At 60.5% G+C, this 106,423-nt stretch carries 97 protein-coding genes and 8 pseudogenes (1 of these 105 cut by a window edge); 44 read left to right on the top strand and 61 right to left on the bottom strand.

The genetic code is table 11. The features are described 5' to 3' along the window. Positions 1-419 precede the first annotated feature (419 nt). Together ABIB99_RS32400 and ABIB99_RS32395 are read right to left on the bottom strand one after the other, a co-directional pair. Entirely contained in the window at positions 420-797 is a 378-nt protein-coding gene (locus tag ABIB99_RS32400; RefSeq protein WP_354179416.1) for an NUDIX hydrolase, read from the bottom strand. Between the two features lie 669 nt (positions 798-1,466). Then, the gene (locus ABIB99_RS32395; protein WP_354179413.1) at positions 1,467-1,901 is read right to left on the bottom strand and encodes a hypothetical protein; all 435 of its coding nucleotides are present in this window, start codon (positions 1,899-1,901) and stop codon (positions 1,467-1,469) included. A gap of 342 nt (positions 1,902-2,243) precedes the next feature. Between ABIB99_RS32395 and ABIB99_RS32390 the strand changes: the two genes are divergently transcribed. The 3 genes and pseudogenes from ABIB99_RS32390 (at position 2,244) to ABIB99_RS32380 (ending at position 5,451) form a co-directional block, all read left to right on the top strand. After that, positions 2,244-2,642 (top strand): PRC-barrel domain-containing protein, encoded by a 399-nt coding sequence (locus ABIB99_RS32390; RefSeq protein WP_354179426.1) that lies wholly within the window; start codon positions 2,244-2,246, stop codon positions 2,640-2,642. A gap of 538 nt (positions 2,643-3,180) precedes the next feature. After that, a complete protein-coding gene (locus tag ABIB99_RS32385; RefSeq protein WP_354179411.1) occupies positions 3,181-3,744 on the top strand; it encodes a hypothetical protein in 564 nt (187 codons plus the stop codon). A 1,348-nt stretch (positions 3,745-5,092) separates the two neighbouring features. Beyond that, positions 5,093-5,451, top strand: a pseudogene (locus tag ABIB99_RS32380) (hypothetical protein). Between the two features lie 1,053 nt (positions 5,452-6,504). Here the strand turns inward: ABIB99_RS32380 and ABIB99_RS32375 are convergent. Beyond that, a complete protein-coding gene (locus ABIB99_RS32375) occupies positions 6,505-6,735 on the bottom strand; it encodes a hypothetical protein (protein WP_354179409.1) in 231 nt (76 codons plus the stop codon). A 149-nt stretch (positions 6,736-6,884) separates the two neighbouring features. On the opposite strand from ABIB99_RS32375, the gene ABIB99_RS32370 reads away from it, so the two are divergent. Continuing rightward, positions 6,885-7,070 carry a cupin domain-containing protein gene (locus ABIB99_RS32370; protein WP_354179407.1) on the top strand — a complete coding sequence of 62 codons (186 nt, stop codon included), beginning with the start codon at positions 6,885-6,887 and terminating at the stop codon, positions 7,068-7,070. Positions 7,071-7,230: 160 nt separating this feature from the next. Next, entirely contained in the window at positions 7,231-8,601 is a 1,371-nt protein-coding gene (locus ABIB99_RS32365; RefSeq protein ID WP_354179405.1) for a transposase, read from the top strand. 711 nt (positions 8,602-9,312) lie between these two features. Here the strand turns inward: ABIB99_RS32365 and ABIB99_RS32355 are convergent. Together ABIB99_RS32355 and ABIB99_RS32350 are read right to left on the bottom strand one after the other, a co-directional pair. After that, a complete protein-coding gene (locus tag ABIB99_RS32355; protein WP_354179403.1) occupies positions 9,313-11,685 on the bottom strand; it encodes a hybrid sensor histidine kinase/response regulator in 2,373 nt (790 codons plus the stop codon). Positions 11,686-12,698: 1,013 nt separating this feature from the next. Beyond that, positions 12,699-12,983, bottom strand: coding sequence for a hypothetical protein (locus ABIB99_RS32350; protein WP_354179401.1), 285 nt, complete (start codon positions 12,981-12,983; stop codon positions 12,699-12,701). Between the two features lie 850 nt (positions 12,984-13,833). Here ABIB99_RS32350 and ABIB99_RS32345 point away from each other — a divergent pair. After that, positions 13,834-13,962, top strand: coding sequence for a hypothetical protein (locus tag ABIB99_RS32345; protein WP_354179399.1), 129 nt, complete (start codon positions 13,834-13,836; stop codon positions 13,960-13,962). Positions 13,963-14,883: 921 nt separating this feature from the next. Here the strand turns inward: ABIB99_RS32345 and ABIB99_RS32340 are convergent. Together ABIB99_RS32340 and ABIB99_RS32335 are read right to left on the bottom strand one after the other, a co-directional pair. Further along, a complete protein-coding gene (locus ABIB99_RS32340) occupies positions 14,884-15,114 on the bottom strand; it encodes a hypothetical protein (RefSeq protein ID WP_354179397.1) in 231 nt (76 codons plus the stop codon). Positions 15,115-15,814: 700 nt separating this feature from the next. After that, a pseudogene (locus ABIB99_RS32335) lies at positions 15,815-16,030 on the bottom strand (ATP dependent DNA ligase); the annotation flags it as partial. On the opposite strand from ABIB99_RS32335, the pseudogene ABIB99_RS32330 reads away from it, so the two are divergent. The 3 genes and pseudogenes from ABIB99_RS32330 to ABIB99_RS32320 all read left to right on the top strand — a co-directional run. Beyond that, a pseudogene (locus tag ABIB99_RS32330) lies at positions 16,028-16,628 on the top strand (YihY/virulence factor BrkB family protein); the annotation flags it as partial. The pseudogenes ABIB99_RS32335 and ABIB99_RS32330 sit on opposite strands and share 3 nt — an antisense overlap. Continuing rightward, positions 16,625-16,948: a septal ring lytic transglycosylase RlpA family protein gene (locus ABIB99_RS32325; protein ID WP_354179395.1), complete on the top strand. Its 324-nt coding sequence runs from the start codon at positions 16,625-16,627 to the stop codon at positions 16,946-16,948. The pseudogene ABIB99_RS32330 and the gene ABIB99_RS32325, both read left to right, overlap by 4 nt. A 550-nt stretch (positions 16,949-17,498) precedes the next feature. Further along, positions 17,499-17,705 carry a hypothetical protein gene (locus tag ABIB99_RS32320; RefSeq protein WP_157790259.1) on the top strand — a complete coding sequence of 69 codons (207 nt, stop codon included), beginning with the start codon at positions 17,499-17,501 and terminating at the stop codon, positions 17,703-17,705. Positions 17,706-18,077: 372 nt separating this feature from the next. Here the strand turns inward: ABIB99_RS32320 and ABIB99_RS32315 are convergent, their stop codons facing one another. Next, a complete protein-coding gene (locus ABIB99_RS32315) occupies positions 18,078-18,380 on the bottom strand; it encodes a hypothetical protein (RefSeq protein ID WP_354179391.1) in 303 nt (100 codons plus the stop codon). Positions 18,381-18,403: 23 nt separating this feature from the next. Beyond that, a pseudogene (locus ABIB99_RS32310) lies at positions 18,404-19,196 on the bottom strand (SDR family NAD(P)-dependent oxidoreductase). 108 nt (positions 19,197-19,304) lie between these two features. On the opposite strand from ABIB99_RS32310, the gene ABIB99_RS32305 reads away from it, so the two are divergent. The 7 genes from ABIB99_RS32305 to ABIB99_RS32275 all read left to right on the top strand — a co-directional run bounded on the left by ABIB99_RS32305 (position 19,305) and on the right by ABIB99_RS32275 (position 24,250). Next, a complete protein-coding gene (locus tag ABIB99_RS32305) occupies positions 19,305-20,483 on the top strand; it encodes a zinc-dependent alcohol dehydrogenase (RefSeq protein ID WP_354179389.1) in 1,179 nt (392 codons plus the stop codon). Positions 20,484-20,509: 26 nt separating this feature from the next. Next, positions 20,510-21,778 (top strand): hypothetical protein, encoded by a 1,269-nt coding sequence (locus tag ABIB99_RS32300; protein WP_354179387.1) that lies wholly within the window; start codon positions 20,510-20,512, stop codon positions 21,776-21,778. 202 nt (positions 21,779-21,980) lie between these two features. Further along, positions 21,981-22,193, top strand: coding sequence for a hypothetical protein (locus tag ABIB99_RS32295; RefSeq protein ID WP_247458087.1), 213 nt, complete (start codon positions 21,981-21,983; stop codon positions 22,191-22,193). 104 nt (positions 22,194-22,297) lie between these two features. Next, the gene (locus tag ABIB99_RS32290; RefSeq protein WP_038935021.1) at positions 22,298-22,786 is read left to right on the top strand and encodes a YciE/YciF ferroxidase family protein; all 489 of its coding nucleotides are present in this window, start codon (positions 22,298-22,300) and stop codon (positions 22,784-22,786) included. Positions 22,787-22,878: 92 nt separating this feature from the next. After that, positions 22,879-23,052 carry a hypothetical protein gene (locus tag ABIB99_RS32285; protein WP_247458088.1) on the top strand — a complete coding sequence of 58 codons (174 nt, stop codon included), beginning with the start codon at positions 22,879-22,881 and terminating at the stop codon, positions 23,050-23,052. A gap of 41 nt (positions 23,053-23,093) precedes the next feature. Further along, entirely contained in the window at positions 23,094-23,291 is a 198-nt protein-coding gene (locus ABIB99_RS32280; RefSeq protein ID WP_354179384.1) for a PQ-loop domain-containing transporter, read from the top strand. 95 nt (positions 23,292-23,386) lie between these two features. Next, positions 23,387-24,250 carry a transglutaminase family protein gene (locus ABIB99_RS32275; RefSeq protein ID WP_354179382.1) on the top strand — a complete coding sequence of 288 codons (864 nt, stop codon included), beginning with the start codon at positions 23,387-23,389 and terminating at the stop codon, positions 24,248-24,250. Positions 24,251-24,493: 243 nt separating this feature from the next. Here ABIB99_RS32275 and ABIB99_RS32270 read toward each other — a convergent pair. From ABIB99_RS32270 to ABIB99_RS32250, 5 genes and pseudogenes are all read right to left on the bottom strand, one after another. Continuing rightward, positions 24,494-24,693 (bottom strand): annotated as a pseudogene (locus ABIB99_RS32270) (hypothetical protein). A 234-nt stretch (positions 24,694-24,927) separates the two neighbouring features. Then, a complete protein-coding gene (locus ABIB99_RS32265; RefSeq protein WP_354179424.1) occupies positions 24,928-25,959 on the bottom strand; it encodes an ATP-dependent DNA ligase in 1,032 nt (343 codons plus the stop codon). A 35-nt stretch (positions 25,960-25,994) separates the two neighbouring features. Then, on the bottom strand, positions 25,995-27,500 hold the full coding sequence (locus ABIB99_RS32260; protein ID WP_354179380.1) for an FAD-dependent oxidoreductase: 1,506 nt from the start codon (positions 27,498-27,500) through the stop codon (positions 25,995-25,997). A 58-nt stretch (positions 27,501-27,558) separates the two neighbouring features. Continuing rightward, positions 27,559-28,452, bottom strand: a complete 894-nt coding sequence (locus tag ABIB99_RS32255) for a DUF72 domain-containing protein (protein ID WP_354179378.1) — start codon at positions 28,450-28,452, stop codon at positions 27,559-27,561. A 419-nt stretch (positions 28,453-28,871) separates the two neighbouring features. Beyond that, complete coding sequence (locus ABIB99_RS32250; protein WP_038953432.1) at positions 28,872-29,303, bottom strand: pyridoxamine 5'-phosphate oxidase family protein; 432 nt, start codon at positions 29,301-29,303, stop codon at positions 28,872-28,874. 218 nt (positions 29,304-29,521) lie between these two features. On the opposite strand from ABIB99_RS32250, the gene ABIB99_RS32245 reads away from it, so the two are divergent. After that, positions 29,522-29,740: a hypothetical protein gene (locus ABIB99_RS32245; RefSeq protein ID WP_028153855.1), complete on the top strand. Its 219-nt coding sequence runs from the start codon at positions 29,522-29,524 to the stop codon at positions 29,738-29,740. A gap of 851 nt (positions 29,741-30,591) precedes the next feature. Here the strand turns inward: ABIB99_RS32245 and ABIB99_RS32240 are convergent. From ABIB99_RS32240 to ABIB99_RS32185, 12 genes and pseudogenes are all read right to left on the bottom strand, one after another. Further along, positions 30,592-30,825: pseudogene (locus ABIB99_RS32240) on the bottom strand (hypothetical protein); the annotation flags it as partial. A gap of 17 nt (positions 30,826-30,842) precedes the next feature. Further along, on the bottom strand, positions 30,843-31,043 hold the full coding sequence (locus tag ABIB99_RS32235) for a hypothetical protein (RefSeq protein WP_354179375.1): 201 nt from the start codon (positions 31,041-31,043) through the stop codon (positions 30,843-30,845). A 424-nt stretch (positions 31,044-31,467) separates the two neighbouring features. Next, positions 31,468-33,021 carry a tripartite tricarboxylate transporter permease gene (locus ABIB99_RS32230; RefSeq protein ID WP_354179373.1) on the bottom strand — a complete coding sequence of 518 codons (1,554 nt, stop codon included), beginning with the start codon at positions 33,019-33,021 and terminating at the stop codon, positions 31,468-31,470. Next, positions 33,022-33,480, bottom strand: a complete 459-nt coding sequence (locus ABIB99_RS32225; protein ID WP_354179371.1) for a tripartite tricarboxylate transporter TctB family protein — start codon at positions 33,478-33,480, stop codon at positions 33,022-33,024. Between the two features lie 20 nt (positions 33,481-33,500). After that, complete coding sequence (locus tag ABIB99_RS32220) at positions 33,501-34,034, bottom strand: helix-turn-helix domain-containing protein (protein WP_247386223.1); 534 nt, start codon at positions 34,032-34,034, stop codon at positions 33,501-33,503. 89 nt (positions 34,035-34,123) lie between these two features. Then, positions 34,124-35,074: a PDR/VanB family oxidoreductase gene (locus ABIB99_RS32215; RefSeq protein ID WP_354179369.1), complete on the bottom strand. Its 951-nt coding sequence runs from the start codon at positions 35,072-35,074 to the stop codon at positions 34,124-34,126. Continuing rightward, positions 35,075-35,584: an MOSC domain-containing protein gene (locus ABIB99_RS32210; RefSeq protein WP_354179367.1), complete on the bottom strand. Its 510-nt coding sequence runs from the start codon at positions 35,582-35,584 to the stop codon at positions 35,075-35,077. A 33-nt stretch (positions 35,585-35,617) separates the two neighbouring features. Next, entirely contained in the window at positions 35,618-37,261 is a 1,644-nt protein-coding gene (locus ABIB99_RS32205; protein WP_354179365.1) for a thiamine pyrophosphate-dependent enzyme, read from the bottom strand. Then, a complete protein-coding gene (locus ABIB99_RS32200) occupies positions 37,258-37,935 on the bottom strand; it encodes a 3-oxoacid CoA-transferase subunit B (RefSeq protein WP_354179363.1) in 678 nt (225 codons plus the stop codon). Before ABIB99_RS32200 ends, ABIB99_RS32205 begins: the two co-directional genes overlap by 4 nt. Further along, entirely contained in the window at positions 37,932-38,594 is a 663-nt protein-coding gene (locus ABIB99_RS32195; RefSeq protein WP_354179361.1) for a 3-oxoacid CoA-transferase subunit A, read from the bottom strand. The genes ABIB99_RS32200 and ABIB99_RS32195 overlap by 4 nt, the downstream gene beginning before the upstream one ends. Before the next feature lie 20 nt (positions 38,595-38,614). Next, positions 38,615-39,793: an acyl-CoA dehydrogenase family protein gene (locus tag ABIB99_RS32190; RefSeq protein WP_354179359.1), complete on the bottom strand. Its 1,179-nt coding sequence runs from the start codon at positions 39,791-39,793 to the stop codon at positions 38,615-38,617. An 18-nt stretch (positions 39,794-39,811) separates the two neighbouring features. Then, positions 39,812-40,807, bottom strand: coding sequence for a Bug family tripartite tricarboxylate transporter substrate binding protein (locus ABIB99_RS32185; protein WP_354179357.1), 996 nt, complete (start codon positions 40,805-40,807; stop codon positions 39,812-39,814). A gap of 248 nt (positions 40,808-41,055) precedes the next feature. On the opposite strand from ABIB99_RS32185, the gene acuR reads away from it, so the two are divergent. The 7 genes and pseudogenes from acuR (at position 41,056) to ABIB99_RS32150 (ending at position 46,128) form a co-directional block, all read left to right on the top strand. Beyond that, entirely contained in the window at positions 41,056-41,727 is a 672-nt protein-coding gene (acuR, locus tag ABIB99_RS32180) for an acrylate utilization transcriptional regulator AcuR (RefSeq protein ID WP_354179355.1), read from the top strand. A 14-nt stretch (positions 41,728-41,741) separates the two neighbouring features. Continuing rightward, positions 41,742-42,725, top strand: coding sequence for an acrylyl-CoA reductase (NADPH) (gene acuI, locus ABIB99_RS32175; RefSeq protein ID WP_354179422.1), 984 nt, complete (start codon positions 41,742-41,744; stop codon positions 42,723-42,725). A gap of 22 nt (positions 42,726-42,747) precedes the next feature. Next, positions 42,748-43,239 (top strand): ester cyclase, encoded by a 492-nt coding sequence (locus ABIB99_RS32170; protein WP_354179353.1) that lies wholly within the window; start codon positions 42,748-42,750, stop codon positions 43,237-43,239. A gap of 81 nt (positions 43,240-43,320) precedes the next feature. Then, positions 43,321-43,461: pseudogene (locus tag ABIB99_RS32165) on the top strand (GntR family transcriptional regulator); the annotation flags it as partial. Between the two features lie 200 nt (positions 43,462-43,661). Further along, positions 43,662-44,786 (top strand): MocR-like pyridoxine biosynthesis transcription factor PdxR, encoded by a 1,125-nt coding sequence (pdxR, locus tag ABIB99_RS32160; protein WP_502917530.1) that lies wholly within the window; start codon positions 43,662-43,664, stop codon positions 44,784-44,786. A 71-nt stretch (positions 44,787-44,857) separates the two neighbouring features. Then, positions 44,858-45,487 carry an FMN-binding negative transcriptional regulator gene (locus tag ABIB99_RS32155; RefSeq protein ID WP_354179349.1) on the top strand — a complete coding sequence of 210 codons (630 nt, stop codon included), beginning with the start codon at positions 44,858-44,860 and terminating at the stop codon, positions 45,485-45,487. Positions 45,488-45,501: 14 nt separating this feature from the next. Beyond that, positions 45,502-46,128, top strand: a complete 627-nt coding sequence (locus ABIB99_RS32150; RefSeq protein WP_354179347.1) for a LysE family translocator — start codon at positions 45,502-45,504, stop codon at positions 46,126-46,128. Positions 46,129-46,731: 603 nt separating this feature from the next. Here ABIB99_RS32150 and ABIB99_RS32145 read toward each other — a convergent pair. From ABIB99_RS32145 to ABIB99_RS32110, 8 genes are all read right to left on the bottom strand, one after another. After that, positions 46,732-46,923, bottom strand: a complete 192-nt coding sequence (locus tag ABIB99_RS32145) for a hypothetical protein (protein ID WP_354179345.1) — start codon at positions 46,921-46,923, stop codon at positions 46,732-46,734. A gap of 17 nt (positions 46,924-46,940) precedes the next feature. Continuing rightward, the gene (locus tag ABIB99_RS32140; RefSeq protein WP_247518136.1) at positions 46,941-50,078 is read right to left on the bottom strand and encodes an efflux RND transporter permease subunit; all 3,138 of its coding nucleotides are present in this window, start codon (positions 50,076-50,078) and stop codon (positions 46,941-46,943) included. A 395-nt stretch (positions 50,079-50,473) separates the two neighbouring features. Further along, positions 50,474-51,676 (bottom strand): multidrug effflux MFS transporter, encoded by a 1,203-nt coding sequence (locus ABIB99_RS32135; protein ID WP_247307405.1) that lies wholly within the window; start codon positions 51,674-51,676, stop codon positions 50,474-50,476. Between the two features lie 138 nt (positions 51,677-51,814). Then, a complete protein-coding gene (locus tag ABIB99_RS32130; RefSeq protein ID WP_247307402.1) occupies positions 51,815-52,678 on the bottom strand; it encodes a class I SAM-dependent methyltransferase in 864 nt (287 codons plus the stop codon). A gap of 44 nt (positions 52,679-52,722) precedes the next feature. Then, the gene (locus tag ABIB99_RS32125; RefSeq protein WP_135170401.1) at positions 52,723-53,181 is read right to left on the bottom strand and encodes a nuclear transport factor 2 family protein; all 459 of its coding nucleotides are present in this window, start codon (positions 53,179-53,181) and stop codon (positions 52,723-52,725) included. Between the two features lie 144 nt (positions 53,182-53,325). Continuing rightward, positions 53,326-53,799 (bottom strand): methyltransferase family protein, encoded by a 474-nt coding sequence (locus ABIB99_RS32120; protein WP_247307399.1) that lies wholly within the window; start codon positions 53,797-53,799, stop codon positions 53,326-53,328. A 21-nt stretch (positions 53,800-53,820) separates the two neighbouring features. Continuing rightward, positions 53,821-54,717 carry an NAD(P)/FAD-dependent oxidoreductase gene (locus tag ABIB99_RS32115; protein ID WP_247307414.1) on the bottom strand — a complete coding sequence of 299 codons (897 nt, stop codon included), beginning with the start codon at positions 54,715-54,717 and terminating at the stop codon, positions 53,821-53,823. A 132-nt stretch (positions 54,718-54,849) separates the two neighbouring features. Next, positions 54,850-55,047: a hypothetical protein gene (locus tag ABIB99_RS32110; RefSeq protein WP_247307396.1), complete on the bottom strand. Its 198-nt coding sequence runs from the start codon at positions 55,045-55,047 to the stop codon at positions 54,850-54,852. Positions 55,048-55,094: 47 nt separating this feature from the next. Here ABIB99_RS32110 and ABIB99_RS32105 point away from each other — a divergent pair, with 47 nt between their 5' ends. Continuing rightward, positions 55,095-55,760, top strand: coding sequence for a TetR/AcrR family transcriptional regulator (locus ABIB99_RS32105; RefSeq protein ID WP_247307393.1), 666 nt, complete (start codon positions 55,095-55,097; stop codon positions 55,758-55,760). On the opposite strand, the gene ABIB99_RS32100 is transcribed toward ABIB99_RS32105, so the two are convergent. From ABIB99_RS32100 to ABIB99_RS32085, 4 genes and pseudogenes are all read right to left on the bottom strand, one after another. Next, entirely contained in the window at positions 55,749-56,033 is a 285-nt protein-coding gene (locus ABIB99_RS32100) for a hypothetical protein (protein WP_247307389.1), read from the bottom strand. The genes ABIB99_RS32105 and ABIB99_RS32100 overlap by 12 nt on opposite strands. Before the next feature lie 416 nt (positions 56,034-56,449). Next, positions 56,450-56,626: pseudogene (locus ABIB99_RS32095) on the bottom strand (helix-turn-helix domain-containing protein); the annotation flags it as partial. Between the two features lie 15 nt (positions 56,627-56,641). Beyond that, on the bottom strand, positions 56,642-59,752 hold the full coding sequence (locus ABIB99_RS32090) for an efflux RND transporter permease subunit (RefSeq protein WP_247307386.1): 3,111 nt from the start codon (positions 59,750-59,752) through the stop codon (positions 56,642-56,644). Then, positions 59,752-60,861, bottom strand: coding sequence for an efflux RND transporter periplasmic adaptor subunit (locus ABIB99_RS32085; protein ID WP_247307384.1), 1,110 nt, complete (start codon positions 60,859-60,861; stop codon positions 59,752-59,754). The genes ABIB99_RS32090 and ABIB99_RS32085 overlap by 1 nt, the downstream gene beginning before the upstream one ends. 214 nt (positions 60,862-61,075) lie before the next feature. On the opposite strand from ABIB99_RS32085, the gene ABIB99_RS32080 reads away from it, so the two are divergent. The 3 genes from ABIB99_RS32080 to fabF all read left to right on the top strand — a co-directional run bounded on the left by ABIB99_RS32080 (position 61,076) and on the right by fabF (position 63,888). After that, the gene (locus ABIB99_RS32080; protein ID WP_247307369.1) at positions 61,076-61,654 is read left to right on the top strand and encodes a TetR/AcrR family transcriptional regulator; all 579 of its coding nucleotides are present in this window, start codon (positions 61,076-61,078) and stop codon (positions 61,652-61,654) included. A gap of 31 nt (positions 61,655-61,685) precedes the next feature. Next, entirely contained in the window at positions 61,686-62,537 is an 852-nt protein-coding gene (locus tag ABIB99_RS32075; RefSeq protein WP_247307367.1) for an alpha/beta fold hydrolase, read from the top strand. 88 nt (positions 62,538-62,625) lie between these two features. Then, the gene (gene fabF / locus ABIB99_RS32070; RefSeq protein ID WP_247307411.1) at positions 62,626-63,888 is read left to right on the top strand and encodes a beta-ketoacyl-ACP synthase II; all 1,263 of its coding nucleotides are present in this window, start codon (positions 62,626-62,628) and stop codon (positions 63,886-63,888) included. 666 nt (positions 63,889-64,554) lie between these two features. Here the strand turns inward: fabF and ABIB99_RS32065 are convergent. The 12 genes from ABIB99_RS32065 to ABIB99_RS32010 form a co-directional block, all read right to left on the bottom strand. Further along, a complete protein-coding gene (locus ABIB99_RS32065) occupies positions 64,555-65,538 on the bottom strand; it encodes a molybdopterin-dependent oxidoreductase (RefSeq protein WP_354179338.1) in 984 nt (327 codons plus the stop codon). 84 nt (positions 65,539-65,622) lie between these two features. Next, the gene (locus ABIB99_RS32060; protein ID WP_247307361.1) at positions 65,623-66,516 is read right to left on the bottom strand and encodes a LysR family transcriptional regulator; all 894 of its coding nucleotides are present in this window, start codon (positions 66,514-66,516) and stop codon (positions 65,623-65,625) included. A gap of 196 nt (positions 66,517-66,712) precedes the next feature. After that, positions 66,713-67,867 carry a CmpA/NrtA family ABC transporter substrate-binding protein gene (locus ABIB99_RS32055; protein WP_354179336.1) on the bottom strand — a complete coding sequence of 385 codons (1,155 nt, stop codon included), beginning with the start codon at positions 67,865-67,867 and terminating at the stop codon, positions 66,713-66,715. Between the two features lie 209 nt (positions 67,868-68,076). Further along, complete coding sequence (locus ABIB99_RS32050) at positions 68,077-69,120, bottom strand: carbon-nitrogen hydrolase family protein (protein WP_247307340.1); 1,044 nt, start codon at positions 69,118-69,120, stop codon at positions 68,077-68,079. A 34-nt stretch (positions 69,121-69,154) separates the two neighbouring features. Beyond that, positions 69,155-70,210 carry a phenylacetaldoxime dehydratase family protein gene (locus ABIB99_RS32045; RefSeq protein ID WP_247307337.1) on the bottom strand — a complete coding sequence of 352 codons (1,056 nt, stop codon included), beginning with the start codon at positions 70,208-70,210 and terminating at the stop codon, positions 69,155-69,157. A gap of 16 nt (positions 70,211-70,226) precedes the next feature. After that, positions 70,227-70,961 (bottom strand): ABC transporter ATP-binding protein, encoded by a 735-nt coding sequence (locus ABIB99_RS32040; RefSeq protein WP_247307334.1) that lies wholly within the window; start codon positions 70,959-70,961, stop codon positions 70,227-70,229. After that, positions 70,958-71,737 (bottom strand): ABC transporter ATP-binding protein, encoded by a 780-nt coding sequence (locus ABIB99_RS32035; protein ID WP_247307331.1) that lies wholly within the window; start codon positions 71,735-71,737, stop codon positions 70,958-70,960. Before ABIB99_RS32035 ends, ABIB99_RS32040 begins: the two co-directional genes overlap by 4 nt. Continuing rightward, on the bottom strand, positions 71,734-72,942 hold the full coding sequence (locus ABIB99_RS32030; RefSeq protein ID WP_247307328.1) for a branched-chain amino acid ABC transporter permease: 1,209 nt from the start codon (positions 72,940-72,942) through the stop codon (positions 71,734-71,736). Before ABIB99_RS32030 ends, ABIB99_RS32035 begins: the two co-directional genes overlap by 4 nt. 1 nt (position 72,943) lies before the next feature. Then, a complete protein-coding gene (locus ABIB99_RS32025; protein ID WP_249811969.1) occupies positions 72,944-73,864 on the bottom strand; it encodes a branched-chain amino acid ABC transporter permease in 921 nt (306 codons plus the stop codon). A 71-nt stretch (positions 73,865-73,935) separates the two neighbouring features. Continuing rightward, positions 73,936-75,102 carry a branched-chain amino acid ABC transporter substrate-binding protein gene (locus ABIB99_RS32020; protein ID WP_247307322.1) on the bottom strand — a complete coding sequence of 389 codons (1,167 nt, stop codon included), beginning with the start codon at positions 75,100-75,102 and terminating at the stop codon, positions 73,936-73,938. A gap of 751 nt (positions 75,103-75,853) precedes the next feature. After that, positions 75,854-76,051, bottom strand: a complete 198-nt coding sequence (locus ABIB99_RS32015; RefSeq protein WP_247307408.1) for a thiamine pyrophosphate-dependent enzyme — start codon at positions 76,049-76,051, stop codon at positions 75,854-75,856. Between the two features lie 140 nt (positions 76,052-76,191). After that, positions 76,192-77,121, bottom strand: a complete 930-nt coding sequence (locus ABIB99_RS32010) for a cytochrome c oxidase assembly protein (protein ID WP_354179331.1) — start codon at positions 77,119-77,121, stop codon at positions 76,192-76,194. A gap of 300 nt (positions 77,122-77,421) precedes the next feature. On the opposite strand from ABIB99_RS32010, the gene ABIB99_RS32005 reads away from it, so the two are divergent. Next, on the top strand, positions 77,422-79,344 hold the full coding sequence (locus ABIB99_RS32005) for a chloride channel protein (RefSeq protein ID WP_354179329.1): 1,923 nt from the start codon (positions 77,422-77,424) through the stop codon (positions 79,342-79,344). 297 nt (positions 79,345-79,641) lie between these two features. Continuing rightward, positions 79,642-80,892 carry an FAD-binding domain gene (locus ABIB99_RS32000; protein WP_247307310.1) on the top strand — a complete coding sequence of 417 codons (1,251 nt, stop codon included), beginning with the start codon at positions 79,642-79,644 and terminating at the stop codon, positions 80,890-80,892. Between the two features lie 460 nt (positions 80,893-81,352). Here the strand turns inward: ABIB99_RS32000 and ABIB99_RS31995 are convergent, their stop codons facing one another. Then, the gene (locus ABIB99_RS31995) at positions 81,353-82,687 is read right to left on the bottom strand and encodes a hypothetical protein (protein ID WP_354179327.1); all 1,335 of its coding nucleotides are present in this window, start codon (positions 82,685-82,687) and stop codon (positions 81,353-81,355) included. Positions 82,688-83,075: 388 nt separating this feature from the next. Here ABIB99_RS31995 and ABIB99_RS31990 point away from each other — a divergent pair, with 388 nt between their 5' ends. The 5 genes from ABIB99_RS31990 (at position 83,076) to nhaD (ending at position 87,540) form a co-directional block, all read left to right on the top strand. Continuing rightward, positions 83,076-83,915, top strand: coding sequence for a formate/nitrite transporter family protein (locus ABIB99_RS31990; protein ID WP_354122164.1), 840 nt, complete (start codon positions 83,076-83,078; stop codon positions 83,913-83,915). A 277-nt stretch (positions 83,916-84,192) separates the two neighbouring features. Further along, a complete protein-coding gene (locus ABIB99_RS31985) occupies positions 84,193-84,543 on the top strand; it encodes a PDZ domain-containing protein (RefSeq protein ID WP_354122177.1) in 351 nt (116 codons plus the stop codon). A 295-nt stretch (positions 84,544-84,838) separates the two neighbouring features. Beyond that, positions 84,839-85,075: a MarR family transcriptional regulator gene (locus ABIB99_RS31980; RefSeq protein WP_354122163.1), complete on the top strand. Its 237-nt coding sequence runs from the start codon at positions 84,839-84,841 to the stop codon at positions 85,073-85,075. 211 nt (positions 85,076-85,286) lie between these two features. Beyond that, positions 85,287-85,688 carry a hypothetical protein gene (locus ABIB99_RS31975; protein WP_354179324.1) on the top strand — a complete coding sequence of 134 codons (402 nt, stop codon included), beginning with the start codon at positions 85,287-85,289 and terminating at the stop codon, positions 85,686-85,688. Positions 85,689-86,259: 571 nt separating this feature from the next. Beyond that, positions 86,260-87,540 carry a sodium:proton antiporter NhaD gene (gene nhaD, locus ABIB99_RS31970; RefSeq protein ID WP_354116310.1) on the top strand — a complete coding sequence of 427 codons (1,281 nt, stop codon included), beginning with the start codon at positions 86,260-86,262 and terminating at the stop codon, positions 87,538-87,540. A 232-nt stretch (positions 87,541-87,772) separates the two neighbouring features. Here the strand turns inward: nhaD and ABIB99_RS31965 are convergent, their stop codons facing one another. Further along, the gene (locus tag ABIB99_RS31965; RefSeq protein WP_354122829.1) at positions 87,773-88,120 is read right to left on the bottom strand and encodes a hypothetical protein; all 348 of its coding nucleotides are present in this window, start codon (positions 88,118-88,120) and stop codon (positions 87,773-87,775) included. 880 nt (positions 88,121-89,000) lie between these two features. Between ABIB99_RS31965 and ABIB99_RS31960 the strand changes: the two genes are divergently transcribed. Continuing rightward, positions 89,001-90,248 (top strand): tyrosine-type recombinase/integrase, encoded by a 1,248-nt coding sequence (locus ABIB99_RS31960; RefSeq protein WP_354122161.1) that lies wholly within the window; start codon positions 89,001-89,003, stop codon positions 90,246-90,248. Positions 90,249-91,212: 964 nt separating this feature from the next. Here ABIB99_RS31960 and ABIB99_RS31955 read toward each other — a convergent pair. The 9 genes from ABIB99_RS31955 to ABIB99_RS31915 all read right to left on the bottom strand — a co-directional run bounded on the left by ABIB99_RS31955 (position 91,213) and on the right by ABIB99_RS31915 (position 100,211). Continuing rightward, the gene (locus ABIB99_RS31955) at positions 91,213-92,067 is read right to left on the bottom strand and encodes a carbohydrate ABC transporter permease (RefSeq protein WP_247303162.1); all 855 of its coding nucleotides are present in this window, start codon (positions 92,065-92,067) and stop codon (positions 91,213-91,215) included. 1 nt (position 92,068) lies between these two features. Then, on the bottom strand, positions 92,069-93,013 hold the full coding sequence (locus ABIB99_RS31950) for a carbohydrate ABC transporter permease (protein WP_354179320.1): 945 nt from the start codon (positions 93,011-93,013) through the stop codon (positions 92,069-92,071). Continuing rightward, positions 93,010-94,038: an ABC transporter ATP-binding protein gene (locus tag ABIB99_RS31945; protein WP_354122160.1), complete on the bottom strand. Its 1,029-nt coding sequence runs from the start codon at positions 94,036-94,038 to the stop codon at positions 93,010-93,012. Before ABIB99_RS31945 ends, ABIB99_RS31950 begins: the two co-directional genes overlap by 4 nt. 114 nt (positions 94,039-94,152) lie before the next feature. Next, positions 94,153-95,493, bottom strand: a complete 1,341-nt coding sequence (locus ABIB99_RS31940) for an extracellular solute-binding protein (protein ID WP_247303157.1) — start codon at positions 95,491-95,493, stop codon at positions 94,153-94,155. 1,032 nt (positions 95,494-96,525) lie between these two features. Continuing rightward, positions 96,526-97,449: a complex I NDUFA9 subunit family protein gene (locus ABIB99_RS31935; RefSeq protein WP_247303155.1), complete on the bottom strand. Its 924-nt coding sequence runs from the start codon at positions 97,447-97,449 to the stop codon at positions 96,526-96,528. Between the two features lie 61 nt (positions 97,450-97,510). Then, the gene (locus ABIB99_RS31930; protein WP_354122159.1) at positions 97,511-98,263 is read right to left on the bottom strand and encodes a cupin domain-containing protein; all 753 of its coding nucleotides are present in this window, start codon (positions 98,261-98,263) and stop codon (positions 97,511-97,513) included. Between the two features lie 119 nt (positions 98,264-98,382). Further along, entirely contained in the window at positions 98,383-99,099 is a 717-nt protein-coding gene (locus ABIB99_RS31925) for a CapA family protein (protein ID WP_247303151.1), read from the bottom strand. A gap of 114 nt (positions 99,100-99,213) precedes the next feature. Next, positions 99,214-99,690, bottom strand: coding sequence for an MBL fold metallo-hydrolase (locus tag ABIB99_RS31920; RefSeq protein ID WP_354122158.1), 477 nt, complete (start codon positions 99,688-99,690; stop codon positions 99,214-99,216). Continuing rightward, entirely contained in the window at positions 99,687-100,211 is a 525-nt protein-coding gene (locus ABIB99_RS31915; protein WP_354122157.1) for an MBL fold metallo-hydrolase, read from the bottom strand. Before ABIB99_RS31915 ends, ABIB99_RS31920 begins: the two co-directional genes overlap by 4 nt. 294 nt (positions 100,212-100,505) lie before the next feature. Here ABIB99_RS31915 and ABIB99_RS31910 point away from each other — a divergent pair, with 294 nt between their 5' ends. From ABIB99_RS31910 to ABIB99_RS31875, 8 genes are all read left to right on the top strand, one after another. Further along, positions 100,506-100,955, top strand: a complete 450-nt coding sequence (locus ABIB99_RS31910; RefSeq protein WP_247303147.1) for a YbhB/YbcL family Raf kinase inhibitor-like protein — start codon at positions 100,506-100,508, stop codon at positions 100,953-100,955. 406 nt (positions 100,956-101,361) lie between these two features. Further along, the gene (gene pdhA / locus ABIB99_RS31905; RefSeq protein ID WP_247303145.1) at positions 101,362-102,462 is read left to right on the top strand and encodes a pyruvate dehydrogenase (acetyl-transferring) E1 component subunit alpha; all 1,101 of its coding nucleotides are present in this window, start codon (positions 101,362-101,364) and stop codon (positions 102,460-102,462) included. Beyond that, positions 102,455-103,435 (top strand): alpha-ketoacid dehydrogenase subunit beta, encoded by a 981-nt coding sequence (locus ABIB99_RS31900; protein ID WP_247303173.1) that lies wholly within the window; start codon positions 102,455-102,457, stop codon positions 103,433-103,435. Before pdhA ends, ABIB99_RS31900 begins: the two co-directional genes overlap by 8 nt. A 20-nt stretch (positions 103,436-103,455) precedes the next feature. Continuing rightward, a complete protein-coding gene (locus tag ABIB99_RS31895; RefSeq protein WP_354122156.1) occupies positions 103,456-104,556 on the top strand; it encodes a dihydrolipoamide acetyltransferase family protein in 1,101 nt (366 codons plus the stop codon). A 43-nt stretch (positions 104,557-104,599) separates the two neighbouring features. After that, positions 104,600-104,764 (top strand): hypothetical protein, encoded by a 165-nt coding sequence (locus ABIB99_RS31890; RefSeq protein ID WP_247303140.1) that lies wholly within the window; start codon positions 104,600-104,602, stop codon positions 104,762-104,764. Positions 104,765-105,105: 341 nt separating this feature from the next. Continuing rightward, on the top strand, positions 105,106-105,240 hold the full coding sequence (locus ABIB99_RS31885) for a hypothetical protein (RefSeq protein ID WP_256468602.1): 135 nt from the start codon (positions 105,106-105,108) through the stop codon (positions 105,238-105,240). A 303-nt stretch (positions 105,241-105,543) separates the two neighbouring features. Beyond that, entirely contained in the window at positions 105,544-105,936 is a 393-nt protein-coding gene (locus ABIB99_RS31880) for a hypothetical protein (protein ID WP_247303139.1), read from the top strand. Further along, a protein-coding gene (locus ABIB99_RS31875; protein ID WP_247303137.1) for a DUF1254 domain-containing protein crosses the window boundary here: on the top strand, positions 105,923-106,423 show its beginning. Its footprint extends 615 nt past the window's final position; only the first 501 of its 1,116 coding nucleotides appear in the window; its start codon is at positions 105,923-105,925; its stop codon lies off the right edge, out of view. Before ABIB99_RS31880 ends, ABIB99_RS31875 begins: the two co-directional genes overlap by 14 nt.

Raw genomic sequence — 106,423 nt, 5'->3', positions numbered from 1 at the left:
CCTTCAAGGACCTCCAGCCGGCTCACCGGCCCTACCGACGAGCCGTCCAAATGGACGTCCTTTTTGCTGTCCAATCCCATCCCAAACCTCCGTCCAAGTCGGAGGCTTCTTCGCACGTTCATTCGAATTCTGAAGCAAGGGTATCGGCTTCGCGCTTACGGCCGAAACGGCCTCGCGCTTGCCCAAGCTGGCGCGGCCGTATTACGTGAGTCGGACCCTACCGCATGCCCATGAAGAGCGCTGCAAACAGTGCCGCGCCGAAGAAGGCTCATCCTAACAAAAATCCCGCCGATTGTTAGTCGGCGGGAGTTGACTTGAAGGTTTAGCGACCGGGGCTTCCGATCGCCGGTGAGATCCTGATGACGGAGTTAGACTTCACCGTGGCAGGCGCCGTTCAGCGCGTGACGTGACGTCCGGCCCTACTTGGGAAACAGTTTGTCGCGAATATAGCGCGATGTGGCAGTCAGCCGGATCCCGCTCGGCTTCCGCCATACAGCCCGGTCGATCTCATTCGGGTCGCCGATGACCAGCTTGCCTCTGGCGTTCTTGGCGACGAAGATCGCATCGCTCATCTTCCGCCCCGATCGCTTGTTTTTCGCCGTGACCTCCTTCCAGAGGCTTACGCGTCCAAGCTTGAGTTTTGGCAGCTCCTCTTTGATTTCTCGGCGCAAGCAGTCCTTTTCAGATTCGTTCGCGCGACGGCGGCCGCCCGGAAACATCCAGCGGCCGTCCGATCGACGCCTCACGAGGAGCACCTTGCCACGCTTCGCAGCAACCAGTTTCGATGATTTCGTCATAGCGAGCCGCAACGACCGCAGAATCAGCGCAATGATAACTTGTCTCTTCGGCTAGACAAGTTCTGCGGCGGGCCGCCCGGTGCCACCAGGGTGGGCTGCTTAGGCTCTGCTAATGGGATGGACCGGCTGCTTCCTCCGCGTGGATAGTCTGCAAAGACTACCCCGCAGCATCCGGAGAAGCATCCCATGGACACCACCACACAGCCGCTGGCCTCGATCGGCATCGACTCGGGAAGGAAGTCTTCCACGTCGTCGTCTTTGGCACGGACGGCAAGATCGCTTTCCGTCGCAGGATCAAGCGACCGCGCTACCCACGCACAATCTCTCTTGCGAAACGCAGCCGGTCCATACATTTGAGTCAAAGGCGTTGGTCTAGCGCTCGGCTTCAAAACTCCGGTCTGCCCCTGAACCGACCTGAAGCTGCACCGCGTTAATGGAAGCGATGGGCCACAAGCGACGTAGGCTAGGTCACGCGCGAGCGTCGACGAGTCGGCACGCCCTTGTGCGGTCGGTGACCGCATAAGGCTGTCATGGGTTGCAGCCAACGTGCGCCGATCGATTTCACCCCGGAAGCGGAAGCAATCGGCACCGGCCCGGTCCAGTGGTGCAGAGGACCACTTCATCTCAGGCGTTTAGCCAGTGTTCCCTCTTGAAAATTGACCCCCGCGCTTACTCGCAGTCCTGGTCGGCCGCCGTTACCTTTTTCTGGGACGGCGCGGGCTCGGCCGCACCGGCCGTCGCCTTCTTTGATTGTTCCGTGGGCGCGGGGCGGGTCTGCTCGACGGTGCCTGCCGTTCGATCCGGTGACTGGGCAGAGGGTGCGGGGCGGGTCGCCTTTGATTGTTCGGCAGCGGTCGGTTGGCTCTGCATCTGGTGCTGAGCATCTTCCGACGACGTTGCGGTATTCTCCGAGGCTTTGCTCATCGAAGATGTCGGCGGTTGCTGCTTAGAATCAGTTGCTGTGGAACCAGTGGTTTGTCCCGTATAGCCCGGGACATTTCCTGATCCTGCATCGCGGCTCACCGTGGTGCAGGGACCGGCATAAACGGAGTTGGCGCTGAAGGCGAGCAACGCACCCAAGATCATAAATCTGTTAGCGATCATAGCCCTTCTCCTTTGAACTCTCTGGACGATTGAACAAAGGATGGCGCCTTCCGTTCCGGACGCGCAAGAGCAGCGCCAACATTGACGAGTGGCTGAGTTCACCGGGGCCAAAATCGCCACCTAAAATAGGGCCGCTCAGTTGGCGGCCTATTGTCCTCGTCTTTGCCCACTTCGCCTTCCGATAAAGGTTTTCGCCCATGGGACCAGAGCTGGAGGTTGTTTGAATCGGTGTCAACGACGATAGATTGATGATTGGCGTGCGACACTATTCTCCGAAGCTAGGAACACCCCTGGAGCGGCCGAGTTAAGCGGACAAAACCTACCTGTGAGGGAGACGAAGCCATCGCCCGCGCAACCGCCCATCCGAATCATCAATGCATCTCAAGCGAAGACATTCAAGGGACCGAGGTTTACGGAGCAGATCGAAAGAACATCGGTGAGGTTGATCACCTCATCGTCGACAAGGTCACAGGTCGCGTGGCTTATGCCGTCTTGAGCTTTGGTGGATTTGTTGGATTGGGCCATAGCCATTACCCCATTCCGTGGGGCGCTCTAAAATACGATACGTCGCTTGGTGGTTTTCGAACCAACATCACCGAGCAACAGCTGAGGGACGCGCCTGAGTTCAGTGATGACTCATGGCAGGATCGAGACTGGGAAGCGCGCACCCACCGGTACTATGGGACGCCGACGTACTGGGAGGGTCGGGGTGGCTTTTATGACGCCCGGCAGTGCATCTGAAACTTCCCAGCCGTGTGTTGCCAGACTGAAGAACTGAACGACCAGCCCTTGGGTCGGCACGGCTGTCAGCGGCGCGTTTATGGGAAATAGAAAAACACGTTGTTGGGCGGACGACATTCCCGCATCTCGCTATCGCGCGCGAACATGGCGTCGCCTATGTTGACGTGCTGTTGCTCTCCGATCGGCTGGAGGAGTGCAGACCCGAGGTGCGATCCCGCCGTCCTCGCCGGCCTGGGCGCATGCGACGTTTACTGCTTGGACTGAGGAGCGCGAGCGGCGCGCACTGGCGTGATCACCGGAGCGCGACATGGACGGCCACGATGACGAGGGGGAGAGCTGGCGGCACGAAGCGCTAAGCGTTGACCAACAGATAGAGCCCTGAGACCAGAGCAGGCCTCAAAATCCAGCGACTGGTCCCGCGCCTGACTTGCCCCTATTCTTGTGGAATGACCGCCCTCACCCGCCGCCTCTCCGACAATCCGCACGAGAGACTTGGCACACCTATTCCGGCGACGTCCGCACCTGCGTGCGCGCCGGCGTGCCTGTGCATGCCGATCAATGGGGATGGTCGATTGGCTTCTATCCCGGCATGGAGCCAGATACCGGGCGAAGGGGCATAGCCGCCACCTTCGAAGCCGCGCGCGAGGCCTTCGAAGCCGCATGGTCCGAGCTGCGGCTCACCATCCCCGACTCCGCTTTCGCCGAATCGCGCCCAGATCGCAACTGGCGCGCGCGGCGATGGCGGCAAGGCGCGTGCGGAGAGCTACCCGCACCGCGCACACATCACCGCCGCGCAGGCGGCCAACGGGTACTGGCCGAAGTAAGCCGCCAACTGATGGGGTGGATGGCATGTCGTGCCGACAAACCAGCCGATCCAGTGAAAAAGCCGGTGGTGAGCGGCGAGATCCTTCTCTTCCTCCTTTTCGAGGCGCAGTATGGCGTCGATATTTTCCGCCGGCGTTCCGCTCTTGTCTGTCCCGGCCGACATCATTACCCGGAGACCCGGTCTGCCGCGCGCCGCGCCGCTTTGCCCGCTTTGTCAACGGCTTCGTCACCGACCTTTTCCGCGGCCGCATTTCGTATCGGCTATTCGCTGGGGTGATTATTCGTCGCCTCACCAGCGCGATGCTGCCGTTCTGTTTTTGGACGAAGCAAGCCACGTTTTGAACCGGAGTGTCAGGTCCAACTACATAGAAAGGAGTGCGCCGAACGACGCAAGCAAACCTGTACCACCCATGATCGCTAGTCCGATGAAGAAGCGCTCGACCACGTCGTGGCGGTCTCCCTTGTTCTCCTCAATTCGCAACGTTCAAAAGTGAACGCTGGTTCGATTCGATTGCCCATTTTTCCCGTTGGAACAAATGTTCACTTTGGCACTTAGGAACCTGCAACTTCGAGGGGGTGAGAGTCATGAGCGACCCCGAGCTATCGTCGTCGCGGGCACCTCAACCGGGGCCGCCGTGTCCTAAATGCAAGCTCCCCGCGCGTTACATCACGTCGGTTCTGGACGTAAAGCGCGACCGAGCAGTGATGGTTTACCGCTGTGCACCATGCGGTGAGGAGATCTGGAGAGATTAGGGCGACGGCAAGTTTTCCAGGCGCGCTTGCCCTTCCCTGCTGCGCGTAAGAAAGACCGGTTTTGTCTCGGGTTAACGCCGCTGGCCTGTTTCCGACCTCAGTGGCGTAATTTGAAATTTGCAGTGGCCTAATTTCGATAGTGACGTGATTTTAGATCGGCTCTAAATTCGTTCCTGCTTGGGGTGTTTTAGAGCGGGAACATGCGAGAGTTTCGGGCATATATAATCGATGGCGAGGGGCACATAACGCTCCGCGTTGATATTGTGGTGGAGGACGAGGCGGAAGCACGGGAACGAGCCAAATTGCTTGTAGACGGGCGCGCGGTAGAGCTTTGGGAAGGCGCAACGAGGCTCGATAGATTTGAGCCAATCAGCAGGCACTAAGGCCGCCTCAGTTGGCGGCCCAAACAAAAGGCTCCAGTCCGGGGCTGGCAGGACTGGTGCCTCTGGGAGCCTGAGCACGCGGTGAGTGGCGCGCTCGGATAGCTGCTCATTCTATCCAAATGATAGGGGCCGCGCTATGGCGGCCCCCTGCCGGTCGCAATTTCATCCGTAATGAAAACCAGCCCCGGCAACATAAAATTAAAATCAGCCACCGGCCGAAATCAAGTGCCTTAATCGCGCAGGAACATCGCGGCTAGTGCCAAGTTTTCCCGGCGCCCTCGGCGCCGTGCTCGCGAGGGTAACCTCTAGGCCCCGGCTCATCCCCCATTTGAGCTGGGGCCCTTTTCTTCCGGGACAGCGGACTCAAGGGAACGACAAGGGCAGGCGAATATTTGAGTCGTTGTGGCTCGGTTGCCTAGCCGAGCCGGCGGAGCGGCCCCGGCCGACCCCCGTGACCCCTGCAGCCGGGGCGTTCTCTCCGCCCTGTATATCGGAGTCTCGCCCTCGATTGTGTCAGCTGACCGACTCGACCGCGACATTTATCTGGTGCTTGAAGACTTCGGCGTGCGCGCCGGTTGCGCCTGGCGCGAAACGGATGAAGCTGACAGCTTGAGACGATCCTGCAAAATCTCCTGTCCGGCCAGTACGCCTTTGCGGTTCGAATTGTTTCCTTCAATCCCGTCGAGGGGTGGTCGCGGGATGCGACTTCCGATGCAGCCGATGCGTTGGCCCGGCGCGCGGCCGATACCGACGCCGAGATCTCGTCTGCATTGCAGGACTTCATCGCCGCCAACGCCACGAGGCGCTTCGACATGCAGCTCACGCTGCCCTTGCGCCGGGTGGCCTGATTTCCAGCGATGAAAAACGCTGGCCGGCGGACGCGCCACGACGTGCACCAACTGTGACGATCTCGGCTGGGTTTGTGAGAACCACCCGGACCGCCTGTGAGACGGCTCGCGCGCCTGCACCTGTGGCGGCGCTGGCGCACCCTGCCCGGCCTGCAAGGCTGCTGGGCGAAGGTGGAGTGCCGCGCATGCCGCAAGGCTTTCGGGTGGAGATCGACAAGGACGGCTGGCGGCGCTGAGATGCCTTGTGAGCGGCCCCAAGCGCCTTCGGGGCTGGTGAGGAGAGAGACGCCGGAGCCGCCACGACGCACCGACTCAAGTCCAGGCGCCGTCGATATTTTCAGCCCTGAGATTCATCACAGGCACTAACAAATGTTGAGTGTAACAGATTAGCTTTTTGGGCCTCCTCCGTTGTCCCCGTGCAACGCTATCAGAGTTTTCCTGCGCGGAACGTCGCCGACGAAATATTCTTGAAACAATCGGCTGCTTTCGTCGCCTCAACCGGGCGCGACGTTTGTATCCCCGCTCAATTTTCATTATCCCGGGGCTGGCTTTGCTCGAACCTATTTTTTGACCGGGGTGATAGACTTTGGACAGGGCGCTCCACAAGGGCGGCCCTTTCTTCTGCCGGCTTCCCCCTATCTGCGGCCTATGCGTACCGCGTTCGAATTTTGCCCGCTGGCCGTTCCCGGGTGGATACGCAGCCGGATTCGACGGGAAGTTAGGAACGGCTCCATTTGTTGCAGCATTCTGTCATGGCGCGCGCCGCCTTGAATACGGGATGACTCTTGGCTGAAGTGCGCAGTTTCATGGACCGGTTGCAAGAAATTGCGACGGAGAAGGCTTTCGCAATTATTGCAATCTTTTGCTCGACGGATTCGAAATCCGCGTTTGCCTGAACGACGCGGAGCAGATCGAATACACTGCGGCAAACCCTGAAGAAGGATGGGTTCGGGTGATTCCTCCCGGCAACTCGCCGTCTGCTAGCAGTATTCTGAAGGGCTTTGTAGAGATCAGGTAAGCGAACGTCCAGATCTTGTGCACGTGAAAAGGCGCCTATCTCTTCTTGGCCTTTTTCTTTTTGGTAGCTGTCTTCTCAAGCCGCACGCCCTTGAATTTCTTTGCGGCCTTCTTGCCCTTCGCAGGCTTCTTGACACCCATGAACTCGCCGGACGTCTTGGCGCGCTTGGTGAAAGCGGAAGCTACGCCCAACGTCGTTTTTGTCTGCGAACGCTTCTTGACCGCACCCTTGCGCGCATTGTCGCCAGTGGGCTTATTGACCGCCATGTATTCCTCCCTGAGGCCACTAGACTAGACAGGCGGCGAAAGCCCTGTCTTGCTGCGCCTTTTCCTAGCTTTGAGGAACGAATCGGCCTTCGTCAAATTGAATCCCGGTTCCGTTGCGTGAGTTGCTTATGCGTCAATCCCGATGGCTTATGTCGATCGCCCCGAACGGTGACGAGACTATCTACTCGGTCACAAGCAACTTCGGCCGCAACGGCAACGCCTGGCGCGAAGCTCACGGCGCATTCAAGGTCGTGCGCGACAAGACAGCGAAACTACTAACGGTGCACATCGTCGATAAGGGTAAACCGCTCTACGATGCGCCGTTGTCCAAGTAGGACGATTTGGCTAAGGCGCTCATTTCTTCTCCTGGTTGGATGGTCGCCCTCTTCGTCCGTGCGATGTCGGCTCATGGCCGATTTTGTTGCAAAAGTCGGTTGAGACACGCCGCGAAGCGTGATTCCGTTGTGGTGACGCGAATCTCGGCGAGGTCGATCCATGATGGGCCGTCTGAAGAGTGACCAAGGTCAACTGTTCTACGAGTTTCGTCTTGGCGATGCCGTTCCCGAAGATCACATGGTGCGGAAGATCGACACTGCTCTCGATCTGTCCTGGCTCCGCAGCGAACTTGCACCCCATTATTCGTCCATGGGTCGCCCGTCGATCGATCCGGAACTGATGATCCGGATGCTGGTCGTAGGTTATGTCTTTGCGATCCGCTCGGAACGATTGATCTGTCGTGGAGTGCAGGTGAACCTCGCCTATCGCTGGTTCTGCAAGCTCGGTATCGAGGATGCTGTGCCGGATCATTCGGCGTTCTCGCGTGCTCGGAACGAGCGCTTTCGTGAAGGCGATGTTTTCCGCCGGATGTTCGAACGGGTCGTCGAGGCGTGCATTGCGGCTGGTCTGGTTGGTGGCGAAGGCTTTGCCGTCGATGCGAGCCTAATCCAAGCCGACGCCAACAAGCAGCGCTCGATCGCGGGTCAGGATTGGCACAGGGATCGTGATCCGGCGAGGTCCAGCCGCGCAGTGAAGGAGTATCTGGCGACCCTCGACGATACGTCCTGGGGTGCCGCCAGCGAGGTTGTTCCGAAGTTCGTCTCACCATCCGATCCCGCGGCCCAGTGGACTGGCGCGCATAAGGGACCGGCATTCTTTGCTTACTCCGACAACTATCTGATCGACGTGAAGTTCGGCGTCATGGTTGATGTCGAGGCATCCCGGGCTATTCGCCAGGCCGAGGTCGGCGCAGCAAAGACCATGATTGAACGGACCGAAGAGCGCTTTGGTCTCAAGCCAGAGCGGCTCGTCGGGGATACCGCTTATGGGGCGGCTCCGATGCTGAACTGGCTGGTCGAGGAGAAAGGCATCGCGCCCCATATTCCTGTGTTCGACAAATCGAAGCGGGACGATGGCACCTTCTCGCGCAGCGACTTTCGATATGACGCGACCGACGACGTCTACCACTGCCCGGGCGGAAAGCGACATGGGACGAGCGGCACCGTGCACGAGGGCAAGACGCTGCTGTATCGCGCAAGCAAGCTCGACTGCGATGTATGCCCACTCAAACCACAATGCTGCCCAAAGGAACCATCGCGCAAGATCCCGCGCGATATCCATGAACATGCCCGGGACGTTGCGCGGTCGTTCGCTGGCACCGAGGGCTTCGAGCAGTCGCGACATGAGCGCAAGAAGATCGAGATGCGGTTCGCGCACTTGAAGCGCATCCTGAAGCTCGGTCGGCTTCGACTGCGTGGTCCACGAGGTGCTCAGGACGAGTTTGTTCTGGCAGCCATTGCTCAGAACCTGCGGCGGCTCGCATCGCAGGTTGCGCGACCGCCACCCGCTCAGGCTCTGTGTATTGCGTAGCGTAAGAGTTGCGTAGAGAGCGTCGGGGTCGGGGACCAAACCCCGTCGACCCAAGTGAAATGCCAAATCTACATCATCGGTCACCGGCGACTTTTGCAACAAAATCGGCCCTTAGCCGACTAGCTAGGGCAAACTGGCCATGTCCGGTCTTGACCTATCAAACATCGCTGGGATTCTACGATCTCGCGATTGCCACGCTGTTCATGAAGATGGCGCCGGAGGCGCGAGGCGCCGGCGGCGATCTCTTCCATCAAGGCTTCGCCCAAGGAGAGCGACGATCCGGACGTCGTTGCTGCGACTATGGCTTGCCCGGGCGTGGTTGCTTAAGCGGCCCGGCCGGATCGAATAGCCGGTTCGCGGAGCACTCCGACCTTAAATTGCCTACTCCGCACGTCGGGAGCTCACCCACGCGACCCGTGAAGCTTCGGCATACGGACGTACTGCGTAGCAGTGGTCTGTTCGCGCGGCGCTTCGGGCAAGACAGTAACGAGCTCGTTGATCATCCGACCGAGCCTCGAATGCGCTGCGAGTTGCCAATCTACGAAAGCCCGCCCGGATCAATTAACCTCAACGGAAAGCCCTGCCTGTCGCCCCAATCGAGCGCAAATACAGAATGCGCTAAGCAATGTTCCGAAGTCTTCGGGAATCTCCATTGAGCTTCGCAGTTTTGGCAGCTCGGACGCCTCCGCTGTAAGCGCTGTCGACCCCTGTTTAGGGTCGCGATTTTGCCTGCAGCGCACTTTCGAGGCTGCGGCGCAGAGTTTCCGGCGCGTAGGGCTTCACGACGAGCACCGCGTCCAAGAGCTCGGCTTCGGATTGGATCCCGCTGTCACCTGTCGCCACAACAATGCACAAGTCGGGTCGCAGCGAGCGGGCGTCCCTTGCGAGTTGCAGGCCGGACACTCCGGGGAGGCCGACATCGGTCACGAGGATATCCACGGCAGCCTGATCCAGGGCTTTCAACCCCTCTTCGGCGGAGCTGGCCTCCATCACCTTGCAGCCCAGATCGCTCAACATCTCCGTTGCTGTCAGTCGGATCAGTTCGTCGTCTTCGACGAGCAACACGGTCGCACCCTTGACGACGTCTTCGCTTATGGGCTGACGCGATTCCGTAGCCGCGAGACGCCGTTGAGCATGGTTGGCAAGCACATGCCTGATCTTCCGCGCAAGCGCTTCCCGCGTATAGGGCTTGGCCAAAAGCTCCACTCCCGGGTCGAGCCGTCCTCCGTGCACGATGGCGTTCTGCGTGTAGCCTGATGTGAAAAGGACTGCGACGTTGGGCAGCCGTTCCTTGGCTTTCCGCGCCAACTCCGGGCTGCGCAGGGTACCGGGCATCATCACGTCGGTGAAGATCAGGTCGATTGGTATGCCGCTGTCGACGATGGCTAGCGCGGCCACCGCATCTCTCGCCTTCACCACGCGGTAGCCGAGATCGGAGAGCATCGACACCGCGACCTCGCGCACTTCATCGTCATCCTCGACCACCAGTACGGTTTCCTCGCCGCCTTTGATGTCACCGGAGTTGGCACTAACTAGCGTATCCTCGATGGCCATTTCTCGCGGGAAGTATAGCTTCACCGTCGTTCCGGCGCCGATCTCGCTGTAAATTTTGACGTGTCCGCCGGATTGCTTAAGAAAACCGTAGACCATGGCAAGGCCAAGGCCGGTGCCCTTGCCCTCCGCCTTGGTCGTGAAGAAGGGCTCATAGACCCGCTCCAGGATATCTGACGGAATGCCGATGCCCGTGTCAGTTACCGCGATCATCACATATTGCCCCGCAATCAGATCATCGTAGTGGCGGACATACTCGTCGTCCAAGAAGGCATTGCTGGCCTCGATGGTCAACCGACCCTCGCCGTTCATCGCGTCGCGGGCGTTGATCGCGAGGTTGAGAATGGCATTCTCGAGTTGATCGGGGTCGATGAGGCTGTTCCATAGCCCACCGCCGACGACCGTCTCGACCTCGATCTCCTCGCCGATGGCGCGACGCAGCAGTTCATCCATGCCTTTGATCAGGCGACCGACGTTCACCACCCTCGGCTCCAGCGGTTGGCGCCTCGCGAAGGCGAGCAACTGAGTAGCAAGTTTCGATCCCCGCGCGACGCCGGCAAGAGCGCTCTGGACTCTCATCTCCGCTCGGGCATTACCCGCGATGTCCTTGCTGAGCAGTTGCAGGTTTCCGCTAATCACCTGCAATAGATTGTTGAAGTCGTGGGCAACGCCGCCAGTAAGTTGGCCGATCGCTTCCAGCTTCTGGGACCGGATCAACGTTGCTTGCGCCGCCTGGAGCGCGGCCTCTGCCTCCCGCCGTTCTGTAATGTCCCGGGTCACTTTGGCGAATCCTACGAGCTTCCCGTCGTCGTCTCGAATCGCGTCGATCACGACATGCGCCCAAAAGCGAGTGCCGTCCTTTCGGACCCTTTGACCTTCGTGCTCCCAGCGTCCTTCGCGGGCTGCGGTCTGCAGGCCTGTTCGCGGGAGGCTCGCGGCGCGATCCTCTTCCGTATAGAAATTGGAGAAGTGGCGACCGATGATCTCTTCGGGTCCGTACCCCTTGATGCGCTGGGCCCCAGCGTTCCAACTCGCCACATTGCCTTCCACGTCCAGCATGTAGATGGCGTAGTCCGTCACACTTTGGACCATTAGCCGGAATTGCTGCTCGCTTTCGCGTAATTTGGCCTCGGCCGCCCTTCGCTCGGTCAGATCCCGGGTGATCTTGGCGAAACCTACAAGCTCGCCCTTAGGCGAACGGATCGCGTCAATGACGACATGGGCCCAGAACTGCGTGCCGTCCTTGCGCACACGCCAACCCTCTCGCTCGAAGCGTCCAGTTCGCTCCGCCTCCTCCAGCGCCAACGCAGGCACTTTCTGCTCCCGCTCGGTCTCCGTATAGAATGTCGAGAAGTGGCGCCCTATGATCTCCTCAGCCTCATAGCCCTTAAAGCGCTTCGCTCCCGGGTTCCAGCTAGTGACATGCCCGTCGCGATCCAGCATATAGATCGCGTAGTCGGTGATAGCCTCAACAAGAAGCCGATAACGCCCCTCGCTGGATTGCGCAGCTTCGAAGCGGTCTGAGTTTTCCATTCGGGTCCTATCCAGCCCCGCCGATACCTGGAGGGTTGAGGTAAAACAATACTAAGACGGTCGAGTTCCACGAGCCTTCGGTCATCAGCTGACCCTGGCATTTGTCCAGGGTCACACGGCGCTTAAGGCGCGGGCTCGTTAGCTCGCAACCGAAGGCGGATTGGTGCGAGCTAAACCAACGCCGGATGGTTGGCTGCGAATTTGAGCATATCGGTGCGCGACATTGGCGGCTCAGGCATCACCTTCTCGACCAGCGACAACAGCGACGCAAACACACCGAGCAAACCTATTCACTGACGTGGTGGCAATGATGATAGAGGTCGCCAACTGAGGCGGCCTTACGCCTTGTCCCTCGGAGAATTTGCGGATCTGCGTCGCTCTCGCCAGCCGTCGCGTCCGCGGCCACGTGTCTCATGCAGCCAGCTCCGAGTCCGCTCAATACCCGCAAACCCGACGCGTTCTGCTCCGAGATTAGTTCGAGGACGAACGTTGGCGCGATCCGCAGCGGCCCATTCCCCTCGGCTCTGATGGGCGACGAGAGCGTCCTCCGTCTCTACGAAAATATGGATTCAGGCGGCTGCGGATCGGGCCGCCAGCGGCCGCTAACGTCTCCTCGCGACACCGCCCCGCTTGATCCTCGCGCCGTGCTCGGCGCGGTCAAGGCGCGGCCTGGCAACGCCGGAGCCAGCCGCAAGCAAAGCGCAACGGCCGGCCTTGACCGCCCGTGCGCGCGACGCGACGCACGTCCTGCGGGCCGGGACGAAGGAACGGCCCCTGGCGCATGCGAACACTGGTGACCCAAATGGCCCAATCGAGGCCTGTCCGCTAATGAAGAACGCACGCGCGCTGATATCCATGATGGCCCGGAGAAAATGCTCCAATCAAAGGCCGGATACATTGATGCAAGACCACTCACCACCTGATCGACGAACCTCTTGCTACGCACGGCCGGACCATACACAGGGGTCAAACGCTGAAAAGCTCCAGACCAGCACATGACTTCCGCTTCTCGGTCAAGAACGGACATTCAGCGCCGCGTTGAACTCTACACCCAGCCAGGACGCCTGATCGTCTTTCCCTGGCGATGTTGGTGGATGCCCCTTGAAGCCGCTGATGCTGCCGGGCTTGCGCAGCAGCGCCTGGAAAAGCGGCGGCTTGCTCGGATCATACGGCGCCGGCTTGACGGGCGCGAACACTGTCGGCGCCGGCGCGATTGAGCGCAGCAAATTTAGCTCGGCATCGAATTCAGTGTGTTGATGAAAAAATTCTTCGCCAACGCCTACAGCTGTCAGCGCCAAGCGTGAATTTTGCCCCTAGAAAAATCCTCCAACATGCCGACGCCGACACCATCGATTTCGCTGGCGATCAGTGAAAGCATGTGCGGAGTGCGCCCTGCGCCTTCACGGTCTGGCGCAGCACATCGGTGCCGGTGACAACGGGCTCGGGAGCGGCTGAAGATCTCTTTTCGTGCCATCCGGCCTCTCCCCGTGTTGGTCGGTGGAAGCCGGTGTGCCGCCAAGCTCGCCCGGCTGCACACCGACGACGGCCGACTCCGGTTGAAGAAGCGATCAAGCCGAGGCGATGTCGGCGTCAAGGCCGATCGGAGGGGATTGGCGATTGCGACGGTTTGCCAACGGCAATTTGCGCGGCGGAACCAACCGATTTTTCAGAAACCCGTTGGGAAGCGAACGCCGGATTTCAAACTTCGCTGTTGGGCGATTTGCGATGCCGCGCAGGTCGGCTGGCGTGGCGAGGATCGGGTTTCCAAATAACCCGATCAAAGCGCGGGTTCGCGGCCAGATTTCCAGGGGTGGAATTCGAAAAGAACGGCCCCGGCGCATGGCTGGGGCTGGCTGGGGTCTCAAAAGCGCCGGAGCCGTCACATCTCCGTCGCCGATTAGGGAGCAAGGGCAGCGGAGGCGACAGCAATATTAAGCTGTATTACCATCGTTTGCATGTGCAGATTGTGCCATCCGGCCGTACCGAAAACGGAAAGCCTGTTGCCGCTGGTGAAGTCACTGGAACCAATGTGGCAGACCAAGTTTTCAACCATAATTGGGCGTGCAATTCGGGTGCCTGAAGAGAAGGTCGCGACTAATGCCAAGATGGAAAGGGGAATGGACTGAGCAAGAGGTGGAGAAGCTCAGGTTGCTGGCGGCCACCATGCCACTCACGCTGATCGCCAAGGAACTGAACCGAACCGTTGGAACCATGCTAGCCAAGGCAACCTACGAGAAGATCAAGATCATCGTGCATACACGGAGCGGACGCGCCTAAAAACACGCGCGACGAAAGGAAACGGATGAAGGGCTCTTCGTGGCAGGGGTCACGTCGTTGGATCGACGCCAGTTGTCATACTTGCGCTTGCTGTTTTTCTCTGGTGGTGCGCCACGTAGCTTGGCAGAACGACCCGTCAGCCGCCGATGCCCATCATTGATCCCGCTAGCGCATAATCGTTAAACGAACTCACACAGGAGCCGATCCGCTGCAAGACCGGACGCGACGTTGATCTCGCTGCGTTGCCGCACGCCTCCACCACCTTTGTCCATGACCTGGCTGGCAGGCTCCGCTGCAACAAATGTGCTAAGGCGGGTCGTCGCCCTTCCGCAACGCTGCTGCAACTCGCGCACCGCCCCGGCCCCGCTCCTCCCGAGACGTATCTGGTGCTTGAAGCACCTTCGATGATGAGCGGCCAAGAACAGCTGCCGCGCGGTGGAAACTGCTAATCAACCTCCAAATGCCATCTTGATCGCGAGCGTAATCGTCGAAGCCAAAAGCCCTGCAATGATCGCGATGTACAGGTCGCGGCTGCTAAAGAGGTCGCGCCATTTCATGGACTGCTCCTTTGGCGCGCGCCCTAATGAAAAGATAGCTCGCCGACGCGGACTTTGTGTCGCCTTGATACGCGGCGGCAGCAATTATTGGGCCCTAGTTCGCGACCAATTTTCCTCGGAGACAAAGCTCGCTCGATTGCGCGTTCGGCTTTCTCGATTGCAGCGCCTTTTGTGGCTGTTTGTCCTCCTATGCGCACAGCGCCGATGGTCGCTGACCACTTCCAAACGTGCCTTCCGACCCCTGAACTACCGTGTAATCAACATCTCGATATTTCACAGCGTTCTCCCCGTGCCCTGCGGCGGATCGCCTCGGCTTGGTCGGATCGGCCTAGAGCGCGCTCGTGCTTAATTGAGCTGACCATTTTCAATCAACGCATTCCAAGATTTCCCGGTCGTTGAAAGACCTTTGTCTCTCGGCGTCGCGCGCCACCGCCGCCTCCACATCGGCCTGCCTTCGCGCGCTCTTCCATACCAGGTAGATTGCTAGCCCGACGTAGGCGTAAAACGGTACCAATACGGCCGATGCCCACGCGATGCCGACGAGAAAAACGGCAAATAATACCACACAAAAAATAAGAGCTATCGCGAGGGGCATCGAACTCTCCCTATCTTAATATGACTGGGAGGTCGCATTTGTTTCTCGGGGGGCATGCCTGCCGCGACGAACTGGCGATTGGAGAGCACTCGACGCGCTAGCTGGCTTCCCAGTAATTGCCCCGCGACGCCCGGCCCTTTCTGAAAAGGATAGCTGTCGCGAGTTCTTCCTCGCTAACCTTCAAAAAATCTCCTTTAAGAGGAGGCGGTCGTGATGGCTCTATTTCTGATCCGGCCAAGGGTCATGGGGGCTTCTCACGCCTCGGCGATCGCGTCCTGTCCAGCGTTACGCTCGCCGGACGGACTAAAGGCGCCGTGCCTGCTCAGCAGGTCCCACTTTACATTATCAAAGGGAATGTAAGCGTTGTTGTTGTACCCGCGTCGCTGCTGCGCCTCAGCTATCGCGGGCCGGGTCGGCCGATGGTACACCTGCGGACCAAGCAAAGCCCCATCTCGAAATGGCGCAGGCACTCGACAAGAATCGTAAGTAGTCTCGTGCGCAAAGGAAAGCCCGGCCGAAGCCGGGCTTTCTACTTTTACTTTACCGCTTCCGGCCGCCCTGTTGCCGGCCGCCCTGATTGCCCTGCTGATGCTCGTCTGCTATGTGAACGTCCTTTCACTTCGTGGATGATGACCTTCCTTCCTATTCATTGGACTTCACGAAACCAGGATGTCAACCGGGCAACCGGGCTGACATGTCGTCATTCTCGCGGCTTCTCGCGCTCCATGACGACGTCTTTTGCCCGCTTGTCTTTTCTCAGGCCGAGATAAACGGGGTGCCGCATCTCGCCGGAGCTCGTCCACTCGGTAAATTTCACCTCGGCAACGAGTTGCGGCTTCACCCAGGTGGTGACCGCTTCGTCCTTCACTTTTTTGCCGAAAGGAGATTTGGCGGCTTTGAGCTTGATGAGCTGAGCGCGAACGCCGCTATGAAGTCGCTGTTTGACACCTTAAACATAGTCTACGGCGAACAGGAGAAGCGCGGCTTTCTGAAATTGAATGCGATGTCCCTAGGCTTCACCGCCGCCGGGATCGCGTTTGTTATAGCGGCGCTGGGTGCGGTCGTCGTCGTTCCCGTGGTACTGCAGTACGTTGGCCTGTCGAACGCGGCCAACCTCCTGGTCCGGATTGGGCGCTGGCCGGCGCTCTTTGTCGTCCTCGCGCTCTCTCTCGCCTGTATCTACCGCTTCGGGCCAAGCCGCCAAGCGCCACGCTGGACGTGGATCACCTGGGGCAGCGCGGCCGCGACCATCTTTTGGCTCGGGGCCTCCGCACTATTCTCCTTCTACGCCGCGAACTTCGGCACCTTCAACCAGACCTACGGTTCTCTAGGGGCGGTCGTCGGTTTCATGACCTGGCTCTGGATTTCAGCAATTAGTCATCCTGCTGGGGGCCGAGCTCAACGCCGAGATTGAGCATCAGACCGCGCGTGACACCATGACGGGAGCTCCTAAGCCCCTCGGCGTTCGGGGTGCGCGGATGGCGGACACGGTAGGTGCGGCCGAGGACGCATGAACATGACGAACTTGCTTCGCACCTGGGCTGACAACGAGCACATTCATGCCGTTGTTGAAACGCCGCGTCAAACCACTAAAGGCAAGACAGCGAGCGGTTCATCGTTTGATCGGAATCTACTAACCGCGGCGCACCGCCGTCTGCCGTTTGGCACGAGAGTCCGCGTCATTGATCTTGAGACGAATAGGTCAGTGGTGGTTCGTATCACCGACCGCGGACCATGGGTCCGTGGCCGCGTCCTCGATCTCTCGCTCGCCGCCGCGCGCAGCTTGGGGATTACGAGCCGCGGCGTGGCTCAGGTTCGTGCTGAGGTGTTGTAACAGTCGTCCATTGCCCTGCGCAAACACGCGGGCACACGGGATTGTTGGCGCGACCATCGAGTTCAATTTGGCGGGTCGGATTATTTTCCTTAGATGCGGGCCTAGCCGCGGCGAGCAAGCTCGATTGGCCGCACAGGAGTACGCTCGTGAAAGCGTGGACTGAAGTCAAGACTTCGAAAGGAGCAGGGGTGAGGCAGCCTCCAGTCGACGCGGTTCTCAAGCGACGTCATGGTCAATGGATGCGATCGTGATCACACGAAGCTAAAGGTTACATCGGCGAAGCTTTTCGCTTTACGAAACGCTACCTGCTATTTGCAACCCTAAGAGTGAGTTCGCTCATCAGACTCTGCCAACTCTCCACGCGTGAGAATGAGGCCGAGCGGCAACTCCAAACGAGGGCGGCGAGCGCGGAGATTCCTTCCTCAAGCTCGGTCGAAAGTCTGCGTCATCCTATTAGGAACGCTCTTGTCGGGATCGTGTTGGAGGTTTAAACGCGCGGGGTCCGCCCACACGTTTTGCTCGTGTCCCGCCGCGCGCGTTGGGGTCGATCATGAAGGGCAAGCTGCCTGGGGAATCTTCAAAATATGCCCAGATGACTTCTTCCGCACAGCAATTTTACAAAGAAGCGACTGCGTGTCGTGACGAGGCCGCTCGCAGTCTCAATCCGAGCGATCGAGAGGCTTGGCTGAAGCTTGCCGACGAATGGGCCGAACTCGCGCTGGCAGCCGAGCGCGGTCAGATTTTTCGCCGGGGATAGGTTGTGGAGGCAGAGAGCGTGTGCCGCGCGGCGGCTTAAGCCCCTGGGCGCAGTGTGCAATACAGCTTGCCCTGGATGGTCGACCCTCTACGTCCGCGAACCTCACGGCGCTAGACTAACGCGCGCAATCTCTGAGCGCTTGCGGGCGTAGGCTGACAGACGCTGAAGGTAATTGTCAGCTGGGCGTGCACCATGGACAACCTGTATTTGTCGGCCGAGCGTTGGCCACCACCCCCTTGCCTTTCGCGACGGCCTTGCGCGCAATTATCCCAAGTTGGCCAAGGATCACGCGGCCTGCCTCCTCGCCTAGAAGCAAAGTACGAGAAGCCGGTGACACCGACCTCTCGCACTCGACCTAGGAGTTTTTCCCGCCTAGCAATCGTTGTCGCGGGTGCCGGTAGTCGCCTTCGACTGTTCAGCTGCCGTCGGCTGGCTTTGCATCTGGCGCTGGGCGTCCTGCGACGAGGTCGCGGTGTTCTCGCTCGCCATGTTCACGGCTGAAGTTGGCGAATGCTCCTTGGCGCTTGGCGAGGCGGTTCCCGTGGTCGTAGCCGCTTGGCCCGTCGTGACCGGCCCAGAGCCGGCATCGCGGTTAGCTGTATTGCAAGGGCCGCCGAAGGCGATAGTTGAGCTGACGGCCAAGACGGCGCCAACCAGCATTGATTTCGTGAGCATGACAATTTCCTCCTGTTTGCCGGCTAGTGCTTGGCGGAGCCGGGTTCCGCCATTTTGCGATGCTGTTTCGCGAGCGTCTCCGCAGGCGTCACGTTTGCTACTGCAGACTGGATCTTGTTCTTGAGGCCGGTGACAACATCACCCTCGCCTTTCATCATGACGTCGAAAGCCTTGGCGCGACCATGCCGGGATCGTCTTTCTCCCCTGAGCCCACCTTGGTGTCGAGCATGTCGGCGCGCTTGAAAACCTCGGTCTCGGTCGCGCTCGGCATGAGGCAGGTCACCCCGATTTCGGTATCGCGAAGCTCCTCGCGAAGCGCAAACGACAACGAATTCAGATAGGCCTTCGACGCCTTGTAAACGACCTGGAAGCTGCCGGGCGTAAAGCCGGCAATCGAGCCCGTGATCAGAATGCGCCCCTGATTGCGCCGGCGCATGTCGTTTCCGAGCTTATGTAGCAAACAAGTCGTCCCGGTCACATTCGCGTCGATGACATCGCGAATGCGGGCGAGGTCCTGATCGAGAAACGCATGCCCAAGTCCACGCCCGGCATTCGCCGTGAGCACGTCGATCGGACGGCTGCTGATGGCCGCGTGGAGCTTGTCGATGCCTTCCTGCTTGGCGAGGTCGAGGTGGAGGGCTTCGACGACCTCCGCGCCAGGCTCACGTCGAGGTCGGCGGCCGCCCTTTCAATTTCCACCTCGTCTGCGGCAATCCGAAGGTCATACCCTTCGCGCGCACATATGCGCGCAAACTGGTAACCGATTCCCGTCGATGCGCCGGTCACAATTGCCTGTCCATCTCGGCTCTCCGCTATCTCCCAAGTTACCTTTCCAATCGCGCTAGGCAGCCGCCGTTCCTAACGCGATAGGAACTTCGAGACGCAAGCAAGCTTAGCCGTCATCATTCGCTTGGAGTTCCCTACATGAAAGCTCTCACCTGGCACGGCAAAGGCGACATCCGGTGCGAGACCGTGCCGGATCCCAAGATCGAGCATGGACGCGACGCCATCATCAAGGTGACTGCCTGCGCGATCTGCGGTTCGGACCTGCATCTGCTCGACGGCGTCATGCCGAGCATGGAAAAAGGCGACGTGGTGGGCCACGAGACGATGGGCGAGGTCGTCGACGTCGGCAAAGCCAATACCAAGCTCAACGTCGGCGACCGCGTCGTGGTGCCCTTCACGATCTCCTGCGGTGAATGCTTCTTCTGCAAGAACGGCTTCTACTCCGGATGCGAGCGGTCCAACCCCAACGCCAAGATGGCCGAGAAGATGTGGGGGCATTCTCCGGCCGGTTTGTTCGGTTATTCGCATATGCTCGGTGGTTTTGCCGGCGGTCAGGCGGAGTACCTGCGCGTGCCCTACGCCGATGTCGGTCCTTACAAGGTCCCGGAAGGTCTCACCGATGAACAGGTGCTGTTCCTGTCGGACATCTTTCCGACCGGCTACATGGCCGCCGAGTTCTGCAACATAAAGGGCGGCGAAACAGTGGCTGTCTGGGGATGCGGTCCCGTCGGGCAGTTCGCTATCAAGAGCGCGTTTTTGTTGGGGGCGGAGCGCGTGCTAGCGATCGATACCGTTCCTGAACGGTTGGCACTCGCCAGACAATCGGGTGCAATCACACTCGATTTCCAGAACGACGACATCTACGATCGCATCCAGGAGTTGACCGGCGGGCGCGGCGCGGATGCCTGCATCGACGCCGTTGGCACCGAGCCTGAAACCACTGCCAGCATTGGCTCTGTGATCGACCGGATCAAGGTCGCGACCTTCATGGGAACGGACAGGCCGCACGTTCTTCGACAGGCGATCGAGTGCTGCCGAAATTTCGGCACGGTTTCGATCGTCGGCGTCTATGGCGGGTATCTGGACAAGATTCCTATGGGCAGCGCCATTAATCGCGGCCTCACCTTCCGGATGGCCCAGACCCCCGTCCAGCATTACATGCCGAAGCTTATGGAGCGCATCCAAAAGGGCGAAATCGATCCATCCTTCGTCATCACCCATCGGGCAACACTCGAGGAGGGGCCGGAACTTTACAAGACCTTCCGGGACAAGAAGGACGGTTGCATCAAAGTTGTGATGAAGCCTTTCGGAGCCTGACGACTGCCGGCTATCCGAGCAGGATTATGATGGAGAGCACAGACGCGTATTTCGATCGCAAGCTGGAAGAACTGAAGCTTCTGAACAGCTGCCTGGCTGCACCGCTATCACTGGATCTCCCTGATTCGGTCGCCGAAGTCATTCGTCGTAAATTTCAGCTAACCGCAGCCCTCAGAGCCGCGCATGAGATGCAGGAGTGGAACGCCACCGAGACCGCATGGGCCGGCAGCGCGCGTCCATCCAGCGGGCCCTTCAAGTTTCAATATGACTATCAACGCGCTGACCTGGCCGTAGAAGGACCGTCATTCTATGCGCTCGATGAGCGGCACGTTCGACAAACGCTCTACACAGCATCGGGAATGGGGGCGATTGCTTCGCTACTCCTCGCACTCTCCAAGTCGATGAAAGGTGGCGAGGTCGTTGCGCTGCCAGGCTCTTACGGGGAAACATTAGAACTGATCGACGGCTATGCGCAGCAACTGCACCTGGTAATCGGGTCGATCCAGAGTTTCTCGACGGACAGTACCTCTCGCAGAGTCCTGTTGCTGGATTCATGCATCGCGTCTCGCGATTTCGGCGATGTCGTCAATTGCGGAAAGCCGCATTTCGACCTCATCATCTTCGACACAACATGTTTCACCGGCAGTTCGGGACGTATTGAGCAGGTAATCAGGTGGTCGAGGCGCCGGGGCGTTCCGCTGATCCTGGTCCGGAGTCACAATAAGTTGGATTCGTTGGGTGCGGAGTACGGGCGGCTAGGTTCCATTACGTTGATCCGCAGCGATTTCGCGACACAGCGGATTCCTTCCTCATGCCTCGAAGAGCTTATGGCGGAAGCGCGCAACGCCATAAGGCTCCTGGGCAACGCAGCCTTACCCGCGCACTTTCCGCCATTCGTAGGCACATCCGCTTACCGTCGCCTGACGAGGAGGCGTATGGCCTCGATCCTTCGTAACGGTCGTTTCTCCTCCCGGCATTTCGCCTTGAGGCTGCGAGGCGTGCCGTCGCAGTCGCAGCCCGTTCACGGACTATACGTCACGTTGGGATCTCGCGAACCTCTCGACGAAGCGGCAGCCCGGCAGGCGGCCGCAGCCATGAGCGAGGAGCTAAGCGAAGTCGGCTTTCCAATCCGTCACGCTGGAAGTTTCGGCTTTGATTTTGCCGCGACCGAATGGTTTCACGACCTGACGACCGACCGTTACAGCGTCCGCATCGCCGTGCCTGATCTCCCCTCGAGCCTTTGGATCGCTCTGACGCGAGCGATCGGCGACTGGTGGCTTGCTTCAGTTTCCTGATCCTGAGCGTTAGAGACAATGCTCAGTCAAGGTCAGGCTCGTTATATTGGCCTTTCAATCCTGGACTGGCCTGCACGGGAAGGCCGTTGGACCTGGAATGCCCATCTCGACCCATGACTGACGAACAGTGAGAGCACGAAGCTCTGCCGTGAGGCCGATACCCCGGACAAGTCGGGCCAGCTTCTCGCACGTCAGGGCGCACATGATCTCATCGACGATTTTCGTACAGAAGGCGCAACCACAAGAATTCGTCGTGCGCCTGACCCTAGTTTTCTCTGAGTTGCGCAACGATCCGTTTGCCGAGCATGGGCTGGATATGCGTAGCGCCTTCGACAACCCGCCAGCCCGCATCCCGCTTGCACATCAGAGGGCAAGCGGCCCGATCGTCAAAATCTTTGCAGTTCTTGCGACGTAGGGCGGCTCGCTGAAGCCAGAATCGGCCGGGCTGCTTTTGGCTAGGAACAGTCGTCTCAACCTCATGTTGCCGTGCATCAATCCTTTTACTTATGGAGCGTTCCAATGGCCGACAAAGATCTAAATGCGCTTTTCCTCGATACGCTCAAGGATATCTACTACGCCGAAAAACAGATCTATAAGGCTCTGCCGAAGATGGCGAAGGCCGCCAACTCCGATCAACTTCGGGCGGCATTTGAAAAACATCACGATGAGACCGAAGGTCAAATCGTTCGCCTCGAACAGATCTTCGAGCTTCTCGAAAAGCCGGCGCGCGGAAAGAAGTGTGACGCGATCGAAGGCATTCTCGATGAGGGCACCGAGATCATGGACGAGTACAAGGGTGAGCCGGCACTTGATGCCGGGCTCTTGGCTGCAGCTCAGGCGGTCGAGCATTATGAGATATCCAGGTACGGGACGCTTAAGAGCTGGGCCACGAAGCTTGGTATGAAGGATGCGGTCAAGTTGTTGGATCAGACGTTGGCCGAAGAGAAGAAGACCGACGATGCGCTGACAAAGCTTGCTGAGACGGCAGTCAACGCGGAAGCAGCCTGAACCACCCTGTAAGGATCGGGAAGCGCCGCCCTTCGGACGGCCCTTCCCGGCTCTCAATGCAGCGTTGCGTTTCGATTTAGAAAGACAATCACATGAGTGAAAAGTTCAATCCGGCGCCGACTGACAAACACGCCGCCGATCCCAAGCAGGAAATGCGCCGTGATAAGAAGCAAGACGATGAACTTGAGAGAGGCTTGAAAGACAGCTTGCCGGCTTCTGACCCGGTGAGTAGCACGCAGCCCACAAAGGCCGCGCCTAACGCCTAGTTGGTCTAGTTGGCCGTATGACTTAATCGGATGCATGGCACTTGGCACGTCGTGGGTCGCCCGAACGTGCTCGATGGCCCGGTTTGCTATCTAGGCGGCCGCAGGTCCGCGAGGCGTGGCCACGCGGGTCCACGGAGGATCTCTCGCTCTTCATGCTCTGGGCGCTGACCCTCGGTCTCGGGTTTTGGATCGTCTACGGTGCTATTCGATTGGATGATCGTCGGCGCGAACGTGATTAGCGCCACGCTCGCGGCCATCGTTTCTGCTGCAAGATACGGGATCTCAGGTCGCGAGGCCGCTGTAGAATCCATGGGCCTGACAAACGGAGGCCGAGATGACGGCGCTACGAATCCGCCATACGACCACCTATCGTTTTAGAGAGGCAGTACATCTCGCTCCACACCGCCTGATGCTACGCCCTCGCGAAAGCCGCGAATTGCGGCTGATGTCGCACATCTTGACGATCACGCCGGACGCTGTGACCAAGTGGGCCCAGGATGTGTTTGGCAACACTGTCGCCCTGATCAACTTTGCTGACACAGCCCCGACGCTCGTTATTGGCAGTGAAGCCGATATTCTTCTCGATGCAGTCGATTGGCCGGTATTCGATATCGCTGCCTCGGCCATTTCATACCCGTTCCGCTACTCCGACGAAGAATGGACCGACCTCGGCGCATTAACTATTGCCCAATACCCTGATCCGGGCGGGCGACTGCAAAACTGGACGAGAGGGTTTATACGTAGCAACCCAACCGATACGCTTTCACTGCTCAAAGACCTGAACGCCGGAGTCGCCCAGCGCGTTCGGTACCAAAGCCGTGAAATCGAGGGCACGCAATCTCCCGAGGAGTCACTCGACCGCGGGTGGGGATCGTGCCGCGACTTTGCAGTCTTGTTCGCCGAATTCGCACGAAAGCTCGGCTTCGGCGCGCGGCTCGTCTCCGGCTACCTCCACGACCCGAGCCATCAGCTACTAGGTTCGGGCGATGCTGGCTCGACCCATGCTTGGGCCGAGGTGTTCCTACCAGGTGCGGGCTGGGTCACCTTCGACTCGACGAATCGCAGCGTCGGTGGTCGAAATCTGATCCCCGTCGCAGTTGCCCGCGATATCAGCCAGTGCATGCCCGTATCAGGAAGCTTCTTTGGCCCAAGCGATGGCTCCTTGAGCATGCGCGTGACTGTCTCGGTCACCGCCTAACGCATCTCCGGATTATTCCACCGATCGATACGTCGAGTGCACGGCATGGGTCGTCCCCGAGTCCAGTATCGGGAGAGTAAATGGCAGCGCCTTACTCTTTGGCTTTGAGATCGCAAATCCTGCGTTTCAGATGGCACGTCGTAGTCGTCCACTAGCCTTTCGGTCTGCTCCTTGGCCTCTTCAAGGGATCGACAAGCCGCTAACTATGGCCATCCGGGCCTAGGATGTAGGCGCGACATTCAATCATTCCGGTGGTGCCAGACCGGGCGACCTCAACCACTCGCTCATATGCGCGCCGGTCTCGGCTTGCCTGGCCTTGCGGATTGTGCGCTCCCGTTCGATACGGGTGGAAGCGACTGAGCCTTCTCACGAAGACGCCTTGCCTCTTCTGCAAGGCGTTCCTCAAGGGACATAATTTGCTTGAAACGGCAACGGTGCTGCATAGCGCTGCTCCATTCCTGAGGAAGGCGGGAGCGCTAATGGCGTTCTCATCACCGATAAGAGCCAGGACAAGGCGAGATCGCCCTGATGACCTGCGCCAAGGGGCGGACCGCCGTAGTGCTCGCAATCCAAACATGTCCGGCGACAACGTCAACAAGCCGGATCGCAGGCTGCTCGCGAGCGCATTATGCCAACGGTAGCGCCCGCTCATTCCGGAGTAACGGTGCGCAACCTCTTTACCGAGACAAACGTCCACCAATCCCGAGCCTGGATAAGAGGGTGCGATCGGCTCTTTGCCTAATCTGTTCGAACGTGCATTGAGAAGGCTTTTTGTCCGGTCGCCACCTGATGATCGAAGTCCCGTGACGGAAGCGACCGCCGGTGAAATGATCGTAGGACACTTCGACCACATATTTCGGCTTGACCGGCTGCCATTCTGGCGATCGCTTCGTCGACCAGCGACTGGGACCGCCAGGGGCATTTCCTGTAAAGCTCTGAGCTTGCTTGACGGCTTCGAGCTTGTCGGTCAAAGCCGGCTTGTCCTTTGCTTTGATCCCCGACGAGAATCCAACGTGGTGCAGCAACCCGTCATCATCGTAGAGCCCGAGAAGAATCGACCCGACGACCTGCCGGCCCGCCAGACGGTTTTCGCCGTAGCGAAAGCCGCCGATGACACAGTCCGCACTACGATAACGCTTGATCTTTTGCATACCCTCTCGATTGCCGGCCTGATATGGAAGGTCGAGGCGCTTCGCGATGACGCCATCGCTTCCACCGCCCGCCGACGCGAGCCAACGTTGGGCATCCCTCAGCTTCGAGCTGGCCGGCGAAAGGCGAAACAGGTTTGCCTTCGAGAAGAAACGAGCGGCGAAATTCTTCAGAAGTGGTCGCCGCTTGGCGAGAGGCTCACCCGCCAGATCGCTTCCGCCTTTCAGCAAGAGGTCGAACGCGAGGAACAAGGCCGGGCTCTCTGCCGCCAATTTCTTCACGCGGCTTGCAGCAGGGTGAATGCGCTGCAACAAATTATCGAATGAGAGTTGACCGCTGGTCGGAACGACGATCTCGCCATCGAGGACGAAGTGTTTTTCGCGGACCGCAAGCGCGCCGGCCATGACTTCGGGAAAGTACCGGTTGAGGTTCTGCCCGGACTTCGAATGGAGGTCGACTTGCTCGCCCTCCCGCACCAGAAGGCAACGGAAGCCATCCCACTTCGGTTCGTACAGCCATAGCTCGCCGATCGGAATGGCGTCGACCGAACGGGCTTCCATGGCCTCGATTGCGATGCGGTGCTTTTTCACGCCGCTCAGTCTTCCACACGAGCGAGAGGCCCGATGGCAGGAGCGTTGATTGGCTGTCCGTCGACATCGAACATCGATCCATGACAGGGGCAGTCCCAACACGTCTCAAAGCTGTTCCAATGCAGGTGACAACCCACATGCGTGCAACTCGCCAACCTCAGGTGCAGCGCACCTGCCTCGTCTCTAAAGGCTGCAAGTTTTTTCAGTCCACGCCGCACGACCGCGCCTTTGCCAAGCTTGAGATCGTCCAGTGAGTTAATCTCGCCAGGCGCCGCATACTCGGCAAAGCTTTTAAGTGCGGTACTGTTCTCAGTCACAAAGTTCTTCGCGGCCTTAAGAGGAACCCGGCCCGGCTCGTAGATGTCTTTCCAGGGGTGATCCTCACCAAAAACGAGGCTCGTATTCAGCATCGCGCCGGCGACACCGTGCGTCAGGCCTTGCCCGGAATCGCCCATCGCGACGTAGATATTCTTGCCGCCGGAATCCCGTCCGATGAAGCCGGCATAATCGATTGTATCGAGCACCTGCCCGGACCAGCGATGCGTCTCTTTGCCGATGCCGGAAACCAGGCTGCGGGCCCAGGCTTCCAGTCTGTCAAAACGCTCATCAGCGTCGTCTGCCTCTCCGCTTTTGTGATCTTCGCCTCCCACCAGCACATAGTCGGTATTGGCGGGACCGGGCTGCAGGCGGACATAATGGTAAGGATCTTCAGTGTCCCAGTAGAGCGCGTCAGGTATCGCACCGCGCTTAATCTCGAAGGTGATAACATAGGTCCGATAGGGAGCCGTCTTCGTGTGGATGGCAAAGCGGTCGGAGATCGAAGAGTTGGTTGCGACAACGGCATGTTTGGCGCGAATGGTGCCGCGCGCGGCTTTAACCGTCACGACACCATTGTCTTCAGTCACTTCGTCGACCGGACTGTCTCGGAAAAAGGTCACGCCATTCTCACTGCAGGCCTTTGCCACCCCGGCCAGGTATTTGAGGGGATGAAAAGTCGCTTGCCGGGGATAGCGCAGAACGTGGCGGCCCTCGCACCCCTTGAGGGATACGCCCATCAGCCGGTGGACGGGAGCTCCGACCTCGCGGACCGCATCCATTTCCTGGTCGATGATATCGGACGGCATGTCCCGCCCCTGAAAGAGATAGCCGTCAAGCCTGCGAAAGTCGCAGTCGATCTTCTCTATCTTCTGGATTTCCTCGATGCGGTCGATGGCAGCCGCCTGGCTGTCGCAAAAGAGCTTTGTCGCCTCGTGCCCCCTGATCTTCGTCATTTCGCTGACGAGATCGTCGCACAAAGGAGCAAGGTGAGCCGACGTCCTCGACGTCATGCCACCGCAAATGCGGCCGCGGTCGATGACAATGACGGACTTGCCGCGCTGGCAAAGCTCATACGCCGTTGATATCCCAGCGATCCCGGAACCAATCACGGCGACGTCGCACTCCTGCGCGCCATCGAGCACGCGCGCATCAGGTGCGACGTCAATATCCATCCAGAGCGATTTGCTGGTCATGATGTTCTCCAAACACGTGAGAACGTTCCCATGTCAGGCAGAGTTCCAATTCTACGTGTCAGACCTTGAGTACAACGGCCAGCATGCGCCTGAAGGTCGTCGCGTTCTTGGGAGCGTGCGCGTCGTTGTCATTGTTGAAATAGACCCAGCCCCGCTTCGCACCGCTCGCCTTGATCCTTTTGGCCCAGATCTCCAGCTCGCTCTTGGAATAATCGTGACGATACCATCGCTTTGGGCCGTGCAGGCGGATGTAGAGTTCATCGCTCGTCCGAACGAGTTCGTCCGGGAAGCGTGGCCCGCTGCAGGAGCAGAAGATAATCCCCGCGATACGAAAAGCCTCATAGACCTCTTCATTCCACCAACTCGCGTGCCGAAACTCCACGACGTTGCGACGCTCGGGATCCAGCTGGCTGACAATGTCATTAAGACGGGTCTTGGTGTAACGATAGCTCGGCGGCATTTGAAACAGAAAGCAGCCCATCCGGTCACCCAGAATGTCGGCGATCATTCCAAAATCCCGGATGAGCGTCTTTGTCGCTTTGAATCGTTTCACGTGGGTGATGAGTTCGGAGACTTTGACGGTGTAGATGAACTTCTTCCTCCCGGGCTGCCGCCGCCAGGATTGAACACCGGCGACTGTCGGCCACGAGTAAAAGGATGCATTGATTTCGACAGTGTCGAAACGCGTTAAATAATGATTAAACCACTCGGTTTGCGGCACGTCTGCATAGAATGAGTCCCGCCATTTCCAATAACGCCAGCCGGAGCATCCGACGTGGACAAACTGTCTGTGCCGCGGCGAATCCTTTGGACGGTCAGTTTTTGTCTTGAGGCGAGCAGCATGCATCTTTGCGGCACGCTTGATATTGTCCTCGCGCTGCTTTTCGCGTCGCAGACGTCTGCGTTCTCGGAGCTCCTCGGGCGTCAATTCGATCCGCGCTGGTGGTGCCATCTGCGAACGACCCTCGATTGCCTACCGCTACAGCCTCGCGAGCCCTGCTGGCGCCGTTACAATGCAAGCCCGCGGCGACATCTGGGCTCCCGCTCCCGCGTGCGGAATCTTTACCGTCGTTTAAAAGGGTCGTGAATTCGTAGAGAAGAACGACTGCACCGAGAGAGCGCCGCCAAGGATTGACGCCACGGACGATTTCATCCACCGTCCAGAGAACGAGGCCACCGTTGACCGCGATCGTCAGGGCCAAGTTTGCTTTGCCTGCTGATGGCCATACCCAGAGCAAAAGGCCGGCCACGATCACAATCCACAGAATGAGATTGGGTGACTGTACAATCGTGATAGCGCCGGTCTTGCGATTGCGGAAAAATCATCGAAAGAGCTGGCCCACTAGGGTTTCGCCCCGGTTGAATCTTCAGTCAGAGTCCAACCTCACCTTCTTCGCGACCTTTCCAATAGGTCGCGCGGTTGGCTTTGACCTTGATCAGGACAATGCCTGGCGTATCCACGCCATTTTCGAACCATTTGTCGAGATCACTTGTCCAGTGCTGATGAAAGACGGCCTTGTCGCGGATCAGTTCGGCAGTCCCTTCGACGGCCACATAGATCCCTTCGGCGAATAGACCGGCCTCGGATGAGAATCCGAGCGCGACATTAGGATTCCGTTGGATGTCAGAAACTGTCCGCGTCTTTTCGTAAGTGAAGTAATAAGACGTGCCGTCGTAAGCCACGTCGCCGTTGTTACTCATGGGTCGATTGGCAATCTCACCGTTTTCTGTGTGGGTCGAAAGAATGGCGATGTCGATGCCGGCCATTTCCTTCGCGATTTCAGCGAGCGATTTCTTGGACATCTTTCCTTACTCCATTGGCCGGGGAGCAACTGCGGGGTTGAACCCATGTTCCCTTGAGGTCCGCAACTGGTTAGCCGTGGGAGCGACGACAAGCGATTACGCCGCTCATTGCTCTCGGACGCCGGCCGATGGCAAATGGGATGCATCTACCTCGACCACGCATTGCGTCCTCCGAGGTGGCCTAGGAACCCTGGGAAGGAGCAAGCGTTCGGCTCACTATGGCCGACACCCCACTTTCTCATCTTGTTGAACATTCCGTCCAGATCGCTTGGGAGTTCCTCGAGCGCTCGGGCGACCTCGGCGACGCTGCCGAAGCCAGCCAATTTCTCTCCCATAAGATCGAGCAAATGGTCCGGAACGGTGAACGTAGCAGGTTGCTGCTCTCGAACCGGGCGATCGATGCTTACCGGCGGCAATTCGGCGTCCTCGACGCCTAGAACGCATAACTCTAGGAACCAAACCTCGAGAGCCCGCATGGTCGTTAAAGGTGTCGCGACAGGAAGCTCTCTCGTGTGCCTTGGCCTTGGCGATTATCCTTCCCTGCGCTGCTTTCGCTCAAGGTGGCGGTGGTGGAGGCAGTGGCGGTGGGTCCGCGGGCGGAGGAGCCGGCGGCGCAGCCTTGTCCGGGGCGGGCGGTACAGGGACATCCTCACCTTCAGCTACAAACGCTGCTGGCACTGCAGGGTCTGGCCCAGCAAATCCCGCCGGAACCGTTGGCGCTCCCGGCAACTCCACCGTCGGCAATGCCCCCGCAACGGCGCAGCCCGGCGTCAATCACGAACCGGGGCAAAGGATCGACACCGAAAGCGAAGCCCGGACGCGCGGCACCAATGCGGCCGGCACCGCTGCTTCCTCGGGCTCTTCGGCCGCGGCTGCGCAGACCGCGCCTGCCGGAGGGATCGGAAGGCCTGCGACCACCAACCAGCAGGATAGCGACGCCAAGATCGATGAGCAACACGGACAGGATGGTGGGGTCGATCTGCAAAAACTGCAAATGAGCATCGTGTTGATCCTCATGTTGGGGCCTTTTTTGATGGAGCCGATTTCCGCTAGTGGAAAACGCCCGGATCGCATAGACAATACCCGCGGGCGGCGGAGCAAATCGGTACGATTAGACCCGAGAAGGATCTGTGGGACCCGACCGACCGCGCCCTCGAGAAGATCAGAAGCATCTGCCGGGACTGTTAGCCGCTCGAGTGTGATGCGCCTGGAAAACCCGCCGGATGAAAGCAATCGTGTATCAACATGAGCTCGCCGCCGAACTTGAGAAGCGGTCTGGCGTAACCGGTTCCAGCGTGGCCCGCCCCTTCGTGGTGATCCTCCAGCCACCGTTTTCGCGTTCCACGAGCCCTTGCGAGAAGATGTCCAGATCCGTCGCTCGCGCGCCCAAACGTTTGGTCCGCTCGGCCCAGTCGCGGCCGCTCGTCGCCAGAATCGCCATGTCGCGCTTCAGGTCCGCCATGAGCGCGAAGCCGTCCGGATAGCTCACCAGGATCTTCAGCACCGTGATCTGGAAGTTCACCTCGCCTGCCTCTTCGACTATCGCCACATGGTCGGCGCGTCGGACAGCGCTTCGCGTCCGACCTGCTTGAGGTGGTCCGGAGATATGTCGCCTCTGGTTACGGCTTCCAAGATTCTCGAAGCGACGTGGGTACGGGTGCCGGTCTCGGCCCGGGAAATGTTTTCGCAGACCTCGTCGAGCACCGCGCGCAAAAGCGCGGTCGTAGCAGGATCGAACATCGAAGACCCCAGAACAAAGAACTATCGTATTGCAATCGCAGTGCGTCAAGAGCGCAACAAAATCTTGCGAATTCTACATTCTCGGCAAGACTTGGCAATACCGGAAATGCGTCCGGCAGCATAAGGCGACGGGCATCAGGCCGCTGTCGGAAGGTGCGGTACATCGGAGCGACAGCTCACTCTCGGCGGATGTTCTTTGGCCCTGTAGAACCAAACTTTGCCTGGCTTGTGCTTAAAAAGGCGAGTTATCGGGCTTCGCTTCAACTCGCGAGGGGGACCGTCATCGAGGCGTTTCATCAGCTTCATGCGGAAGGCTGCCTTGAGGCGCGGGCCAGAGGTGGCACGATCGTGGCTAACATCAAGGCTGACAGTGTGCTCGTGACCCAAGCACAGGCACTTCTCAAGCGGCTTAATCGGATGAAGCTCACTCCGCGGGTCGCGCGACCGCGGCGCCCTTCCCCTCTGTGACGTCGAGCGCCGCAAATCCTTGCGGTTTACGAATACGCACGTAGACCTGTGCCGCCAGAAGTGCAACGCACAGGAACAGGAAGAACGCGCTGATCGGCCGCTCGACGAAAATCATAGCGTCGCCGCGCGAGACCAGCAACGAACGGCGGAAGTTCTCCTCCAGGCGTGGCCCCAGGACGAAGCCGAGCAGGATCGAGGCAGGGTGGAAATCGAGCAGCAACAGCAGATAGCCGATCAACCCGACGACGACGGTCTCGCCGACCTGGAACATGTCGTTGTTGGTCGAGTAGACGCCGATCGCGACGAAGAACAGCGCGCTTGGATAGAGATATTTGTAGGGAATCATCAGGAGCTTCACCCACAACCCGATCAGCGGGACGTTGAGCAAGACCAGCATGACGTTGCCGATCCAGAAGCTCGCGATCAGGCCCCAGAAGATGTCCGGATGCTCTTTGATCAGCTGGGGACCGGGCACGATACCCTGGATCATCAGCGCACCCAGGATCAGGGCCATCACTGCGTCGCCGGGAATACCGAGACTCATAGTCGGGATGAAGTCGCCCTGTACCGACGAATGCGTCGATGCCTCCGGACAGGCGACGCCTTCGATCATGCCGGTGCCGAACTTCTCTGGCGTTTTCGAAACCTTCTTCTCGGTCGCGTAGGAGATGAACGAAGCGATCGTCGGTCCCGTTCCCGGAATGAGCGAGCAAAGGCTCCCGATGATGGTGCCGCGCAACATCGCGGGGATCGAGCGGCGGAGTTCGTCGCGCGATGGACGCAGATCGCGCAGGCCGACGTTCGAATAGCGCGTGTTCACCTCGGAGTATTGATTCACGCTCTTCATGAACTCGGCGATACCAAATAGACCGAGAGCGAGTCCGACGAGTTCGATGCCGTCAAGGAGATTCGGGATGCCGAACGTGAAGCGCTCCGAGCCGGTCTCGACATCCGTTCCCACGATTCCTAGAAACAGGCCGAGCAACGTCATGGCGATGCCCTTGAGAGGCGAGCCTTTCGCCAGCGTCGAACCGGCGAGCAGACCCAGAAGCATCAGCGAGCAAATTTCGGTCGGACCGAACTCCAGCGCGACCTTCACCAGCACCGGAGCCAGAAAGATCATCTCCAGGATGCCCCAAGAGGCGCCGACGAACGACGACAGTACCGTGATGCCGAGCGCCGCGCCGCCGCGGCCCTGCTTCGTCAGCGGATACCCGTCGAGGCACGTCACCGCGTGCGGCGGATGGCACGGCAGGTTGAGCAGGATCGAACAAATCGCGCCGCCGTATTGCGCTCCATAGAACACGCCTGACAGCATCGGGATCGCGCCGACTGGCTTGATGCCGAACGTCAACGGCAGCAGCACCGAGATTGTGGCCAGCGGTCCCATTCCCGGCAGAACGCCCACCATGTTGCCGACCAGAACGCCGACGAAACACCACATGAAATTCTGCGGCTCGAAGGCGACCCCGAAGCCGTACCAGAGATCGGAAAGCGCGCTCGCGAACATCTAGAACCCCCAACGGTACAGCGGGAAAGGAACCTTCAGCACGTAGGAAAAGAGAAGGCAGCCGGCGGCCGTGACGACCACAGCCAGGACGGCCGAACCTCTCACGGTGGCGGTTCTGTCGCCGAGCGCGGAGACGAAGACGCACATGAAGGTGGCCGCGGCCATGCCGAAATAGACGCCGAAAAGGATGAACATCAGCGGTCCCGCGAGGATGCAGGCCCAGCCGCGCCACTCCATTGCCGCAGGCAATATGCGCTCTCCCTCTTCAAGAGGCGTCGCCAACCCGGTGACGAAGATCAGGCCTCCGACGATAACCATCATCACGCCGAGCATGAACGGAAACATACCCGGTCCTATGTGCGCGAAGGTCCCGAGCGAATAGGTAGCCGAGTTGAGACCGATCCCGGCGCCTAGCAGCACCATGAGCAGCCCGGCGTAAAAGTCCTTCTTTCGCAGCATGATTGGCATTCTCGGCACCTCTATGCGGTCTTGGTCGCTATCACGACGAGCGCCGATGCCGGTTCGGAAGACACCTGGATCAGCTTGTGCGGGATCGTGGAATCGAATTGGATGCAATCGCCGGGATTCAGGGTCTCCTTGCGCTTTCCGATGACGAGTTCGATCCGGCCGGTGAGGATGAACAAGATCTCCTCACCTTCGTGGTGGCTCATGATGCGACCGCGTTTCGCCGTCTTGGTCGGCCGCACGATGAAGGCACGCATCGTGCGTTCGGGAGCCAGTCCAGCGACAAGTGACAGGTGAGTGTCGACGTCGCCCGCCTTCCCGTTCTTCGCGCGGACGATCGTGATCGGGTCGTGGTCGTCGGGTTGGCCGTAAAAGTGGTCTAAGGTCGTTCCGAGCGCCTCGGCGATCTTGAGCGCGGAGCCTATCGACGGAGAGGACAGCCCGCGTTCGAGCTTGGAAAGATAGCTGCGGGTCAGACCGGAATCGGCGGCAAGCTGTTCCAGCGTCATGCCGCTCTGCACGCGGAGGAATTTGAGGTTGAGTGTCATCTCGCTCGGATCTTTCCGAAGTTATTGCCTGCATCGATCTCGCACCAAACCACCGACAATTCAAACTGTAGAAAGGGCTCTCCGACCGATCAGAGATCCAGCACCAGTCTCTGTCCGGCGCAGTCGCCCACGCAGACGATGAGTTCATTCTGCCGCTCGGCGGGTGAAAGCACGCGATCGCGATGGATAGGCGGCCCCTCGGACCAGCGCGTGCGGCACGCACCACAAATGCCGCCGCCGCAGGACACGGGCACGTCGACGCCGAGCGCGTCCAGCGTCCCGAGAAGACCAACATCCGGCGTGACCGTCGCCAACTTCTTGCTCGCCGATAGATAGAGTTCGTAGGGAGGCACATCGCTTTTGGCGGACACCTTCGGCGGCGTGAACATCTCGATGTGCTTCCGCTCTTCCGGCCAGGCCGAAACGGCATCTTCGAAGGCTTTCAGCATCGGGTCGGGTCCGCAGCAGGCCGCCAGACCAGATCCGGTGAATTCTCCGACGATCGCGGCGACGACAGGCTTGGCCTGCCTGGTCGTGTCGTACAGGTGGACGCGGCCCGCGTCGATCGCTGGCACGATCATATCGGGTAGGACCGGCCGTCCGCGACTGGTCCAATGCAGCACGTAATTTGAGCGCCCTCGGCGCTCGAGATGCCGGATCGCTGAGATGAACGGGGTCACTCCGATGCCTCCGGCGACGAATACGTTCGTCCCCTCCGGATCCAGCGCGATCCCGCCGCGCGGCAGCGAGACGGAAATCGGCTGTCCCGCCTCTACCCGGTCGTGCAGGAAGCTCGAGCCGCCGCGGCCTTCGCGCTCGCGTTTCACCGCGATCACGTAACGCCGATCGTCGTCCGGCTCATTGCAGAGCGAATAGGTTCGGACGAGACCCTGCGCCAGGTGGACATCGATGTGCGCCCCGGGCCGGAATGGCGGCAGTTCCCAATCATCCTGGTCGACCAGCGTGAAGCGCTTGGTGTCGTTGCCCAGATCCTCGACCTTGGAGACAATTGCGGAGACCGTCTTGATCGCTTTCGCCATCTAGATCGGCCTCACGGCATCGCCCACGCGCAGGGTACCCCCAGCGATGATCTTGCAGTTCAACCCCGACCGGTTGATCAGCGGATCGAAGACCGATTTGCCGAGTATCTCTTCGATGTGCCGGCACGGCGTCGAAAGACGGGTCGCCTCTGCGATCGCCTCTCCTAACCGAAAGCGGCGGCCAACGAGATGATTCAGCGGGACGCCTTCGACAGTCACGTTGCGGCGATGTTCATCTGGCAGCAACTCGATCTTGTGGTCGCGCCGCAGTGCCTCGAGCGTCTCAATCTCGAACAGGGTGACCTGCCGTCCCTCCTCCGGCTTGTGGGAATAGAATCCAGTTTCGTGGCCAACGAAATATCGATCGCCCTCGATGCCGCGTCCGGCGACGAGCTCAAGCGAAGGAAACGAGCGCATCGGCAAAAAGGCGCGCGGGGTCTTGTGAAGGAAGCGCACGACACCCTGCCAGGACATCGCGGCCTGGGGTTTCTCGACTGCGATCGCGTCCATCGTGTTTCTCCCTGGCTTTGATCTGAACTGGTCTCAACGTGATGCGGCGAGCGATTTGTCGGGCGTCTGGCGCACGTCCGATCGCACCTCGATGACGACCGGTCCTTTGGCCGTCATGGCCTCTGCGACCGTCGACGGAGCACTCTCCGCGTCCTCGATGACGAAGCCCGTAGCACCGAAGGCGCGTGCCAAAGCGGCGAAGTCGGGATTCGAAAGGTCGGTACCGTACGGACGATCTGGAAAGGCCCGCTCCTGGTGCGACCGGATGGTCCCGTAGGACCGGTTGTTGGATACGACGATCTTGAGGTTCGCGCCTCTGGCGACGGCCGTCGCCAGTTCGTTGCCCGTCATCAGGAAGCCGCCGTCTCCGCAGAAGGCGACCACCTGCCGGCCCGGAAAACGGAGGCTCGCGGCGAGCCCGGACGGGACCCCGCTGCCCATCGCCCCGCACGCCGAGCCGAGCAGCCGCGCAGCCGGCTCGAGGCTGAAGATGCGATGGACCCATCCGGCGAAATTGCCGGAGTCAGTCGTGACGATGCCGTCGGGCCTGAAGTGCGTGGCGATGGCGGCCACCGCGTGACCGAAGACGTCCGCCGGCGGTACGCCGAAACGAGGCCAACCGTGCGTGGCCGTCCGCACCGCGGCGGCTGCCCGGAGCCACTCGGTCCGGTCCCGCGCTGCCGCGGGAGCGGCGAGCATGGCCGTTACGAACGCATGCGATCCAGAGACGACCGCGACGTCAGTCTGAACGCGCTTTCCGATCGCATCAGGATCCGGATAGACGTGGACCAACGCTTGGCGCGGCTCGGCCTGTCTCGGAAACGCAAAGCCGAGCGAGGACAGATCACCCAGACGCGTCCCGACGGCGACGATGAGGTCGGAGCGTTCGAGCAGTTTCACGTGGGGCTGGGACGGGAAGAATCCGAACTGACCGGCCCATAGCGGGTGAGCGTTCGGAAACTGGTCCTGCATCTTGTTCATGGTGACAACAGGGACGCTCCACTTCTCGGAGAACGTGACCAGGTCTTCGCGGAACGATGCCGTTCGACATTCGCCGCCAACCAGCAGGATCGGCCGCTCTGCTGCCGTCAACGCCGCCGCCGCAATTTCGATAGCCGCACCGCCCGGCTCCGGACGCGCGAGCCCGTTGGTTCTGATGGAGAGCCCCTCGGCGGCTTCCTCAAGGAGATCCTCAGGCAGCTCGACCGCAACGGGACCGGGCGTTCCAGTATGGGCCACCGCGAACGCGCGGGCCATCATCTCCGGAACGAGATCTGCCGAGTTCAGACGCACCGACCATTTCAGCACGCCGTCGAACGAACGGCCACAGTCGATCTCCTGCACGGCGTCGCGCGCGAGATTCGGACGGTCGACCTGACCGACCAGCATCACCAGCGGGATCGCCTCCTGCGCAGCCACGTGTAGTCCGAGCGCGGCGTTGAAGGCGCCCGGACCACGGCTCGCCATCACGACGCCCGCACGACCCGTGAGCTTGGCGTCCGCGACGGCCGCGAGACTCGCGCTTCCTTCGTGTCGGCAGGTCACCAGATCGAAGTCGTTGCGATCGCGCAACGCATCCAGCAGCGCCAGAAAGCTCTCTCCTGGCACCCCGAAGGCCCGGTCGACCCCATGAGCGACGAGGCTGTCCGCGACGAGCTCGGCGACGCGATAGATCATGCGACGCTCCCATCCTGCCTGATGGTCAGGATCTCGCCGGCGATGCGCAGCGGCGCCTCCGTCCGATCGCGCAGCGCGTCGATCGTGAAGCCGTCGAGCAGTGCTCGCACCGCCAGACCATCCTCGGTCACGTCGATGATGGAGAGGTTGGTGAAGATGCGGGTTACCACTCTGCGCGCCGTGAGCGGATATCCACATCGCTCCACGATGCGGGAGCGGCCATCCTTCGTGGTGTGGTCCATCATCACCCAGATCGACTTGGCGCCGACCGCCAGATCGATGGCTCCGCCGATCCCAGGGGGAGACCCGTTGTCGCCGGTCGTCCAGTTGGCGAGGTCGCCGTCCTTGGAGACCTGAAACGCGCCGAGCACGGCGACATCGAGATGGCCGCCCCGCATCATCGCGAACGAGAGGCTGGAGTCGAAGTAGGAGCCTCCGGTCCGGAGCGAGATCGGCATCTTCCCGGCGTTGATGAGATCCCAGTCCTCTTCGCCCGCCGTTGGCTTTGGGCCCACGTTGAGGATGCCGTTCTCGCTGTGAAGGATCACGCCGGAGCCGGTCGGCAGGTAGTCAGCCACGTGCGTCGGAGCGCCGATGCCGAGATTGACGAAGCCCTCTTCCGGCAGATGAAGCGCGACCATGCGTGCCAGCGCGTCGCGTGAAAGCGGGGTCATCGGGAACTCCTTGCGAAAACGCGGTCCACGAAGATGCAGGGCGTGACGATGGCTTCCGGATCCAAGTCGCCGGCCTCGACCACGCGATCGACCTCCACGGCCACCGTCCGGCCGGCGGTCGCCATGACCGCGCAGTGATTGCGCGCCGTCTTGTTGTAGGTGACGTTGCCTAGCGTGTCGGCGAGATGCCCCTTGACGAAAGCAAAATCTGCCCGAAGCGGAAGCTCGAGAATGAACTCGCGCCCATCAACGACGATCTTCTCTTTGCCGTCCGCGAACACCGTTCCGACGCCGACGGGAGAAAGAAAGCCACCAAGACCGGCGCCCCCAGCCCGAATGCGTTCCACCAGTGTGCCCTGTGGAACGAGTTCGAGATCGACCGTGCCGGCACGATATTGTTCGGCGAACTGCTTTGCGCTTCGCGGATAGGAGCACACGATTTTGCGGACGATCTTGGCTTCGAACCAAAGCGACAGATCGTCTTCCGTGGAGCCGGCGTTGTTGGATATCAGCGTCAAGTCGCGGACGCCCCGCTCGAGCACCGCCTTGACCACGCCGAGCGGAAGGCCCGCTCCGCCAAACCCGCCCATCATGACGGTGTCGCCGTCCCTGATGCCTTCCACGGCCGCCGCCGCGTTCTCAACCACTACGTTGCGCATCGTTTAGTCCGCCGTTTTTGCTACGGGATTGATTTAGGGTACGTCGTGGACAGGCTGCGACCGACCCGGTCGAGCAGCATCTCGTTGGTGCCGTCGGCGTAGGCCGCCATCCGGACCTCGGCGAAATGCATGTTCAGGCGGTGGGCTGCGCTGGCGCCGGTCGCGCCCACGATCCGGACGCACTGATCGATGCCCCAGAGCGCCGTGTCGACTGCGAACTTCTTAGCCTGCGCAGCCAGCGCGACAGGATTTCCCCGGGTCTGTATCTGCTCGGCGGCGCGGAAAACGAGCGCGTTGGCGGCTTCGAGCCGGACCGACACGTCCGCGAGCTCCCAGCGAAGGCCCTGATGTCCGGTCAGCGGCTTTCCGAAGGCCTGTCGGCCGTCGCAGTAGTCGACCGCCTCGCACAGAGCCGCATGCAGAGTCGCGACGCACATGGCCGCCACATGAACGCGGGCCGCGTTGACCGAAGCCATCGACGCCTTGAGCGCGGCCCCCGGCGCTGCGATTAGACACCACTCGGGAATGAAGTGAGCGTCGAAGGCCACCTCGGCCAGGCGGAAGGAACGCGCCCCGGGAATGATGATCTCACTCCGCTTCACCGTTTCGGCCTCGCCGAATGGGACATAGAAGCTGGCGATGTCCGCTGCCCCCGCAGCGTTGCCCACGCGGGCCAGGACGATCAAACCGCCGACCAGCAAGCCGTCCGTCATCCACGCCTTGGTGCCGCTCAGAGCCCAGCCGCCGTCGACCGGAACGGCCGTCGTGGTAAGGGCGGAGACATCGCTGCCGCCGGCCGGCTCGGTCATGGCTGTCGTCAGGAGAAGCTCCCCGCGCAGCGCGGGCTGCAATAGTCGCTCGATCTGGATCGGCGTACCAGTCTGGGAAAGACGCGTCGCTCCGCCTTGATGATGGTTCAGGCAGAACGCCGCTGCGAAGCCGTGGCGCGCCATCTCCTGCGCTACGCGGATCTTGCACAGGTAGGACGCTTCCAAGCCACCGTGAGCGCGCTTGGCCTGAAGTCCCAGCATGCCGATCGCTGCCCACTCGGCGATCCACTTTTCCGGAAACGCCTCACCCGTCATGTGCGCGGCGAAGACGCTCGCGGAAAAGGCACCAGCACAGAACGCCCGCGCCTTCGCCACGTGGTCACGCTCGTCAGCGGAAAGATGAGCGTCGTACTGGTGATAGAAGTCCATGGGTGATCCTTCGGCGAGCTACTTCTGAAGAGGCGCCCCGATATCCTTGGCCCACTTATTCCAGTAGGCCTCTTCCTTTCCGACGTCGGCCGTAAAGCTCTCCACCGTCGAACCGGTGATCAAGGTGGCGCCGATCGTTTCCAGTTGCTTCAGGAATTCCGGATCGCTCGAAGCCTTGTCGAGGGCGGCGCCAATCTTGGCGACGACTTCGGCCGGAAGGCCCGGCGGGCCCGCGACCCCGAACCATGGGGAGATATCGATGGGCTTGCCGCCCGCCTGTTCGATCGTCGGCAGATCCGGGAAGTCCGGCGACCGGTCGGCCGACGTCACCGCGAGCGCCTTCAGGGATCCTGCCTTGACCTGCTGACCTATCGTGGCTTCGGTGAAGAAGCCCACCTGCAAGATCCCCGACATGCAATCGACGATCGGTTGATTGCCGCCCGAATAGTTGATGAACGACATCTTCGTATCGTAGGCCATGTCGAACAGCGTGCCGCCGACGTGAGATGTCGCCCCGAACGTACCGCCGAAGTTCACTTCTCCTGGATGCGCCTTCAGATAGGCGACGAGCTCCGGAACACTGGATACGGGAAACTTCGGGTTCACCACGAGCAGGTTCCGCTGCTTCGCGACCTTCCGGATGTAGGTGAAGCCATTCTGCTGATCGTAGCGCACGGACGAATAGAGTGCCTTGGCGCGAGTATTCGAGGACTCCACCGCGACGAGAAGCGTGTACCCGTCGGGCTTCGCGCGGGAGACGTTGGATGCTGCGATCATTCCGCCGGCGCCGCCGTTGTTCTCCACAATGACGGTCTGGTTCAACTCCTTCGAGAGCAGACGCCCGATCACCCGGCCGATGATGTCCGTGGGACCTCCGGGCGGGAATCCCACGACCAGCTTGATCGTGGTCGAGGGATAGGCATCGGCGGCATCGACCGGTCCAGTGAGGAAGCCGAGACAAAGAACGGCGGCGCCGGCGGCAATCGACGCGGTTTTTCGGAACGATCGAAACATCCAGCACCTCTCTCGAAGAATGACCAACCTTCGATTAGAAGGACACTTTGTGTCAAGTATGAAACTCGTATGAAGCGACACGGACCGCACAATGACTCGGCAAAGACTGCGGAGAAAGTTTTCAATGTGCGATATTTGGCAGCAGTCTAAGTGAATTTTTTCTTGCCTACCGCCTGGCCGGTGCTCCAGTCGACACTTGCCTAGCTCCAACGGTTGTGTTCTAGACGATCGGTCTAATGAGGTCACAAATGGCGAAATCTGCAGATAGTCATCATCGGCCGGGCGTGACGAACCGGCACGACGTCGGATATGCGCCGACACGCGACGTCCTGATCCGTTGCGGAATGGAGGTGATGACCCAGCAGGGTTTTGCCGCTACGGGCTTGGACGCGCTGCTGCGCCGCGCCACCGTGCCGAAGGGGTCGTTCTACCATTACTTCGAAAGCAAGGCCGAGTATGGCCGCGAAATCATGAGGGCCTACGACTCCTTCTTCCGGCACAAGCTGGACCGCGCCCTGAACGACGAAAGGCTTGCGCCGTTGGCGCGCATGCGAGCTTTCGTCGAAGACGCCAAAGCGGGCATGGCGAAATACGGCTATACGCGCGGCTGCCTCGTCGGAAACCTCAGCCAAGAGGTCGAGGCTCTCCCCGACGACTACAGGTCCGCGTTGGACGAGATCATCAAGGGATGGCAGCGGAAGGTGGCGCGTTGTCTGGAACTCGCATGCAACGCCGGCGAGGTCGACGCCGCCGCGGATTGCGATGTCTTGGCGGAGTTCTTCTGGATCGGCTGGGAGGGAGCGGTGATGCGGGCGCGCCTCGTCAAGAACGGCGGCCCGCTCGATACCTTCATCTTCGGCTTCGTCGCCGGTCTCCCGCGGCCGGACGGGACGAAGCCCCGGTCCAAAAGAAAAACGTGAAAGAGGAGTTCAAGTTGTTCAAAGCCGTGTTGATCGAGAAGGACGAGCGGGGATACCGCGCCGACGTCGCCGAATTGCCGGACAGCCGCCTCCCCGAAGGTGACGTGACCGTCGACGTCGAGTTCAGCACGCTGAACTACAAGGATGGCCTCGCGATTACCGGCAAGGGCCCGATCGTGAGATCCTTTCCGCTCGTGCCGGGGATAGATTTTGCGGGGGTGGTCTCGTCAAGCTCCGACCCGGCCTTCACGCCAGGAGACCGCGTGGTACTCAACGGCTGGGGCGTCGGCGAACAACACTGGGGCGGCCTGGCGCAACGAGCCAAGGTCAAGGCCGGCTGGTTGATCAAGCTGCCGGCTTCGATGCCTTCCCGCCGCGCGATGATCATCGGCACCGCAGGCTACACCGCGATGCTGTCGGTCATGGCACTCGAGAAGTACGGAATCCGTCCCGGTGCCGGCGACGTGCTGGTGACCGGCGCCAGCGGAGGCGTCGGCAGCATCGCGATCATGCTGCTCCACAAGCTCGGCTTCCGTGTCGTGGCTTCGACCGGCCGGCCGGACGAAGAGCCCTATCTCAAGAGCCTGGGCGCTGCCGAAATCGTAGACCGGTCACAATTGTCGCAGCCAGGCAAGCCGCTGCAGAAGGAACGGTGGATCGCCGCGATCGAATCGGTAGGCAGCCACACCCTCGCCAACGTGTGCGCCGGAATCAAAGCGGACGGAGCCGTCGCAGCGTGCGGCATGGCGCAGGGATTGGATTTTCCCGCGAGCGTCGCACCCTTCATCCTGCGCGGAGTTGCACTGTTCGGCATCAACAGCGTGACCCGTCCAAAGGCGGAACGTGTGGAGGCCTGGGATCGCCTCGCCTCCTTGCTCACCGAAGCCGATCTTGAGAAGACAGCCATCGAAATCGGTTTGAACGACGTCGTCGCCGCCGCGGACCGCCTCATGAGTGGCCAAGTGCGAGGGCGCACGGTCGTCGACGTGAATCGATGAACATGATCGAAAGGTTCGCGAGATGATCGCACCGCCGGCAGGACTGGAAGCTCCTTTGGTTTTGGATCGGAGCGAACTGACCCCGCAAAAGGAGGTCGTGCGGAAATTCTACAAGGATATGTGGGATCACGCCGACGTCGCGCTGATTCCGGAAATCTTCCATCCGGAATTCACCTTCCGCGGCTCCCTCGGTCCGACGGTCGTCGGGCACGCGCAATTCGCCGATTACGTCCGGTGGATCACCGAATCCTTAGAACACTACACGTCGGATATTCTCGATCTCGTCGAGGAGCGCAACAAAGTCTCAGGCAAGCTGCGCTTCCATGGCATCCATCGAAAGTCGATATTCGGACATGCCCCCACTGGGCGACACGTCTGGTGGTACGGTGCTCCGATCTTCACGTTTCGAGGCGATAAGGTGACCGATCTATGGGTCCTGGGCGACATCCACGGGCTGATCGGTCGACTAGCACCGGATGCTGCGAGCACGCCGGAGTTCACAACGGACAAGTAGCAAACCTTTGCGCTCGGCTTGACGGGCGATCACGGTTGCCGCTTCCGCTGAACGCCAAGGCCGCTCGCACATGGAGGCGTCATGGAAACATCGGGGCGGATGGGTGCCCGACGGATATACGAAACGCTCAAGGCGCAGATAATCGGACGGACCTACGGCACCGACGGCGCCTTGCCGTCTTCGCGCTCCCTCGCCGCCGAACTAGGCGTCTCCCGTTCGACCATTACCGTCGCCTACGAACAGTTGGCGGCGGAAGGCTTCATAAATGTCCGTCGAGGTGCGCGGCCCCGCGTGGTCGGCGCGGCCGTCGGCGCGATCGAAAAGCGCGAAGCGTCCCGCACTTCGGCTCGCAACATTCACCTCTCACAACTCGGGGCGCGACTCCTGAAGGATCCTCCCGATGGACCGATCCGCCTCGCGGCCTGGTCGCGAACTTTCGATACGGCGAGCTCTCGCCGTCGGATTTCCCGGTGTCCGCCTGGAAGAAGGCCATGGTCGCCGCCATCTCCCGCAAGCCCGTACACCTGGCATACGATGATCCTTGCGGATCGCTGCGGCTCCGAAGAGCCCTTCAGGGCTATCTGTGGCGATCGCGGAGCGTGCGGTGCCACGTCGACCAGATCGTCGTCGTCAACGGCTCTCAGCAGGGGCTCGATATCTGCTCTCGGCTGCTCCTCGACGCTGGCGACCGCTTCGTCATGGAAGACCCCGGCTACCAGATCGCTAAGGTGGTTTTCGCGGCGACGGGCGCCATCGCGGTGCCGGTCCCCGTAGACGCGGACGGCCTCGACACCAAGCGCGTCGCGAAGATCGAAGCCCGGCTCGCTTACGTGACGCCGTCCCACCAATATCCGCTAGGCGGCGTGTTGCCGGTCGCGCGACGATACGAACTTCTCGCGTGGGCGAGAAAACACGATGCGTGGTTGATCGAGGACGACTACGACAGCGAGTATCGATACGACACGAAGCCGGTCCCGCCGCTGCAAACGCTCCAGGACAGCGGCAGGGTCGTTTACCTCGGTACGGTCTCCAAGACGTTGTCGCCCACCCTTAGGGTCGGCTACCTCGTCGTGCCCGCAGGGCTGCAATCCGCCTTCGCCGCCGCCAAGCAAGTCATGGACCGCCACACACCGTTGCTCGAACAGGAGGCCCTCGCCGCGATGCTCGAGAGCGGCACCTACGAAGGTCATGTCAGACGTGCTCGAAGACGCAACGCCGAACGCCGGGAATCGCTGCTGCAGGCCCTGCATCGCCGGTTCGGGGACCGCGTCCGGGTCGAGGGCGCCGCCGCCGGCTTGCATCTGGTCGCATGGTTCGAGGGACTGCCGATCGCGGCGGAGGACGATCTCGTCAGGACGGCGCGCTCTAAGGGCGTCGGTGTCTACCCGATTTCGCCCCTCTTCGACCAGCGCACAGCGGTTCGTCCAGACGTGGTTGGCCTGGTGATGGGCTACTCGGCTCTGGATGCGAAGCAGATCGAGAAGGGCTGCAAATTGCTCGCCGACGCCGTCGAGCAGATTGATCGCCTCGCAAACTGGACTAGATGATTTGAGAAAAACTGGACGTTTAACGTAGTCCAGACCCACGCTATCTCCATGTCCTACAACGGAGACCGGTCATGTACACACCTCCCGCCTTCAAGGACGAGAACCCCGACAGCATCCGCGCGACGATCCGGGACGCCCGCTTGGCCAACTTTGTGACGGCGACCGCCGAGGGACCGCTGGCGACCCCCCTTCCGCTCTTTCTCGACGAAAGCGAGGGCGAGCACGGCGTAATCTACGGGCTTCTGGCTAAGGCCAACCCGCAGTGGAAGCTCCCTCCGATCGGAAACGCGCTCGCGATCTTTATGGGTCCAGAGGCGTACGTGACGCCGTCCTGGTACGCGACCAAGCAGGAGACCGGCAAGGTCGTGCCGACCTGGAACTACGTCGCCGTGCACGCGTACGGACCGGTCGAGTTCTTCCAGGATCCGGAGCGCCTGCTCGACGTGGTGACTCGCCTGACGCGGAAGCACGAAGGAGCGCGCGCAAAGCCATGGGCCGTCTCCGACGCTCCCGCGGATTTCATTTCTGCCCAGCTGCGCGGCATCGTCGGGATCCGCATCCCGGTGGTGCGCTTCGAAGGCAAGCGCAAGATGAGCCAGAACCGTCCGGAGGCCGATCGCATCGGCGTCGCGGCGGGCCTGGCGGCCAGCCAGCATCCTGCAGACCGTGCCGCGGCCCCTCTTGTTACCGTGCCCGCCTAGCTTCCGGAGATTCGGTGTTCGAACTTCAAACTTTCGCGCTGTTTTTGGCCGCGGCGACGCTCGTCGCCATCACGCCCGGTCCGGGCATCTTCTACATCATCGCTCGCACGCTGGCCGGCGGCCGGACCGAAGGCTTGGCATCCAGCGTCGGCTTGGGTCTCGGTGGTTTCGTGCACGTCCTCGCCGGCGCGATCGGCATCTCGGCCTTGGTGATGGCGAGCGCGGAAGCGTTTACTGCGCTGAAGATAGCCGGCGCCTTCTATCTCATCTGGCTCGGCATCAAGACCTGGAGGGAGGCGCGCGTCGCCGCGCCGACCGAGGTCAGGACGACCGGCGCTGGCCGTGCGCTGCGCGAAGGCATCGTTGTCGAGGCGCTGAATCCAAAGACGGCCGCGTTCTTCCTCGCCTTCATTCCGCAGTTCGTTGACACGACCGCGAATGTGGCCGTGCAGTTCACCGTTCTCGGAACTATGTCCGTCGCGCTCAACACCGGCGTCGACCTGATCGTAGCTCACTGGGCTGCCAAAGCAAGAGAAGCGCTAACCGAACGGCCCAAATTCGTCGCGAGGACGAGACGTGCGTCGGCAGCCGTGATGTGCGGTCTAGGAGCAGCGCTTCTTATCGCGCGTCGCGCGAGCTAAGCCGTACGTATGTAATACTACTATGAGGTGATCGAACGGATCGTTTTGCGTGAGTCTGCATCTGCTGCTTGTCCGAGGCTCTACCTCCGTCCACAACCGCCCATTTCACGAAACCAACTCGGGGATTTGCCGGGCCGAGTTTTGGGTTCGACGTCGGGCGGACTGAGCACTGGCGATGTGTTTTTACTTTCGCGAAACGCATTCTCCGAACCCACGCCTAGAGCTACGGTTTGCGCGTGACTCGGGCTGAAATCGCGGATTTAGCCACAACTGCCCCAATCGCGTTACTCGTTGTTTTAAAGCTGTCGCTTCGAGCACGGGATACAGAAGAACAAGACGGTGGCGGAAGAACCGTCCTCCGAACTCACGGCAAAAACTACAACTTCCGCGCTGAATTAGCGCAACATCGCGGAATTCTTCGGTGGCTTTGCGGTAGTTTCGAACAATCGGACACAGGGGAGCGCTGTGGCGTAGCGTGGCGGAGAGAGTGTCAGTCAATCCCCGTTGAAAGAAAAGGCGTTTTCAACTTTCGCAGATCAGAACCCACGCTCTAAGCTACGCTGGAAAATAGTATTCTGCCTCCGATAAAAATCTCTTTTCGCCTCATCGACAGCAATACCTTAGGCGCAGTTTCGCGGCGTAGCGCGACCGGCTCGGGATCGGACTGTCGACGACGATGTGGACCAAGCAGAAGTCCAGTGTCCTGCCCATGCCGATGACGTTCTGCGTCGCACCGCCGACGGACAAGGAACGATCCCGGGTATCGCCTTCGATATGTTCCGCAATCAGTGTCATCTGTCAGGACTCGTCAATCAGCGTTGCTTCTCAGCAAGCGGAATTGCGTGGGGGTCATCGCTCCCATGCTGCTGCGCGGCAGGCTGCTCGGGAGTGCCGGCCTCATCCAGGCTCTTCCGGAACCAGAGGGCGTAGAGGCCGGGCAGGTACAAGAGCGTCAGGAAGGTCGCGACGAACAAGCCGCCCATGATGGTGATCGCCATCGGGCCCCAGAAGGCCGAGCGGGACAGCGGGATCATGGCGAGGATGGCGGCGAGCGCAGTCAGCACCACCGGACGGGCGCGGCGGACGGTTGCCTCAACGATCGCCGCGCGCCTGGTGAGGCCGTGCGAAACATCGGTCTCGATCTGATCGACCAGGATGACCGTGTTGCGCATGATCATGCCGGCGAGCGCGATCAGGCCGAGCAGTGCCACGAAACCGAACGGGGCGTTGGCGACGTTGAGGCCGAGGGAAGCACCCACGATGCCGAGCGGTGCGGTGAGGAACACCAGGATCAGCCGCGAGAAGCTTTGCAGCTGGATCATCAGCAGGGTCAGCATCACCAGCACCATCAGCGGAAACAGCACGAAGATGGAGGCATTGCCCTTGGCGGATTCCTCGAACGCGCCGCCCGCCTCGATCCGGTAGGCCGCCGGCAGGCTGTCGCGGATCTCCTGCAGTTTTGGCGAGATCTGGCTGGTGACATCAGGCGCCTGCACGCCGTCGACGACGTCGCCGCGCACCGTGATCGCCATGTCGCGGTTGCGCCGCCAGATGATCGGCTCCTCATGGGAGTATTCGATCTTCGCGATCTGCGTCAACGGCACCGCGACGCCGTTGCGCGAGGTCACCGTGAGATCGCCGACCCGGCCGAGATCGAGCCGTTCGGACGGCACCGCGCGGGCTACCACGCCGACCTTCTCGATACCGTCGCGGATCGTCGTCACCTGCGCGCCCGAAATCAGCATCGCCAGCGCCTGCGACACGTCCTGCGGGGTCAGGCCAAGCGCGCGGGCGCGATCCTGGTCGACCGCCAGCTTGAGGTAGGGCGACTGCTCGTTCCAGTCGAGCTGCGGATCTATGACGTTGGGATTCTCCCTGACGACGTCGCGCACTCTGTAGGCGATGTCGCGCACCTCGTTGGGATCGGGCCCGATGACGCGGAACTGAACGGGAAAGCCGACCGGCGGACCGAAGTTGAAACGGTCGATGCGCACGCGCGCTTCCGACAACACACCCTCGCCCACCGCCTTCTCCAGGCGGGCCTTGATCCGCTCGCGCGCGTCGACGTCCTTGGAGACGATGACGATTTCGGCGAAGGCCTCGTTGGGCAGCTGCGGGTTGAGCCCGAGCCAGAACCGCGGCGAGCCCTGACCGACATAGGACGTGTAGGTCGCAATGTCCTTGTCGTCCTTCAGCAGCCCTTCGGCGGTTTTCACGGATTTTTCGGTGACGTTGAACGCGGTGCCCTCGGGCAGCCGCAGCTGCAGGAACAGTTCCGGCCGCTCCGACAGCGGGAAGAACTGCTGCTGCACCTGACCGAAACCAACGATGGAGAGCGCGAACACGGCCACCGTCGCCAGCACCACCTTGACCCGATGGTCGACGCACCACTGGATCATGCTGCGCAGGATCCGATAGAGACGGGTTTCGTACACCGCATGCGGATCGTGGTTGTGATGCACGGTGATGTTAGGCAGCAGCTTGACGCCGATATAGGGCGTGAAGATCACCGCGACGAACCATGACGCCACCAGCGCGATCGCCACGATCCAGAAAATGCCGCCGGCGTATTCGCCGACTGCCGAATTGGCAAAGCCGATGGGGAGGAAGCCAACGGCCGTGACCAGCGTTCCCGTGAGCATCGGAAACGCGGTTGATTCCCAGGCAAAGGCCGCCGCGCGCATGCGGTCCCAGCCCTGTTCCATTTTCACCACCATCATTTCCACCGCGATGATGGCGTCGTCGACCAACAGCCCGAGCGCGATGATCAGGGCGCCGAGCGTAATCCGATGCAGGTCGATCGACATCGCATTCATCACGATGAACACGATCGCCAGCACCAACGGCACCGACAGCGCCACCACGATGCCGGTGCGCCAACCCAGTGCGACGAAGCTGACAAACAGCACGATCGCCAGCGCCTCGATGAAGGAGTGTACGAACTCGCCAACGGCGCGCTCGACCACCTTGGGCTGATCGGCGATCTGCTCGACCTGGATGCCCTGCGGCACCGCCTTCATGAATTCATTGGTGGCGTTCTCGACCTCCTTGCCGAGCTCCAGGATGTTGGCGCCCTTGGCGGTGACCACGCCGATACCGAGCGCGGGCTTGCCTTCCTGCCGCGCCACGAAGGTCGGCGGATCGACGAAACCGCGGGTGACAGTGGCGATATCGCCCAGGCGAAATACCCGGCCGTTGCTTTCGACCGGCGTCTCGGCGACGGCCTTGACGCCGTCGAGCGCGCCGGTGACGCGCAGCGGCACGCGCTGCGAGGAGGTCTCCACCGTGCCGGCTGGCACCACGTTGTTCTGCTTGGCGAGCGAATCGAACAGCGCCTGCGGCGTAATGCCAAGTGTTGCCAGCTTCGCGTGGGAAAATTCGACGAAGATGCGCTCGTCCTGGGTGCCGTAAAGATTGACCTTGGTGACGCCGGTGACCTTCAGCAGGCGCTGGCGAAAACCCTCCGAGACCTTCTTGAGCTGGGCGTAGTCGGCGCCGTCGCCGGTCATCATGTAGAGGATGGAGTCGACGTCGGAGAACTCGTCATTGACGACTGGCCCGAGGATGCCCGACGGCAGCTGGCCCTGTACGTCGATCACCTTCTTGCGCAGCAGATAGAAGAGATGGGGCACGTCCTTCGGCGGCGTATCGTCGCGGAAGGTCACCTGGAGCGCGGCGAAGCCGGGCTTGGAATAGGTCTGCACCTTCTCGAAATAGGGCAGCTCCTGGATCTTCTTCTCGATGGGATCCGCGACCTGGGCCTGCATCTCCTGCGCGGTCGCGCCCGGCCACAGCACGGAGACGTTGACCACCTTCACCGTGAAGAATGGATCCTCGGCCCGGCCGAGCTTCTCATAGGAGAAGAAGCCGGCGACGCCGAGCATCAGCATCAGGAACAGGACCAGCGTCGGATGGCTGACGGCCCAGGCCGAAAGGTTGAAGCGCTTCATCGCTCTCTCCGAAAGACGATCCAGTTACAAAAAACGACAGCCGCTCTGTTCAAACCGTCGTCGCGAGGCAGCGAAGCAACCCAGGGGGCTGGGCAGATTCTGGATCGCTTCGCCGCTTCAGCCTTTGCTTAGGGACAAAGGCCGAAACTCTCCTCACACGACGTAACTCGTAAGAAACCTAGAAGGACAGGACAGATATTACGGTGACAGTGCATTTAACTGTCGTTGTGACTATTGTTCGATCCATGAAGAGGGTGGCGGATCGATTGAGTGCACTGTCACGTAATCCAATTGTCAGACTGGCGAATCCTTGCCGCGTTGGCCCGACGGCGTAAGCCGGACTTCGCAAAGCTGACGAGCGACTGAAAAGAAACGCGCGCGGAGTCATGCGCCAATCAAGATCCTGGGCCCCGCGCGTACAGGCCAAGAGCCAGCAGGGAAAACGCGCTCATCACGACGCCGAGCGCCAACATTGCTTCATGTGACACTGTGGCAGCAAGCCATACGCCGATCGCGGCGATCATCATCTGCAAGAAACCCAGCAGCGCCGAGGCGGCGCCGGCCTTCTCCCCGAATGGAGAAAGCGCCCGCGCAGTGGCCAGTGGAATGACAACACCCATGCCGAGAAGAAAAACGCACATCGCGCCCAGAAACGGCAGGAAAGTCGGGCTGATCATCGAGATGAGCAGGATCGCAAGGCTGCTGGCGGCCGTCGCGCACAAACCTGCCCGGATCGGGCCATCGAGCCCGTAGCGTGGTGCCAATCTTGTTGCAAGCATACTCGCGGCGGATACGATGAAGACGGTTCCGGCGAAGAAGAGGCCGAGCTGGATCGGCGTGAAGTGCAGCGCTTCGATGAATAGGCGCGGTGCAGCGGAAAACATTGAGAACATGCCCCCTATGATGAGGCTCGAGGTGGTCGCGGGGATAGCGAAGCGACGGTCGCCAATCAAGCCGGCATAGGTCCTGCCGATGGCAACTGGGTTGAGCGGCGTGCGGATCGAATTGTGGGTTTCGCCGAGAACGATGCCGTAGGCAACGGCGCTGACGGCAGCAAAGGCCGCGACCAGCGCGAATTCGGCGCGCCAGCCCAGGCTGTGGTCGAGGGCGCCGCCAAGCAGCGGCGAGAACCCGGCAGCAGCGGTCATCACGATCATGATGAGCGCCATCGCGCGTGCCAGCGCTGCGCCGCTGAACATGTCGCGGGCGATGGCGCGAGACAGCACTGCCGTCGCGCAAGCACCTGTTGCCTGCACGACGCGGCCGACAAGGAGATTAGGCAGGTCGGTTGCCAGACCGCACCAGACGCTGCCCGCGAAGAACACGGCAAATCCGATCAGGACCGGCCAACGTCTTCCGTAGCGATCCGAAAGCGGTCCGACCAGGAGCTGGCCCAATCCGAACACCGCAAGAAAGACGGTGATGGCGGACGTGACCGCCGCACTCGTGACATTCAATGAGATCGCAATATGCGGCAGAGACGGCAGCAAGATGTTGGTCGCCAGCGTTCCCATCGCGAGCTGAACGGAAAGGACCGCGATCGGCAGGGCGCTGGAGGTGGGAATGTCCCGCGGCGCGGGATTGATCAGGTCAGCCATGGGATCCTTCGCGTTTTAGGTTGATAGCTTACGGTGACAGTGCACTTAACTGTCGTTGTGACTATCGTTCGACCCGTGAAGAGGGTGGCGTAGCGATTGAGTGCACTGTCACCGTAATCGCCATAATCGTCGCAATCGTCAGCTTGCCGGATTGCGCGCCGTGACGATCCACGCCGCTCTGTCGATCATCACCGATCGCTCGCCGGGGAGGTCCGCGAAGGCGGCACGAACCGCGGCCGAGGCGCGAGCGCGGATGTCGTCGGGCTGATCAGCAAGCGCGCGCGACAGCGGGCCGATCTCGAACGTCATCTTCACCGCGTCGTCGATCGCCGCGTCCCGCGTCGCGCCCTCGCCAAACGGGACGGAAGCATCGAAGGGCGCGATAGCGATATCGGTGAAGCCGGCCGCCGTCAGGATGCGCACCACCCGCCCCCGGTCGCCGAACGAGAATGGGCCGGGCGCTTCGGGATCGGGCGGCGCCGTCGGCGGGACGATGCCCTTGATTGCGTCCATCGGCAGGCGCACCCAATCGTTCTCGGCCATGCCGCGCCAGCAGACGAAAGCGACCCGCGCGCCCGGCTTGAGCGCGCGGCGCATATGAGCGAACGCCGCCGTAGGATCGTCGAAGAACATCACTCCGAAGCGCGAGAACAAGATGTCGAACGCGCCCTCGGGCAGCTCGGCGCTGCCAGCGTCGGCCACCCGGAACTGGACCGGCGTATCCTTTGGCGCAAGCGCACGCGCTCGGCCGATCAGCGGTTCGGATATGTCCACGCCCAGCACATGGCCCCCCGCGCCGACGCGGGCGGCCAGAGCCAGACTCGACGCGCCCGCGCCGCAGCCGATGTCCAGCACGCGCTCGCCCGTCGCGGGTGCGGCGGCTTCGATCGCGGCCTGGCCGAACACCGCCGCCATGGCGTCGAGCCGGGCCTGGTGGGCGACCCAGCGCTCCCCGCTTTGGCCATTCCAGTCGGCGACCTGATCGGCATCGCGCTGTGCCATGACATATCCTTTTTCTGATGGCGGCATCACACGGATGATCCGCGTTAGCTCACGATTGGTCCAGCCGCAGCTTCATCCAAACCGGCACGAGCTTGGATAGCGAGGCTTCGTTCTGCAGCCTGCGAGTCGAAGTATTCCTCAATCGAATAAACCTTGCCCCATCGCAACTTGAAGACGTGGACGCCCCTGTTCACATACGAGCTTTGGCCGTCAAGTAGCCTCGCGTTGGCCCGCCACTTGACGAACACTGTGGTGTTCCATGGCCAACCCGTCACCTCGACCTGCTCAATATCTATGTGAAGCTTCGGGAAAACACGGCCCATGCGCTCGAACCATTGCTTCACCGATTGCTTTCCATGTCGCTCACCCCCCAACGCATGATCTCCGGCAACCCAGTGATACGCGTTTGGTGTTAGGCCCTTTGCAGCATCATCCCAACGCTGGTTGTTGACATGATCGAAGCTCCTGCGGATCTCTTTTTTGACAATTAGACTGTAGACCATTGATGCCCCCTGTTGTTGGATAGCCGACGGCTCTGCAAGACGGATGGATACTTTCCAGATACTGAAAGCTGCTCCGGGTAACGAAGGCGATCTGTTGGGAAAGCTGGCTGACGGGCGGCCACGCAGACGGCAGCGGCGCAATAGTCAGAGCCATCCGCGAACCTCGGCCTTGTGGCGGCGGTAGTCGTCGCCGAACTTCGCTTCGAGATAGCGCTCCTCGCGGGCGATCACCTGCGTCTGGATCGCGATCAGCACCAACGGGAGCAAGGCGAAGGCGATCGGCCCGTCGAAGCCGATCGCAAGGCCGGCATAGATAAGCGCCATGCCAAGATACATGGGATTGCGGGTCCACCGATAAGGACCGGTCGTTGCGATGAGGGTCGTTGGCTGCGACGGCGGAACGTTGGTGCCGAGCCGCCGGAACAGCCCCGCCGCCACAAGCATCATCGCCGCGCCGGCAACGAAGAGCAGCGCGCCCGTCGCAACCAGCAACCACCAGTGGATGCCGAACGAGCGCAGAATGACGAACTGCTCCGCCGCCAGCCCCAACAGCAGCGCTCCCAGATAGACGAAGGGCGGAGGGAAGCGCACACCCGCGCTGTTCGGTTCGACGGCCATGCTCATCCTGCATCTGTGCTCTCAAACCACCATCGACTGCTGGGCGAAGATACCCGCCATCGCGCCGTGCGATGATGCCAGGGTGACCGATGGCGGCGTGATAGGGTTGGCGAGGTCGCCGGCGGCGTAGACGCCGGGCATGCTGGTTTCGCGGCGCTCGTCGACCTTGAGGATGATGCCGAGGGGTGTTTTGACCGTGGCGAGGCCCAGTGATTCATGCAGGCTTGCGGACGGCTTGTTGCGCGGATGCGCGAACAGGATGTCGACCGCGACATCGGGGCCGGTATCGAGCTTGACGGTGGCGCTATGGGCCCCGCGTTGGGCGATCCCAGTGATCCGGCCATCGACGACAGGTATGTTGCGTCGCGCTAGATCGGCCCGGATATCGGCCGGAATATCGTGACCATCGGCGAAGAGCGTCAACCTGTCGGTCCAATCGCGGAACAGCCTGACCTGATTGTGCGACTGCGGGCCGGACCAGACGAGGCCCCAATGCTGACCGGCGACTTCAAAGCCGTCGCAATAGGGGCAGGGCACGATGGAGGTGCCCCAGCCTTCGGCAAAGCCCGGAACATCAGGCATCTGGTCGGCGACGCCATAGCTCAGGATCAGGCGACGCGCCCTAAGGCTTTCGCGATCGGAAGTGAGGACGGAGAAATTGTCGATGGCGCCGGAGATGCTGTCGGCCCGCGCACTGACCAGCTTGATCGTCGGATAGCGCGCCAGCTGCTGCCGCGCCTCGGCCAGGATGTCCAGCGGTGGCTTGTGGTCGTGGCCGAGCAGGCCATGCGAGTGGCCGGCGAAGCGGTTGCGCGGCAGGCCGGTATCGAGAACGGTGACCTTGCGGCGGGCACGGCCGAGCTGCAGGGCGCCGGCGAGACCGGCAAAGCTGCCGCCGATGATGATGACGTCATTCATGGTGGTGGGCTCCGTGTTGTGGATGGAGGGGGTTGGGTCGGACTTGGCGGTGGCCTGGGCGCGCGGGATGCCGAGGGTGGAAAGCGCGGCCAGTTTCAGCAGGGTCCGTCGTTGCATGGAATCCCTCGTGCTTTAGGTCGGCGCAATATCGTCAGACGATACGCGCTTGAGACGGGCAGCGAGCAGGGCTTCGGCATCGACGAGAAAGTCGCCCATCACTATTTTGGCCGCCCGGACAGTGCCGCATTCGATATTGCCGGGCGGCCCAGTGAAACTTGATTTGGAGGACAGGTTGTCTACCCATTGACTTGCACATTTCAGATACTTCATGGTATCGTAATGCAAGAATTAGGATACTGTCAAGGACTGGAATTGTCGTGACCGAAAATAGCCAGCGCCGGCGCGGCCGGCCCGCCAACGAGGCGCTTGGCCAAACGATAATCGATGCCGCGAGCGAACTCTTTGTGGAATTGGGTTTTCAAGCGACGACATTGGACAAGGTCGCCCAGCGGGCGAAGATATCCAAGCTCAGCATCTATCGGCACTTCGAGAACAAGGAGGCGCTGTTCAGCGCGGCCATCGCGGCCGGCTGCCATCAGTTTGCACAGGCCCTTTTTGAAGGCGTCGACGGTTCAGCTGAAGATCAGCTCATGGCGGTGGGATCATCCCTGCTTCGCACGCTGTTGAGGCCGGACGTCCGAAATGTCGAAGCCATGATCATGGCCGACAACACGAATCAAAAGTCGTTAAGCAAGCTCCATTACGAAGCCCGCCCCGCCCATGTCATCGCCCAAATCGAGGCCCTGTTGCGTCAGTTGCACGCGAAGGCGCTTCTGAACGTGCCCGATCCTCTCCGGTCCGCCCGCTTGTTTGCCGCGCTTTTCAAAGGATCCGATCTCCTGATGATCGCACGCTTCGATCAGGCGAGAGCAGAGGACGAAATCGAATCCTATTGCCGGTCGGCCGTCGCCATGTTCATCGCCGCGCACGGTAGCAACGACCACGCGGGAGGACATTTGCCTGCCCCAAGGTCAAAAAATTGAATCGTGCGTGACCGATGTTGTCAAAATAACCGAGGCCGGTTTGAAGGCAGACTGGATTTGGGGAATGCGCTGCCGAGGGTTCGCCGCTTCCGCTTGAGCGGCAAGAAGCCGGCGAAAGAGCCGGCCGTGAAGAAGCGGTCCGACGCGACGTGCGGCGCGCATTTCGGAAAGGTGAACATCGCGGTGATGGAGAGAACCTGACGTTGCCAATCCCGCTACTACGATGCGCTCGAAGTCCAGCGCAAGGCGCACCGTTTGAGCGAGGACGGCCATGTATTCCCTCTCGCGAAATCTGTCCTCCGAACCTACGGTCAAACCCACGGCTTGCGCAAAGACCACGAGCAAAAATGTGGATGTGGCCACATCCGCTTTGTCGCGCGACCTATTGTTTTTGCTGTCGCTTCGGACGACCGGATCCTGAGGGACACTGCCATGGCGGAGGAAGCCTCCCCCTAACCCACGGGGAAAAAACTACAGCTTTCGCGGAGAATTAGCGCAACATCGCAGGGTTCTTCGGTGATTTCGCGGTGGATTCGAACGATCGGATACTGGAAAGAACTGTAGCGTAGAAATGGCGGAGAGAGAGTCAGTCAATCCCCATTGATCTCCAAGCTGTTTTTCATCTCGGCAGGTGGGCGCCTACGGTCCTCGCTACCATTAATTGGCTCATCCGTGCGCCCGTTGCGCCTCGCATCCCTGGAGGGAAAGAAACGGTAGATGTTGGCCGGACTCATGCCGAGTTGAGCGGCGATGTCGGCCACCGAGGTCCTATGGTAACCCACGCGGCGAAACTGCTTCTCCGCTGCTTCCAGTATCCTCGCGCGGGCCTCGTCGGAATCCTTTCCCGTTCGGACCGGACGGTTCATCGATTGGACGGAGCCTTATTCGGCAGCCAATGCTGGTCGTAATTCCCGTTCCTCCGTCGAGTTCTGATGGACCTGATCTGCAGTGGGCTTGATCCGAAACCACGCAGCATAAAGTGCGGGAAGGAACAGCAGAATCAGGACCGTCCCGACCGCCGTGCCGCCGATCAACGTGTAGGCCATCGATCCCCAGAACACGGAATGCGTGAGGGGGATGAAGGCCAGCACAGCAGCGAGCGCGGTCAGAATCACCGGCCGCGTGCGTTGCACCGTGGCCTCGATGACGGCGTGATAGTCATCGAGGCCGGCAGCACGGTTCTCCTTGATTTGTTCGGTCAGGATCAGCGTATTCCGCATCAGGATGCCCGCCAGTCCTATCAGGCCCAAAATGGCATTGAATCCGAAGGGCTGGTTGAAGGCGAGCAGCACCGGCACGACGCCGACGAGGCCCAGCGGTCCCGTCAGCACGACCATGGCCATCGTCGAGAACGATCGCACCTGCAGCATGATGACGATCAGCATGGCGGCGATCATGGCGGGAAAGATCGTCGCCAATGCGTCATTGGCCTTGGTTGCCTCCTCGATCGATCCACCCAGTTCGATACGATAGCCGGCCGGAAGCGAAGCGATCAGCGGCTGAAGGGCGGTCTTGATCTCCTTGGAGACCTCCGGAGGTTGGGTCGCCTCATTGATGTCAGAGCGAATCGTGACGAGGGGTGTGCGATCGCGGCGCTTCATGATCGGCTCTTCAAATCGGATTTCCGAATGGCCGACCTGGTCGAGCGGGATCTGGCGGCCGTCCCTGCTCATCAGTGAGAAGTCCGCCAGACGCGTCGGATCCAGCCGCTCGCCGCCGGCGCTGCGTGCCACGATGGGGACATTGCGAATGTCCTCGCGGACCTGCGTGACCGTGACGCCAGTGAGCAGGAACTGGAGTTGCCGGCCCACCTCGGCTGGCGAAAGGCCGATGAGGTTCAGTCGATCTTGATCCGGGATGAAGCGGAGCACGGGCGTGCGATTGCCCCAATCGCGGTTCGCTTGCCGCACATCGGGTACGCCGCGCATGACAGCGAGGGCCTTTTGAGAGATGGCGTACAATTGCGCGGGATCAGGCCCCATCACCCGAAACTCCACCGGGAACGGCGTATAGGGTCCGAACACGAGCTGGGTGACGCGCACATTGGCCTCAAGTGCAAGGCCCTGTGACACCGCCTCTCGGAGCCGTTGCTTCAAGGCCTCGCGCGCCTCCGCATCCGGTGTAAGTACGACGACCTTGGCGAAGGCCGGGTCAGGCAGCTCCGGCGCCATCGCGAAGAAGAATCGGGGAGCGCCCTGACCGACATAGCTCGTGACGATCTTGGCCTCCGACTGGTCGTGCAGCCAGCGTTCGAGCTTCTCGACTGTAGCGGTCGTCGTCTCGATGCTGGTGCCTTCCGGCAGGCGAACCTCCACCAGCACTTCGGGGCGGTCGGACGTCGGGAAGAACTGCTGCTTGACGGCGCCCATGCCCACGACGGAAACCGCGAAAGCGATGGCGACGATGCCGCTGGTTACGAACTTGTGGCGCACGGCGAAGGTGATGAGCCCTCTCAGGCGCCGATAGTTCGGTGTGCCGTAAATCGCGTGGTGACCGCCTTCGATCGGCTTGATAGCGGGCAGCATCTTGACGCCGAGATAGGGCGTGAAGATCACCGCGACGATCCAGGAGACGATGAGGGCGAATCCCACGACCCAGAAGATGTTGCCGGCGTATTCGCCGGCCGTCGAGCGGGCAAAGCCCACCGGCAGGAACCCGGCGACCGTCACGAGTGTCCCGGACAGCATGGGTGCCGCAGTGTGGCTCCACGCATAAGCCGCCGCCGATAGGCGATCCATGCCCTCTTCCATTTTCACCACCATCACCTCGATGGCGATGATGGCATCGTCGACGAGAAGACCAAGCGCCAGGATGAGGGCGCCGAGCGTGATACGATCGAAGAACCGGCCGGTCTCCAGCATGATGAGGAACACGACGGCGAGCGTCAGAGGGACGGCGGCCGCGACAACGATGCCGACGCGCCAGCCGAGGCTGAGCAGGCTCACCAGCAGCACGACGCCGAGCGCCATCGCGAACTTCATCATGAATTCGTCAACCGCCGAGGTGATGTTGACGGCCTGGTCGCTGACCTTGGCCAGCGTCATCCCGAGCGGCAGCGTGCGAGAGATAGCTGCGGACCTCGCTTCCAGCGCCTTGCCGAGCGCGAGGCCATCCCAGCCCTCTTGCATAACCGCAGCCAGCATGACGGCGGGCTCGCCCTGGTGTCGGATGAGGTAGGTAGGAGGATCCTCGTAACCGCGGCGGACTTCGGCGATGTCGGAGAGTTTCAGCGTCCGACCGGCAGCGACGATCGGCGTGTCGGCGATCGCCTGTACGCTGTCATAAGCGCCATCGACCCGGATGAAGACCTGCGGTCCCTTGGTGTCGATCGAGCCCGCCGGTGTGACCGTGTTCTGCCGCTGCAGGGCGGCAACAATATCCGGTGCCGATACGCCGAGGGTTGTCAGTTTGGCATAGGAAAACTCGATGAATATCTGTTCGGGACGTTCACCGAGGATGTTGATCTTCTTGACGCCGGGCACGTGCAGGAGATCCTGCCGAATGGTCTCGGCTTGCCTGGCGAGTTCGCGCATCGGCATGGCCTTCGCCTTGAGGGCATAAAGGGCGAAGCTCACGTCGGAATATTCGTCGTTGACGAAGGGGCCGAGCACGCCAGAGGGCAGCTTGCGCGCTTCATCTCCCAGCTTCTTGCGGGCCTGGTAGAACTCCTCCTGCACGCTCGATGGCGGCGTGCTGTCCTTGAGCGTAACCGTCATGTACGCATAACCGGGCCGCGTGGTCGTCTCCACCCGGTCGTACCAGGTCAGTTCCTGAAGCCGCTTCTCCAGGGGCTCGGCGACCTGGTCCTGAATCTCGCGTGCCGTCGCGCCCGGCCAAACGGTGGTGACCGTCAGGGTCTTGATGGTAAAGGAGGGGTCCTCCGCCCGCCCAAGCATGAGGAAGGCATAGGCGCCCGCGGCGGCCAGCAGGATGATGAAGAACAGGGTGACGGCTCGTTCGCGAACGGCGATCGCGGAAAGATTGAAGCTCATCAGTTGCTCCTGTTTTCGGACGCAGTCCTGACGCGAGCGCCCTCCTGCAGGAGATGAGCGCCGAGAGAAACAACCCGATCATCAGAGCTCAATCCGGAGATCACGGCGGATTCGCTGGTCAGGCGTGTGAGCTTGACGGGCCGGAAGTGTACGGTCGAGGCAGCGCTGTCGAAGACCCAAACGCCGGTCGTTCGTCCGTCGTCGAGCACAGCCCCTAGCGGCACCTGGACTTCCGGCTGCGTCTCCTTGCTCGCAAGCCGAATGGTGACGGTCGCTCCAAGCGGGGCCGCGGCGGCCTCACCGTCGAGCACATAGCGGGCCTCATAGGTGCGGGTCTGGGCATCGGCGGAATCCGACAACTGCCGGAGATGTGCCGTGTAGCGGCGGCCATCGCTCCCATACATGCTGGCTTCGGCCACCGAGCCGATCGCCGGACGGATGGTTTCGGGAAGCGCGACCACCGCTTCGCGGGGGCCGGCCTGGGCAAGCCGAACGACGGTCTGGCCGGCGGAGACTACTTGTCCCGGCTCACCAAGCGTTTGGGTGACCGTTCCGTCGGCGTCCGCCATCAGGACGGAATAGGTCGCCTGATTCTCGGCGACCCGAGCTTCGGCTTCAGCCGCGGCGAGTTGCGCATTGGCTGTATCCGACGCGGCCTTCGCCTGCTCGTAGCGCTGCTTGGAAGTCCATCCGTCGTTCACGAGGTTTGCGTATCGCCGCTCATCGGCGTCGGTCTGAACGACAGACGCACGCGCGACGGCGACGGCGTTGCGCTTCGCCGTAAGCGCAAGGCGGAGGTCGGTTTCGTCGATCCGCATCAGCGGCTGACCGGCTTTTACCTGCTCGCCGACGTTCACAAGCCGCTCAACGATCTTGCCGGCGACGCGAAAACCCAGATTGCTTTCCACCCTCGCGCCTATGGTCCCGGTGAAACCGCGTTCGGATCCGCTCACCCGCGCGGCCGTTACCAGGCTGACCATCGGCGGTTCCTGCCTCGGGTCGCGCGCCGCGGAAGCTTCGTGGGCGGGAATGACAAGAGTAGCGATGACGGCTGCTCCGGACGCGGCGATCGCGATACCTGCCAAGACCAAAAGTCTGCTCTTTTTCATTGCCATCTCCCAGCCGCTTAGAGTTCGATCGAACTCTAATAGGCAATTTAGAGCTCGATCGCAATCTAAATTGGGGCGCTGACGGGAATGTGATCTGGGAAAGCCGGTCTTTTCTACCCGGAAACGTCGGATTCAGCGCCGCGCCGCTTGTTAGATTGCGTTCGCACTCTATCTGAGTTATAGAGTTCGACCGAAATCCAAATGGAGGTCCAAGATGCGGGTGAGTCGCATTCAAGCCGCGGAGAACCGCCAAGCCGTGATCAATGTGGCGAGCCGCCTCTTCAGGGAGCGCGGTTTTGATGGCATCGGCCTCAAGGATCTGATGGAGGGGGCCGGGCTAACCCAAGGCGCCTTCTACAAGCAGTTCAGCTCAAAAGAGGATTTGGCGGTAGAGGCGTCCAGGCGGGCATTGGAGAGCGCGTCCGGCCGATGGTCGGACGCGGCCGCGGCAAATCCTGATGATCCACTTGGCGCGGTGATCGCGTTTTACCTCAGCGGCGACCATCGCGGAGAAAAGATGGACGGCTGCCCCATCGTGGCGCTCGGTTCAGATGCCGCCCGACAGGGCCCCGACGTGAAGGCGGAATTCGAAGCGGGAATCAAGGCGCACCTCGACGTGCTCGGCCGCTTCCTCGCAGGAACCGGCGACGAGGCCTCCCGCGGCAAGGCCATGGCCATTCTCGCGACGATGGTCGGCGCGGTGACGCTATCGCGCGTCGTCAACGACCCCGATCTGGCTCAAGCGCTTTTGGATGCCGCGGCCGAACAGGTTCGCGACGCCGCTTCCGCTTGAAAGCGCGCCCTTCAAAGCACGGAGAGATCGAATGCTCAGCATGACTGAAGCCAAGCCAAGTTTGCTGAAGATATCGGATACGCTAAGCGTACGCTTTCAAAAGACCGGCAGCGGGCCTCCGCTGCTCCTCATACATACGATCCGGACGCAGCTCGAATATTTCCGCAGTCTTGCGCCCCTACTCGCCAGATCGCACACGGTGTACGCCATTGACCTCCCGGGCCACGGCCACTCACCAATAGATCCGAGCGCGAGCTTCGACGAACCCGACTTCAGGCAGGCCGTCATTCGCTTCATCGAGGAACTAGACCTCTCGGCACTCACGGTCGTCGGCGAGTCGATCGGCGGCGCATTGGCCCTCACGGTGGCGGCGTCGCTTCCGCAGCGGATGAAGCGTGTCTTTGCGATCAACCCATACGACTACGAGACCCGCTATGGTGACGGTATTCGACGGGGCAACTGGTTCGCAAATTTCATCATCGGAAGTTTGCAGATCCCGGTGCTTGGCGCGATCAATGCTTCGCTCGAAAACAGGATGATCCTCGGCAAGATCATGGGCGGCGGATATCACGACCCCCGCAAACTACCGGCCGATCTGCTCGCTGAGTTCGATGAAGTAGCCCACCGCCCGGGATACAAGCGGATCGCACGCAAGGTGCTGGCAGGCTGGCGATCCTGGAGCAAAGCACGGGATTACTATCGGCAGATCTCGGCGCCAGTGACGCTCATTTATGGCGATAGCGACTGGTCTCGAACAGATGAGCGCGAACGCACGCGGTCGCTGATCCCTGCCGCGCAGATGGTGACGCTGGAAAATACCGGCCACTTCTCAGCTGTCGAGAATCCGTCGGAGCTGGCTCGCGTGATACTGGCGACGGAATGACCTCAATGATCAAACACAGGAGTGCGCGGCTATTTCAGGCACTTTTGGCAGAGCTGGCGGAGCCTAGCCCCTCGAAGGTCATATGATCATGCGTCGCATCGTCGTTACGGGAGTGGGATTGGTATCACCGCTGGGCTGTGGCAGTGAGCTAGCATGGTCGCGGTTGCTCTCGGCTCGCTCGGGACTCGCCACGCTCCCTGAATGGGCGGCCGTCCTTCCCGCACGAGTCGCTGGAATCGTTCCGACGAAGACCGACGACCCAGATGGAGGCTTCGATCCGGACATGGTCGTTCCTCCCAAGGATCAGCGGAGGATGGATCGCTTCATCCTGTTCGCCCTCGCCGCCGCGTCCGAGGCCATTGCACAGGCAGCCTGGATTCCTTCAGACGCGCATTCCATGGAGCGCACCGCAACCGTGATCGCATCGGGCATCGGAGGCTTCCCGGCAATCGTCGAGGCGGTTCGCACCACCGATCAGCGCGGCGTGAGGCGCCTCTCGCCCTTCACCGTTCCGTCCTTCCTCGCAAATCTCGCGGCCGGTCATATCTCGATCCGCTATGGCTTCAAGGGGCCGGTCGGTACACCAGTCACAGCCTGCGCCGCAAGCGTGCAAGCGATCGGCGATGCCGCACGCCTCATCCGGGCCGGAGAAGCCGACGTTTCGGTTTGCGGCGGCTCGGAAGCCTGCATCGATCTCGTGAGCCTCGGCGGCTTCGCCGCTGCCCGCGCGCTTTCGACAAGCTTCAACGAAACGCCAGCGCGTGCTTCCCGCCCGTTCGATCGCGACCGCGATGGCTTCGTCATGGGCGAAGGTGCCGGTATCCTCGTCATTGAAGAATTGGAGCATGCGATCCGCCGCGGCGCCAAACCGCTCGCCGAAATCGTCGGCTATGGCACGACGGCCGATGCCTACCACATCACGTCAGGACCCGAAGACGGCGACGGCGCGCGCCGTGCCATGGAAGGGGCGTTGCGGCAGGCTAGCCTCAGGCCCGGTGATATCCAGCACCTCAACGCCCATTCCACCTCGACGCCGGTTGGCGACGTTTCCGAACTGGAAGCGATCAAAGCCGTGTTCGGCCGCGACGGAAAAATTGCCGTGAGCGCCACCAAATCGGCAACGGGTCATCTGCTCGGCGCAGCCGGCGGAGCCGAAGCAATCTTCACGATCCTCGCGCTGCGGGACCAAGTGGCGCCGCCCACTCTCAATCTCGACAATGCGGACACGGCGGCCGAGGGCGTCGACATCGTGGCCCGCGAGGCAAGGCGCATGCCGATGGAGCATGCGATTTCCAACGGATTCGGCTTCGGGGGTGTCAACGCGAGCGTCATCTTTCGACGTTGGCAATGAGGGGGTCAATCAACTCGCGTGGGAACGATCCAGGAGATGGCCGACACGGCCTCATAGGCGCTCGACGGCGCCGGTTAGGATCGTAGAAGATCGTAGGTTGGCGCACAAAATCGTGCAAATGGCGGAGAGAGTGGAAGTCGAACCTACGGTGGAGGTTTGTGACGCTAGACTTGAATAAAACATGAGCCATGCTTTTGGGCCGATGGATTGAAGGTTAAGCCAGCCGCACCAGTTTCGCACCAGAAACAACCTAACCAAGAGCGACGAACGCCGCCAAACATCACAAAAAATGCAGAAAAATCAAAGGAAGCATCTCTTTTCCGGCCGCTCATTGCGGTCTGGTTGCAGGTTCGACTACCGCCATCCCCATCAATAAAACACGCCGCCTTGCGGAAGCTCGCATGACAAAGGCACCGCAAGACTGTCACGCCGACGCGTAGCGGCGGGACCCGGGACCGAGTGCAGTCGCGAGACCGGTCGCTGCCTGACTGATAAGCTTTCGCATATTACCTTATCAGTTGGCCAACTGACTGACTCCATTTGCGACCAAACCTAAGTCAGCCGCCGCCTTTCTTACCAGTAATGGCGCGCCGATCGCTGGAGCGCACTTCTTTCGGCCCGCGTCGAGCGGCCCGGCGTCTGCGGCGACGCGAAGCGTAATAGGTCTCATACGACCGTGAAAGGAACGCGATAGAGAGCATTTCTCTTTCCGGCGTCCGGCTGACTCTCGCCGGAACGGGAGGTCGCGCGGGAAACGATGCTTTGTTGTCCCGCCGCCGCCTCGAAGTCGCACATGAATTGCGTCCACGAATGGCCGGTAGGCTTTTCGACGGCGCAGGCCTTCCAGGAAAGCCCCTCATCCAGGCTGATCTTCACGCCGGCCACGCCGCCATCCGCCCACGCCCAACCCCATGCCCGAACGACTGCCCCCCGCTCGAGCGAAGTCCCGGGCGCAGGCCACACGATCACCGATTGCGGGGCGATGTTCCAGACCGGGCGCGTCACGCCTTCGGCGACGACGTCGTTGTACCAACGCGTCGTGAAGGGACCAGGAGCGCGCTCCTTGCGAAGCTCGATCCTTCGCAGCCATTTCACGCTGTTGGTCCCGTAGAACCCCGGCACGACGAGCCGCAGCGGATGACCATGCTCCGGCAAAAGGCGCTCGCCGTTCATCTCGTAGGCCAAGAGGACGTCGACTCCGACGCGCGAGCGAGGGAGATCCTTTATGTAGTGCCCGCAATCCACGCTGCCGAATTCGCCCGCGTCCGCACCGATGGACCAGACAAAGGCCGCCCCCGGGTCCGGCTCGACGAGACGGAGGACATCGTCCAGACGCACGCCGCCCCAGGTCACGTTGCAGACGCGCTGCGTCGGCTTGTCCGGATCCAACGGGCTTCCAGCGCATTGGTGCACCGAGGCGATGGTCACCTTCGGCATCCGTTTGAGATCGTTCACGGTGAGGCGCATCGGGCGGCCGACCATGCCCGTGATCTCGATCTCCCACGCATTGCCGTTGCTGACCTCCAAGACGCCCAGATGACAGAGAACGATGCAGTCTTTCGTCGGCGTCGTCCGCTCGGTCAGCTTGTGGGGTTCGGACGGGATTCGCCCGAAGAAGCCTTTGACCTTGTACGCGAACGCGTCAGACATCGGACTTTTCCGGAGCGACGGAGCCGTGAGAGTGATGCCGGTCGGCGACCGTCCGAAAAAGAAGCGGCCGCATCGACAACAAGACTAGAACTCGTTCAGGTAGGCGTTGTCCCGTTCGAAGATGCGCGACAGGTGACGGCTCACGGTCCGGACGCGCGCAAGGAACTGCAGGTCTTCGTGGACCGAGTGGAAGACGTCCCGATAGACCTTCACCTGATCGGGAAGGACCGGGATCAGCCTGGGATCGGTCTTTGCGGAGAACAGGGGCAACAATCCGATGCCGGCTCCCGCGGCGATGGCCTGCTGCTGCGCGTGCATGCTCGACGACCTGAAAGCGACGTTTGTGGGATCCAATACATCGAGGAGCCAGTGGACGGGCTGAATCGCGATCAGATCCTCCACGTAGTCCACAAAGGTATGGGCCGCCAGTTCGTCCCGGTCCCTCGGAGTGCCGCGTTGATCGAGATAGCCTTGATTGGCGTAGAGCGCCAGGCGGAACGATCCGAGCTTCTTGACCTCGAGTTTCGCTCCTGTGGGATGCACGAAGCTGATAAAGATGTCCGCTTCGCGTTTGGTGAGGCTGATGATGTGCCGCTCGGTCACCAGTTCGACGGTAATGCCCGGACTCTGAACCGAGAGCTCGGCGAAGCGCTGGGAGAGGAAGAAGGCCCCGATACCCTCCATCGTCACGACGCGGACCCTGCCCGCTGCGGTCGCATTGTCCGCTCCCATCGCCGGCTCGACGGCCGAGGCCTCCTGTTCGATGCGCTCGGCAATGTCGAACAGACGATGTCCCCGCTCCGTCAGCACAAAGCCGTCCCGGTTGCGGTCGAAGAGCTTGACGGCGAGATCCTTCTCGAGCTCCGCGATTCGGCGGCTCACCGTCGTATGATCGACCTTCAACCGACGGGCGACGGGTGCCAGCCGCCCCTGTCGGGCAAGCTCTAGAAAGAATACGAGATCGTTCCAATCGAACAATGCGGCCGCCCGTGCCCCGATCCACTCGAATAGGCGTCCCGACAAAATCCGGGCCAGCCGACGATATCGACATCCTAGCCTCCCATCGGACCGCGGCCAATGGCCTCCCCCACGGCTCCCGAGACCATCGTTTCGGCAATCTCCGCGTCCAAAGTCCCTCCGTCAGACGTAGTTAGACTTCCGGAACGGCCGTCCCTCACGTCTTTTGCAGAGTCGCCAGGTATTCCTCCGGTTTCGCGGAATCGAACTCGCGACCTAAAATCCGCTCCTTGCCGAACGCGATCGGCGGAGTATCGACACCGTCCTCCTTGAGGATCTGCGCCGCGTCGGTCGCCAGCATCACCTTCTCTGCAAGAGCCTTGTAGTCGATGTCCTCCTTGAGCATCTTCCACCGCTTCAACTGCGTCATCAGCCAAACGGCGGCCGAGTATTGCGGGAATGGCCGATAATCGACGCGCTTCGGATCCTCCTTGATCGCTCCCAACCCGTCCGCGTACCGCCCCGTGATGACTTGGTCGATGACGACCTCGGGCGCGTTCAGGTACTGCGGCTGCGACAGCACTTTCGCCATCCCGGCACGGTTTCGGTCGTCGGAGACGTGAAGGCTGGCCGCAACGATCGCCCGGTAGAAGGCCATGAAGGTGTTCGGGTTCTGCGTTATCCAGCTTTCCGCCGCCGATACCGCGCAGCACGGGTGCCCGTCCCATATTTCGCGCGAAATGAGGTGGATGAAGCCTGCCCCCTCGAACACGGCACGCTGGCCGCCCGGCTCGCCGCCGAAGAAACCATCAATGCTGCCGACCCGCAGATTCGAAACGTATTCCGTCGGCGGCACCACGCGATATTTCACGTCGTTGTCGGGATCTAGTCCGTGGGCGGCGAGATAATTGCGCAACTGCAGTGCCTGATGGCTCTGGTCGAAGGGGATGGCAAAGGTCATCCCCTTCCAATTCCTCGGATCGCGATTGTCCTTGTGTTTCATCGCGAGAACGAGCGAGTTGCCGTTCTGGTTCAGAATGGTCAGAACCTTGATCGATTGCTGGTTTCCGCCGAGACCCGCCGTCATGGTCAGGGGCACGGGCATGACCTGCTGCGAGACATCGAGCTCGCCGTTCACCATCTTGTCCCTGATCAGGGCAATGCCGGCGATCTTCTGCAGCGAGACCTCGAGACCTTCCTTGGCGTAGGAACCGATCTGCTCGCCGTAGATCAGCGGCGCCGCGCAGGTGATGGCCAGGAAGCCGACGTTGAGTTTCGTCTTTTCGAGCGGTTTCTTCTCCTGCGCAATCGCTTGCAGGGTCGATAACGGGAGGATGCTGCCGAGGGCACCGAGAAGGGTCGCGGCGCCCACCGATTTCAGAAGCTGCCGTCGCAGAACCGGCTCCGGAAACAAGGCGTGCAGGAGCGACTGCTCGATCCCGTCCGCTACTGCCGTTTCGACCGTCGTACGGGACGCGTCGCCCCGACTGCAGCAGAAGCAGCTTCGGATCCCGGATAGTCGATCGCGAACTCTGTTGCTCAATGCGGCCTCCTCCTATCGCGATCCATCCGGATGGAGGATCAGTTCATGGGCTGAATATCGGGAGACGTCTGAAGACGCTCACCCATCTCGGTCCCCTCAATCGCGGTTGGCGCATCGACGAACGTCGCCGGCATCAGACGCTTTCGGCTGACGGTCAGATCGAAGACGTCGAACCGGTTGTAGTAGCCGACCACGTCGTGGAACTGCTTGGGTTCGATGCAGCGGCGCAGATCAAATTCGGCATATGCGATGCCCTCCTCGTCCTGCAGCGTGTCTTCCAAGGCCTCGCCGGTCGGATCGACGAAGAAGCTCACCGCACGGGGCGTCGCGTCGATCACGTCCGCAACGGTCGAATCCCGCTCTATGAGGAAGTCGCGCAGCGCGTTGTCCATGTAGCCGGCCGTGACGATGCCGAACGCTTTCGCCTCGAACGAGTGCGCGCTCGCGCGGATGCGGTTGGCGGCGACGTTGTTGAAGTTTCCTCCGCCTTTGGGCCGTCGGGTCGGCCACATGGGCGGCCAACTCGAAATGTGGACCTGCTCCGCCTGAGCCATCAGGCTGTACCGCGCGAGCGGATTCGTGTTTTCGCCGCAGATCAGGTTTCCGACGCGTCCGACCGGGGTATCGACGACCCGGAGACCCTCACCGTCGCCGGCGGCCCATACGAGCTTTTCGTAGAAGGTCGGCACCAGCTTTCGGTGATGATTGAGCACACTTCCGTCGGGGCCGATGATGATGTTGCTGTTCCAGATCAGCCCCACGCTGACGGGCGAACTCTCGCTGATCCCCATCGAAATGGTGACGCCAAGCGTGCGCGCTTCGTTGCGGATGGCGGCGATCTCGGGACCGTTCGCAGCAACGGACTGCTCGGCCATGCGCACGAAGAGATCGTGGTTGTCGATCGGCGCCCAGAGCGCGGCCCAGACAGGGAAAGCGGGAATGTAGGTTTCCGGGAACGCGATCAGTTGCGCTCCGGCCTTTACGGCTTCGCGGATGATCGAAACGGCTTTCGCCGTAGTGGCCGCCCTATCGAGAAACACGGGAGCGGCATGGACCGCGGCGACCTTGACCGGTGAAGACATGACTTTTCTCGTTTCAATTGGTATATCGTGAATATCAGGCGGACAGCTTCTCGCCATCGAAGTAGGTCGACAGACCCGTCCCCGGCGCGCAGTTGACGTACTCGAAGACGTTGTCCTGCTGCGAAATGACGAACACCTCGTGCCACGTTCGCAACTGGTTGGCCTTTCCGTACTTGCGGTAGCGTGCAATGGCTGCCGAAAAAATCGCTTCGTGCGACGCGTGATGCTCCGCCCAGTTCTCCATGTGCTTGAGCGACAGGAAGTAGCCCAGCGCGTGCGTCTCGAGCACAGATTCGCCGGCGACGTCGCATGTCTGCTGAAAGCGTAGCGAAGCGCACCCCGTGGCCGTGGGGCTCTCCTTGAGGAAATCCATGCCGCGCAGAAGAGGAGCGCGCAGTTCGCGCATATAGTCCTCCGTCTGGGACGGATCGCAGCGCCCCCAGAAGGCCGCCGACCGGATGATGGCGAGATTTTCCGGCGTGACGATGCGCCAGCGAGCCCCCTTCGTCGCCCGCGCCTGCGGAGCCGGCAGATCGGGCATCGGCGACTCCAGCTTGTCGGCCGCAGCCAGCGGAATGCGATCCCGCATCGCGCCGTAGTAGCCGCAATAAGGCGTCGGATAGATCGCGATTTCCTTGGAACGCATCAGCCCGGCGGGGTAGTCCAGCCAGTAGATGCTCTCCTGCCGGTCGACGGGAACGGTGATGCTCTCGCGAAAATAGCCGGTCGGTTCGGCCTGGCGCGCGTCGTCGTCCCACCAGGATTTCACATGGGGGTCGGCCATCCAGTCGTCGCGCTTCTGCCGGTCGACCCAATATGCGGCCACGATATGAGTGTGCAGGCCGTTCTGATCGACGAACCACGCGTGATCGTGGACGGTCGGCCCGTTCCGCAGGACGAGGGCCTTTTCGATCCACCGGAAGAATGGGGACGCATGCACCTCCTCCGCCGACCTTCCCTGTACCCCATGGAAGGCGACGCAGATTTCGTCGCAACCATTCACGAACGCGGTCGACCATCGCTGGACGACCGGTTCGAAACCCTTCGGCTTTCGCAGCGGATTGACCCGCTCGTGTATCTGGATGGTCATGTCCTTGCTCTCTCCCTTAGTGGACGCCGAAATACGCTCTGTGCAGTTCGGGATTCTGCATCAGCGTCTCGGCATCTCCTTCGGCCATCACCTGGCCTTGAACGAGTACGTAGCCGTAGTCCGCGACCCGCAGCGTCTGTCGAACGTTCTGCTCGACCAGCAGGATCGAAAGCCCCGCGGCCTTGAGCCTCTTCACGATCGCGAACACCTCCGACACGAAGAGCGGCGAGAGACCGAGAGACGGCTCGTCCAATACGATCAGTTCCGGGTCAGTCATCAGGCCGCGGGCGATCGAGAGCATCGAGCGCTCTCCGCCGGACAAAGTGCCAGCGAGCTGGCCGGATCTTTCCCTGAGCCTCGGAAACGTCTCGAAGAGCTCCTCCATCCGGGCCACGACGCGCGCATTGTCCCGGATGAGCAGTCCGCCAACCTTGAGATTTTCCGACACCGTCATCTTCGGAAGGACGCGGTTGCCCTCCGGCACGGTCGCTATTCCGAGGGCGGCGATCTGATGGGTCGGCATGCGCGCGATCGCATCGCCTCCGAAGTAGATCTCGCCTTTCCGCGCCCGGTTGAGGCCGAGGATCGTCCGAATGAGTGTGCTCTTGCCGGCGCCGTTGGCCCCGAGGATGCACGTGACCTGACCGGGCTTTGCCTCCACGTTTACGTTCTTCAGGACGTCGGCCTTGTCGTAGCCAGCCGTGACGCCGATGACCGATAGCTTGCGGGAGGTCTCGGAAGCGGTCCTCATGCGTCCTCTCCCAGATAGGCCGTCTGCACGTCACGGTCGGCCATCAGCGCGTCGAACGAGCCTTCGAATATCTTGCGGCCGAAATTCAGCACGACGCAGCGGTCGGATACCCTGCGGATCACGTCCATCTCATGCTCGACCAGGACCACGGCGAGCTCTGGAAGCTCGGCCCGGAACGCCAGGAGATCGCTCATCAGTTGCCGGGTCTCGTCGTGGGTCATGCCCGCCGACGGTTCGTCCAGAAGCAGCACGCGCGGCTTGGCTATCAGGGCCCTGCATATCTCGATGCGGCGCCGGTCGATCATCGGGAACGAGCCGGCGGGTTGGAAGAGATGATCAGCGATCACCGGATTGAAGCGGTGGGCCAGCGACCGAACCTCGTGGATCGACGCGTCGAGTTCGTCGCGCCAGCGTCCACGGCGGAAAATGTTGGTCGTCAGACCGAGATCGAGAGACGAGAGTTTGCCGACCACGATGTTGTCGAACGCGCTCTGTTCGAGCATCAGACGCGATCGCTGGAATGTCCGGACGATGCCTGCTCGCCCGATCGTCTGAGGCGATTTGGCAAAGAGATCGAGGTCTCCCAACCGGACGGTTCCCGCAATCGGGCGATAGAGACCCGTCACGACGTTGAAGAAGGTCGTCTTGCCGGAGCCGTTGGGTCCGATGAGACCTACGGTTTCGCCGCGATCGAGCGTGAAATCGAGACGGTCCAGCGCGACCAGGCCGTCGAAACGCATCGTCAGTCCGGTGCAGACGAGCAAACTCCCGGTCACAGCCCCTCCTCCCGCCTCGCGGAAGAGCGGGAAAAGTCGCGGAGCGGCCGCGGGAGAATGCCGAGCGGTCTGAAGAGCAGGATGCAGAGCACTAGCACGGCAAAAATGAGCAGGCGATACTCCTGGATCGCCTGCAGCTTCTCGGGCAGGACGATGATGATGCAGGCGGCGACGACCGCGCCCCACATGTTTCCCAACCCGCCGAGCACGACGATCGACAGCATCAGGAGCGATTCGCCCAGACCCGCTCCGTTCGGGGTGACGAAGCCGTTCATCATGCCGTAGACGGCACCGGCGACGCCCACGATGGCGTTGCCCAGGATGAACGCGACGGCCTTCCAGCGCACGATCGAAAGCCCGAACACCGACGCGGCCGTTTCGTCGCTGCGGACGGCATCCAGCGCGACCCCGATCCAGGAGGCCTCGAGGCGCTTGGCGAAGGTGAACGCAAGCGCGAACAGGACGATAGCGAGAATCGCATAAGGAAAGTAGAACGACACCTCCCACGAGCCGATCGATGTTGTCCGGCTGAAGTCGAAGCCCCAGACCGAAAAGCCCTTGATCTTCATTCCCTGCGGTCCCCCGAGGGTGTCGTTCACTTCGAGGAAGGTGCGGAGGAGCAGCCCGAACGCCATGGTCACCAGCGCCGCGTAATGTCCGCGCGTGCGAAGGACGGGAAGCAGCAGGACGAGGCCCAGCGCGCCAGTGACCAGACCGCTGATCGCCAGGATCGCCAGATGAGGCAGGCCTGGATATGTCGTGAGCACAGCGGCCGCGTACGATCCGATCACGAAGAAGGCGGCCCCGGCGAAATTGACGATGCCGGCGAACGCGAGCTGGATGTTCAGACCAACGCATGCCGTCGCGAACAGGGCGACCGTCGACAGCATCAACAGCGTATAGTGCTCTCCTCTGAAGACAACGGCGATCGTCAAGGCGCCGATCATCGCGACCGTATTGCCGAACCCGCTGAAATCGCCGCAGATCGCCGCGATCTCCCTGCCCGCCGCCGATTTGTCGGCGAGCGCGAAAGCGACCAGGAATGCGGCCAGCATGCCGAGCACCTGCGCCTGCGATTCCGAATGGATCACAAGCGCTCCACCTCCGAGAAGAAGCAGCACGGTGAAGGCTGCGACTGCGCGCGGGAAACGCTGAAGCCGCATCATCAGGGACAGGGATGGCGCGGGCGCCGGTATACTGCTCATCCTACACCCGCTCGCTTCTGCGCTCGGCGATCAGGCCGGTGGGAAACAACCCGATCAGCACAATCACGGCGGCGAAGGCGATTACATCCTTGTAGGCGCTCGAGAACGGCAGCGCCACGACAACCAGCGTCTGCACGCCGGCGAACAGGAAGCCGCCGATGATCGGTCCGAGCAGACTTCCGAGTCCCCCAACGACGGCGGAAGCGAATCCGATGACACCGAGAAGAAGTCCCATGTTGAAGTTGATCTCCCGGTAGTAGAGCCCGAGCATGCAGCCAGCGAAGGCCGCAAGCGCGGAACCGAGGGCGAACGTGCCGAGGACGACCCGCTGGAAATCGACGCCCGCAAGCCGGGCCACTTCGCCGTCCTGCGCCACGGCGCGGATGGCCAATCCCATCCGGGACCGCGAAATCAGAAGGTGCGTCGCGAATACCAGCGCCAGTCCCGCACACAGGATGATGACGCTGTCGAAACCCACGCTGAAGGAGCCGAGCCGGATCGATCCGGCAGGCAGCAGCGCCGGGAATGGCTTCGGATTGCCACCGTTGGGAACGCCCAGTCGGATCGCTTCGCGGAGCACGGTTCCCGCCATGAGCGTCGCGAGCAGCACGTTGACCGCGGGCGCCTGGCGCAGCGGCAGGATGAGGAAGCGGCCGATCAACGATCCGACCAGACCGCCGATGGCGACGGCCGCGGCGATGCCCGCCCCCAGCGCGACGAGCGGGGGAAGTGCGACCAGGCCTCCGGCGATCCCGATGGCACCAAGGCTGGAAAACGCCCCTACCGTCACGACGTCGCCGTGGGAAAACTTGATCACGTCAAGCACGCCGAAGAACAGCGAGAAGCCGACGGCGATCATCGCGTAGATGACGCCCAGCATCACGCCGTTGAACACCTGCTGCGCCAGTATTCCGAGGTCCATCGCACGATTCCGAAGTTCGTAGGGACGATGGCGGCCGCGCGTCTGGATGCGCGGCCGCCGCTCCTGATTCGTCAGTCCTTCGCGAGCTTCTTCTTGCCAGCCGCGTAGTCACTGTCCGGCCAATAGACCCACTTCCCGCCCTGGGCGACGTAGACGTTCGCGTTCATGATGTTCTGGCGGTGGTCATCGAAGTTGATCTCGCCGACGAGCGCCTTGTACCCCTTCGTTCCATTCAGTTCGGCCTTCACCTTCTTGCGGTCCGGGCCGACCTTCTCGATCGCGTCCATGATTAGGTTCGCTGCCGAGTAGGCGAACGGCCCATAGGCGTCCGGATCCTCGCGGAAACCGGCTTTGGTGTACGCCTCCTGGAAGGCCTGCCCCTCGGCATACTTGCTCAGGGGCGCGCCGTTGTGGAACGAGATCGTTCCTTCGCTCGCCGCACCGGCGCCCTCGATGTAGCCCGCAGTCATGATGCCGGAGACGCCTGCGAACTGGGCCTGAACGCCCACGCGATCCATCTGCGACCGCAATCGGACGCCGAGCGGCGTCAAGCCGCCTACCATGATCACGTCGGGCTTCAATTCCTTGATCCTGGTGAGCTCCGCCGTGAAGTCCTGCTGGTCCGGGCTCACGGGGAAGGTCGCAAGAATCTCGCCGCCCGTCGGCTTCAGATACTCGGAGAAATACTTGAACTGGCCTTTACCGTAGTCCGTGGTGTCGTGAATCATGACGAACTTCTTGTAGCCCTGCTTGGTCAGGAATTCCGCGGCCAGCTTGCCCTCGTTGATCATCGTGCCGTTGACGCGATGGACCTCCTTGTAGTCGTTGCCATAGGTGATCTCGGGCAGGATCGCTCCCCAGACGACAACTGGCAGACCGAAACGCGCATAGGTGTCGACGGTCGCGATGCCGACGGCGGAGCAGTAATGCGTCACGCCGGCGACGATCGAATTATCGGACGCCGCCTTGGTCGCGACTTGGACGCCGACATTGGGCTTGCACTCGTCGTCGTAGGTGACGAGCTCGTAGGTGTACTTCGCGTTCGCGTCCGCATTCCTCTGCTGCACCGCCAAGGTCGCGGAATTCCGTCCGCCGAGGCCCGGTGCAGAATTGCCGCCCGACAACGGGCCGATGAAGGCGATCTTGACGGTATCCTTTGCCGCTGCCGGGGCGGATGCCCAACCGCTCAGTAAAACCGCGCTGCCCAGAACAGAAAGAATTCTTCGCTTTGTGATCATGTTGCCTCGCTCTGTCCTCTATATGACAGGAGCGTAACTGCATCCGGATTTCCGCCACCATTGGGAATCTTCGCAAGGCGTTGTGCGGAGACGAACCCGCCTGCCCGTTTCGTGCGCCTTAGCTGCGTCCATGCGATGCATCGTGCCGACTACTTGGGCCAACGCGCCGGGCTTTGGGGTGGCCCGGGGAAGAAGCGGGCTTTTTTGCAAGGCGCCGCTTCGGCGAACCGGCCGAGCCGGCCTGTCGCCTTCCCGCGCGGGATCGCGAATCACGTCCCGCAGCCGCGAAACCACGGCCGGACGCAAGGCGATCGAGCGTGCGTTCAGGACATTATGCGACCTTCTGGCAGTACTTGCCCGCCTGTCCTCCACTGCAGCTGTTCTTGTAAGGCCCTGCCGAGTTGGCGAGCGGCGATCGAAAGGCCGAGGCAAAGAGCGGCAGCAAATTCTCCATAAACAATCTGTTGTTGAAATGCGAACTTATGCCCGTGACGGCCTTGCGCGATAAGGTCTTTATGTGTGAACGAAGGAGTTTATTTGAAAACCTTATCAGTGAACGGTCACGCACGTGACTGATAAGCTTTCGTATGAAGCCTTATCAGTCGGCCAACTGACTCCTTTTCTGCGAAAACCTTATCAGGCCTTCAGATCGTAAAAGGTTCTTTTGGGCAGGTTTCAGACAGTTGACGCTTCCTCTAGCCACGAAGCTTACCTTACGACGGAGTACAAGAGGCTTCGATCTCAGGAATGCTCAGCCCATCCACTTGCTGACGGGTACCTTTGACTCTTCGAGCGGTTGCGCGATGATGTCGATCAACGTGGGCCCATCGTGATTTATCGAAGCGTCAAATACGGCTTGAATTTCATTCGGATCATTTACCTGCCAACTCTTGATTCCAAAGGCTTCTGCGATCCGAGCATGGTTGGAACCATGCCCGCCGTACGTCACGCCATCGTCGATCTCATCCTTCGGTCGCCGCCTCACCAATGCCCATATTGCCGAAAGCAAATCCTGGAAAAATAGCGGCGAAAACACATTCTGCCAAAGTAGTGCTAGCAACCTACCGCGCACGTTTCTGAAGTGCGGATCTAGTATTCTCCACCTATTGCATGTGCGTTCGAATCAGTCCGATGGTTGTCGCGGTCTTGGCCTGCCTTCTGCAAATAAGCAACAAGGTCGCGGCGAGACGGAGCGTCGAGCACACGAACCGGCATGCGTGCGCCGGGAATGAACTTCTGCGGGTCGGCCAACCACTGATCGAGACTATCCGTGGACCAGATGAGACCGGCGCTCTTTAGCGCTGGTGAATAGTCGTACCCGGGAGCCGAGCCGGCTCTGCGGCCGACAACCCCGCCAAGCACGGGGCCAGTCTTGTTTCTGTCTATCGCGTGACACGCAGTGCAGCGTTCCATGAAGAGTTGTTGGCCGTGGACGGGATCCGGCGCGGCATTGGCCAGGAAACGTGAAAGATTCTCGCTGTGTGACGGATTCGCCGAGCGAAGAAATGTATAGCTTAATGTGATCGTATCGACATGGAGATTGTCCGAATCCTTTGCAAAGGCAGGATCGACGAAAAAGACAACGGGCATCTCGACCTTCTGATGCGGGTCAAGGCGCTCTTCATTGAAGCAGAAGCACTGAATTTTATTGAAATAGATGCCGCTCGTCTCCGGCGTGACGTTGAAGGTCGCGTGCCCGACGATCGACTCGTTGCTGAGATTCTCGGCGGTGAAGAATACGAGCTTTTGTTCGCCCAGGTGAACGGTCACGGAGCGCTGCTCGGGTTCGAACCGCCACGGCAAGTCCGGCGCGACGTTGCTGTCGAACGCAACGGTCACAGTCTGATCGGAGGCGGCAGTTGAGTCGGAATACGCCCGTTGTGTCGTCCCTCCGTATCCGGTTGCGCCACAGAAAGCGCGGTACAGCTCCGGCGAATAAGCCACCAGGCCGAACATGATGCCGAGCACCACGAAGCACGGCAGGAGAACATTCAGGTTTTTCCGGTAGCGCGGCTCCATCTCGACTCCTTGCACTGGCCGCCCCCGGCATCTGGCATGATCTAGACCGACGCGGCGTAACCGTCCACCGGTCGATGAGAGCCAGTTTCGCCGTGGTGTTTGACGAGTTTGTGATCGTAGTTGCATCCGTAGGACACGTTCGACCCTCACCACGTCCCAATTTTGGTTCGCATCTCCATCAATCCCATATCAATCTCATGGCGCTCGCTGCACCGGGATTCGTCTTAAACCCTCGCAGGCTCGCTCTGAATATGCGTCGACAGCCGGTTTAAGCAGCAGCGGCTGCCCGATAGGCAGGCCGTGTGGCAGTTTCCAAAGCAGCAAAATTTCCCATTGATTTTGCGGGGACTTCATGTCGATTGGTTTGGACATTTCCCCGATTCAACTGTGCCCGACATGTCATCAGCGCCCCTCTCCTCGTCTAAATTTCCAATTCGGCCTGTCGTCGGCAGCCCCGCACCGGTTCCGGACCGTGAAAGGAGGGTCAATCTACTGGTCCTTTGCGGCCTCGCGCTGATTGTCGGGGTCATGACGGGCTGCGGCGCCGTCGCACTGCGAACGCTCATCGGTCTTTTTCACAACGCGTTTTACAACGGCACTTTCAGCATCTGGTACGACGCCAATGTGAGCGAAGGGCCAAGTCGGTTTGGCAACTGGGTATTTCTTTCGCCCGTCCTCGGCGGACTCGTAGTCGTCTTTCTAGTGCAGCGTTTCGCCCCCGAGGCAAAGGGGCATGGTGTTCCGGAGGTTATGGATGCCGTTTTTTACAAACGCGGCAACATCCGCGGTCAGGTTGCGATCATAAAATCTCTGGCTTCAGCCCTTTCGATTGGCAGTGGAGCTGCAGTCGGTCGCGAGGGTCCGATCATTCAGATCGGAGCAGCACTGGGTTCTGCTTTCTCCCAGGCGATCAAACTGTCGACGTGGCAGAAGATCACATTGCTCTCCGCTGGAGCCGGTGCCGGGATCGCGGCGACCTTCAACACACCGCTTGGCGGCGTGCTGTTCGCGCTGGAAATCCTGTTGCCCGAGGTCTCGAACCGCACTTTTCTTCCAGTCGTCATTGCGACGGGTGCCGCAACGACCATAGGCAGAATCTTGATCGGACCGGATCCTGCCTTCGTCGTCCCTGATATTCAAATGTCGCTAGCCCAGGCTCTGGGTCTGCAGGAGGCAATCGCTTTTGTCGTGCTGGGAGCCCTGTGTGGCGTCGCCTCCTGGGCCTTTATACGCCTGCTGGTAGTTATGGAGGACGGCTTTCCCAAGCTGCCCGGAAATGCCTACACGCAAAACATCATCGGGATGGCCGCCGTTGGCCTGATGATGGTCGCTTTAACTCACGCCTTCGGCCATCCCTATGTTGATGGCGTTGGCTATGGCGTCATCCAGTCGACCCTCGACAACAAGATGACATATGCAGGCCTGCTTGCGTCGCTGTTTGTGCTAAAGATGCTGGCCACGACGATCAGTCTCGGATGCGGAGCCTCCGGCGGTATCTTTTCCCCATCGCTGTACCTCGGAGCCACGTTGGGGGGAGCCTTCGCCCTCGTGGTCAGCATGGTCTTTCCACACGCTGGCCTGACCGTTCCTTCGGCTGCGATCGTCGGCATGGCCGCCATGGTTGGCGCCGGCACCGGCGGGGTCATGACCGCCATCGTCATGGTGTTCGAAATGACACGGGACTACGCCATCATCGTGCCCGTGATCGTCGGTGTCGCGGTCGCGGCCGGCATTCGCCGTACGCTGATTGGCGAGACAATCTACACGATCAAGCTGCGCCACCGCGGCCACCGCATCCCGAAAGAACGGCACATCAACCTTTATCTGGTCAAGCAGGCCCAGGACATCATGGAACGGCGTTTCATCCTTGCCAAGGTCGGGACAACGTTGAAGGAAGCCATAGGCGCGGAAGACACCGACGACCTACGCGCCATCATCGTCGAGCGCGAGGGGCGGATTGTCGGCCTGATACCGCCACGCTCGGGCCTGTGGCTTGAATCTCAGCGTAATCCGAACCTGCTCGTCGAGCGCTTCGTCGAAATCCGCGCTGTCATTTGCAGGGATATCGATCTCCTGAGTCTCGTGCTCGCAAGATTGAAACGGCATCGCTCCGGAGCGGCGATTGTCTTTCACGGGGTCGATCGGCCGAGAGTCCGAGATATTGTTGGCGTCATCACAAAACGCGCAATAGCTGACACGGTCATCGATAGCTACGACGATTAATCAGCGAGCGACCGAAGCGAAACCAGAAGGAAATGATCAATGTCCGCCTGGTGCGGCCTAGAAGCGTAGACGGGAGATAACTATGCGCGCTATCCTGCTCGCAAGCGCGGCGGCGAAGCCTTGCATCGATATTTTGCATTGAGTGGACGACCGCGTCACTACGCTTAGAGTCGTGGTTGTAAATTCCCCGCCGGACCTATCGGGAACCGCGAGCGGTCGGCACATTCCTCTGATCATCAAGCTCTTTTGATTTCCTGTCGGGGTGACCCGAACGCGCGCACCGTCTAGTTTTTCTGTATGAACAACAGCGTTTTAATCTCCGGTGCGGGAATCGCTGGACCGACATTAGCCTTCTGGCTGAAGGCGGCGGGGTTCCAACCGACTCTGATCGAGCGGGCGCGCGCGTTGCGCGTCGGCGGTTATGTCGTCGATTTCTGGGGTCTTGGATACGACATCGCTGAACAAATGCACCTGACCGACGACATCAATCGCATCGGCTATCACGCGCGTGAGATGCGGGTCGTTGACGATCTCGGGAAACGCATCGCGGGATTTGGCACCAGGGTGTTCGATGAACTTTCGAACGGACGCTATGTAACGATCGGACGGAGCGACCTCTCTCGGTTGCTTTTCGAAAGGCTCAGAGGTGACACCGATGTCATTTTTCAAAGCGAGATTCTTGCCCTTCAGGAACGCGACGACTGCGTGGAGGTTCAACTGAAGAATGCGGGCACTCGCCGATTTGGCTTAGTTATCGGCGCCGATGGCTTGCATTCCACCGTTCGCAGGTTAACGTTCGGGCCGCAGTCACGGTTTGAAAAGTATCTTGGCTATGCGGTCGCAGCGTTCGAGGTCCGCGGTTACCGACCGCGCGACGAAGATATCTATTTGATGTATGGACAGCCCGGCCGCATGCTTGGCCGCTTCACGTTGCATGATGACCTGACGCTGTTCTTGTTCGTGTTTGCCGCCGATAGCGATACGTTACCAGAAGGGCTTGAACGGCAGAAGGCTATGCTGCGCGAAAGATACCGCGAAGGGAAGTGGGAGTGCCCCCTCATCCTCGCCGAATTGGATCGTGCACAACAACTCTATTTTGACCGGGTTAGTCAGATAAGGATGGAAAGCTGGACGCGCGGCCGCGTTGCCCTTATCGGAGATGCAGCATTCTGTGTATCCTTGACGGCCGGGCAAGGCTCGGCTCTTGCGATGATTTCCGCATTCGTACTCGCAGGTGAACTCGCCAATGCCGGAGGCCGCCATGAAGATGCCTTTGGCAGATACGAAGCATTTTTGCGGGCCTTTATCGGGGAGAAACAGCGCGCCGCCGAGCGCTTTGCTCGGGTCTTTGCGCCAAAAACCCGGTGGGGCCTGAACGTTCGCAACCAGGTGATAAAGGCGTTCGCCATTCCCGGCCTTGCAAGGCTAGCAATCGGCAGGGATATTACCGACACCCTACAACTCCCCGATTACCACTGGCTAACGCCTTCGTGGTCAGGCCATCGGGTGACACCCTCTGGCTCGGAACCGAGCCCAACGAGGGCATGAAGCCGCGTAGATCATTTGCTTATGGCACCTCTCCGCCGAACGACATTCTTTATGGCGCTCTGAAGCGGCGGTCCCGCTCGCATAGACAACGGGAAAGTCCGGGTCGATTTCCCGAGCAAGTTGAGCGACCTGCCAACCATCCATCTTGCCTCGTAGATTTATGTCGTCTAGGAGCGCTCGGTACTTTCCCCTGTGTCCCTTGAGCAGGGTAACCGCCTCTTCCCACGATGCCGTGATGGCGGGTTCGAAGCCGCCACACCGAGCGCTTCTTCAATGAGAGTTTGGAGCAACTGGTCGTCTTCAACGACCAAGATAATCGGCAAGTCCTGCAATACCCCGGCTCCCCACTACTGCATCAAGCGATTCGAGTTACAAAGTGAACATAAGTTCCCGGCCCGCACTGTCAGCCGCACGCAAGAGAGGGGTACCGTGGCGCACTGATTCTGTCGGCGTCTGTCGTTCAACGGCCTTGTCTTGACGTGGGCAGGTCGTCGGACTCGTCCTGTACGACAAAGTGTCTTGCGGCAGAGATCAGCACTACGAAAGTCGCAACCCATGCCATGCGCGCGCCATAGCGATCATGCGGACCCGAGATCACACCGCAAATGAACGCGTTGCCGAGCAGTGCGAATGTTACAGTCCCTGCAAGCAAAGTAAAATCATCCAACGAGCGCCGCCAAAGCCCGCGACCGAACAGAAGCACGGTCAGCAACATCGACGCCAGTGCGACCGGCACGTGAAGACAGTTGATCGCGGTGAAGTCGAGCTCGGAATGCTGCTGGCGCGCGGCGCGCATAGGCGTTACTTGCGCCGGGATGTAACGCTCGATGATCCCATAGGTGTGGGGAATCCAGACATCGGAGCCCTCGCCGGTTGCGACGAGAGTAAGTTGCTGCGCGGTCGCAGCCAGTGCGGCCTCGGCTTGCAAGGTCGGATATTCCGCGAGCGAGTGCAACACGATGAAGCCCATCTCGTCGTTCAGGCCCTTGAAGCGGCCTAGCGTGTTGAACATGCTGTTGCCCCAAAGGAACTGATCGGCGGTCGCGGGCAGCTGATCGCGATAGGGACAGAGTTTCAACTGCTCGCGTGGACAATGGTCCCTGAGGTAGCGCGCGACGATACCGTCCTGCATGATGCGGCCGAACGCAACACCGAAGCCACCGGGAGTCCAAGCCAATTGTCCCGACAAGGCGAAGTTTGCTGCGAGCAGCATCGCCGCGCCGGCAACGAGGGTCAGGCTGCCCTGAATCAAACTGATGATTGGGATTTGACCGCGTAGCAGCAGACGTACACTCCACCCGACCACGCATAGCCCTAGTAGCACCCCGAGCGTTGCGCTGTGAGTTGCTGCGGCGAAGGCCGTGAATACAAATAGGCAGCACTTTTCGACGGGAGAAATCCTGTCATTGTGTAACACTAGGACGAACAGCGCGAGCACCGACAGACCGGCAAAAATGTCAGTCAGAAGCATGCTGGCGATCCAAGGCAGCGCGCTCGTCAGGATCAGCACGAGGCCGATCGCCATCAGCCGTAGCGGCTGGCTCATGCCGAGAACTCGCAGCGTCAGTTGCAGGATCCACAGTGACGCCAGGGCCTGGATTCCGAGGTTGATCCAGAAGCTCGAATGCTCACCAAAATGCAGGTACAGGCCGAACACCGTTGAGCGGCTCGGCACGAGGTAACCTTCGTACCACCTTGCCAGATAGCCACCGGTATCCCACTGAAGCAGCGGATAGCCATTCCAAAGAGCCGGCGCGAGCAACATCAGGGGAATGGCTACCGCGGCGATCCACATCGACCGTGAGGCGGCGATGCGCCCACGTAAAACCTGCGTATTGATGGCCTACCCCCTGCCCTGTTTTGGGGAACATGCCCGGAACTATTCTTGGAATCAAGACGCTGACAGACGGCTACTGAACGTTCTGAATCCAATTTGCTCGAAAATCCGACGAGGGCCAATGCATCGTGGTGCGATGCAATAGGTCATAGTGCGATATATCTGGGCGATATTGCTAATCTTCTAGGCGCTGCGCACCTTCCGTTTCGAGGGCGAGACGCGAAACTGTCCCGCTTTGGGGTCGATTGTTCGCTGTTTCATACGCTGGCATGTGCGTTGCATCAGCTCTCTTCAAGACGAGTAGGCTGTTGGCGCCGTCGCGACTTTGAGAACAGAGAGGGTATTGATGTCGTATCTAACGCCATCGGAATTCGTCACCAAGATGGTGGACGCGGGTGAATCTAAAATCTTCATGTCCACCCGTGACACGCTGATCCGCGCCTACATGGCGGGCGCGATCCTCGCCTTGGCGGCATGGCTCGCCGTCACGATCAACGTGAACACGGGCCAGCCGTTGGCCGGAGCGCTACTGTTTCCTGTCGGATTTTCCATGCTGTATCTGCTGGGCTTTGACCTACTGACCGGCGTATTCGTGCTTGCTCCGCTCGCGTTGATCGACAAACGGCCGGGTGTGACGCCGGGTGGCGTTTTGAGAAACTGGGGTCTAGTCTTTGTCGGAAACTTTGCCGGGGCGCTCACGGTAGCCTTCATGATGGCATTTGTGACAACGTTCGGCTTCACGCAGGATCCCGATAAGGTCGGCATGACGATCGGAAATGTTGGCGAGGCTCGAACGCTCGGCTACGCGGCACACGGCGCGGCCGGCATGGCAACATTGTTCATCCGCGGGATGCTGTGCAACTGGATGGTCTCCACCGGCGTCGTCGGGGCCATGATTTCAACGTCGGTCCCGGGCAAGGTCATTGCGATGTGGATGCCGATCTTCTTGTTCTTTTACATGGTGTTTGAGCATTCCGTCGTGAACATGTTCCTGTTTCCGTCGGGGCTGATGCTCCACGCGAAATTTTCCATCATGGACTACTTCGTCTGGAACGAAATTCCGACGGTTCTTGGCAACTTGGTGGGCGGCCTCGCGTTCACGGGGCTTACCCTGTACGCCACGCACGTCAGGACGGCACCGAAACGCAGCGAGACCGAACTGGCAATGCGGCGTGCCGCAGCTTGATCGCGATCGCGGAGATATCGCAGCGGGGCATGGTCGTCCGGTAACAATCCGAATGTCTGGATCGGTTGACTGGCGGTGACGTAGGTTTCGGATAGCAAGATGCACTATTGGATGCCGCTGATGTGAATCGGCGCCGTAATCCACAGCGGATCAGGTCGCATGAAGCGAACTCGGCGAGCGGTGCTGCTGTTACCCATAGTTCTCGGCGCGGTTTTTTGGTTGACAACATCGCGTGCGCAGACCGTTGCTCGAGTGGGGGTCGTCGTATCCGATATGACTGAAGCATGAAGGCCATGTTCTCGGTCTGCCGGATCGTGGGGTCTTTGTCGTCGATGTCAGGAGCGATAGCTCGGCGGCCCGGGCAGGTATTCTTGCCAGGGATGTGATTTTCGAACTCGATGGTGGTCCTATCAATGGGGTCGACGATTTTATATGCCGAGTAGCCCGAAAGCAGCCTGGCGACTCCATTCGGTTCCAAATCCTTCGAAGCCTGAAACCTCTGGCGATCACGGTCAACCTTGGCACATGGCCCAACGAGCTTTCGTCATTTCGAAGTATGTCTATTGGATGCGGGGTTGTGGATGCGCAGCCAGGCGCGATGGTCGTCCCGAACAGTGCGGCTACTTGACTTTGATGACTCGGAAGGCAAGCTGAGCATAACTCAGTCTAGGATTTGGCGCGCCATATGCTTCGATCGAAGCAAGATAGAAAATCTCAAACCGCGACTGACTCACAGAAGAAGAGAGTAGCGCGAAAGAGTAGGGATACAGTTGACTATAGAGCGCTGGCCGAATTTCGACTTCAGCTCCGGCGTTTCCTCGAATTCAGCGAAGCCAACACCCGCAAGAACAACCTAACGTCACAGCAGTATCAAGCCCTGCTTACGATAAAGGGCTTGTCTCGGCCGGATTATCATATGTCACGTGGGTGAACTGGCAGATTTTCTGCTCGTCAAGAACCATACCGCAGTGGGTCTGGTGGATCGAATGGTCAAGATCGGCCTGTTGAAACGCTTCCGGAACAGTGGAGACGGTAGGCGGATTCTCGTGATGCTCACTCACAAAGGTGAGAGGCATTTGTCCAACGTTGCCGAGCTCAACTGGGCGGAGCTTCGCTCCCGCCGGCTTGCCCTGGCAAAAGTACTCAAGTCGTTCTCCTGAGCGGCGCTGTATTGCCTCCCAATATGTGACTTTTCAGGGAGACGGCAGGCGGGCAAGAAGGCGCTCGCGCCCCAAACCCGACATCGGCGATGGCTTAATCTTCTAGGTTGAATTATGGCCATCGCGATGTATAACGCCACTCGGGTGCTCGCTGCATCGAGCAGCGACAGGTCAAGCGATGGTCGGGCCGCCTCGCGGATAGCGCGTGCCCGTGAAAAATTTTCCATCATTTGACGATCTGCCGAACCACCAGCGCCCAGCGGAACAGGCCCTCAAGAACCGTCAGCAGTTGCTGCACGCCGCGCTTGTTCGGTTCCGCGCGGCACGCTTGCCCTATGGTGGGGGGCAGTCACGTCCGAAGGTTGTGAGGGTCTCTCCAATGCCCTTTAAAGCTGCGCATGTGTCTTTCGTCTCGTTTGCCGTTGAGATTTTGTCCTCCACCGTTACCCAGGTGATGATCGTCGAAACAGACTTGCACCTGAATCCGCGACATCCCTCGTACAATCGCTCGGCCGTAGAGGATCTGATTTCTTCCGCACGGGCCTATACCAGCGCACACATAGAAGGTCCCTCGTCCATTCGGCTTGTTTCGACGCGTAGTGGAGAGATTTGATGGTGAGGACTCAACGATCATCCGCGCGTGCGCCGTATGCTGCACGCCGGAGCGAACAACTGCGGCCGAGACCTCGAGCCTTCAAGGAAACCATATAAGAGCAAACGACCAGGATTGGAGATGCTTCTTGCGACGCCGTAAGCCTTGGACAGAACAGGACGAGGCAATTCTCTTGGAGATGCGAACTAGTGGGGCATCGTGGGAGACGATCGCCAATTTTTTAGATCGCACTAAAATGTCCGTCGAGGTCCGCGCAGCAGAGATTAGGCGTCGCAATGGAGGTGCTAATTGTGAAGCGTCCTAAAAACATGCGACATGTTCCGTCCCTTCTGGGTGTCATCGTCCTTTTTGGAATCGTCTTTTTCTTGACCAGAGAGACGCTTTCAACACCTAAATTGGTAGGCGGCATTTGTATTGCCCTCCTGGTCTATGCCGCGACCATGGCATGGCACATCCGTAACATCCTTCGGTGAACATCCTGGATCGCGTGCGCTCATCCGTGATCGTATTAATTATCGATTGGCCGGGTCGTGCGTGATCCGAAGGTAACCCCAATTTTCGAGGAGCCGTTTTGATACTAGCGCTGACCGTGGTTTTCGTCGTGGTTTATGCCGCGATCGCCCTTGAGCATCCGATTAAAGTAGAGAAGTCAGCGTCGGCCCTTTTCGGAGCAGGTCTGCTTTGGACGATCTACGCCATCGGAGCAGGTGAGCACGAAGCAGTCGTCCACCAACTAACGGAAACGATAGGTGCGACGGCGGGCATTATCTTCTTCCTGATGGGAGCCATGACCATTGTTGAAGTCATCGACGCACATGATGGATTCGAGCTCATTACCTCGCAGATCAAGACGAAGAGGCTCGCCACCTTGATGTGGCTCGTGTGCGTTATAACATTCTTCCTCAGTGCGGCGTTGGACAACCTCACGACGACTATCGTGATGGTCTCGTTGATCGGGAAGTTGTTCGAAAAACAAGATGACCGTTGGTTGTTTGCATCGCTAGTCGTTATTGCCGCCAATGCAGGAGGTGCATGGTCTCCCATCGGGGATGTCACCACGACCATGCTCTGGATCGGCGGTCAAATCACGGCCCTCGAAATCGTCAAGGCACTCTTTTTCGCTTCCATAGCGAACATGCTAGTTCCGCTGTTGGTGGTAACCTATCAATTGCGCGGCAGAACGTTTTCAATGCCGGTGACCGATAGTAACGAGACTGCGAGCACCCCGCCTTTCGAGCGAAACGTGATGTTCGCCTTGGGTGTTGCCATCCTGATCATGGTGCCTGCCTTCAAGGCCATTACTCACCTGCCGCCTTTTATGGGCATCCTCTTTGGTCTGGGAACGCTATGGCTCGTCGGAGAGGTCATTCACCGAAAGAAGGAGCCTCAAGAACGAAGGCATCTAACGGTCGCCCATGCGCTCACTCAGATCGATCTCAGCTCGATCGTATTCTTCCTTGGCATTTTGCTGGCGGTGGCCACGCTGGAGCACACCCAAGTTCTCGCCGCTCTTGCGAAGTGGCTGGATCAAACGATCGGTCGCACCGATGCCATTGTCATGGCACTGGGGTTGATCAGTGCCATCGTTGACAACGTTCCCCTCGTTGCTGCATCCATGGGGATGTATGGGCTTACGCACTATCCACCTGACACATTTCTCTGGGAATTTATCGCCTACTGCGCGGGCACAGGGGGATCGATACTAATCATTGGGTCGGCGGCTGGGGTCGCCGCGATGGGCATCGAGAAAATTCAGTTCATCTGGTACATGCGAAGGATCAGCGGACTCGCACTCTTGGGTTACACCGCCGGAGCGTTGATATACATCTGGCAGTATCGGTGGCTTCACTAGAGAATCGAGAGTCGCATGTCATCGGTCCGCCACGGTTGATGGCACCCTCGCTTCTTATGTCGGCTATTGGTCGGTAGTTGAAGGTCGTTTGAACCCGAGTCATGCCGGCTTTCAGAAGCAAACCTGACGGCAATTCAACATCGCGTCTTGCCCCCTTGCGGACGTCGTCCAACTCTTTGCAGAGTGGGGGCGGTTCAACTGATTGGCAAAACGTTACTCTGGCGGGCGTTTTTCAGAAACCACAGGCTGCGTAGGTCTTGCGAGCAAGACGGTAGTGCGATCCGACTTCAACGAAATCGACATCGAGGCACTGATTGCCGTGGCGGTAGTCATCGGCGAGCCCTTGGCAATTTAGATATTCGATGTTGATCCGCCAGCGATGTTCCTGCGGGTCATAGGTCGCAAAATCATGTTGCGCCACGGCCGGTCCCTTGCAAAGCCCACCGATGTATTGCCGGATCTCCGGTGGCAAATCGGAAATATGCTGCGGGTCCCATGGGTCGTGCTTGTTCATCGAGGCAGCTTGAACGGTCGATCCTTGACATAGCAGCAAAGCCAATAGGCAGTTGCGCCAAGACATCGGAGCCTCCCCATGGTCATTTGGCGTGGAGAATAGTCTCCTCGCTGCCGGATTTCCATGCCGTTTGCGTTGCCGCCGCTGGCCCGCTCCCGGGGCAGAGTTTAGGCCAGCGGCGCAAGAGCCCAGCACGTCCGTTTCTTGTTTCTCTGAATGCTAGTGAGAGAAGCTGACGGGAAACTGACGACCGGCGCGGTGGAGTGACGCAGGCGCGGATTGGGGGGCGCTGAATTGGGAGGGCATATAGCGCCGGTGAGAATTGTTCGCAGCATTGATTTCTTAAAACTGCAACACATGGGGTCCCTCCAAGGCCGTAGGTGCTGATATGCCGAAGGGGGAGTGCAAGATCGCAGGCTTGCTAGCAGGAGAGGGAATCGAATCCCCGACCCAATCAATCCGGTTCTGGCCTTTAGCAGGCGATTCTTGCGGCGAAGCGTATAACAGATTGTCCGCTTTGCTCGCTCCAGCATCCCATTCTACGACGAGCATGAAATTGACCTAGCCCACAGGATCCGCGCGCTCTATCGGTGAAGGTACAGAAACAAAGGAAAAGCCGAACAGCAATCTCGCCACGCCGGCCCTCACAAAACCGTCGCACGAAATCCGGCTTGTTCTGTCGGAGAAAATAAAAAAGCCCCTTCGGGCCAATCTCTTAAGGATGGTGGGCGCACCAGGGCTCGAACCTGGGACCCGCTGATTAAGAGTTTAAGATCATCCCTTCCCTGCAGTTTCGATTGCACGCCGCGTTACGATGAGTATTCGAGAAGCCCTTTGTTTATAGATGTTTCTCGCATAGTTTCGCGCTCCGTCGAACTCAAACCTCCAAATAGCTCGATCCGCCAACACCGTTTGAAAACCGTTTTGGCGGCCCTGGACTCTCGTCATGACCGATATTCGAATTTCTCTCACCGGGCGGGCTTCATCCATTAGGGTTTCCATTGGCAACGCCAGCGAGATGTCAACCCGAGCTGCGCGCGCCATTGCCAAGGAATATTTGGCTCAGATTAGCCGGGGGCGGCATCCGAAGGACGAGAAGCAAGCCGAAGGGACGAATCCCGCTCCGGCGATGGAGATTGGGGGGACAGTCGCAAGGATCACCCTCAGGCAGGCCTGGCAGCGGTATCTCGAGGCACATCTGATGCGCAAGAGCCGCAGTGAAAAGACCATCAGCGGCTATCGCGACCACGTCGAGCGAATCTTTGCGGATTGGCTCGACACCGCCCTGCATGAGCTCGCAACAGACCCGGCTCGGGTGGCCAGGAAGCACGACGAAATCACAAGAGAGAATGGGCCGTACATGGCCAACGGCAGCATGCGAACTCTGCGGGCCATCTATAATCATGCACGGAAGACGAACAGGTCGTTGCCGTCAGATAACCCGGCCGATGCGGTCGACTGGAATGAAGAGGAGCGCCGCAACACCGGGATGGGCTCCGCCGACCTGAAGGGCTGGTTCGCGCAACTCGCCGCCCTCGACAACCCCGTGCGGAGAGAGTTCCACCTCTTTACTCTCCTTTGCGGTTCTCGGCCCACTGCGCTCCAGGAAGCTAAACCGGAACACATCGATTTTCGGCGGCGGGCGCTGCACATTCCCAAACCGAAGGGCGGCAAAAAGAAAGCCTTCGATATCCCGTTGTCACGTCAGATGATCATTTGCCTCGTCCGCGCGATCCGGTTCAGCAGGCAAATGTATCCTGTGCAGGCACAAGAGTGGGTGTTTCCGGCCGACAGCACCTCGGGGCATTTGGCGGAAACAAAAGAGGACCGGGAAATGCTATCGAAGTGGGGTAACGACCTCCGCCAAACCTTCCGTACGATTGCGACTGCAGCCGGTGTCTCGGAAGTTGACGCCAAGCTCCTGATGAACCATGCCATTCCCGGTGTAAACGCAGGCTACATTACGCGGCACAAGCTTCTCGAAGATCATCTACGCAGCCAGCAGCAGGCGATCAGCAATGCCGTATTTGCTGCGTTGGGCCCATCGATGACCCAGAGGGCCTCGTTGCAGGATTGGCTCGGAAGAGGTGGTAGCCGACGAGCAACTCAACGGGCGGCTTGCGACAGAAAGCAAGGTGTAGTCTGGCCGGTTGTTCAAATTGAACAAGGATCATTCCGGAACTCGGTGCGTTGACGGTCCGACGCTTTTATGCGGGACACATGAATCGCTCCAATCCATCATGGGCCAATTTGAGCTAGCTGTCCCCGGGCTCAATTTGAGCGCCGGAAGGATGGCGACCAGCAGGCCGCTCCAACCAAACAAGGGCCATTCTAGGTAACTCCAAGCGGTCTCGGCACATGCTCCATGTCGGCGCAATCGAGGAAATGCGGAACGCCTGCGGCCAGATCGCGCGCCCCGCGAGACATCCGGCGGCGCCGTCGCCATAGGCGTGGCTGAGCGAACGCTCGAAATCGTCGGCTTCGACGCCCGCCGACAGCATGCCCCGTGGACGCGGCACGGTGAAGTTCCGCCTGGGTCAAGGATTCGAATCGGGGACGGGATTTGAACCTGTGACGTTCAGGTCGTCAGTTGGCGACTAGATACTTGAGGCCGCGGAATGTCGGCCGGCCAAGAACTGAGCGTCAACGAGACGTGGATCTGGTGGGCGGAGACCGACCCATTCCAACATCAGCATTAGATACAAACCAGCTCCGTTCGCCACGTCGAACGAGACCAACGTCTCGCAGTTGCCCGCATGCGCTCGTCAATCCGCTCGGGTCGAGCCCATCCATCATGGGGCCATCGAGAATTTCCAGCGCAAGTCTTTCATTTCATTGATCTATTTTTCCTCCACTCGATCCTTTATGGGATTGGACCGATTGAAGAATTTCGCGCGACCAGGCTTCTGCACATTGGTTTCTCTAAGATCATATCCGACCAGATTGGAAGCGAAAATCGCGCTTTTGCATTCTCAGTGCACACGCGTGGCGCCTACGGCGAATACCCAATTGCCACCGATCACAACGCGTTCGTTGACCGACGCCGCGCCCTGCCGGCGAGCAGCCGCAACACTGCCCGGCATACCGGGACTTTTGCAACACGATCTGCCATGAGCTGACATGGTATCTATGGCGAAGAGCATATTTGGTTTCGCGCGTTACTTGATCGCGCCCATGGTGAAGCCAGCTACGAAACGAGCGACGAAGAAATTGTAGATGACGGCAATTGGCACGCTCGCGATCAGGCAGGCTGCCATCATCGAGCCCCAGAAATAGACGTCGCCCCGCACAAGAAAGGTCGGCACTCCGACGCTCACCGTATAGCTCGACGACGCGGTGATAAACGTGACGCCATAGACAAATTCCTGCGTCACCAGAGTGAAGGCGAAAATGACCGCCGTCAGTATCCCGGCCACCGAAATCGGCATCACCACCTTGATGAATGCGCCGAAGCGGCTCAGCCCGTCGATCATGGCTGCGTCCTCGAGATCGCGCGGGATCGCCTTGAAGAAGCCCATCAGAAGCCAGGTACAGAACGGCACGGTGAAGCTCGGATAGACGAGAATGAGCGACCACACCGAATCCTGCAATCCCACTATCGCGATGATGCGCGAGAACGGGATGAACAGGATCGTCGGCGGTACCAGATAAGTAAGGAATATCGTGACGCCCAGAGTTTGCGCCCATGCGCCGGCCATGCGAGCGAGCGCGTAGCCTGCCGGGACCGCGAGCACGAGCGTGATGATCACGACGGCCACTCCGACGAAGCCGGTATTTAATAACCATTGCAGGTATTGGGTGTCCTCGAACAGCACCGAAAGATGTCGCAGCGTCGGCGGGCTGTTGAAGACGAAAGGATTGTTTTCGGTGTTGTACAAATCCTGGTTGGCTTTGAAAGCGGTGATCACCATCCAGTAAAACGGAAAGGCGAGGAACGTCACGAAGAACACGAGGACGGCGGTGTGAACGGCCGTGCCGGCAACATTTCGCGCGCGGGCAAATTCAGGGGTCATGTCACGTCACCTCGGTGCGCCGCGCTAACCACAGGAACAGGATTGCAACGCCGGCCAGGACGGGGAAGAGGAAGAGAGAGATGGCGGCTCCTCCCGCGAGGTCCCCCCCCTGAATTCCGGTAAAATAGGCCCAGCTAGCGATAACCTGTGTGGTGTCGTAGGGACCGCCGCGCGTCAGAACGAATACCACAATCATGTCGGTGAACGTGAAGATGATGCCGAACAACAACGCCACCAGGGTGATCGGCACGATCAGCGGCATCGTGATCTGGAAATGGTGACGCCAGAACCCGGCACCATCAACCTCCGCCGCGTCATGGATATCCTGCGGGATCGACGATAGCCCGGCGAGGACGATGACGGTCGCCAGCGGCAGGATGCGCCATACGTTGACGATGATGATCGATGCCCTTGCCAGAGTTGGCTGGCCAAGCCAGATCGGCCATTCGTTGGGCCCGAGCAGGCCGGCCGCGCGGGCCGTCCAGTTGACGACGCTGTAGATCGAATCGAAGATCCATAGCCAACCGATGCTGCCGAGCGAGATCGGCGCCACCCACGGCAGCAGGATCAACAGCCGAACCAACCATCTGCCTCGGAAATCAACAACAAGCGCCGTCGCCAGAATGTTGGCGCACACGAGGACGATAAACTGGGAAACGACCGTGATGACAATCGTATTCTGCAACGAAAGCCAGAATGTGCCGCTGTCCATTATGCGTAGGAAATTTTCCAGCCCGACAAAGTGAACGTCGTGGCTGGCGACCGTTGCGCTCGACACGCTGTAGTAGAGCGAGAGCAAGAAGGGAAAGCCGACCAGAAGGCCGATGTAGAGGATTTCCGGCGCAAGCATGGCCCGCAACAGCCAGCGATCGTTGTCGGCAATACGGGACAGGAAGCAATCCCTTCCGCGGATCTCGCCGGCTGCCCGTGTGATCACTGACGTCATGCCGCGCCTCCGTCGACACGCCGGCCACTCGTGCGCTCGAAGCGGGCGATGTCCTGGCGCCGCACCGTGAAGTCGTAGACCCCGCCGGCGTCAATATGTGTGCGAATGTTGGTCGGGATCTTCGAGATCAAGCGCGCCTCGGGCGTTCGGCCATCGATCAGGCCGTAGACCAAGCGATCGGCACCGAGATACTCGATGCGGGTGATGCGAAACGGAAAATCGATATTGTCGCCGTCCGGTTCAACCTCCTTCGGCAGGAACGCTTCCGGCCGGAATCCGATCCAGATCTTGCCGTCCTCGATCAGGTTCATCGGCGGCGAACCAATGAAAGTGGCGGCAAAGATGTCCGCCGGCAAGCCATAGATCTCGTGCGGCGTGCCGATCTGGTGGACACGACCCTGGTTAAGAACTGCGATGCGGTCCCCCAGGCCCATCGCCTCGGCCTGATCGTGGGTAACGTAGATGGTGGTGGTGCCGAGGCTACGCTGAAACTGCTTCAGTTCGTCCCGCGCGGAGTTGCGCAACTTGGCATCGAGATTCGATAAAGGCTCGTCGAGAAGAAAGACCACCGGTTCACGCACCACCGCCCGCGCAAGCGCGACGCGCTGGCGCTCTCCGCCTGACAACTGACGTGGCTTTCGGTCGAGGAAGTCCCCAATACCGAATATCTGCGCTGCCCAGGCGACCTTCTTGCGGATCGCCTCTCTTGGCATGCCGGCTGCGCGCAGCGGAAACGAAATGTTCTTTTCGACCGTAAGGTGCGGATAGAGCGCGTAGCTTTGAAACACCATAGCGACGTTTCGTGCGCGCGGCGGTAGGGCGGTCACGATGTTTCCGTCAATCACGATATCGCCCGAAGTCGGCCGCTCAAGGCCGGCAATCAGGCGCATCAACGTCGTCTTTCCGCAGCCCGAAGGACCAAGCAGGACCAGGAACTCTCCTTCCCTGGCGATCAGGTCAATGCCGTCGACAGCGCGAACCTCGTCGAAAAGCTTGATGATACGTCGTGTTTCGACAATGGCCATGCGCAGTCCCGATTGCCTCACTCCGCGAAGCCGTTCACCGGAACGGCTTCGGCGCCAGGCATGATCCGAGGGGCACGGAATTCCGTGCCCCAACGGCAATGCGTGGCGAGACGATCAGATCATCTTCCGATCTTTCCACTTCGCCCAGATCGCCTTCATCTTGGCATCGGCGCGCTTGAGAGCGTCTTCCGGAGTTTCCGCGCCCGCGGCGGCCTCGGCGAACATCGTGTTGATCACCCAGGTATTGAAGGTCTCGTCGATCGCGGCATTGGAGTTGCCGGGATAGCCGACGTTGGTCGCCCAATCGAGCACGTCCGAAAGCACCGCGTACTTGTCCGGCGGCACCGCCTTGGAATCCTTGGCGATGAGCTGGGTCAGGTCGGGGACAGTGTTCGAGAAGCAGGGGAAGTTGTAAAATTCGCTGGCCATGAAGCCCTGTTTGAAGTTGTCGATGTAATCGACCAGGAAAGTCTTTGCGCCGTCGATGTTTTCGGAAAACTTCCAGGTCACATAGCAGTTCATCACGTGCTCGAGACCGATCTGCCGAACCGGGCCTTTCGGCGGCTTGGCGAGCGCGATCTTTTCGTGGATCGGCATCTTGTCGTTTTCGCCCGCGCGCGTGATCGAAATCGCGTTGAGCACGAGGGACGACCTGCCAGCGAGCATCTGCCGGTTGTTCGACGATGGATCCCAGGCGAACACCTCTGGCGTCTCAGTCTCCTGGAACAGAGCTTTGACGAATTTGAGCGCTTCGAGGGTTTCTTTGGAATTGATAGCGAGAGTGCCGACGGCGTCCTGCTCGTGCGCGCCGAACGAATACATGATCGCACGCATGGCCATCGCGGTGTCGAGTTCGGCGGAGAGGCCGATACCGACCGGAATGCCGGTCTTGTCTTTGATCTTCTTGCCGCCGACGCGGACGTTATCCCAGGTGTCTGGCTTCATGCCGATGTCGCCCCAGAGATCCGATCGATAGTTGACGGGATCGGGGACGAAGCTGTCGGAGAAAGCGAAGTATTTCTGGGTCTTCGGATTATAGGTACTCTTGACCGCCAGATCGATCGGCTTGCCGAGCTGCTTCTCGCATGCGGCATAGACGTCGCTCATGTCCACAACCTGTTCCTCGTAGACCGATGGCGGCGCAAGGAACATCACCAGGTCATGGCCCTTCTGCGCCGAGACTTCCGCGGCTGCGCGCGAAGGGATCAGGCCGAGGTTGATGTTGTCGACGATGACCTCGGTGCCGTTCTTGGCGCCCCATTCCTTGGTGTAGGTGTTGTTGAACCACTTGTCGTAGCCGGGGACGAAGTGACTCCATTGCAGTATCTTCAGTGTCTTGGCGGCGCGAGCCGGCGAAACGTGGAAGAATGGTCCGGCGGCTGCGGCTGCACCCACAGCTGTCTTGATGACGTCGCGGCGCGACAGGCCGTAGCGACGAGATGCACGGGATGACATCTTTCCCTCCCATTGCTTGATCGTTCAGCGGGAGGTTATGTGCCGGTCAACCGCAGAGACGAGCTCCCGCTGACATTAGCTGGCAATAATTATCCCACAGGCAGGAAATGTTGACAACGCAGCAACGGTGCTCTCATCCAAGAAGAACTCTGTTGCCGGACTGCAGGCCCGGCTAGTCGCACATGATCCTCGGACCGTGGTGGCGCGCTTGATGTTCGCGCCGGCGCCCGGGTCCGTGCCGCGTCGCAATCTTGCCAAAGGATGGATATCGTCAGAAGCGAACCTAATCCTGCGCAACCGAATCCTAGAATTGTTTAGATATTTCAACATCATATAGCTGGAAATTCCTGTTCGGAGCGCCGTTCCAGACGCGGCTTCAAGGGCGCCTCTGGCCGGACCAGTCGAGGGCTTCCGCGGGGAGACGGTGGATCGCCTCCAACCCAACGCGGGCGCCGCCGGCGACAGATCGGCCCGCGCGGGCTCTACCAGCCTTTAGCTGCGCATGGCGGCGCGGAAGCCGACGAAGCTCAACGCGCCCGCCACGGTGACGGCAATCCAGCTCGCCCAGAACGGCACATCGACGCCATTCAAGGTGACGGATCACCCCATCACAATCCGGATCAACTGCAGAAGCGCGATCAGGGCAAAGATGGCGGCGGCAAGCGTGCAAAAGGTTCTTATGGTCATTGCCCGTCTCCGATGGCACACGAGGACGTGCTCGTCCCCAGCGCAGCCAAAATGGGGAGGGGCCGGCGCGGCGGCCACTCCCCTTGTGCAAGGAAGCGGCTTAACAGAGCCATTCTCGATGTGTTGCACAATCGCCGTTTCGCGACGCCGCGAGTCGGGATCACTTCCGCCTTTGTGCAGAGGCTGGAGACATGCCGGCTCATCTGCTCATCAGGGATCAACGGAAGTGGCCGGCCTGGGCTCAAAACGGCGCATTTGATCCCTCTCGGACATCCAGTGGCTGAGTGCGGGCGGATGTCGCGCTGAACCGTCAGCCGTTGAAACGGATTAACCGAGCAGCCTCCTTCACCCGCAATTCGACAACATCTTTTGGAGTATCGCCTCGACCGACTGCGGCGAAATCCCAAGTTCAGCAAATCCAGGCAACTCCGGCGATGACACGGTGTCGATTTGCATCAGTTCCACTTGATTGCGCGTGAGGAGCGGGCTTGGGAACATTTCGGAGACCCACGCAAGTGCATTCCAGGCGGCAAACGGGATTGGAACCAGTCGGGGCACAAGTCCAGCCTGGCGCGCAACGGCTCCAAGAAACTCCTCGTAAGAGTAGACGCGCGGGCCACCGAACTCGAAGATTGTTGAAGGCATCTCCGCTTGCCGCATGACCCGGCCAATTGCCTCCGCAACATCCTCCACATGGGCCGGCTGCAATCTGGTCAGGCCGCGGCCGAACATCGGATAGATCGGAAGTCGGAGGAGGAGCCCAAGGATGGTCGTGAGGAACGCATCGTCTGGTCCGAACATTACTGCCGGGCGGACGAAAAGTGCATCGCCGAAGGCGGACCGGACCGCCAGTTCACCCTCGCCGCGCTTTCGGATGTAGCGCGATCGTGAGCCGGCATCGGCGCCAATTCCTGAAATGTGAATGAGCCGATCGACACCGGCACGACGAGCTTGAGCCGCGACCCGTTGCGCAGCCTCGACGTGAACGGAATGAAAAGTCTCCTGTCCGCGCTCGGCGTAAAGGCTAACCGCGTTTACAACGCCACAGGCGGCGGCAAGCGCATCCGCGACTGACCGCTCGTCGTGAACGTTGGCCCACACTGATTGAAGCTGCGGATCATCGGGACCAAACAGTCTGTGCGCCCGGTCCGGATGCCTTGACGCGGCCCGAACAGGAAATCCGTGAGAGCGCAGATGCCGAACGATGCGGCAGCCGAGAAAACCGGTTCCGCCGAACACGGTGACGGTGCGATCGTTCGTTGCCACCATGATTCAAATTCGCCAATTCATGCGAACGGCCGTCCGGATGCTTTGGGCGGCCCGCCGTCAACTATTGTTTCTTTTCCGGTCCGCCCGGAAGCACGGCTGCCACACCTTCCGGATTGATGTTGAAGGCCAAAAATACCAACGGCTCGTTGCCCGGGTTTCCCCATCGGTGCACGAGCGCGTACGGTTCATAGATCAGGGAACCTGGTCCCCTTGCTTCCGTCTTGCCGTCGATCGTGTTCGCTCCGGTGCCGGATATAATATAGTACAGAGCCGCTCCTGAGCGATGGTGCGGCGGGTTGGAGGGCATCTGCGCCGGAAATGTAACTCGCGTGAGATTGAGATCATACCCCCCTGGCTGCAGGTCGGGGATTGGAGTCGCGGTCCGATATAGCTCTGTCACGGCAGCAGGTGCCGTCTCGACAGGCCGACCCAAGTCCACAGCGGGAGCAAGGAAAAAATGGAGGAAAGTAGATGGCTCTCCGCCGCCCGCCGTCAGCGCCGCGGTTTTTCCACCAGCGATGAATAGCCCCTCGCCGGCGTTGAGCGTTTTAGCCTCGCCATCGAGCGCGACCTCGGTCGATCCTGATAGCTGGTAGAGGATGCCGTCGGCCGCCGAGACGCCGCACTTCTCGTCCGCTTGAAGGGTGATGCTCACCGCTTTGAAATGCAGCGGCACGTCCGTGACGGTCGGCAGTTTGGTTGCAGCGACCACGGTTCGTGTAATTGCCGGTGGAGCGGGCGCGGTTTGTGCGGTCCCGGAGACGGGAAGCGCCATCGCGCCGAGCAACAGTAGTCCGGTTGTCCTGAACTGCATGACTGCCTCCAGGTTCAGCGGGTAATCGGAGCACCATACGCTCTCGCAGTACCTCTTGGAATGGCTGGCCGCTTCGAGCGGCTACCGCGCCATTCCAGCCGGCGATCCTCGTATCGGCTCTAGAGAGGTTCTCCGAGTCTAGGATAGCTGCCCGGCCTCCTGAGTGCCATGACCTGGTTGGCGACCTGCAACGCGCTCACCTCGCATAGGTCAGGCAGCAAGTTGACGCCTGGAGCGTCGGGCGTCGCAGCCCACCCGAACGGGATGCCGCTCGATGTCGATCCGAACGAGAAGATCAGAAGCCTTGCTTTGGCAAGGTTCAGCACTGCGGGTGCGCGCGCTTCGTGATCGTTGCGTCCTGCGCCCGTCGCTTTGACGTTGAGTTTCTGCAGAACGGTCAGCGTCTCCAGCAGGCCGGCGCGGCCCCAATCGAGCACATGGTTGTGGGCCAATACACAGCAGTCGATCCCGGCAGCCACGAGACATTCTGCATTCTCGGGGCTCACGCGGTAATTGATGCCCTTGTTCGCCCGGTCATTGCTGCGGGTCACAGCCGTTTCGAGATTGATGATCCGCGCGTCCGGCTGCATGCGCTCCAATTGGTCCAGTGCGGCGCCCCAAACGTAGGACGCCCCGTTGCGCCGCGAAATGGGCCCGTTCGCCTGCTCGGCGAGCAGCACGTAAGTCTCCGCCGTTCGCACGTGGCGTTCGTAGATCTCGGAGCTGCAGGGATGCGCCAGCACCTGGTCGATGCCGCGGCCGCACATGACATCTCCACATGGAAAGAGCCGCACCGATTTCCGATGCCCAGCCGTCAGATGTCGTTCCTCGGCCATCAATTACCGCCTGGTGCGATGGATTTGACATTCGCTACCTTGGCTCAGCGAGCAGTCATGGCGAACGTCAAATCCAAACCGCACTAGAAGTGATATTGGACACTAGTCTTCGCGTCAGGCGTGAGATCCTCTGAACGCCGTCATCACCTCGGCCAGCATCCGCACCTCGTCTCCCGCATAGCGCGGAGAGAAGTGAAACGGCTCGACGCGGCGCACATTGGCTTGCCGCGCAATTTCTCCTGCAGCCATGGTTGTAAGATGGGCCCGGTTCCTCGCCAATGCGACGTCGGCCTCCGCAAATGCCGCCTCGATGAAGAGAATGTCCGCATTCTGAACGAGCGCTGTGATGGCGGCACGATTGGCCGGCGTGTCGGCAACATCGGTAACATAGGCAATTTTCTGGCCGGCAGTGACCGTCAAGAGATCACGCAGGCTGCCAAGCGGGACAAGACGATCGTCCGAGGTCGCCGATCCGTCGATACGGATCAAATGATCGTCCGCGCGACGCTCGACAACGGCCTGCTTGAGCGAGCGCAACCACGGACCAACGGGAAGCCCATGCTCCGACAATCGGTTCTTCCAGATGTTCACATGCGCCGCCTCGCGCAGCGCAAAAGCAAGGCAGGGCGTGCCGTGTTCGAGGATCGCGGCTGACACGGTTCGTCGCTGAGGACGCCGGCAAGGGTTTGGCGTGAGACTAACGGCTCCGCGGCAAAGGCCCGCCTCAGCCGGAACCGCGTGGTAGACATGGAATTCTGCGTTTCGAGTTCGCTCACAGCGAAAACGAGATCGCAAGGATAGTTTTCGACCAGATTCCACCGATAGGCCTGAAGTTTGTGAAAGACGCGCTCGGCGAAGCCGGCCGGGCCGTAAAGCTGTACTGTTTTCTCGTGTCCCACGAGCAAACGGAGCAGATGATCAAAGCCAACGAAATGGTCGATATGCGCATGCGAGACGAAGAGTTGGTCGACGCGTTGTATCTTCCGCGCTGACAGTGAGGCGATTTCTCCGACATCGAACAGCAGACTGTGCTTTTCGAACAGCGTCTCCACATAGACCGTCGGGTCTCCGCAGCGACCGTTGACAAGGCTCGGATTGAAGATGGGGCGCATAGCAGTCTATTCTGCAGCGGGTTTTTGCGCATTTCGGGCGTCACTCTGCCTCCACTGCCCAAGGATACCCTTTTACACCGGGTTGAGTTTGGGCATGCCCGACGAACTTCCGATTTGAGCAGACATTACTGATTCCGCACTGGGCAAAATCGAGCTATACCGCCGCGATCCGCTCGCGGGCGATGTCGTCTGCGAACCTCATCCTCAGCGCAGCCGATCTAGTGAGGTCGAGCCCGTCTCTGAGGAACTCGTCAAGCCCGAGCCAATGTCTCCTGCAGCCCGATGGAGAGAGCCATGAAGCTCGTTTCAAGCGCGCTCGCTGACGGAGCAGCAGTTCCACGGCGCTTCACCTGCGATGGAGAAAACCTCTCGCCACCTTTGCAATGGTCGGACGCGCCGGGGGGAACGCGGAGTTTTGTCCTGCTCTGCGACGATCCCGATGCACCTGCCGGCACATGGCACCACTGGGCGGCCTACGATCTTCCGCCAACAGTCACGGAACTTGCTGTCGGTGCCGCGCAGAACAAGAACATCAAGCAGGCGGTCAACGATTTTCGCAAAATGGGGTATGGCGGCCCGTGTCCGCCCCATGGCCATGGACCTCACCACTACCACTTCCGGCTGCTCGCGCTCTCGACCGACCATCTTTCGGCAAAGACCAATGCGTCCTGCCCTGAGGTCGAGCGAGAGGCACGCAAGTACGCCATCGCGGAGGCGACCCTCGTTGGTAGGTATGAGAGATAGTACCGGGAGAAGTGCCGCTCACCCGTGCGTGAAGTCACCGGGTTTCAATCCGAGCGCTTTGACAGCGGCTGCGGGAAGCGTCCCCAACGCTTCGACGCTCTCATTCGGGGCCATGATTGCTGCGACAATTGCTTCGGCCTTGGCAGGATCTCCCTCGGCCACGAAATAGACCGAGCGAAGGGCTGTGCCGCCACCTCGCGGTTCAGTTGTTACCAGGACAACCTGACCATTCGCCATGGTTTGATGTACCACCGTGGCAGTGCCGCTTCCATGTCGCATGGAGCCCCATAACCGCAATGCGGCAGTGCCCCCTGCGCGCCGAAGCGACTCGCCACGGTATTGCAACGTCGCGGCACCAGCACCAAGTGAGCTGTGGGGGGGGCGAAATCGCTCCCGGAGCGAGACCGTGGCCAGCAAAAGGGTGGCAAACGAAGGGCTCCCGGTGATCGCGCACTTCGAGGTGCGCCGCCGCAATTACCTTGCGTCAGACGGCTCTATAGACCGGCCGCTCCCTGCGTTCGCCACCGATGCCAAGCTGCTCGTCGGGCTTTATCGGGCCATGGTGCTCCTGCGGCTTTTTGACAGAAAGGCTGTCGCATTGCAGCGTACCGGCCGGCTCGGGACCTATGCGGTTTCGCTCGGGCAGGAGGCGGTGTCGGTCGGCATCGCCAGTGCAATGCGGGAAGAAGACGTGCTGTTGCCCTCCTATCGCGACAATGGCGCGCTTATCTGGCGTGGCGTCAAACTGGAGGAGATATTGCTGTTTTGGGGCGGGGACGAACGGGGCAATCGCTTCTCCGGACCGGTCCACGATTTCCCGTTCTGCATTCCCGTCGGATCACAGGCACCGCATGCTGCAGGCGTCGCCTATGCGTTCAAGCTGCGGAGGGAACCGCGTGTCGCCGTTTGTATGTTCGGCGACGGCGCCACCTCGAAAGGCGATGTTTACGAAGCGATGAATTTTGCCGGTGTGCACAAATTGCCGGTCGTGTTCGTCGCCACCAACAACCAGTGGGCTATTTCGGTGCCGTTGCGACTGCAGACTGGTTGCGAAACGCTGGCGCAGAAGGCCATCGCCGCCGGGTTCGCTGGCGAGCAGATCGATGGGTGTGACGCGGTGGCGGTGCGTGCCGCGGCTGAGGAGGCCATTACCGCAGCCCGCGACGGCAAAGGCCCCCGCTTCATCGAGGCGGTCACCTATCGGCTCGGCGATCATACAACTTCCGATGATGCATCACGCTATCGCTCGGCCGACGAAGTACGAGCTCATTGGAAGGAAGAACCGATAGCGCGCTTGAGGACCCATCTTGTTGGCCAAAAAATGTGGACCAAAGCGGACGAGGAGCAGCTTGCCGCCGAGTGCTATGAGCGCATCGAAGCGGCGGTCGAACGCTATCTGACAATTGAGCCGCGTCGACCCGAAACCATCTTCGATCACCTGTATGCCGATCTGCCCGAGGCCTATGCCGTGCAACGCCGGGAACTCGCGGGAGAGAACGATGCCTGAGGTAACCTTGGTCGAAGCCGTCAATCTGGCGCTTGCCCGCGCGATGGAGGATGATCCGGGTGTGCTCGTTCTTGGCGAAGATGTCGGCGTCGATGGAGGCGTTTTCCGCGCGACCGTGGGCTTGCAAAAGCGCTTTGGATCGGAGCGCGTCCTCGATACGCCGCTTGCCGAACTCCTCATCAGCGGGCTCTGCGTCGGCATGGCGGTGCAGGGGCTAAAACCAATCGGCGAGATCCAGTTCATGGGATTTCTTTATCCCTGCTTCGACCAACTCGTGAACCACGCATCCCGCATGCGCAATCGCACCCAGGGACGGCTCACCTGTCCCATGGTCCTGCGCACTCCGCATGGGGCCGGCATTCGCGCGCCCGAGCATCATTCGGAAAGCACGGAGGCGATGCTCGCCCATATTCCTGGCTTGCGCGTCGTGATGCCTTCCTCGCCGGAACGTGCCTACGGACTTCTGCTCGCAGCGATCCGGAATCCCGATCCAGTGGTGTTTCTGGAGCCAACCCGCCTTTACCGCGCGGCGAAAGGCGAGGTGGAAGACAATGGCGAAGCCTTGCCGCTGGATCTCGCCTTTGTCCTGCGGGAGGGGCGCGACATCACGCTGATCAGTTGGGGCGCCACGCTGAGGGAAACCATGGCGGCTGCCGATGCACTCTCGGCCGAGGGCATCGCCGCCGAGGTCATCGATCTCGCCACGCTCAAGCCCTATGATGAAGATACCCTGCTTGGTTCGGTCGCAAAGACCGGGCGTTGCGTCATCGTGCACGAGGCGGCACGCACCGGGGGATTCGGAGCCGAGATCGCAGCACTTATCGCGGAGCGCGGCCTGTCCTTTCTGCTTGCGCCCGTGACCCGCGTCACCGGCTACGATACGGTCGTCCCAATGGCACGCCTCGAGCAACACTACATGCCTTCGGTCGAACGTATCGTGACCGCCGCCCGCAAGGTTTGCCAGTTCAGCTAGATTCCAACGGACTTTGTCCCATGCGCCAGCTCACGTTGCCGGATCTTGGGGAAGGTCTTGAAGAGGCGGAGATCGTCAGTTGGTATGTCAGCGAAGGCGATCACGTCGTCACCGATCAGCTGCTCCTATCCGTCGAGACCGACAAGGCGGTCGTTGAGATACCGTCGCCGTCGAACGGACGCGTCGCGCACCTGTTTGGCACCAAGGGCGATATCGTGAAGGTCGGCATGCCGCTCGTCGAATTTGCCGAGGGCGCCGAACCGGACACCGGCACCGTTGTCGGCGAACTCGGCGGCGGCGAAGCTGCGCAGGCGGTAGGAATCCCTTCTGCGCGCCCCACCGGGCAGGAGCTCAGGGTGTTTCCGGCAGTGCGCGCGCTCGCGAGCAAACTCGGCGTTGCCCTTGACCTCGTCGATGGCACAGGATCCGGCGGCACCATCACGCGGGCCGATGTCGAACGGGCTGCCAAGAGCATGTCCCACAGCGGTCCAGCCGAGCCCCTGCGCGGTATGCGGCGCGTGATGGCGCAACGCATGGCGGCATCTCATGCCGAAATCGCCCCCGCCACTGTCACCGATGACGCCGACATTGACGATTGGCGGCAAGGCGAGGACGTGACGATCCGGCTGGCGCGGGCCATCGCCGCCGCCTGCAAGGCTGAGCCCGCGCTCAATGCCTGGTATAATTCCGCGTCCGGCGAACGGCGTCTGATCGAGCGCGTTGATCTCGGCATCGCCGTCGACACCGAGGGCGGCCTCATCGTTCCCGTGTTGCGCAACGTCGCTGAGCGGAGCGTACCGGATTTGCGGGCAGGACTCGACCGCCTGCGGGCTGACGCGATCGCGCGCTCGATACCCCCGGAGGAGCTACGCGGCGCCACGATTACGCTGTCGAATTTCGGGATGATCGGGGGGCGGTTTGCGAATCTGATCATCGTGCCGCCGCAAACGGCAATCGTAGGCGCTGGCCGGATCTCCCAACGGGTGGTCGCGCATCGGGGCCAGCCTGCGGTGAGGCGCACCCTGCCGTTGTCGCTCACCTTCGACCATCGCGTCGTGACGGGCGGCGAAGCCGCACGCTTCTTGGTCGCGCTCAAGTCAGATCTTGAGCGGATTTCGTGAACCAGCAGTTCGACGCGAATCGTGGACCGATTGGAGCACGATCATGAGGACCTTGTTGCAGCTCGTGCTTTCCATTGTTGCCGTCGCGCAGGAAGCGACCGCGCAGGACGTAGAATGTGTCCGCGAGCGCGCCGCCATGGTCGAAACCATCCGGGTTCTCGATGCCATCGACGCCCGCTTCGCCGCCGACCAAACCAAGCGAGCATAAGAGCGGGAGTAGACTCGGGGACACTGGCCAAACGCCGGTGACCAAGACGCGTGGGGCGGCGGAAGCACAACGCGAATTGCGCGTGGACAGTACCCACAGCCGGGTGCTGTTCATATCTAGCCCTTAGTCGAACCAGGCGAAAAGCTGGAAGCCGCAGTGAACAAGCCCCCGTCGTGGTGACGACCCTAGCACGGCAACGGTAATGGCGTGCGTGGCAGTGCCGGTGTTCGGCGATGTAAGCCGGAGCGAACCGTCTATCCTAAGTTCGGTGCCGTCTCCGAGTAGTGGCCTGATTTGATCTAGCTCAATGAACCATTCCCTGCCCTCCGGGACCTTGTGGCATGACGAAGCCCGAGGAACAGAGCGAGGCAAAGGAGCCCAAGCCCTCCCGGTTGGAGGAGGCGCGGCGGATCATTGAAGAGTACGCCAACGACCTGCGGGAGATCATCCGGAAGCTACGTCGCAAGATGAATTAAGGCAGACTCAGTTGGCGGCTCCAATGTCACACTGTTAGCCTCAGTTTGCGGCCTCTCTCATTTTACGATGTCGCTTTCTGGCCGGCCCTTCGGCGAAGTGGCGGCACGACTCGTTGAAGTCCGTTCAATGGGGCATAGCGGACTGGATTTGCTCACGTTAAGTTCTTCGCATTTTGACCCTCAGCGGACCTTTCGCCGTCGTTGGCGCGTGCGTTGAGCGCTCTGCCGGAAACACATAGCGCCGGATACAACCTCGGATTATATTCTCTCGAACTGCCCTAGCCGCATATAGGGAGGTCACCCATGCCCACACGTCGCGATACCCTTTCGCTCCTTCCTGCGGGTCTTCTGATGGCGGGAGGTCTGGCCAGCGCAAGCGTAGGCGTCACCGGAGTTGCCTCAGCGAGCGAACGACCGGCCGACATCAAGAGAACGCGAATTGGCGACCTGCGGTATGAAGCGGGATTTCCGACTGCCGAGACGGTCAAGAAGCTGTACGACGAGCTCGACTTCCAACGCGCTGTGCTGGCCTACCAGTACGTGGACCCACTCGTCGCAATGAACGAGTTGAACACGGGGTTGCAGCAGGTCGGCGGGCGCGAGGGGGACTGGTATCTCCTTCAACATTTCCTCGACCACGCATGGTATCGCCCTGACCGGCAACAGCACGACAATCTACGCGATGGGCTTCCTTGATCTCAGGAAAAACGGTCCCATGGTCGTGGAGGTTGCGCCCGGTTCGTATGGCGCCTTTTTTGATTTGTGGCAGCAGACCATCGCTGGCGTCGGCGCGATTGGTGAGGATAAGGGCAAAGGCGGTAAGTTTCTTGTTCTTCCCGTCGGTTTCAACGAAGCGGTCCCCGAGGGCTACTACAGGGTCACTTCGCCGACGTCACTGGCCGCGTATTTTGCCCGTGGTATCGTCCGTAATGGCGATGTTGCAGGAGCAGCAGAGAGCTTGGAGACCACGCGCATCTACCCGCTGTCAGAGCGAAATGACCCGCCGAAAACGACCGTCGTGCTGACCTCGGGCAAGGACTGGAACTCAATTGCACCAGAAGGCTTCAAGTATTGGGAGCGCGTCGCAGAGGTCGCCAACTATGTGAGCGAGAGCGAAGATGGCGCTTTCCTGCTGGCCTTGCTCAAACCGCTCGGCATTGAACCTAGCAAACCCTTCGATCCC

Origin of the sequence: Bradyrhizobium sp. LA6.1 (assembly GCF_040547805.1) — a bacterium.
GTDB classification, from domain to species: domain Bacteria; phylum Pseudomonadota; class Alphaproteobacteria; order Rhizobiales; family Xanthobacteraceae; genus Bradyrhizobium; species Bradyrhizobium barranii.
This window is presented reverse-complemented; position numbering and strand designations above follow the sequence as displayed.

Coding starts and splice junctions, on each gene's coding strand:
- ABIB99_RS32400 (WP_354179416.1), bottom strand. CDS start 797: ATGACGAAATCATCGAAACTGGTTGCTGCGAAGCGTGGCAAGGTGCTC.
- ABIB99_RS32395 (WP_354179413.1), bottom strand. CDS start 1,901: ATGATCGCTAACAGATTTATGATCTTGGGTGCGTTGCTCGCCTTCAGC.
- ABIB99_RS32375 (WP_354179409.1), bottom strand. CDS start 6,735: ATGGCGGTCAATAAGCCCACTGGCGACAATGCGCGCAAGGGTGCGGTC.
- ABIB99_RS32370 (WP_354179407.1), top strand. CDS start 6,885: ATGTCGATCGCCCCGAACGGTGACGAGACTATCTACTCGGTCACAAGC.
- ABIB99_RS32365 (WP_354179405.1), top strand. CDS start 7,231: ATGATGGGCCGTCTGAAGAGTGACCAAGGTCAACTGTTCTACGAGTTT.
- ABIB99_RS32355 (WP_354179403.1), bottom strand. CDS start 11,685: ATGGAAAACTCAGACCGCTTCGAAGCTGCGCAATCCAGCGAGGGGCGT.
- ABIB99_RS32340 (WP_354179397.1), bottom strand. CDS start 15,114: ATGCCCCTCGCGATAGCTCTTATTTTTTGTGTGGTATTATTTGCCGTT.
- ABIB99_RS32325 (WP_354179395.1), top strand. CDS start 16,625: ATGAACATGACGAACTTGCTTCGCACCTGGGCTGACAACGAGCACATT.
- ABIB99_RS32320 (WP_157790259.1), top strand. CDS start 17,499: ATGAAGGGCAAGCTGCCTGGGGAATCTTCAAAATATGCCCAGATGACT.
- ABIB99_RS32315 (WP_354179391.1), bottom strand. CDS start 18,380: ATGCTCACGAAATCAATGCTGGTTGGCGCCGTCTTGGCCGTCAGCTCA.
- ABIB99_RS32305 (WP_354179389.1), top strand. CDS start 19,305: ATGAAAGCTCTCACCTGGCACGGCAAAGGCGACATCCGGTGCGAGACC.
- ABIB99_RS32300 (WP_354179387.1), top strand. CDS start 20,510: ATGATGGAGAGCACAGACGCGTATTTCGATCGCAAGCTGGAAGAACTG.
- ABIB99_RS32295 (WP_247458087.1), top strand. CDS start 21,981: ATGATCTCATCGACGATTTTCGTACAGAAGGCGCAACCACAAGAATTC.
- ABIB99_RS32290 (WP_038935021.1), top strand. CDS start 22,298: ATGGCCGACAAAGATCTAAATGCGCTTTTCCTCGATACGCTCAAGGAT.
- ABIB99_RS32285 (WP_247458088.1), top strand. CDS start 22,879: ATGAGTGAAAAGTTCAATCCGGCGCCGACTGACAAACACGCCGCCGAT.
- ABIB99_RS32275 (WP_354179382.1), top strand. CDS start 23,387: ATGACGGCGCTACGAATCCGCCATACGACCACCTATCGTTTTAGAGAG.
- ABIB99_RS32265 (WP_354179424.1), bottom strand. CDS start 25,959: ATGGAAGCCCGTTCGGTCGACGCCATTCCGATCGGCGAGCTATGGCTG.
- ABIB99_RS32260 (WP_354179380.1), bottom strand. CDS start 27,500: ATGACCAGCAAATCGCTCTGGATGGATATTGACGTCGCACCTGATGCG.
- ABIB99_RS32255 (WP_354179378.1), bottom strand. CDS start 28,452: ATGGCACCACCAGCGCGGATCGAATTGACGCCCGAGGAGCTCCGAGAA.
- ABIB99_RS32250 (WP_038953432.1), bottom strand. CDS start 29,303: ATGTCCAAGAAATCGCTCGCTGAAATCGCGAAGGAAATGGCCGGCATC.
- ABIB99_RS32245 (WP_028153855.1), top strand. CDS start 29,522: ATGGCCGACACCCCACTTTCTCATCTTGTTGAACATTCCGTCCAGATC.
- ABIB99_RS32235 (WP_354179375.1), bottom strand. CDS start 31,043: ATGTTCGATCCTGCTACGACCGCGCTTTTGCGCGCGGTGCTCGACGAG.
- ABIB99_RS32230 (WP_354179373.1), bottom strand. CDS start 33,021: ATGTTCGCGAGCGCGCTTTCCGATCTCTGGTACGGCTTCGGGGTCGCC.
- ABIB99_RS32225 (WP_354179371.1), bottom strand. CDS start 33,480: ATGCTGCGAAAGAAGGACTTTTACGCCGGGCTGCTCATGGTGCTGCTA.
- ABIB99_RS32220 (WP_247386223.1), bottom strand. CDS start 34,034: ATGACACTCAACCTCAAATTCCTCCGCGTGCAGAGCGGCATGACGCTG.
- ABIB99_RS32215 (WP_354179369.1), bottom strand. CDS start 35,074: ATGGCGAAAGCGATCAAGACGGTCTCCGCAATTGTCTCCAAGGTCGAG.
- ABIB99_RS32210 (WP_354179367.1), bottom strand. CDS start 35,584: ATGGACGCGATCGCAGTCGAGAAACCCCAGGCCGCGATGTCCTGGCAG.
- ABIB99_RS32205 (WP_354179365.1), bottom strand. CDS start 37,261: ATGATCTATCGCGTCGCCGAGCTCGTCGCGGACAGCCTCGTCGCTCAT.
- ABIB99_RS32200 (WP_354179363.1), bottom strand. CDS start 37,935: ATGACCCCGCTTTCACGCGACGCGCTGGCACGCATGGTCGCGCTTCAT.
- ABIB99_RS32195 (WP_354179361.1), bottom strand. CDS start 38,594: ATGCGCAACGTAGTGGTTGAGAACGCGGCGGCGGCCGTGGAAGGCATC.
- ABIB99_RS32190 (WP_354179359.1), bottom strand. CDS start 39,793: ATGGACTTCTATCACCAGTACGACGCTCATCTTTCCGCTGACGAGCGT.
- ABIB99_RS32185 (WP_354179357.1), bottom strand. CDS start 40,807: ATGTTTCGATCGTTCCGAAAAACCGCGTCGATTGCCGCCGGCGCCGCC.
- acuR (WP_354179355.1), top strand. CDS start 41,056: ATGGCGAAATCTGCAGATAGTCATCATCGGCCGGGCGTGACGAACCGG.
- ABIB99_RS32170 (WP_354179353.1), top strand. CDS start 42,748: ATGATCGCACCGCCGGCAGGACTGGAAGCTCCTTTGGTTTTGGATCGG.
- ABIB99_RS32155 (WP_354179349.1), top strand. CDS start 44,858: ATGTACACACCTCCCGCCTTCAAGGACGAGAACCCCGACAGCATCCGC.
- ABIB99_RS32145 (WP_354179345.1), bottom strand. CDS start 46,923: ATGACACTGATTGCGGAACATATCGAAGGCGATACCCGGGATCGTTCC.
- ABIB99_RS32140 (WP_247518136.1), bottom strand. CDS start 50,078: ATGAAGCGCTTCAACCTTTCGGCCTGGGCCGTCAGCCATCCGACGCTG.
- ABIB99_RS32135 (WP_247307405.1), bottom strand. CDS start 51,676: ATGGCTGACCTGATCAATCCCGCGCCGCGGGACATTCCCACCTCCAGC.
- ABIB99_RS32130 (WP_247307402.1), bottom strand. CDS start 52,678: ATGGCACAGCGCGATGCCGATCAGGTCGCCGACTGGAATGGCCAAAGC.
- ABIB99_RS32125 (WP_135170401.1), bottom strand. CDS start 53,181: ATGGTCTACAGTCTAATTGTCAAAAAAGAGATCCGCAGGAGCTTCGAT.
- ABIB99_RS32120 (WP_247307399.1), bottom strand. CDS start 53,799: ATGGCCGTCGAACCGAACAGCGCGGGTGTGCGCTTCCCTCCGCCCTTC.
- ABIB99_RS32115 (WP_247307414.1), bottom strand. CDS start 54,717: ATGAATGACGTCATCATCATCGGCGGCAGCTTTGCCGGTCTCGCCGGC.
- ABIB99_RS32110 (WP_247307396.1), bottom strand. CDS start 55,047: ATGAAGTATCTGAAATGTGCAAGTCAATGGGTAGACAACCTGTCCTCC.
- ABIB99_RS32100 (WP_247307389.1), bottom strand. CDS start 56,033: ATGGCCGTCCTCGCTCAAACGGTGCGCCTTGCGCTGGACTTCGAGCGC.
- ABIB99_RS32090 (WP_247307386.1), bottom strand. CDS start 59,752: ATGAGCTTCAATCTTTCCGCGATCGCCGTTCGCGAACGAGCCGTCACC.
- ABIB99_RS32085 (WP_247307384.1), bottom strand. CDS start 60,861: ATGAAAAAGAGCAGACTTTTGGTCTTGGCAGGTATCGCGATCGCCGCG.
- ABIB99_RS32080 (WP_247307369.1), top strand. CDS start 61,076: ATGCGGGTGAGTCGCATTCAAGCCGCGGAGAACCGCCAAGCCGTGATC.
- ABIB99_RS32075 (WP_247307367.1), top strand. CDS start 61,686: ATGCTCAGCATGACTGAAGCCAAGCCAAGTTTGCTGAAGATATCGGAT.
- fabF (WP_247307411.1), top strand. CDS start 62,626: ATGCGTCGCATCGTCGTTACGGGAGTGGGATTGGTATCACCGCTGGGC.
- ABIB99_RS32065 (WP_354179338.1), bottom strand. CDS start 65,538: ATGTCTGACGCGTTCGCGTACAAGGTCAAAGGCTTCTTCGGGCGAATC.
- ABIB99_RS32050 (WP_247307340.1), bottom strand. CDS start 69,120: ATGTCTTCACCGGTCAAGGTCGCCGCGGTCCATGCCGCTCCCGTGTTT.
- ABIB99_RS32045 (WP_247307337.1), bottom strand. CDS start 70,210: ATGACCATCCAGATACACGAGCGGGTCAATCCGCTGCGAAAGCCGAAG.
- ABIB99_RS32040 (WP_247307334.1), bottom strand. CDS start 70,961: ATGAGGACCGCTTCCGAGACCTCCCGCAAGCTATCGGTCATCGGCGTC.
- ABIB99_RS32030 (WP_247307328.1), bottom strand. CDS start 72,942: ATGAGCAGTATACCGGCGCCCGCGCCATCCCTGTCCCTGATGATGCGG.
- ABIB99_RS32025 (WP_249811969.1), bottom strand. CDS start 73,864: ATGGACCTCGGAATACTGGCGCAGCAGGTGTTCAACGGCGTGATGCTG.
- ABIB99_RS32020 (WP_247307322.1), bottom strand. CDS start 75,102: ATGATCACAAAGCGAAGAATTCTTTCTGTTCTGGGCAGCGCGGTTTTA.
- ABIB99_RS32010 (WP_354179331.1), bottom strand. CDS start 77,121: ATGGAGCCGCGCTACCGGAAAAACCTGAATGTTCTCCTGCCGTGCTTC.
- ABIB99_RS32000 (WP_247307310.1), top strand. CDS start 79,642: ATGAACAACAGCGTTTTAATCTCCGGTGCGGGAATCGCTGGACCGACA.
- ABIB99_RS31995 (WP_354179327.1), bottom strand. CDS start 82,687: ATGTGGATCGCCGCGGTAGCCATTCCCCTGATGTTGCTCGCGCCGGCT.
- ABIB99_RS31990 (WP_354122164.1), top strand. CDS start 83,076: ATGTCGTATCTAACGCCATCGGAATTCGTCACCAAGATGGTGGACGCG.
- ABIB99_RS31965 (WP_354122829.1), bottom strand. CDS start 88,120: ATGTCTTGGCGCAACTGCCTATTGGCTTTGCTGCTATGTCAAGGATCG.
- ABIB99_RS31960 (WP_354122161.1), top strand. CDS start 89,001: ATGACCGATATTCGAATTTCTCTCACCGGGCGGGCTTCATCCATTAGG.
- ABIB99_RS31955 (WP_247303162.1), bottom strand. CDS start 92,067: ATGACCCCTGAATTTGCCCGCGCGCGAAATGTTGCCGGCACGGCCGTT.
- ABIB99_RS31950 (WP_354179320.1), bottom strand. CDS start 93,013: ATGACGTCAGTGATCACACGGGCAGCCGGCGAGATCCGCGGAAGGGAT.
- ABIB99_RS31945 (WP_354122160.1), bottom strand. CDS start 94,038: ATGGCCATTGTCGAAACACGACGTATCATCAAGCTTTTCGACGAGGTT.
- ABIB99_RS31940 (WP_247303157.1), bottom strand. CDS start 95,493: ATGTCATCCCGTGCATCTCGTCGCTACGGCCTGTCGCGCCGCGACGTC.
- ABIB99_RS31935 (WP_247303155.1), bottom strand. CDS start 97,449: ATGGTGGCAACGAACGATCGCACCGTCACCGTGTTCGGCGGAACCGGT.
- ABIB99_RS31930 (WP_354122159.1), bottom strand. CDS start 98,263: ATGCAGTTCAGGACAACCGGACTACTGTTGCTCGGCGCGATGGCGCTT.
- ABIB99_RS31925 (WP_247303151.1), bottom strand. CDS start 99,099: ATGGCCGAGGAACGACATCTGACGGCTGGGCATCGGAAATCGGTGCGG.
- ABIB99_RS31915 (WP_354122157.1), bottom strand. CDS start 100,211: ATGCGCCCCATCTTCAATCCGAGCCTTGTCAACGGTCGCTGCGGAGAC.
- ABIB99_RS31910 (WP_247303147.1), top strand. CDS start 100,506: ATGAAGCTCGTTTCAAGCGCGCTCGCTGACGGAGCAGCAGTTCCACGG.
- ABIB99_RS31900 (WP_247303173.1), top strand. CDS start 102,455: ATGCCTGAGGTAACCTTGGTCGAAGCCGTCAATCTGGCGCTTGCCCGC.
- ABIB99_RS31895 (WP_354122156.1), top strand. CDS start 103,456: ATGCGCCAGCTCACGTTGCCGGATCTTGGGGAAGGTCTTGAAGAGGCG.
- ABIB99_RS31890 (WP_247303140.1), top strand. CDS start 104,600: ATGAGGACCTTGTTGCAGCTCGTGCTTTCCATTGTTGCCGTCGCGCAG.
- ABIB99_RS31885 (WP_256468602.1), top strand. CDS start 105,106: ATGACGAAGCCCGAGGAACAGAGCGAGGCAAAGGAGCCCAAGCCCTCC.
- ABIB99_RS31880 (WP_247303139.1), top strand. CDS start 105,544: ATGCCCACACGTCGCGATACCCTTTCGCTCCTTCCTGCGGGTCTTCTG.